Origin of the sequence: Pantoea sp. UBA5923 (assembly GCF_002431095.1) — a bacterium.
GTDB classification, from domain to species: Bacteria; Pseudomonadota; Gammaproteobacteria; order Enterobacterales; family Enterobacteriaceae; genus Pantoea; species Pantoea piersonii.
The window spans coordinates 1-91,745 of the sequence record NZ_DJDN01000065.1 but is presented as its reverse complement, the minus strand read 5'-3'; the positions used below and the strand labels follow the sequence as shown (position 1 = coordinate 91,745).

Here is a 91,745-nt window from a genome sequence, read left to right as displayed (position 1 = left end):
TGCGCAGCTGTCCGCTCCGTTCAGTAATCAGCAGCGTCTGATTGTCCGGCAAAAAGGCAGCCGACCAGGGATGATTAAGTTTCTCCTGCAGAACCTGAACCTGCACCTCCTCTGCCAGAACGGGAAGAGTAAACAGCGCGCCGCCGAGTAACAGCGCGGCAGTCAGTCGGGCCATAATATGCTCCAGTCACCAGGGAATAAGTGTAAGGGTAGCCAGCGCGACTAAATAATGTTCAGGCTTTACAAAAGATTAAAGTCTGCCATCCCATCTGGAAGGGAAGCAGGGATACGCTAAAGGGAAGGCATGGGGAAGCAAAAAGAAAACGCCCGCTGCATGCGCAGCGGGCGAGAGGCTTACTCGAAGCAGGTTTCCGGGTTATCGGAGAGAGAGATAAAGCTCTTGCCGCCCGGGGTCAGGGCGATAATTTTGCCTGACTCGATATCATATACCCAGCCGTGCAGGCGCACTTTGCCTTTACGCAGCGCCAGCGCCACGGACGGGTGAGTCTTGATATTGTTCAGCTGAGCGATGACGTTCTCTTTTACCATCTCGTTCAGTCTGGCTTCCGCCGTCTCGTATTCGCGTTCTTCCACCACGGTTTTCGCCGCATCGGCGTAGCGCAGCCAGTGTTCGACTGCGGGCATGGTGTCCATGCACTGGCAGGAAGCGATAGCGTTCATCGCGCCGCAGTTGGAGTGGCCACAGATGATGATTTCACTCACGCCCAGCACCATCAGCGCATATTCGATAGTGGCTGACACGCCGCCTGGCTCCGGACCGAACGGCGGTACGATATTGCCCGCGTTGCGGATCACAAACAGCTGACCCGGCTCCTGCTGGGTAACCAGTTCCGGTACTAAACGGCTGTCAGAACAGGAGATAAACAGCGCTTTAGGATTTTGGTTCGACGCCAGGCTTTTGAAAAGATCCTTCCTTTCAGGAAACACATTCTGTTGAAAACTCAGAAATCCGTTAACGATCTCTTTCATCATTGCGCTCTCACATTATCCACTTAGTCGACTGCGGCGACAGGCGTCCGCAGCTGCCCTATTATCGGCTTATTATTGAATTCACAGTAAATTTGAATTCCGGATTTAAGCACCAGGCCGCATTAAACTCAACCCTGTTATGAGTATTGACAATTTTTGCCTGTCTGGCAGCGTTGATTTTTTGTCGAAATTACCAGAAGTTAGCCCGTAAATGGCTGGCCGCGACGTTTTCACTTATTTACGTAACGGGCGCGCAAAGTCTCGCTTTCCTGGCAGACGCAAGCGCCGCTTATCTGTCTGAAATGCCCCACGAATTCCCCCATAAATAACGCTACAATTTTCAGCGAGACGCAGGTAAAATCGCGCGCCATCGCTGTGCAGAACCCGGAAACAGAGCCATGTCCAATACCAATACTACACTGCCGCCGCGCGTGGGCTTCGTCTCGCTCGGCTGTCCTAAAAACCTTGTGGATTCAGAACGTATCCTGACGGAGCTGCGTACTGAAGGCTACGACGTTGTGCCGCGTTATGACGACGCTGAAATCGTCATTGTAAACACCTGCGGTTTTATCGACAGCGCGGTGCAGGAGTCGCTGGAGGCGATTGGCGAAGCGCTCAATGAGAACGGCAAGGTGATCGTCACCGGCTGTCTCGGCGCGAAAGTGGATCAGATCCGCGAGGTTCATCCCAAAGTGCTGGAGATCACCGGCCCGCACAGCTATGAACAGGTATTGTCCCATGTTCACACCTATGTGCCGAAACCGCAGCATAATCCGTTTTTAAGCCTGGTGCCGCAGCAGGGCGTTAAGCTGACGCCGCGTCACTATGCCTACCTGAAGATTTCCGAAGGCTGCAACCATCGCTGCACCTTCTGCATTATCCCGTCGATGCGCGGCGATCTCGACAGCCGCGCCATCGGCGAGGTGCTGGATGAGGCTAAGCGTCTGGTGGAAGCGGGCGTAAAAGAGCTGCTGGTGATCTCGCAGGACACCTCCGCCTACGGCGTCGACGTCAAACACCGCACCGGTTTCTGGAACGGCCAGCCGGTGAAAACCAGCATGGTGGGTCTGTGCGAACAGCTGGCGAAGCTCGGCGTCTGGGTGCGTCTGCACTACGTCTACCCCTACCCGCACGTCGATGACGTTATCCCGCTGATGGCGGAAGGCAAAATCCTGCCCTATCTGGACATTCCGCTGCAGCACGCCAGCCCGCGCATCCTGAAGCTGATGAAGCGTCCAGGCGCGGTAGAGCGTACGCTGGAGCGCATCAAGCGCTGGCGCGAAATCTGCCCGGAGCTGACGCTGCGCTCGACCTTTATCGTCGGCTTCCCCGGCGAAACCGAAGAGGATTTCCAGCTGCTGCTCGACTTTATCCGTGAGGCGCGTCTGGATCGCGTGGGCTGCTTCCAGTACAGCCCGGTGGAAGGCGCAACCGCCAACCAGCTGCCGGATCAGGTTGACGACGCGGTGAAACAGGATCGCTTCGACCGCTTTATGCAGCTGCAGCAGCAGATTTCCGCCGAGCGCCTGCAGGAAAAAGTCGGCCGTGAAATCCTGGTGATTATCGACGAAGTGGATGAAGAAGGCGCTATCGGCCGCAGCATGGCGGACGCGCCGGAAATCGACGGTGCGGTCTACCTTAACGGCGAGCGCGGCGTAAAACCGGGCGACGTTATCCGCGTAAAAGTCGAGAACGCAGACGAGTACGACCTCTGGGGAACGCGCGTTTAACCGTATAGCTTCTGATGCGCCTGCTTGCGCGTCAGATAGTCCTGATCTTCACGCAGTCGATCCCAGTACGCTTTGAAAACGGCCGCCGCAGCGGCCTTTTCTTCGTCAACGCCGCGCGGTAGCTCATTGCCGTCGGCGTCGTATTTGCGCCCGCCCTTGTGGTTGCTGTAGCGGCGCGCGCGCGTATACCCCATCTGAATAAACTTGCGCGCCATATCCATACCGACGAAATCATCCTGCGCGCGGTAGGCTTCAAACATCTCCATGATCTTCGCCGCGGAGGCTTTAGCGATCGGCACAGTGCGAAAACGCCAGTGCGGCAATATTTCGCTTTTATAGGGTTCCACCATCAGCACGCCCTGCTCGCCGCGCCCGACCTGATAACGTTCCGGGTTCTTGCGGAAGTCGATGGTTTTAAAGTCCTGCTCGTAATCGAATTTTTTCATGTCTTGAGTTTAGGATCGAGCGCGTCGCGTAGCCCGTCGCCAAGCAAATTAAATGCTAAAACCGTGAGAAAAATCGCGAGGCTGGGGAAAATCGCCACGTGGGGCGCCAGCACCATATCGGCGCGCGCCTCGTTAAGCATCGCGCCCCACTCCGGCGTCGGCGGCTGCGCGCCCAGTCCAAGGAACGACAGGCTGGCGGCGGTTATAATCGAGGTGCCGATACGCATGGTGAAATAGACCACAATCGACGACACCGTACCGGGCAGAATATGACGCAGCAGGATGGTGGTGTCAGAGGCGCCGATGCTGCGCGCCGACTCGATATAGGTCTGATGTTTCAGCACCAGCGTATTGCCGCGCACCAGACGGGCAAACGCCGGAATGCTGAAAATCGCCACCGCAATAATCACGTTGCTCATGCCGCTGCCCATAATCGCCACCACCGCAATCGCCAGCAGAATGCCGGGGAAAGCGAACAGCACATCGCAGATACGCATGGTAATGCGATCCCAGGCCCCTTCGTAGTAGCCCGCCAGCAGGCCGAAGAACGTGCCGATCGCCGCGCCAATCGCCACCGAAAAGAAGCCGGCAATAAGCGAGATGCGGGTGCCGACCAGCACGCGGCTGAAGATGTCGCGTCCCAGCGAGTCAACCCCAAACCAGTGCATCAGCGACGGCCCCTGATTGAGCCGGTCATAGTCAAAATAGTTCTCTGCGTCGAACGGGGCGATAAGCGGCGCGATAAACGCCAGCACGATCAGCAGCAGCACAAACAGCCCTGACGCCATCGCCACCGGCTGACGGCGAAAGCGTCGCCAGAACTCGCTCCAGGGTGTACGAACCCGATTTTCCGTCGTCAGCGGCAGGCTTTTCAGCACCGCTTCGCGTCGCCAGTTTTTCATTGCGACTCCTTACCTGTAGCGAATGGCGGGATTGATTGCCGCATAGAGCAGATCGACAATCAGGTTAATCAGGATGAACTCCAGCGAAAAGAGCAGCACTTCGGCCTGAATCACCGGGTAATCGCGCATCTCCACCGAATCAACCAGCAGACGGCCCAGACCGGGCCAGTTAAAGACCACTTCCACCACAATAGAGCCGCCGAGCAGAAAGCCGAACTGCAGTCCCATCATGGTCACGACCGGGATCATGGCGTTGCGCAGGCCGTGTTTTACCACCACCAGCGATTCGCGCACGCCTTTGGCACGCGCGGTGCGCATATAATCTTCCTGCATCACCTCGACGAACGAGGCGCGGGTAAAGCGCGCCATTACCGCCGCCACGGCGGCACCCAGCGTCACCGAAGGCAGAATGTAATGTTTCCAGCTGCCCGCGCCGACGGTCGGCAGCCAGCCTAGCTCGACCGAGAAAATCTGCATCAGCAGCATACCGAGGGCAAAGGCGGGAAAGGAGATGCCCGATACCGCCAGCGTCATGCCCAGGCGATCCGGCCAGCGGTTACGCCATACGGCGGAGACGATGCCGATCGCCATGCCGAATATTACCGCCCAGACCATACTGGCCAGCGTCAGCCACAGCGTGGGCATAAAGCGCGTAGCGATCTCTTCGGACACCGGGCGCTTCGACACCAGCGACTGGCCGAAGTCGCCCTGCAGCGCATTCAGGATAAAGTGCCAGAACTGCTGCGGCAGCGGCTGATCCAGCCCCAGCTCCTGGCGCACCAGCGCCACCACCGTGGCGTCGGCGTCCTGACCGGCGATCAGACGCGCCGGATCGCCCGGCAGCAGGTGAACGAACAGGAACACCAGCACCGCCACAATCAGCAGCGTCGGGATGAGCCCGAACAGACGTTTAATAAAATAGTTAAGCATGCGAAATCCTGAGCAGCGGCGGCCAGCCTATGCGGGCTGGCCGGTCGGATTACTTCAGATCGGCCTCGTCAAAGCTGAATGAGGTGTCGGGCATCACATAGAACCCGGTCAGCGACGCGCTGTTGGCGGAAACCAGCTGCTCCACCACCAGCGGGATCCACGGATGGTCGTTCCAGATCTTATCCTGTGCGTCTTTATAGAGGCTGGCTTTGCGCTCGCGGTCCGTGGTTTTCAGCGCATCGGCCAGATCTTTATCCACCTGCGGATTGCTGTAAAACGCGGTGTTAAAGATGGCTGGCGGCCAGGACGTGGTGGCGAACAGCGGCGTCAGCGCCCAGTCAGCTTCGCCAGTAGAGGCGGACCAGCCGGTATAGAACATGCGTACGCCGCTCTCTTTCTGTCCTTTGCTCTCAACCTCGGCGGCGCGCTGACCGGCGTCCATCGCCGTGACTTTTACCTTCACGCCCACCTGCGCCAGCTGCTGCTGGGTAAACTGCAGCACTTTCTGCGCGGTGCTGTGGTTATGCGACGACCAGAGCGTGGTTTCAAAGCCGTTGGGGTAGCCCGCTTCCTTCAGCAGCTCGCGCGCTTTGGCCGGGTTGTACTGAATCGCCGGGTATTTTTGCGCAAAGTCGATAGTCGGCGGCACGATGCCGGTCGCAGGCGTCGCATAACCGGCAAAAGCGACTTTGGTCAGCGCTTCGCGATTGATTGCATACTCCAGCGCCTCGCGCACTTTCGGGTTGTCGAACGGCTTCTGAGTGACGTTCAGGCTGATATAGCGCTGCATAATCGATGGCGACGTCACTACCTTCAGCTTCGGATTCTTCTCCAGCAGTTTGGCCTGCTCGAACGGGATCGGGAAAGAGAAGTTCGCTTCGCCGGTCTGCAGCATCGCCGCGCGGGTGTTGTTGTCCACCACCGGACGCCAGGTGATGCTGTCGAGTTTCGGATAGCCTTTTTTCCAGTAGCCGTCCCACTTTTTCACCTTCACATAGTCGGTCTGGTTCCAGGTCACAAACTCATAGGGGCCGGTACCAACCGGGTGAAAGCCGATCTCTTTGCCATATTTTTTCAGCGCGGTCGGCGAAATCATCGCGGCGGCAGGGTGCGCCAGGTTATTGATAAAGGCAGAAAAAGGCTGCTTCAGGGTAATTTTTACCGTGGTGGGATCTACCGCCTCGGTAGTGGCGATATATTTAAACAGGTTGTAGCGCTTGAGATGGTTATCGGGGTTGCTGGCGCGCTCAAGGTTGACCTTGACCGCTTCAGCATTGAAATCGCTGCCGTCCTGGAACTTAATTCCCGGACGCAGCTTGATGGTATAGGTCAGGCCGTCCGGGCTTGCCTGATAGCTTTCTGCCAGCACGTTGGTCAGCTTCATATCTTTGTCGAAGCCAAACAGCCCCTGGTAGAATGATTTCGCCACCGCCTGCGACAGCGTATCGTTGGCGTCATAGGGATCGAGCGTGGTGAAGTTCGAGCCGACAGCGATAACCGCGTCTTTTGCCGCCCAGGCGGGTAGCGCCGCCATGGCGCCGATCACGCCCGCAGCCAGTAACCCTTTACGCATTGTGTTGTGCATCGTGTTCTCCTGTAATCCCTGCTTAGTGTGATTGTGATGTCAGGTGCTGCTGATAGCATGGCGCGCAACGAAGTGGCCTGGCGCAACCTCAATCAGCGGCGCGACCTCAGGCTCGTCGCCCAGCGCGCGAACGGCGCTGGGGATCTCGTCGACCATCAGTGCGCGCTCGCGCCGACGATGCGCCGGATCCGCCACCGGGACGGCGGCCATCAGCTTGCGGGTGTAGGGGTGACGCGGCTCCTCAAATACCGCCTGCCGCGGCCCCATTTCAACGATCTGTCCCAGATACATAACCGCCACGCGATGGCTAATGCGTTCCACAACCGCCATATCGTGGGAAATAAACAAGAAAGCGATGCCGAATTCACGCTGTAGATCGAGCATCAGGTTGACGATCTGCGCCTGTATCGACACGTCGAGCGCCGACACCGACTCATCGGCGATCACCACTTTTGGATTGAGCGCCAGCGCGCGCGCAATACAGATACGCTGGCGCTGGCCGCCAGAGAACTCATGGGGATAACGCTGTGCATGCTCCGGCAGCAGCCCGACCTTTTCCAGCAGCCAGGCAACGCGCTGTTCCGCCTCGCGGCGCGGCATAACCTTATGCACCAGCAGCGGCTCCATAATGGAGAAGCCCACCGTCAGCCGCGGATCGAGCGAGGCGTAAGGGTCCTGAAAAATAAACTGGATATCGCGGCGCAGATGCGCCAGCGCCGAACCGGAGAGCGTGTCGATACGCTGACCGTTAAAGGTGATAGTGCCGCCCTGGCTCGCCACCAGCCGCAGCAGCGATCGTCCGGTAGTGGATTTGCCGCAGCCTGATTCGCCGACCAGCGCCAGCGTCTCACCGGCGTAGAGATCGAAGCTCACCTTCTCTACCGCGTGCACGCGACGTTTGACGCGGTTAAGCAGTCCGCCGCGAATATCAAAGCGCGTCACCAGATCGCGCACCTGCAAAATGGGGGGAATATCGCGGCGCGCCGTGTCCTGCGGCGTTTCCGGCTCGCTCTCCGCTCCGGCGTGCAGCAGCGGAAAACGGGCAGGCAACGGCTGGCCGCTCATCGCGCCGAGTTTAGGCACCGCGGCCAGCAGCGCCTGGGTATAAGGCTGCTGCGGCGCGTCGAACAGCTGCTGCACCGGCGCGCTCTCCACCACGTCGCCGCGGTACATCACCTGTACGCGGTCCGCCATTTCGGCCACTACGCCCATATCGTGCGTGATAAAAATCACGCCCATGTGCATCTCTTTTTGCAGCACGCGGATCAGCTGCAGGATTTGCGCCTGAATCGTTACGTCGAGCGCCGTTGTCGGCTCATCGGCAATCAGCAGCGCAGGACGGCACGACAGCGCCATCGCAATCATAACGCGCTGACGCATGCCGCCGGAGAGCTGATGCGGATAACGCGACAGCACGCCCTGCGCTTCGGGAATGCGCACCAGATCGAGCATACGGCGCGCTTCCGCCAGCGCCTGCTGATGGCTTTTCCCCTGATGCAAACGGATAGATTCTGCGATCTGCTCGCCGACGGTGAATACCGGATTGAGCGAGGTCATCGGCTCCTGAAAGATCATCGCCATGTCGGCGCCGCGCACGCGTCGCATCACGCCTGGGGTGGCGCGCGCCACGTCCAGCAGATCGCCATTGCGTCGGCGCAGCAGAATATCGCCGCTGACTTCGCCGCCCGCCTGTTCGATCAGCCGCATCAGCGCCAGCGAAGTGACGGATTTGCCGGAGCCGGACTCGCCGACGATCGCCAGGGTCTCGCCGCGCTGCACCTCCAGCGAGAGGTCGCGCACCGCCTGCGTCACGCGCCCTTCATGGCTGAAGCGCACGTTAAGATTGCGTACCGCCAGAACCTGCTCCGGCGCCATTTGCTGCGTCATGCCTGCTCCTTAGCCTTCGCGGTAGATGCCGACCTCAGCCTCTTCGCCCACGCGCGCAAAAGCGCGATACATGCCTTCGCTGTTAAACGGCAGCGCTACGTTGCCGAAGCGGTCGACGGCGATCAGGCCGCCGCTGCCGCCCAGTTCAGGGATGGCGTCGTGGATAACGTTTACGCAGGCCTGCTGCAATGAGTGGCCGCCGTAGCGCATCTGCGCGGCGATATCATAGGCCGCCAGCGTGCGGATAAAGACTTCGCCAGTGCCGGTACAGGAGACCGCCACCGTGTCGTTGCTGGCGTAGCAACCCGCGCCCGGCAGCGGCGAGTCGCCAACGCGGCCCGCCTGTTTATTGGTCATGCCGCCGGTCGAGGTCGCAGCGGCCAGGTTGCCTTCCGCATCGATCGCCACCGCGCCGACGGTGCCGAATTTACGGTCGGGATCCAGCGGGTCGCCCGCTTTCGCCGCGCCGTCGTGATCCAGTACCATTTCGTCGCTGGCCAGCGCGCGCTGCAGCTGCTCCCAGCGTTCCGGCGTCGAAAAATAATCGGGCTCGACCTGTTCCAGGCCGTTATCCCGCGCGAACTGCTCTGCGCCCGCGCCGATAAAAAGCACGTGTGGGCTGACCTCCAGCACCTTGCGCGCCGCCAGCACCGGATTGCGCAGGCGCGACACGCCCGCCACCGCCCCGACTTCCAGCGTGCGGCCATCCATGACGCAGGCATCCAGCTCGTGGGTGCCCTGATGGGTAAAGACCGCGCCCTTGCCGGCGTTGAACAGCGGGCACTCTTCCAGCAGCCGTACCGCCTCGGTCACGGCATCCAGCGCGCTGGCGCCCTGTGCCAGCATGCGTTGTCCCGCAGTGACGATATCGGTAAGCGCCTGACGATACGCCTGCTCTTTCTCTGCGCTCATTGCCGAGCGCGTAATGGCGCCTGCCCCACCGTGAATGGCGATGACTGCTTTGACCATAACGCTTGCCCTGTCCTTTTACCGGAGTGAAAACACTGATTTAAAATGGTTTTCAGCCAAATTAAATGATTTTTGACTATAGAAAGCCTGTCAAAACTTGTAAAGAGGAAACTGGCGCGGCAGCCATAACCTTTTGTTGTGGCTTATGCCGCAGCGGAAATGTGACTCTGCTGACAATTAGCACCATAATAGGCAGCAACTGTCTTAACACAGGTTGCAAACACAATGGAAAGCTTTACCGCAGGGTTAATTTCTCTTGAAGAGGCGCAGGCGAAAATGCTGGCGCAGCTTCAGCCTCTCCGCGATCGCGTCAGCGTGCCGCTGGCCGATGCAGTTGGCCGCATTACCGCATTGCCGGTTACCTCACCCATCGATGTGCCGCCCTTTGATAACTCGGCGATGGATGGTTACGCTGTGCGGCTGGCCGATATTCAGGCCGATCGGCCGCTTCAGGTGGCGGGCAAAGCCTTTGCCGGTGCGCCTTTTAACGGCGACTGGCCAGCGGGCAGCGTGGTGCGCATCATGACCGGCGCGCCGGTGCCATCTGGCTGCGACGCGGTGGTGATGCAGGAAGAGACGCGCGAGGTCGACGGCGGCATTGTGATTAACGCGCCGGTAAAGGCCGGGCAAAATATCCGCCTGATAGGCGAAGATATCCGACGCGATCAGCCGGTGCTGGCGGCGGGCGTGCGCCTCGGCGCGGCGGAATTACCGCTGCTCGCCTCGCTCGGCCTCGCTGAGGTAAGCGTGCTGCGCAAGCTGCGCGTCGCGGTTTTCTCCACCGGCGATGAGCTGCAGCCGGTGGGCCAGCCGCTGGCGCCGGGCCAGATCTACGACACCAACCGTTTTACCGTCTCGCTGATGCTGCGCAAGCTCGGCTGCGAGGTGATCGATATGGGCATTATTAAAGATGACCCGCAGGCGCTGCGCCGCGCCTTTGAAGAGGCGGATCGTCAGGCCGATGTGGTTATCAGCACCGGTGGCGTTTCGGTGGGCGAAGCGGACTTCACCAAAACCATGCTCGACGAGCTGGGCGTCATCACCTTCTGGAAGCTGGCCATCAAGCCAGGCAAACCTTTTGCTTTTGGCCGCCTCGCCGGCAGCTGGTTCTGCGGACTGCCCGGCAATCCGGTCTCGGCCGCCGTCACCTTTTATCAGCTGGTACAGCCGCTGCTTGCCGCCCTGACCGGCCAGAGCGCGTCCCCGCTGCCGCCGCGCCTGCGCGCGCGCGCCGCCTCGCGCCTGAAAAAATCTCCGGGCCGCCTCGACTTTCAGCGCGGCGTCATGAGCCGCGGTGCGGACGGCGAACTGGAGGTGCGCAGCACCGGTCATCAGGGCTCGCACGTCTTTAGCTCTTTCGCCGCCGCCAACTGCTTTATCGTGCTGGAGCGCGAGCGCGGCGCGGTGGAGCCGGGCGAATGGGTTGAGGTTGAGCCCTTTAACGCGCTGCTGGAGGGGTAATGTTGCCCGAACTCAGCGATGAAGAGATGCTGCGCTATAACCGCCAGATCGTGCTGCGCGGCTTCGACTTCGACGGCCAGGAAAAACTCAAGGCGAGCCGCGCGCTGATTGTCGGTCTCGGCGGCCTCGGCTGCGCGGCTGCGCCCTACCTGGCTGCGGCGGGCGTGGGCGCGCTGACGCTGCTCGACTTTGATACCGTTGCGCTGTCCAACCTGCAGCGTCAGATCCTGCATCACGACGCAGATATCGGCCGCGCCAAGGTTGACTCGGCGGCTGAGAGCCTGGCCGCTATCAATCCGCATGTGCATATTGATACCGTTAACGGCCTGCTGGAAGAGGATGCGCTTGAGACGTTAATTGCCGGACATCAGGTTGTGCTCGACTGCACCGACAACGTGCAGATACGCGAACAGCTTAATCGGCTCTGCCGGGCGCGGCGCGTGCCGCTGGTTTCCGGCGCGGCGATTCGTATGGAAGGCCAGATAAGCGTGTTCAACTGGCAGCCCGGTACGCCCTGCTATCGCTGTATCAGCCGTCTGTTTGGCGAGCAGACGCTAAGCTGCGTCGAGGCGGGAGTGATGGCGCCGCTGGTTGGCGTCACAGGCGCAATGCAGGCGATGGAGGCGATTAAGGTACTGACCGCCTTTGGCACGCCCGCCACGTCGCGGCTGCTGATGTATGACGCGATGAGCGCAGAATTTCGCAGCGTGAAGGTAGCGCAGGATGCGCACTGCGAAGTGTGTGGCCATAAATGATAAAGGGGTAGCTCAGGCTACCCCTTAATGTTATCTGGCAAAAGAGAGGGTGACTTTTAGTAAATACCCTGGCTGCGCAGATAGTCTTCGTAGTTGCCGGTAAAGTCGATCACGCGGTCCTCTTTGATCTCCAGCACGCGCGTCGCCAGCGAGCTAACGAACTCACGGTCGTGCGAAACGAAAATCAGCGTGCCTTCATACATCTCCAGCGCCATATTCAGTGACTCGATCGACTCCATATCCAGGTGGTTTGTCGGTTCGTCCATAACGAGGATGTTGGGTTTTTGCATCATCAGCTTGCCGAACAGCATGCGCCCTTTTTCACCGCCGGAGAGCACCTTCGCTGGCTTTTTGATGTCGTCATGGCTGAATAGCAGACGGCCAAGAATGCTGCGCACCGCCTGCTCGTCATCGCCCTCCTGCTTCCACTGGCTCATCCAGTCAAAGACGCTAAGATCGTCAGCAAAGTCGGCGGCGTGATCCTGCGCATAATAACCAATGCGCGCGTTCTCCGACCATTTAACGCTGCCGCTGTCTGGCTCAAGTTCGCCCACCAGCGTTTTCAGCAGGGTGGATTTACCAATACCGTTGGCGCCGATGACCGCCAGTTTTTCTCCGACCTCAAGCAGCAGGTTAAGGTTTTTAAACAGCGGGCCGTTATCAAAACCTTTACTTAGCGCTTCTACTTCCAGTGCGTTACGGAACAATTTTTTGTCTTGTTCAAAACGAATAAAAGGATTTTGACGGCTGGACGCTTTAACTTCATCCAGTTTGATCTTATCAATTTGTTTCGCGCGCGAAGTCGCCTGACGCGATTTAGAGGCGTTGGCGCTAAAGCGGCTGACAAAAGATTGCAGCTCGGCGATCTGCGCTTTTTTCTTGGCGTTATCCGCTAATAAACGTTCGCGCGACTGAGTGGCCGCTGTCATATACTCGTCATAATTACCTGGATAAACACGTAATTCGCCGTAATCGAGATCCGCCATGTGCGTACAGACCATATTCAAAAAATGACGGTCGTGCGAAATGATGATCATGGTGCTTTCACGCTCGTTCAGCACCTGCTCAAGCCAGCGGATAGTATCAATATCCAGGTTGTTGGTTGGTTCATCCAGTAACAAAATATCAGGATTTGAAAATAACGCCTGCGCCAGCAGCACGCGTAATTTCCAGCCCGGCGCAATTTCGCTCATCGGGCCATAATGCTGCTCGACCGGAATACCGACGCCGAGTAATAACTCGCCCGCACGCGACTCGGCGCTGTAGCCATCCATTTCGCCATAAAGCGCTTCGAGGTCCGCAACTTTATAGCCCTCTTCTTCGCTCATTTCCGGCAAAGCATATATGCGGTCGCGCTCCTGCTTTACTTCCCACAATTCATGGTGGCCCATGATGACGGTGTCCAGCACGCTATATTGTTCAAACGCAAACTGGTCCTGCCTTAACTTGCCGATACGTTCGTTGGGATCGTAAGAGACATTACCGCCGGTTGGCGCCAGGTCGCCGCCGAGGATTTTCATAAAGGTGGATTTACCGCTGCCGTTTGCACCGATTAAACCGTAACGATTACCTCCGCCAAATTTTACGGAGATATTTTCGAACAGTGGCTTGCTGCCAAACTGCATGGTGATATTGCTGCTTACTAACACGGCATTAACCTTTATGGCTGAGTGAAGGAAAAAACGGCGGCCATTATGCCAGACATCGCCTTGCGCATGCCAGCGCCAGGCGTGCGGCCTGAGGCAAGCCGCTGGCAGCGGGGGAAAAATAAAAAGCCGATGGCTGTTTAAGCCACCGGCTCCCACTTGCAAGGATTGGGTAAATTTAGCCGATCAGGAAATCGTCAAGGCTTTTGCCAGCGTCCAGCGCCTTTTTAATTGCCGCTGGGGTACGGCCCTGGCCGGTCCAGGATTTTACTTCGCCGTTCTCGTCGGTATAAGAATACTTGGCGGGACGCGGCGCGCGCTTGGCGCGTTTTTTACCGGTTTCCAGCGCGCCCAGTAATTCATTTGGATCGATACCATCAGCCAGCAGCATTTCACGATATTTAGACAGCTTTTCTTCTTTTTCGCGGTTCTGCGCTTCTTCAGCTTCTACTTCTTCACGACGTTCGGTAACGACGACGGTTAATTTCTCCAGAATTTCTTCCAGATCGCTTAATGGCAGTTCGCGTGCCTGTGCACGTAATGTGCGAATGTTGTTCAGAACTTTAAATGCGTCACTCATTACAATGTCCTTGACTAAGGGGGTTAATAAAACTGTAGCGACAAGATTACCCAATTCAAATAAAAAAATAAATTAATTTTCTACTACAGAAAATTCCGAAGGTAGATCGTAAAATTTCCATGCAAAAACTTAAGTGTATTCTCAATGTGTTATTAACGATGAATTAGCAATGTCCTTGCAGATAAAAGCGGAAGAGTGAAATCGTTTTCATTGCCGGTTTACGGCTTTAATAGCGAATCGTCTAAGTCCAGAGCGCCGATATAAAGCGCTTTACAGGCGGATTTTACGAATACTCTCTTACCTTGCGCCCTGCGATTGTTGCGTTGAGGTTAACCAGAAAAAAGGAAGAAAAAGAGCAAACGTCGGCACGAATGGATAAAAAAAAGCCGGCGCAAGTGCCGGCTCTGACCACAATTGATAACCTTTGATTATGATGTTTTATTTACCGGTCGCCCCAATGGCTTAGGAGCAGGCTCTTCGTTATTCGAGAGCGTTTCATGCAGATAGTGCTCGATCTGCTCCAGACTGCGGTTACGTGTTTCCGGTACGCACTTAATGACAAATATCGCACCTGCGATGCCGACCAGCGCAAAGATAAAGAACGCGCCCGCCAGACCGACGCTTGCCAGCAGAACCGGGAACATGAGCGAAATAAGGAAATTGGCGATCCACATAGAGAATACCGCGCCACCCATAAAAATACCGCGCAGGCGCGTCGGGAATATTTCTGACAGCAACAGCCAGGTGACCGGCGATAATGCGCCCTGCTGAAAGCTCAAAAACATTAGCATGCCGAGCAGCACCATATAACTGCGCCATATATCGGGCTGGCCATTAACGGTTTCAGGCATAAAATATGTTACCGAACCGATAAACACCAGACAGGCGGTGCAGCCGAACTGGCCAAGCATGGTCAGGGTACGGCGCCCCATTTTTCCCAACAGCCAGATACCGACTAAAGTCATCACCACCGAGATTGCGCCGTTGGCGATGGTGGCAATTAGCGCCGCGCTGTCGTCCATACCGACCGCCTTCAGCATGGTCGGTGCGTAATACATAATGGTATTTACGCCGGTCAGCTGCTGGATTACCGCGATCCCCATGCCGATAAGAAACAGCTTAAACAGCCAGGGCTTACGCAGTTCGCGCAAGCGCGGGCGCTGCTGCTCCTCTTCTGCCAGGGTCTCTTCGATCTCGGTCAGTTCCCAGTCGACATCCTGGGGCGCGCGGGTCCGTTCCAGCACTTTGCGCGCCTCGGCCAGCCGTCCTTTCATAGCGTACCAGCGCGGCGTGTCCGGCATAAATAACATGCCGAAAAAGAGCAGCACCGCTGGCAGCGTCGCGACCGCCAGCATCCAGCGCCAGGTCGTTTCGCCGCCCCAGGCAGCATTAAACCCCGCGTTAGAGATATAGGCGAGCATCTGACCGGAGACGATCATCAGCTCCTGTAGCGTGACCAGCTGGCCGCGTCGGTTAGCCGGCGCGATTTCCGCAATGTAGACCGGTACGGTGGCTGCTGCGCCGCCGACCGCGACGCCCAGCACCAGACGGAAGAAAATCATCCATTCCACATCGGGCGCCATTGAGGTACCAAGCGCACCGATGGCAAAGATAATGGCCAGAACGAGGATAATTTTTTTCCGCCCGGCCGCTGCCGCGAAGTGGCCTGACAGAAGCGCGCCAAAGGCGGCGCCGAACAGCAGGCTGCTGGTGACCAGACCTGTAGTAAAGGGCGTTAGCTGAAGTTGTGGGCCCATAAACAGCAGTGCACCCGAGATCACGCCGGTGTCGTAACCAAATAACAGGCCGCCAAGCGTGGCGACGACGGCGATAATTTTAACGAAGGGTTCGGTACGGGTGTTGCTGTTCGGCCCTGAGGCTTTATTAAGCGTAAGGTAAGATTCTCTGGACATGTTATCTCCTGGTGTTGTGCAGGTATCCAGTGAAAATAGATTGTTTTTATCGCAAAGATAAAATATGAAATATTAGTTTTGCGCGCTGGGTCATAGGCTGCGCTTATTTTTGCACCAGAGATCACACTTATGAGCAGTAATGCTTTACCCGTCACAACGCTTCGTACTGAGTAAAAAAACCACACACAGGTAAAAAAGGAATTTTTATTTCAAAGCACCAGGCAGGTATGGCATTAAGGAAGTCGGCTGCGCTCTACGCCGCAGCCGAAAAAAAGCGAGGTTAGCTGGCGCGGGCCGCCGGGCCAAAAACGTCGAACTGCGGCAGCGTGACGTTCTGGTAAGTCTCCCAGCCGCCGCCCAGCGCTTTATAGAGCGCGACCAGATCGAGCGCGCTCTGCATGCGCGCCTGGGTCGCCTGCTCCTGCGCCTGCGCCAGCTGACGCTGAGCATCCAGCACGTCGATAAAGGTTGAGATGCCCTGCCGGTAGCTGTCGCTGGCCAGATCGAAGGCGCGCTGCAGCGAACCTGTAGTCTCGTCCAGCGCCGTCACCCTCGCCTGATCGGCGCGATAGCTCACCAGCGCGTTTTCCACATCCTGCAATGCGGTCAGCACCGTCTGTCGGTAGTCAAGCGCTGCGCTGGCCTGTTGCGCACGCGCCAGCCTGACGCTGGAAACCAGACGGCCGCCCTGGAAAATCGGAATCGACAGCGAAGGGCCGACGGAATAGAAGTGACTGCTCCAGTTGTCGAGGTAGCTGGCGTCGGTGTTGCGTACCCCAAGCTGGCCGGTGAGCGACAGGCTGGGGAAAAGCTGCGCCACCGACACGCCGATATTCGCCGTCTGCGCATGCAGCGTCGCCTCGGCCTGCCGAATATCGGGGCGTCGACGCGCCAGCGTGGTGGGAATGCCGACCGGCACCATTTGCGGCAGCGCGGGCATCGCTTTCGGCGCGAAAAGCTCGTTATCCAGCGCCCCTGGCGTTTTGCCCAGCAGAACCGCCAGCCCGTTCATCGCCTGGCGCGCCTGCGACTGATACTGCGGCAGCTGCGCCTGCAGCGAACTGAGCTGCGCGCGTGCGTTTTCCACATCGGTAAGCGGCGCAAGCCCGTTGCGCTGCTGGCTCTGCGTCAACTCCCAGCTCTGCTGCGCCACGGCGATTTGCTGCTCCAGCGTGGCGATTGTCGCCTGCGCGCCGCGCAGCTGCAGGTAGGCGCGCGCCACCTCAGCCTCCAGCGAGACCAGCGCGTCGTTGCGCTGCTCTATTGCCGCCTGGGTTTGCGCATCGGCCAGTTCGACCTGGCGACGGACTTTGCCCCACAAATCCAGCTCCCAGCTGGCGTCGAAGCTGCCCTGATAAAGCGTTACCGGCTGCTCCAGGCTGCTTAGCTGACTGGCGGTATCGCTGTCGAGCTGGTCGGTGACGCCGTTCGCTTTCAGCAGCCCCTCCAGCCCTAGCTGCTGACGCGTGACTTTCGCGCTGCCGTTCAGGCTGGGAAAGAGACCGCCGCGCGCCTGCGCCAACTCCTGACGTGCGCCTGCGATGCGCAGCACCGCCTGCTGCAGCGTCAGGTTGCCTTCAATAGCGCGATCGATCAGGCTGTTGAGCTGCGGATCGTTAAAGGTTTGCCACCAGCGCGTGCTGACGGCGCCGGACTCGGTTTTCGACGCCTGCTGCGCGTCCAGCAGATGATAGCCCCCTGGCAGCTGCGGCTTCGGTGCTTCGTAGTCAGGCCCGACGGCGCAGCCCGCCAGCCAGAGCGCCAGCGTCAGCAGGCTGAGCGGTCTCGCCACCTGGCGTGTAAAGGTAACCTTCATGTCAGTGTGCTCCTGCACTGCCTTCGCTCTTAATCGGCGACAGCAGCCAACAAAATGGAATCAAGATCAGGGCGATGATGCTTAAGCCCGTAAAGACGTCGATGTACGCCAGAATGCGCGACTGCGCCACCATCTCCTGATAGAGCTGACCAGCCGCCAGCGTGGTGGGATCGCCAGCCGCCGACGTGAAGTCGCGGATCGCCTGCGACCAGTGCTGTACGGTAATGTTGAACTGCTCGTTAAGCGGCGTCATGTTATGCACCATATGCGCCGAGCGTACCTGCTCGCGCTCGGTGATCGCCGCCGTTGAGAGCGAGATACCGATAGAGCCCGCCACGTTGCGGAACATGGTAAACAGCGCCGACGCATCGGCGTTGAGCCGCTGCGGAATGGTAATAAAGGCGATGGTGGTCAGCGGCACGAACAGAAAACCCAGCCCAATCGACTGCGCGCTGCGCATCAGCACCAGCGTTTTAAAATCGACATCGGGCGTCAGGGTTGAGGAGTACAAAAACGCCAGCGTCAGGCAGGTAAAGCCGAAGGCGATGATATAGCGCGTCTGCACGCGCGGCATCAGGCTTATGACCAGCGGGATGGTCAGCACAATCAGGATAGCGCCCGGCGACAGCACCAGCCCCGACCAGGTAGCGGTATAGCCAAGATCCTGCTGCGCCAGCTGCGGCAGAACCACCGAGCTGCCGTAGAGGATCATCGCCATGCCCGCCATCAGCAGTCCTGACACCCAGAAGTTGCGGTCTTTCATCACCAGAATATCCACCACCGGCTTCCGGGCATACATCAGCCAGTAAACCGCGCCGACGATGCCGACCAGCGCCAGCGTGGCGAACAGCACGATAAAGTGTGAGGCGAACCAGTCTTCATCTTCGCCGCGATCGAGGAATACCTGCAGGCAGCCGAGCCCCAGCGTAATTAACCCGATGCCGATATAGTCGATCTTCAGCCGCCCTTTCGCCCACTTGCGCTCCCACGGCGGATCTTCCAGCAGCTGATAGATCGCCAGCACCGTCAAAATACCCACCGGGATGTTAATAAAGAAGACCCAGCGCCAGCTGTAGTTATCGGTGATCCAGCCGCCGAGCGTCGGCCCGATAACGGGCGCGACGATAATGGCGATCGAGGAGAGACCGAACGCCTTGCCGCGATCTTCCGCCTTAAAGTAGTCAAGCAGCACCGACTGCTGCACCGGCTGCAAACCGCCGCCGAAGAAGCCCTGCAGCACGCGGAACAGGATGATCTGCCACAGCTCGGTGGCGATGCCGCACAGGAACGAGCAGATGGTGAACATGACGATGCAGATCAGGAAGAACTGCTTGCGGCCAAAGAGCCGACTGAAAAAAGCGGAGATAGGCAGTACGATGCCGTTCGCCACCAGATAAGAGGTCAGCACCCAGGTCGATTCGTCGTAGCTGGAGGAGAGCGAACCGGCAATATGGGGCAGCGCCACGTTAACGATGGTGGTGTCCAGGATCTCCATGAACACCGCCAGCGTGACGGTCACCGCCACCAGCCACGGATTGCTGGAGGGCTGCCAGCTCTGCGCCTGGCTCATTCCACGGTAACCTTAGGTTCAACCGACAGGCCGAGCGGCAGCGGATGGTTTGGATCCAGCCCTTTGTCGATAACGATTTTCACCGGTACGCGCTGCACGATCTTTACGTAGTTGCCGGTGGCGTTCTCCGCCGGGAAGGTAGAGAAGCGCGAACCGGAGCCCATCTGAATACTGTCAACGTGCCCTTCCAGCTGCATATCGGGCCAGGCATCGATGCTAATCGCCACTTTGTCGCCTGGGTTCATCCGCTCCAGCTGCGACTCTTTAAAGTTAGCGGTGATCCAGATATCGGGCGACACCAGCGAAAAGAGCGAACTGCCCGCCTGCACCAGCGTGCCGAGCTGCACGTTGCGTTTGGTGACGAAGCCGTCATACGGCGCGCGCACCTGCGTATAGGAAAGGTTCAGCTCAGCGGTATTCAGCTGCGCCTGCGCCTGCGCGACCTGTTGCTGGCGCGCTTCCACGTTGGTTTCCTGCTGACGGATCTGCAGCGCGACCTGCGAGGCGACTTCCACCTGCGCTTTAGCGCTCTGCAGCTGCGCCTGGGCTGAACGCAATTGCGCGGCAGCGGTGTCGATATTGCGCTGGCTGGTGGCGCGGGGATCGACGCCGCGCTGACGGCGATAGTCCGCTTCAGCGTTTAACAGGTTCGCCTGCGCTTTCGCCTGATCGGCCAGCGCCTGATCGCGCTGTGCCGGATACTGAACTTTAGAGAGTGCCAGCTGCGCCTGCGCCTGATGCAGCTGCGCCTGCGCCAGGCCAAGCTGCGCTTTGGCCTGATCGCGCTGAGCGAGAGTATCGCGCGGGTCGATCTCAACCAGCAGATCGCCCTTTTTCACCCGCTGGTTATCTTTGACCAGCAGCTTCACCACGTAACCAGAGGCCTTAGGCGCGATAGTGACCGCGTCACCTTCGGTAAAGGCGTCGTCGGTACTCTCTTCGTTACGCGTTGTGAACCAGAACCAGAAACCGACTATCAGCATGATCACGACCACAATAGCGAGGATGATCAGCGGTTTTTTGCCGGGTCTTTTGCGCTCAGGCTGATCGTTATTCTGTTCAGACTGTTCGCTGGAAGGATCCTGCTCTTTCTTTACATCGTCCTGATGGGATTCGCCTTTATCATTGTTGCTCATAGTCAGTTCCGCATAGCTAACGCCCTAATTCCAGGGCATAAAAGGTCAGATAAACAGTAGATGGTAAACTGACATTTTCCAGCGCTTCTTGACTTTTCCAGACAAAAGGGGCACATCCTGCAACATTTTTTTAAGCGCAGCGAAAGTTAATGCAACAGGCGCAACAGCAGCCAGCCGCTCAGCATCGACCAGGCCAGCATCGGCAGAGAGAAGAGATGAAACTGCCACCAGACGCGGCGATCTTTCGCCATGCGCAGCGCAATCAGATTAGCCAGCGACCCAGGCAGCAAACCAAAGCCGCCGATATTTACCGCCCAGGCAAAAACGTCTGAAGGCGGAATTTTTTGCAGCAGCAGAATAGTGGCGGGCACGTTGCTGATTATCTGCGACAGACCGATGGCCAGCAGATAAACGGCGCCGTCGCTGAAGCGTGACACAGCATCGAAATGGTGCTGCACAACCGGCAGATGCGTCAGCAGGTAGACGTCGATAAACATCGCGATAAAGACCGCCAGCAGGCTCCAGTCGATGGCCATCAACACCCTGCGCGCCATCAGCAGATAGCAGCCGATGATAAGCAGCAGCGCCCAGCCGGTCATTTGCCACTCAAGCGCGGCGACAAACAGGAGATAGAGCAGGACGCTGACGGCAAACAGCGGCTTCTGCCACTCGCGCGTCTCGTCATTGCCATGCTTCTCAATCGCGCGCGGCTTAAAGCTGAACCACGTCAGCGCCAGCAGCGTTACCAGCAGCCAGACCGCCAGCGGCGTCATTTGCCCAATAAATCCCAGCACGCTGAGCTTGCCGTGACTCCACAACAGGATATTTTGCGGATTGCCTACCGGCGTCAGCAACGAGCCTGCATTAACGGCCAGCGCTTCAAAGATGATCAGCCTGGACAAAGGCAGATGCGAATATTTGCGCAGCGTCAGGGTGAGCGGCACCAGAATAAACAGCGCCACATCGTTAGTCAGGAAGGTGGAGAGCAGCGCAGCGGCCAGCATCATAAACAGCGCCAGCGCGCGTTCATGCCGGAAGCGGCCGATCAGCCGCGCGCCCAGTACGTCAAAATAGCCGCTGACTTCCAGTCCTTTGGTTAACAGCAGCAGGCCGGTCAGCGTAACGATAGTATGCCAGTCAACCGCGCCAGGCAGATCCGCCCAGCGGAAATTCGCCAGCAGAATCAGTATCGCGCCAAGCGCTAACAACAGATGCAGAATACGATCATGCAAAAAAGTGCGCAGCACGGTTAACATGTTAGCGGGCCCGGTGATTAGTGACGGCTTTCGTAAAATTTCTGGAAGACGGCCAGCGTTTCATCGCTAACGTGATGTTCAATGCCTTCTGAGTCACGCCGCGCGGTTTCCGGGCTGATGCCCAGCGCGAGCAGGAAGGTTTCGACGATATGATGGCGAGCGCGGCTCTCTGCCGCCAGCTTTACCCCTTCCCCGGTCAGGAAGACGCCGCGATAGGGAACCTGTTCGACCAGCCCGGCGCTGCTGAGTCGTTTTAACATTTTCGCCACGGTGGGCTGCGAGACGCCCAGTCGCGCTGCCATATCAACCTGGCGCGCCTCGCCAAATTCACCAATTAAATCTGAGATCAACTCAACGTAGTCATCGATCAGTTCGCGACGATGGGCTTCGCGTACCTGTCGAAATCCTTCGACATGCTCTTCGATATCTTTCAGGGGTCCTTGCGGAGCGGACACCCCAGTTTTGGCACGACGACTCATTCAGCTTCCTCTTTATTATGCTCCGCGCTCGCGCAGCGAGACGGATTTGCTGCGCTCATTGTAAACCAGGCACAAAGAAGCTCAAATTTTTCGTAAATAGCATTGGCTACAGGGTATAGCCAGTGCTATATTTGTCGATATTGTAGGCAAACGCGCTGACAATGGAGAGACGATCGTGCAGGATCCTTATCTGTTATTACTGCTGTTTCTCTTGTTTGTCGCCGGGCTATGCCTGCTGTTACGACGTTACTGATTGGGAGGTCGATATGAGCACCATGAAATGCTGCCTTGACTGCGGCAAATGCTTCCAGACAGCGCAACCGACTTCATCTTCATCGCTGAAGGCATGGCTTTGCCTGCTGAGCCGCTCCCCGTTTTCACTTCGCCTGATGCTGGTTGAAAAACTGCTGGGCACGAAACGCAACGATCGCGACTGCCCGAATTTAATCTGGCGCGGTTAACGCGCAGCCTCTTTATCCAGCCTCTGCGTTTGCCAGGGCTGCTCCTTTCTCTTTTTCTCTGCTCCAGCGCCTCGTGACTACTCATGGTTCAGCTAAAAAAGAGATAAAAAAAACGGCCGCAAAGGGCCGTTTTTTCTGCAACTGGTCTAAGCAAAACTTAGAAGCTGTAACCTACGCCAGCAATCCAGGTGCCAACGTCAACGCTGCGGATACGGCTCTGCTCGTAACCTACGTCGATAGCGAAGTCCTGGTACGGGTTGAACTGCAGGCCGGCACCGTAAGAGAAGCCCACGTCGCTGGAGTCGCCTTTATCACGGACAACAGTGTCGTTCTGCTGGAATTTGCCGTAGCCGATACCAACCACGCCATAGATGCTCGCCCAGTCATTCAGACGGTAAGCAGGACCAGCGGTGAAACCGTAGTACTGACCTTTGCTGTACACGCCAGCATCAGTGCGATCTTTTTCGGTGTAAGTGAAAGAACCGATCCAACCCAGCGGGTTAGAGCCGTCTTCGTAACGGTATTTCAGGTTGAAACCGTTCGCTTTGTTAGCCACGCCCTGATAGTCGGACTGAGCGTAACCGCCGGTGACTGTGCTCTGCGCCATTGCGGAACCCGCAGAAACTGCCAGAACACAAGCCAGTGCTGAAAGACATGCAATTTTTTTCATAACCACCTCAAATGTGATAATACTTCTCTCCTGACAACGCTGAAAATATAACAAAACTCAGCAAGAAACTCTGCCCGCAAATTATTGTCTAACAGAATGTTTGGTGTAACAGAAAGTTAATGAAGCTTCCTATGCTATTCATTTTCCTTGAAAAATTCGTCATTAAACTGCAATGAATTTCCTGGAAGAAAAATTGTCGTTTAAGTTAATTCCTAAAAAAACCTGACGTTTCTTTACGGAACTGGCCCTGAAGTGGGTTAAATTTCGCGCATTCGCCTCAGCATTTTCCTGATTGCCTCCTCTGCTTTTACCCCTGTTTCGATTAAACTGAACCTCTTGTTACCTCTGTGTTAATCATCAAGGACGCGTTTACAGGATGTCTCTTTCTTTGCCAGGTAAAAGCTCTGCGCCAGCTATCTCGGTAGCTGTGCTGCTGATCGCCATGCTGTCGCTGCAGGGCGGCGCGTCGTTAGCGAAATCTCTCTTTCCCGCGGTGGGGGCTACCGGCATTACCGCGCTGCGTCTTGGGCTTGGCACCCTGATGCTCTGCGTTATCTTTAAACCCTGGCGGCGGCGCTTCACGCGCGAACAGCGTCTGCCGTTGCTGATTTACGGGCTGGCGCTGGGCTGTATGAACTTCCTGTTTTATCTGTCGCTGCGTACTGTGCCGCTCGGCGTCGCGGTGGCGCTGGAATTTACCGGCCCGCTCACGCTGGCGCTGCTCGGCACGCGCCGTCTGCTCGATTTAGTCTGGGTAGCGCTGGCGGTCGCCGGTCTCTGGTTCCTGCTGCCGTTCGGCGACAGTATGAAAACCATCGATCCGCTGGGCGCGGCGCTGGCGGTAGGCGCAGGCGCCTGCTGGGCTTTATATATTCTGGCGGGGCCGCGCGCCGGGGCGGAGCATGGCCCGGCAACCGTTGCGATGGGTTCTCTAATTGCTTCAGTTATCTTTGTGCCGCTGGGATTGACCTTCGCCGAGCCAGGCATCTGGCACTGGAGCGTTCTCCCTGTCGCGCTTTTAGTCGCCCTGCTCTCCAGCGCCATTCCTTATTCGCTGGAAATGGTCGCCCTGACGCGTCTGCCGGCGCGTATTTTTGGTACGCTGATGAGCCTTGAACCTGCCGTAGCGGCCCTGTCAGGAATTTTATTCCTTGGCGAAACGCTCTCTCTGAAGCAGAGCCTTGGTCTGCTGGCGATTATTCTGGCGTCAGCTGGCGCGACGCTGACGCTTAAGCCCAGAAATTCCCAGCTAAAAGAGGTGGAAATAACCCCACCGCCGCAGCCATAACTTATTACGCCTGCGCATAACGCAGGCGAATAATATTCTTACGTTAAAAATGGTTTTATTTTAACCAACGCTACACACTATTATTATCATTCTGAAACATACTGTATAAGGCCATGCTTTTCACTCTCGCAATGGGCTGATTTTACAGCATTAAAATCAAAGTAGCTTTTTCTGTAACTTTCCCCCCGATTATTAGCGCATAAATTTTATCCGTAAATGCCATCTATTTCAGCCATCGCTAAACTCATTCCTGCAAAGACGCAAAGCGCTGCTATACTTATTCCCGTGCTTGATTAGGACAACCCATCAAAGAGAGGATTCATACGATGAGTACCGCAAAACTGGTTAAAACGAACGCTTCCGATCTGCTTTACACCCGTAACGATGTGGCTGACGACGAGAAAAAAGCCACCATTGAGGTGCTCAACCGTCTGGTGGTGGAATTTATCGATCTGTCGCTGATTACCAAGCAGGCGCACTGGAACATGCGCGGCTCCAACTTTATCGGCGTGCATGAGATGCTGGACGGTTTCCGTACCACTATTACCGATCATCAGGACACCATTGCTGAACGTGTCGTGCAGTTAGGCGGCGTGGCGCTGGGCACCACGCAGGTCGTTAATGACAGAACGCCGTTGCAGAGCTATCCGCTCAATATTCACAGCGTACAGGATCACCTGAAAGCGCTGGCTGATCGTTACGCCATCGTTGCGAACGACACGCGTAAAGCGATTTCAGAAGTTAAAGATGAAGACACCGCAGATATCTTTACCGCGGCCTCCCGCGATCTGGATAAATTCCTGTGGTTTATCGAATCCAATATCGAATAACAGCGTAAAGCATTATCAGGCGGGGAGACCCGCCTTTTTTTGTGCCTGCTTAACAGGAAAATTACTATTTTTTGACCTTCATAACATTTCTGAACGCCTCTTCTTCCCACGCTTAATACCGCATGCAAAGGTGCGATTGCACCAAAATCTTACCATGCACCTTTTTGGTGCTTCATTTTGGTGCAAAAGTTTTTACCATTGCAGAATCGTGTCAGCTTTCAGGTTTAACCTGTTGATTGTGGTTAAAATGAAAAGTTGGCATACTTTTTTCATATGGTAAGCCGTAAACGCCGCTTTCGGGCCGGGTTGTAATAAGGAAAAATGATGAAGTCACTGTTTAAAGTCTCTGTGGCCGCGCTGGCGCTGGCCTTCTCACTCTCTTCTACCGCAGCAGAAAAAAAACTGATCGTCGCCACCGATACCGCTTTTGTTCCTTTTGAGTTTAAGCAGGGCGATAAATATGTCGGCTTTGACGTCGATCTGTGGGACGCCATCGCCAAAGAGCTGAAGCTGGACTATACCCTGAAGCCGATGGACTTCAGCGGCATTATCCCTGCTCTGCAGACGCGCAATATCGACCTGGCGCTGGCGGGCATCACCATTACCGACGAGCGTAAAAAAGCCATCGAGTTTTCTGACGGCTACTACAAAAGCGGCCTGCTGGTGATGGTGCGCAACAATGAGAACGACATTAAAGGCATCGACGATCTGAACGGCAAAGTGGTCGCGGTGAAGAGCGGCACCGGTTCTGTAGATTACGCGAAAGCGCATATCAAATCTAAAGACCTGCGTCAGTTCCCGAATATCGACAACGCCTATATGGAACTGGGCACTAACCGCGCCGATGCGGTGCTGCACGATACGCCGAACATCCTTTACTTTATCCACACCGCTGGCAAAGGCCGCTTTAAAGCGGTTGGCGAATCTATCGAAGCGCAGCAGTATGGCGTCGCCTTCCCGAAAGGCAGCGACGAACTGCGTGAAAAAGTAAACGGCGCGCTGAAGACCCTGAAAGAGAACGGCACCTATAACCAGATCTACAAAAAATGGTTCGGCAGCGAACCTAAATAATAATTTTTTGATTTTATTTTGAGCAGGGACGCGTTCCCTGCTTTTTTCCATCGCAACAAAACTGGAGTCACACCATGGAGTTTGACTGGAGCGTCATCTGGCCCGCTATGCCGGTGCTGATTGAAGGCGCGAAAATGACCCTGCTGATCTCGGTGCTCGGCCTGGTCGGCGGACTGATTATCGGTCTGGTCGCTGGCTTTGCCCGCGCCTACGGCGGCTGGATCGCCAATAACCTCGCGCTGGTCTTTATTGAGATCATTCGCGGCACCCCTATCGTAGTGCAGGTGATGTTTATCTACTTCGCCCTGCCGATGGCCTTCCCCGATCTGCGCATCGATCCGTTCACCGCTGCGGTGGTGACCATTATGATCAACTCCGGCGCCTATATCGCCGAGATCACGCGCGGCGCGGTGCTGTCAATCAACAAAGGCTTCCGCGAAGCGGGCCTGGCGCTGGGTCTGTCGCGTCGCGAAACCCTGCGCTATGTCATTATGCCGCTGGCGCTGCGTCGTATGCTGCCGCCGCTCGGCAACCAGTGGATCGTCAGCATTAAAGATACCTCGCTGTTTATCGTTATCGGTGTGGCGGAACTGACGCGTCAGGGCCAGGAAATCATTGCCGGCAACTTCCGCGCGCTGGAGATCTGGAGCGCCGTCGCGATTATCTACCTCGTGATTACCCTGGTGTTGAGCTTTGTGCTGCGCCGTATTGAGAAAAGGGTGAAAATCCTGTGATTGAATTTAAAAACGTCTCGAAGCATTTCGGCCAAACCCAGGTGCTGCACGATATCAACCTGAAGATTAATCAGGGCGAAGTTGTGGTGATTATCGGCCCCTCCGGCTCAGGCAAATCGACGCTGCTGCGCTGCATTAACAAGCTGGAAGAGATCACCAGCGGCGATCTGATCGTCGACGGCCTGAAGGTGAACGATCCCAAAGTAGATGAGCGTCTGATCCGCCAGGAAGCGGGCATGGTATTCCAGCAGTTCCATCTCTTCCCACAGATGAGCGCGCTGGATAACGTCGCGTTCGGTCCGATCCGCGTACGCGGCGCAAAGAAACAGGATGCGCATAAGCTGGCGCGCGAGCTGCTGGCGAAGGTTGGCCTGGCCGAGCGCGCGCACCACTTTCCTTCCGAACTCTCCGGCGGCCAGCAGCAGCGCGTCGCCATCGCCCGCGCGCTGGCGGTGAAGCCGAAGCTGATGCTGTTCGATGAGCCAACCTCTGCGCTGGACCCCGAGCTGCGCCACGAGGTGTTGAAGGTGATGCAGGATCTGGCGGAAGAAGGCATGACGATGGTAATCGTGACGCATGAAGTCGGCTTCGCGCAGAAAGTCGCGTCGCGCCTGATCTTTATCGACAAAGGCACCATAGCGGAAGATGGCGATCCCGATACGCTGATCACCCAGCCGCCAAGCGATCGCCTGCGCGAGTTCCTGCAGCACGTTTCCTGATTTGCCGGGCCGACAGGCGTCGGCCCACCGCGATCAGCGCGGATACGCACCTCTTCCCTGAGGTGCGTCCGCCTCCAGCCTCACGCGCTGCGCTATTCAAAAACGCTTCCAGTATTTCGCGAAACGCTTCGCTCTTTTCCTCTGCCACTCCCCTTTTTATCGCCCGCTTTTCGTCAACCGGACGATAAGTGCCTTTCAGAACTTTCACTCCCTGCGCCTGACTATACTTTTCCACCTGTGAGCCAGAGGTTGCTAAGGAGAAAGCCATGTCGTCAGCCCACATATGTTGTCGCCTGTTGCGACAAGGGATCGCGCTGTTACTACTCTGCTGTTTTATGCTGCCCGCCGCGCAGGCGGTGACGCTGCCGCAGGCGGCAGTCGCAGCGCAGCAGTCAACTGGCTCCGCCAGCGGCGCGCAAAAAGAGCCGACCCTCGACGAGAAAAAAGCCGCTTACGCCGCGCTGGCAAATATTCTGGAAGATGACCAGTCGCGCAAGGAACTGATTGATCAGCTGCGCGGCGCCTCCACCGCGACGGCAAAGGATAACGCGCCTGCGCTGACGCCGCCGGTCGAAAAGGAGGAGGAGAAAACCGTCCTGCAGGGCGTAACGGATGTCACCCGCGAATTTGGCGGCGACGTGGCGCAAAAATTTGCCCGCCTGCATGACAATATCGCCTATGCGCCGCACAAGGCGTTTAATCCCGACACCTTTTTCAATGCGCTGCGGCATTTCGTGGTGCTGGCTGCGGCGCTGTTCGCGCTTTACTGGCTGCTGCGCCGTCTTATTGCGCCGCTTTATCGCCGGATGGGCCGTTGGGGACGCGCGAAGAACCGCGAGCAGCGTAACTGGATACAGCTGCCGGTGGCGATTATCGGCGCGTTTATCATTGATTTGCTGATGCTGGCGCTGACGCTGTTTATCGGTCAAATCATCAGTGACAATTACCACGGCGACAGCCGTACCATCGCCTATCAGCAAGGGCTGTTCCTGAACGCCTTCGCGCTGATTGAATTTTTCAAGGCGGTGCTGCGCCTGATCTTTTGCCCCACCTTTAGCGACCTGCGCTTTTTTCATCTCAGCGACGGGCGCGCCCGCTACTGGAACACGCGCCTGAGCTGGCTCTCTGGCCTGATCGGCTATGGACTGCTGGTGATCGTGCCGATTGTCTCTAATCAGGTTAATGTGCAGGTCGCGGCCGTGGTTAACGTGCTGATTATGGGCATCATGACCGGCTGGGCGCTCTTCCTTATATTTTCTAACCGTCGCGCTATCCATTTTGCCCTTCAGGCGCTATCGGATCGCAGCATGGCGTTTTTCGCCTTTTTTATTCGCGCTTTCGCGCTGGTGTGGCACTGGCTGGCGAGCGCCTACTTTATTGCGCTGTTTCTGCTCTCTATTTTCAATCCTGGCGACAGCCTGAAATTTATGATGTCGGCGACGGTACGCACGCTGGCGATTATCGGCATCGCCGCCTTTATTTCCGGCATTCTGACGCGCTGGATAGGCAAAACCATTACGCTCTCGCCCGACCTGCGCCGTAACTACCCGGCGCTGCAAAAGCGCGTCAACGACTGGGTGAAGGCGCTGCTGAAGCTGGCGCGCATTATTACCGTGTTCGCCACGCTGTTGCTGCTGCTCAACGCCTGGAACCTGTTCGATCTTTGGCACTGGCTCACGGTCGGGGCGGGTGAAAAAATGGTGGACGTGCTGATCCGCATTATCATGATCCTGCTGCTCTCCGCTGTGGGCTGGACGGTGCTGGCAAGCCTGATTGAGAGCCGACTCGCTTCCGACTCTCACGGCCGTCCGATGCCGAGCGCCCGTACCCGCACCCTGCTGACGCTGTTCCGCAACGCGCTGGCGGTGGTGATCAGCACCATTACCATTATGATTTTACTGTCTGAAATCGGCGTCAATATCGCGCCGCTGCTGGCAGGCGCGGGCGCGCTTGGCCTGGCGGTCTCCTTCGGCTCACAAACGCTGGTGAAGGATATTATTACCGGCATCTTCATTCAGTTTGAGAACGGCATGAATACCGGCGATCTGGTGACCATCGGCGCCATTACCGGCACAGTGGAACGGATGTCGATTCGCTCGGTGGGCGTTCGTCAGGATACCGGCGCCTACCACATCATTCCCTGGTCTTCGATTACCACCTTCGCCAATTTTGTGCGCGGCATCGGCTCGTTTGTCGCCAACTATGACGTCGAGCGCGGCGAAGACAACGAACGCGTTAACCGCGTCCTGCAGGAGGCGGTTAATGAGCTGCTGGAGAATGCGGATATCCGCGGCATGGTGATTGGCGAACCGAACTTTGCCGGACTGGTGGGATTAACCAATCAGGCCTTTACCGTACGCGTCTCCTTTACCACCCAGCCGTTGAAACAGTGGACGGTGCGCTTTGCGCTGGACACCATGGTGAAGAAACATTTCGATGCGGCCGGGATTAAGGCGCCGCATCAGACGGTAGAGGTGATGCAGACCGGCAACAGCGTGGCGAGCGCGGCTGCCCTGCCCGCGCTGCCGGCACCGGAGTAAAGCTATTTCGCCAGCCGCGTCGCGCGCGTCGCGGCTGGCATAAAGCTCCAGGCGAGAAAGCGGCTCTGCTTCTGGCCCTGCGCCATGTTCACAACCCGCACCTCTGCGACGTCGAGCGCCTGCAGCTGCTTTTCCAGCGCAGGCAGATTCTCGCGGCGCGACACCAGCGAGGTAAACCAGATGCACTGGCGCGCCAGCGCCGCGCTTTCGGCGATCATCTTGCCGACAAAGGCTTTTTCACCGCCTTCGCACCACAGCTCGTTATGCTGGCCGCCGAAGTTAAGCGGCGTCGCGCTCTCCAGCTTCAGATTACGTACTTTCCGCTGCGAACCGGCCGCCGCCTCCGCCGCTGAGGCGTGGAACGGCGGATTACATATCACGGCGTGAAAGAACTCATTTTTATTTACCACGCCCGCCAGTACCGCCTGGGGATCCTTCTGACGGCGCAGGCGAATGGCGCGCTGTAGCCCGGCGTTGGCCGCCACGATGCGGTTAGCCGCCTTCAGCGCCGCCTCGTCGATATCGGTGCCGGTAAAACGCCAGCCATACTCCGCATGGCCAATCAGCGGATAGATGCAGTTTGCGCCGCAGCCGATATCCAGAATATCCGCCTGCGGGATCGCGCCGTGATTGTCCTGCGCCAGCAGATCAGCCAGGTAGTGCAGGTAATCGGCGCGGCCCGGCACCGGCGGACAGAGCGCCCCGGGGGCCAGCTGCCATTCAATGCCGTAAAAGAGTTTCAGCAGCGCCTGGTTCAGCAGCATGACCGCTTCCGCATCGGCAAAATCGATCGACTGCGCGCCGTAGCCGTTGGGCCGCACCTTTGCCGCCAGCGGCGGGTGCGCGGCGGTCAGCGCGGCAAAGTCGTACTCGCCCTGATGGCGGTTGCGGGCGTGGAATAATTTACTGGCTGGCTTGTTCATGGCGTCTCCCGTTTTGCAGGCGCGTACAATACGCCGCAGCGTCGGGAAAATAAAGCCGCACAATCCGCTTACATATTTATTCCCGATGCAGCCGATGCTGTAGCGCTAAGATATTGTTAACACTTCACTACGGGATAAAAGATGACGCATAAACGCTACTCCTACCAGCCGCGCGCCGGTCATGGTCTGCCGCATGACCCGCTCAATGCCATTATCGGGCCGCGTCCGATTGGCTGGATCAGTTCGATTTCCGCTGCCGGTCAGCGCAACCTGGCGCCCTACAGCTTCTTCAACTGCTTTAATTACCATCCGCCGATCATAGGTTTCTCCAGCACCGGCTGGAAAGACAGCGTGCGGAATATCAGCGAAAGCAAAGAGTTCGTCTGGAACCTGGCGACGCGCCCGCTGGCGGAGGCGATGAACGAGAGTTCGGCATCGGTGCCACCGGATCAGGATGAGTTCGCGCTGGTGGGCGTGACGCCGCTGGCCGCCTCGCAGGTGAAGGCGAGCCTGGTGGCAGAAAGCCCGGTAAACTTTGAGTGCCGCCTGACCCAGCTTATTCAGCTGCAGGATGCGCAGGGCGACCCGATCGACAGCTGGCTGGTGCTGGGCGAGGCGATTGCGATTCATATCGACGAATCGCTGCTGGATGAAGGCATTTATCAGACGGCGCGCGCCCAACCTATTCTGCGCGCCGGCGGGCCGAGCGCCTATTACGGCATCAGTGAAAACGAACGCTTCGACCTGATGCGTCCGGACGCGCGCCGCCGCTAAAGAGACGGCGCCTCAGCCGCTATGACGGCCTGCCGCGTTCGATAAAGCTTTGCACGAGCGGCTTCAGCACTTTCTGCAGCGCTGAAGCCCGATCCTGCCGCCAGGCGAATGGCGGCGTCTCATCCATATAGTTAAGCTGCGCCAGCTCCAGCTGCACCGCCTGTACCTGCTCTTCCGGTTGACCGTAGGCGCGCGTAATGTAGCCGCCCTTAAAGCGTCCGTTCACCACCCAGCTATAGTCGCTCTGCGCCGCACAGACCGCCTCCAGCCCTTGCGTAACTCCGGCGCGGCAGCTTTTGCCGTCGTTGGTGCCGATATTCAGATCGGGCAGACGTCCTTCAAACAGGCGCGGGATGACGCTGGCGATAGAATGGGCGTCAAACAGCAGCGCATAGCCGTGTAGCGCTTTCAGCCGCGCCAGCTCCTGCTGGATCTGCTGATGATAAGGCTGCCAGATATCTCTGAGATAACCTTCGCGCTGCGCCGCAGAGGGCGTTTTGCCTGGCGCAAAGGTCGGCGAGCCGTCAAACAGGGTTTCCGGATAAAGCCCGGTGGTGGCCGTGGCGTAGAGCGGCTGATTATCTGGCGGACGATTGAGGTCGATCACAAAACGCGAATAGTGGCCGATCAGCACGCTGGCGCCCAGGTTGCGCACAAAATCGAACAGCTGCGGAATATGCCAGTCGGTATCCGGCAGGCCGCGCGCCGCCTCGCTCAGTCCGGCTTCTACCTCCGGCGTAAGCTGCGTACCGGCGTGAGGAATACTGACCAGCAGCGGCAGGCTGCCCGGCGTAAAGAGAAAAGGTGTCATTGCGCTTCTCCGCGATAGATAACGGTACAGGGCAGCTCGCCGCCCAGCCAGTAAACCAGTTCCGCCGGGCGCGCCAGCGGCCAGTGGACGAAGTTCGCCACTTTGCCCGCCTCCAGCGAGCCGTGGGTTTGCTGCAGCCCCAGCGCTTTCGCGCCCCAGAGCGTGACGCCCGCCAGCGCCTCTTCCGGCGTCATGCCGAACAGCGTGCAGCCCATATTAAGCATCAGGCGCAGCGACAGCGCCGGCGAGGTGCCGGGATTCGCGTCGCTGGCCAGCGCCATCGGCACCTTATGCTGACGAAACAGCGCCACCGGCGGCCGCTGGGTTTCCCGCAGCAGATAGAAGGCGCCGGGCAGCAGCACCGCCACTGTGCCCCGTTCGCCCATCGCCCGCGCATCTTCTTCGGTCGCATATTCCAGATGATCGGCGGAGAGCGCGCCGTAGCTCGCCGCCAGCCGCGCCCCGCCCAGCGAAGAGAGCTGCTCGGCGTGCAGCTTGACCGGCAGACCCAGCTCGGCCGCTTTGTCAAACACGCGGGCCACCTGCGCCGGGGAAAAGGCCAGGTGTTCGCAAAAGGCGTCTACCGCGTCCGCCAGCCCGTTGGCTTTCACCTGCGGCAGGATGCGCTCACAAATCAGATCGACCCAGCCGTCGGGATCCTGCTTAAATTCGGGCGGAAAGGCGTGCGCCGCCAGACAGGTCGCCAGCACATCGACGGGCGCGCTCTCGCCAAGCCGCCGTATCGCGCTCAGCATACGCAGCTCGCTCGCCTCATCCAGCCCGTAACCCGATTTGATCTCCACCGTGGTTACCCCTTCCGCCAGCAGACGGTTGAGCCGCCAGCGCGCCGAGGCCACCAGTGACTCCTCGCTGGCTTCGCGCGTGGCGCGCACCGTCGAGAGAATGCCGCCGCCCTGCGCCGCGATCTCGGCGTAGCTGACGCCGTTGAGACGCTGCTCGAACTCTGCGCTGCGGTCGCCGCCGAACACCAGATGGGTATGACAGTCGATCAGCCCTGGCGTCAGGATGCCGCCGTCGAACCGGTGCTGCTGGCGCGGCGTAAAGGCGGGCATCTCCGCGCGCGGCCCTACCCATACCAGCTCGCCGCCATCCACCGCCAGCGCGCCATCCTCAATGATGTGATATCTGCCTTCGCGCATGGTGACCAGATCGGCCCCCAGCCACAGGCTGTCGATCGCTTTGCTTTCCGCCATCACGCCTCTCTCCGCTACGGACGATTTACTCCGCCCTTTAAAGTATGTATATGTATATACAACTACAGCCATTGAGGATCAACTATGGCAACCTGTTTTGCTCCACGCGCGCTGCTGGCCGACGGCTGGCGACATCAGGTGCGCATTAGCGTTAATGACGCGGGCATCATTGAAAGCGTCACGCCCGACAGCGACCCGCAAGGCGCCATCCCGCTGCCCGGCGCGGTGATCCCCTCTGTCGCCAATCTGCATTCGCACGCGTTCCAGCGCGCGATGGCCGGGCTGGCAGAAGTGGCGGGCGACCCACAGGACAGCTTCTGGACCTGGCGCGACCTGATGTATCGCATGGTGCAGCGTCTGACGCCGGAGCAGGTCGGCGCTATCGCGGCCTATCTCTATATCGACATGCTGAAAGGCGGCTATACCCAGGTGGCGGAGTTTCACTACCTCCATCACGACGCCAGCGGCGCGCCCTACGCGCAGGACGATATGCTGCAGCAGCTGATGCTCGCCGCCGACAGGGCCGGTATCGGCCAGACGCTACTGCCGGTGCTCTACAGCCACAGCGGCTTCGGCGCGCAGCCGCCGCTGCCGGGCCAGAAACGCTTTATTCAGCAAACCGACGCCTGGCTGCGGCAGCAGGAGCGGCTGGCGGCGACAGTGCGGGATAAGCCGCTGCTCAATCGCGGCCTCTGCTTTCACTCGCTGCGTGCGGTCAGCGAAGCGCAGATGCGCGAGGCGCTAGAGGCGAGCGATAAGAGTCTGCCGGTGCATATTCATATCGCCGAGCAGGAAAAAGAGGTCAACGACTCGCTGGCCTGGAGCGGCGAGCGGCCGGTAGAGTGGCTGCTCAACCGCTTTGAGGTGGATGCACGCTGGTGTCTTATCCACGCCACGCATCTGGACCCGCGTGAAATCGAGCGGCTCGCCGCCAGCCGCGCGGTGGCCGGGCTCTGCCCCACCACCGAGGCCAACCTCGGCGACGGCATTTTCCCGGCGACCCATTTTATCGCTCAGGGCGGACGCTGGGGCATCGGCTCCGACAGCCACGTCTCGCTCAGCGCGCTGGAGGAGCTGCGCTGGCTCGAATATGGCCAGCGGCTACGCGATCGTCGTCGCAACCGGATTATCACGGCGGAGCAGCCGTCTGTGGGCGATCTGCTGTGGCGCGGCGCGGCGCAAGGCGGCGCGCAGGCGTGCGGCGTCGCCCTCGGCGAGCTGTCGCCGGGCAAGCGCGCGGACTGGCTGGTGCTGGCGGAGGATGCCTGGCTCGAGAGCGTCGGGGATGACGCGCTGCTTAACCGCTGGCTCTTTGCCGGACGCCGCGAACAGATCCGCGACGTGTGGGTTGCGGGCCGCGCGGTGGTTGAAGCGGGACGCCACGCGGAGGAGGAATCCTGCGCGGCCGCGTTTCGTCAGGCGATGGCGGCGCTGCGATGAGGACGCGCTTCTGTTATGCCGACCTTCAGGTCAGTCGCTGGCGCAACGGCGGCGGCGAGACGCGTGAAATCATCAGCTATCCGCCGGGCGAAGCGGATTTCGCCTGGCGCGCCAGCATCGCCACCCTCTCCCAGGATGGCGCATTCTCGCGCTTTCCGGGCATCGATCGGGTGATTACCCTGCTGCGCGGCGACGCGGTAACGCTTAGCGCGCCCGCTCTCACGCATACGCTGAAACCGCTTCAGCCCTGGCGCTTTCCCGGCGAATGGGCGATCCACGCCGCGCTGCGCGGTGAAAGCGAAGACTTTAACATTATGACGCGGCGCGACAGCTGGGAAGCGCAGGTGGATGTCATTGCGCAGGCTGCCGCCAGTCTAAATGGCGTCGCCTGGGTTATCGCGGGCGAGTGGCGGCTGGAGAGCGGCGAACCACTATGCGCCGCTGAAGGTGTATGGTGGCTGGATGAGGAGACGCAGCTGACGCCCGCGACGCCGGACGCGCAGCTGCTGCTGACGCGCCTTAGCCGTGTCCCTTAAAGCGGCCAAGCAGCTTATAACGCGAGCCGGGATAGAGCAGGCGCGCATAGGTCACGATTTTGGTGTCGCTCCAGGTCTGGCGGCGGATCAGCAGGCAGGGCTCATGTTCATCCAGCGACAGATACTTACGCTGGCGCGCATCGGGCAGCACCGCTTCAACGATATGCTCACCCGCCGTCAGGGGCGCGACCTGCATCAGATAGGTGTAGGGCGTGAACTGGTGGTAATCCTGGCTCAGGTAATCGGGTGCCACCAGCGGGTTAACCAGGCGATCCTCCAGCTGCACCGGCAGGTCATCTTCGTAATGCACAATCAGCGAATGAAAAATGGTCTGGCCGGTGCTTAAGCCGAGCACCGCCGCCTGCTCGGGATCGGCTTTATTCTGGCCGATCGCCAGGATCTGGCAGCGGTGCTGGTGTCCGCGCTGGGCGATCTCATCCGCGATATTATGCACTTCAAGCATCGCCGTGTAGCCTTTCATCTCCGCGACGAAGGTGCCGACGCCCTGCATGCGCACCAGAAATCCCTCGCTGGTCAGCTCGCGTAGCGCGCGGTTAATCGTCATACGGCTGACGCCCAGCTCGTTGACCAGTTCGCTTTCGGACGGCACGCGCTGGTTCGCCTTCCAGCTGCCCGCGCGGATCTGGCTGATAATCGCCTGCTTCACGCGCTGGTAGATTGGGGCTGGCTCATCGCTCATCGCGGCCGCCAGCTGTGCTATTGCCGAATGCTCGACCATATTGATTTCCTTATTACGCTAATACCTGAAGTTTACTGTCTCATCTCGTAAATGTATATACATCTGCAGCCGCCTCTGTCCCGCCCTCTGACCGCCGCCGCGCGATCTAATTTGTGATCGCGCTGGCATAGCAAATGCTTATAGCTTGCCACTTGTATAGACAAGAATAGACACTTGTGTTTCACTCGATTTTATTCGCTGCGCAGAGTGAAACCGGTTCAGGTTTTTGCTTTCCGCGCTTACTTGTATAGACAGGAGTAGACTATGTCAGGTTCGGCTCAGGCTATCCGCCTGGTTCCCGGTGAAGTAGAGCTTGTCACGCTGCGCAGGATATATCAGGGCGGCGTCACGCTGACGCTTGATGAGCGAGCGCAGGAAGCCATTTTACGCGCCCAGCAAACCGTGGACGATATCGTTGCCTCCGGCAAGGTGGTGTACGGCATCAACACCGGTTTCGGCAAGCTGGCGCAAACGCAAATCCCTGCCAGCCGCCTTGCCGATCTGCAGCGTAACCTGGTGCTGTCGCACAGCGTCGGCCTGGGCGACCTGCTGCCCGACAACGTGACGCGTCTGGTGATGGCGACCAAAATCATCAGCCTGGCGCGCGGCCATTCCGGCGTGCGTATCGCGCTGATCGAGGCGTTGCTGAAGCTGTTTAACGCAGGCGTAATGCCCTGCATTCCTGAAAAAGGCTCGGTTGGCGCGTCCGGCGATCTCGCGCCGCTTGCCCATCTCTCGCTGATGCTGCTGGGAGAGGGCGACGTGCGCGTCGACGGCGCGCTGATCCCGGCGCGTGAAGGTCTGGCCTCCGTCGGACTGACGCCGTTTGTGCTCGGTCCGAAAGAGGGTCTGGCGCTGCTTAACGGCACCCAGGTCTCGACCGCGCTGGCGCTGCGCGGCCTGTTTGAGGCGGAAAACCTGCTGGCGGCCGGACTGGTAGCCGGAGCGCTGTCGCTGGAGGCGATTAAAGGCTCGCTGAAACCCTTCGACGCGCGTATCCACCAGGCGCGCGGCCAGCGCGGCCAAATCGCCGTCGCCGCCGCGGTGGAGAGGCTGGTCAAAGGCAGCGAAATTCTCGGCTCGCACGTTAACTGCGGCCGAGTGCAGGACCCCTACTCGGTACGCTGCGTGCCGCAGGTGATGGGCGCCTGCCTTGATAACCTCACCCACGCCGCGCGCGTGCTGCAGATTGAATCTAATGCCGCCTCTGACAACCCCCTGGTGTTCAGCGACAGCGGCGACGTCATCTCCGGCGGCAATTTCCACGCCGAGCCGGTGGCCTTCGCCGCCGACATTATCGCGCTGGCCGTCGCTGAGATTGGCGCGATCTCCGAGCGCCGCATGGCGCTGCTGCTTGATACCGGTCTTTCGGGTCTGCCGCCCTTTCTGGTGCGCGACGGCGGCGTTAACTCCGGCTTTATGATTGCGCAGGTCACCGCCGCCGCGCTCGCCTCAGAGAATAAATCGCTGGCTCATCCCGGCAGCGTCGACAGCCTGCCAACCTCGGCCAACCAGGAAGATCACGTCTCGATGGCGACCTATGCGGCGCGCCGTCTCGGCAGCATGTGCTTCAACACCGCCGCGGTCGTCGGCATCGAAGCGATGGCGGCGGCTCAGGGCATCGAATTCCATCGCCCGCTGCAAAGCTCCGCGCTGCTTGAGCAGGAGATTGGCCGCATTCGTCAGCAGGTCGCCTTCCTTGAGGAAGATCGTCTGCTGGCGCCCGATATCGACGCCATGCGTCTGTGGGCCAGCCGCTCCGACTGGCCCGATTTTCTCACGGCGCTGCTGCCCAGCCAGCAGACCGTCTCTTCTGGTGAATAAGGAATCTGCTATGAGCGAAACTCTCTCCCGGGCCGTGGCGCGCGAAGTGCGTGCGCCACACGGCACCACGCTGCACTGCGCCAACTGGCTGATCGAAGCCGCCTGGCGCATGATCCAGAATAACCTCGATCCCGATGTGGCCGAACGGCCTGAAGATCTGGTGGTCTATGGCGGCATCGGCAAGGCGGCGCGCAACTGGGAATGCTTTGAACAGATCCTGCGCTCCCTCGAACTGCTGAAACCCGACGAAACGCTGCTGATCCAGTCGGGCAAGCCCGTCGGCGTTTTCCGTACCCACGCCGACGCGCCGCGCGTGCTGCTGGCGAACTCCAACCTGGTGCCGCACTGGGCCAACTGGGATCACTTTCACGAGCTGGATAAAGCCGGGCTAATGATGTATGGCCAGATGACCGCGGGATCCTGGATCTATATCGGCGCGCAGGGCATCGTACAGGGCACCTACGAAACCTTCGTCGAAGCGGGTCGTCAGCACTATAACGGCGATCTCGCCGGACGCTGGATCCTGACTGCCGGTCTGGGCGGCATGGGCGGCGCGCAGCCGCTGGCGGGCGTGCTGGCGGGTGCCTGCGTGCTGGCTATCGAGTGTCAGGAGTCGCGCATCGATTTTCGTCTGCGCACCCGCTACGTCGATCATAAAGCCTACACGCTGGATGAGGCACTGAAGCTGATTGAAGAGGCAACCCAGGCGAAGCGGGCGATCTCCGTCGGCCTGCTGGGCAACGCCGCCGAAATCCTGCCGGAGATGGTAAAACGCGCCCGCGCAGGCGGACTCAGGCCCGATATCGTGACCGATCAGACCTCAGCGCACGATCCGGTGAACGGCTATCTGCCCATCGGCTGGGACGTGGCGCGCTGGCAGTCCGAACGCGCCAGTGCACCGAAGGCGGTGGAAAAAGCGGCGCGCGCCTCTATGGCGGTACACGTGCAGGCGATGCTCGACTTCTGCCATATGGGCATCCCGACGGTGGACTACGGCAACAATATCCGTCAGGTGGCGCTTGATGAGGGCGTAGAGAACGCCTTTGACTTCCCGGGTTTCGTGCCGGCCTATATTCGTCCGCTGTTCTGCGAAGGCAAAGGGCCGTTCCGCTGGGTGGCGCTGTCGGGCGATCCGGAAGATATCTATAAAACTGACGCCAAACTTAAAGAGCTGTTTCCGCATCATAAAAGTCTGCATCGCTGGCTCGATATGGCGCAGGAGCGCATCGCCTTTCAGGGCCTGCCGGCGCGTATCTGCTGGCTGGGGCTGGGCGAGCGCCATCTCGCCGGGCTGGCGTTTAACGAGATGGTGCGCAACGGCGAGCTGAAGGCGCCGGTGGTGATTGGCCGCGATCATCTCGACTGCGGCTCTGTTGCCTCGCCAAACCGCGAAACCGAGTCGATGAAAGATGGCTCCGATGCGGTATCTGACTGGCCGCTGCTTAACGCCCTGCTGAATACCGCTGGCGGCGCGACCTGGGTAAGTCTGCACCACGGCGGCGGCGTCGGCATGGGCTTTTCGCAGCATGCGGGCGTGGTGATTGTCTGCGACGGCAGCGAGCAGGCCGATCAGCGTCTGGGCCGCGTGCTGTGGAACGATCCTGCGACGGGCGTAATGCGTCACGCGGATGCAGGATATGAGCGCGCGCAGGCCTGCGCGGCTGAGCATGGACTGAAATTGCCGATGATGAAGTAAACGCCGTCAGGGCGGCGGGCGCTGACCCGCCTGCTCTGTCTGCCTGTATAGCAAGGGGCTTCCGCCCCTTATGCTCTTTGGTTCTGACCTATAGCCAAATTCCTGGCCCACAAGATAGACGCGCCTGCAGCTTGCCACTACAGTGGAGATTCATCATTACCAGGAGCGCGATTCCGCATGACCTTATCCCCTGCCCTGCTCGACAAAGCCCAACACTGGCGTCATCAGATTCACCTTGAACCGGAACTCGGTTATCAGGAGCATAAAACCAGCGATCTGGTCGCTCAGGAGCTGGAGCTGGCGGGGCTACAGGTGCATCGCGGTCTGGCAGGCACAGGCGTTGTTGGTACGCTGCGCAATGGCGAAGGCCCGGTTATCGGGCTACGCGCCGATATGGACGCTCTGCCCATCACCGAGAAAGGCGCGCCGCAGTGGCGCTCAAGGCGTCAGGGCGTGATGCACGCCTGCGGTCATGACGGGCATACCGCGATCCTACTGGCGGCGGCGCTGCAGCTGGCGGCCACGCGTCGCTTCCGCGGTACGGTGCACTTTATCTTTCAGCCCGCCGAAGAGAATCTGGGCGGCGCGCGCAAAATGGTCGAAGATGGCCTGTTTCAACGTTTCCCTATGGATGCCATCTATGCGCTGCATAACTGGCCGGGAATGCCGGTCGGGTCGCTGGCGGTCAATCCCGGCGCCATGATGGCCTCGCTCGACTCGTTTGAAATTACCCTTAACGGCAGAAGCTGCCATGCGGCGATGCCGGAGAGCGGCGCCGATCCTATGGTCGTGGCCGCTGAACTGATCCTGGCGCTGCAGACCATACCGTCGCGTCGCCTTTCGCCGCTCGCCTCGGCGGTGGTCAGCGTCACGCAGATCCACGGCGGCGAAGCGATTAATGTTATTCCGGAAACGCTGGTGCTGCGCGGTACGGTGCGATGTTTGCAGACCGACGTACGCAATAAAGTACGCGGTCTGATTGAAGAGTTTGTCGCGACGCTGCCGCGCCCGTTCGGCGTCAGCGGCGAGATCCACTGGTTCCCTGGCTACCCGGTCACCGCCAATCACGTCGGACCGGCTGAACAGGTGCGCGCGACGGCGCAGCGGATGCTGGGCGAGGAGCAGGTCTGCTGGCAGGTGAACCCCTCAATGGCGTCGGAAGATTTCGCCTGCATGCTCGATGTCTGTCCCGGCGCTTACTTCTGGCTGGGCGCGGATGGCGCTATCCCTTCCGCGCCGCTGCACAATGCCGAATATGATTTTAATGACGCGCTGATCCCGCTGGGCGTGGCGTTCTGGCAACGTCTGGTCGAGGAGGCGCTGCCGTAATTACCACCCCGCGTCGCTCAGGCGCGCCAGGCCCGCTTCCAGCGACTCGCACTCTCCGCTGGCGCGCAGGCAGCAGGCGATTTGCAAACGCAGCGCCTGCGGCACCGGGCGCTCGCCGTTAAGCACCGTTTCCGTCCAGCGCGCGGTCACCTCAGCCGATTTTTCAGCCGGCAGCTCAAGCGACGCCTCCGGCTGACGCTCGACCCACACTTCCGCTTCGCGCCCCGCGCCGGGAATAAAGCTGATCGCCGGACAGCGCTGCGGGTTTGCGTAGACTTCCCCTTCGGTGCCGTTCAGGAGAATCGCGGGCGCATCGATCTCGCTAAAGAACTTACCGACGCGCGGCACATATTCCGGATGCGATACGCTGGAGAGGCGCAGCGCTTCGCGTTCGCCGAACGGCGTCGCCAGCTTTACCAGCGTATGTGCGCTGCTGCGGACTCCCATGCGCCAGCGCAGCGAAAGCTGCTGCGCCATCGGCGGGCAGAGATGGTCGATGGTGATAAAGGCGAGTTCGCCCTTATCCAGCGCCGCCTGCGTCTGCGCTTGCGTCGTCAGCGCCGCGATACCGAGCGCGGCGAACACCGCCTCGCTGGTGACGCGCGTCGGATCGTCGCTGACCCCGTGTACCAGCACCGGAAAGCCCAGACGGTTAAGCAGCAGCGCCAGCAGCGGCGTCAGGTTGCCCTGACGACGCGCGCCGTTGTAGCTCGGGATAACAATAGGCTGCGGACGATGCGCGGGCGCCTGCAGCGACATCATGCGCGCCTGCATCGCCTGATAGAAACCGCGCATCTCCTCTTCGCCTTCGCCTTTGATGCGCAGCGCGATCAGAATGCCGCCCAGCTCCAGATCCGGCACTTCGCCCGCCAGAATCGCCGTATAAAGCGCCTGCGCGGTGGCAAGATCAAGATCGCGCGCGTGGTTTTTGCCGCGCCCGATCTCTTTAATCACTTTGTTCAGTTCCATTCATCGCTTCCGGTCAGGGGCCGCTAATGTCGGCGGCCGAAACATATTGATTTGTTAACGCTTCGCCGCCGGTCGCCGGGTGGGACGCCGCTTGCTCCCGGCCTGAGTCGGCGCGCTTTTCACCTTCAGCGGAGCGGGCGCTTCCGGCTGTTCGATTGGAAACACCGGCAGCGCGGCCAGCAGGCGGCTGCCGTAGGCTTTACTCAACAGGCGGCGATCGTATATCACGATTTCGCCGTAGCACTGGTGGCTGCGGATCAGACGCCCTACCTGCTGTATCAGCGTAAAAGAGGCGCTCGGCAGGCTCTGCACTTCAAAAGGGTAACGGTTCAGGCTCTTGAGCCATTCGCCCTCGGTCAAAATTACCGGACTGTCCACCGGCGGAAAAGCGATTTTATGAATATGCACCTGACTCAGCAGTTCGCCCTTCAGATCCAGCCCTTCGGCGAACGACTGCAGGCCAACTAAAATACTGGTTTCGCCCTTCGCCACCCGTTTACGATGCAGCTCAACCATGCGCGAGCGCGGCTGGTCGCCCTGCACCAGCATGGTCAGACGCAGCTCCGGCAGCTGAGCGACGAACTGCTGCATCGCGCGGCCGCTGGCGAACAGCACCAGCACGCCTTTATGCTGCGCCTTTTTCATCTGCTGACGGAAAAAGGCCGCCATCTCGGCGATATGCTCCGCTTCGTTAGCCAGCAGCGGCTCATAGCGCATCTGCGGGATCACCAGCTTGCCCTGTTCGACGTGGTTGAACGGCGAGTCGAGCGCCACGAAACGATCGCCTGCTTTTTCGTTCAGGCCCGACATCTCCTGCAGGCGACTAAAGCTGTTAAGCGAGCGCAGCGTGGCGGAGGTCACCACGACATGGGGGATTTTGCGCCATAACAGTTTCTCCAGCTGATCGCTGACGCGAATGCCGGCGCAGTGAAACAGCAGATGCGCCTGCCCCTCGCGCAGCTCGCGCGTAATCCACTTGGAAACCGGCGCGCCCGACGCTTTCGGCATCGCCGCCAGCCGCCACAGTTTGCTGACCGACTCAAACCAGCCGAACTGGCGGTTAAGCTGCAGCAAATTGCGGTGCAGACGCATCAGATCGACGCTGCCGGTCTGCTCGCTGAGGGCGTTGATCAGCCCTTCCGCCAGCCCGCGCAGCGCGTCGCTCAGCTTAAAGAGGCGCGCGCAGAGCGCCAGCAGCTCTTCGGGCAGCTCGCCCAGCACAAAGCGAAACTCGCCCGGCTGATTATCAGCGGGCAGCAGCGGATTGAGCGCCTGGCTCAGGGTAGTCAGCAGCTCGCGCAGTTCGTCGCAGTGCGCTTTAAGGCGTTCCGGGTTGCTGAGCGGCGGCGGCGATTTCGGGCGCATCTGCGTCATAATGCCCTCTACCAGACGCACAAAGAGGTCAAGCTGCAGGCTGCTCCAGCCCGGCGTGATATCCGCGCTCATCTCCAGCGCGTCGCGCGCCACTTCGGGCAGATGATGCCCTTCGTCCAGCACCAGCATCAGATGCTTCGGCGGCGGCAGCACCGACTCGTTTTCCATTGCTGCCATGACCAGCGCATGATTAGCCACTACCACATCCACCTGTTCGATTTCGCGGCGGGCAAGGAAGAACGGACATTCACGGTACCAGCGACAGTGCGCGCCGAGGCAGCTCGCTTTGTCGGTAGAGAGGCGCTGCCACAGGCTGTCGCTGATGTTCTCTTCGCTGTGATCGCGCAGCCCATCCCAGGCGTAGCTGCCGAGCGATTTCTCCAGGCGGGCGCACTGCGTCTGCTCCTCCTGCGTGCTGCTGACCGCCTCGTCGTCGAGATAGAGCAGCAGATCGCCCTGGCGATCGTCGCTGGCCGCCAGCGCCGCCAGGTTGCGTGGACAGACGTAGCGCCCGCGTCCGAACGCAGCGGTAAAGGTGAGATCGGGAATGATCTTCTTCAGCAGCGGCAGATCTTTGGTAAATATTTGATCCTGCAGCGCCACGTTGGCGGTGCTGACGATCAGCCTTTTCTCTTCGGCGCGACTCGCCGCAATGCCGGGGATCAGGTAGGAGAGCGTTTTGCCGACGCCGGTCGGCGCTTCAATCGCCAGGTGGCGCGCATCGTCGCCCGCCAGGCATTTCGCGACTTCGGCGATCATCTGGCGCTGCGGCGCGCGAGGAATAAAGTCCGGCACCTGCTGCTGTAGCGCCTTATACCACTGCGCTATCTGGCTTTTTATTGCTGCTGTCAGGGCCATAATCAGTTACCGCGGGGTGAAAACGGCCTGTATTTTTACACAGTAATCCGCCAGCGTCAGCTACAGGGCGCATTTTTTCGCGCCGCTTTGACGTCTCCGTATAACGCCTTTCTGCTGAAGCGCTGGATTCCGCGGCGGCAGATGCATAAGCTAAGGCCCATTCTTTCGGACGCAGGTGCGGCATGAGCGAAAAGAGTAAAAACTGGGTAAAAGCGGAAGATGTTGCCCGCCTGGCAGGCGTCTCACGTTCTGCGGTGTCGCGGACCTTCACGCCCGGCGCATCGGTGGCGGAGAAAACGCGTCAGAAGGTGCTTGCCGCCGCAGAAGAGCTGGGCTATCAGGTCAATATCATCGCCCGCGCCATGAATACCGGCAGCAGCAATTTTATCGGCATCGTAACTGCAGGCTTCGATAACCCTTTTCGCAGTAAACTCCTCGCGCCGCTCGTGCACCAGCTGGCGCTGCATGGCCTTATTCCACTGCTGATGAATGCGGACGATCCGCAACAGCTGGCGCCCTCGCTGAAACAGCTGCTGAGCTATCACGTCGCTGGCGTCATTATCACCTCAGGCGCGCCGCCGCTCTCGCTGGCGGAAGAGTATCTGGCGCGCAAAATCCCTGTTACGCTGATTAATCGACATGCCGAGTTAGCGGGCTGCGACCGCGTCGCCAGCGATAACAGCCAGGGCGCACACCTGATTGCGCAGCACTGCATAAATCGCGGCTGGCGAAAGATAGGTTTTATTGGCGAAGATGCTCACCATTTTAGTACCAGCCAACGCTATCAGGCGCTGAAAAAATTACTGGGCGAGCGCCTTGTCGCTACGCAATTTTTCCCTGGCGGCGGCTATGAGGCCGGACGCGCTGCTGCTTGTGAACTGTGTGAAAAGCAGCCCGACCTGGAGGTTCTGGTCTGCGCTACCGATATGCTGGCGCTGGGGGCTATCGACGGACTAAAGGCTCACGCTTCACGTCCCGCCGTTACCGGCTTCGATGATATTCCTCAGGCGGCATGGGATCCGTATCAGCTAACAACCGTTCAGCAGAATACTGCGCTTCTTGCCCAGCATGCCGTGGATCTGCTGCTCACGCGCATCGCTCAGTTCGATCTGCCGCCGCGCCAGCGCGCCGTACCCGTGAAATTAATCGTTCGACGCAGCGCATAATGGAAGATTCATTTTATGCGGCGTCGGTCACAGACTAATCGATTACGCCCCTTCACACTCATGCCAGCCCTGCGGGGTTAATTTTTTCTCTTCAAATGCACACGTGTGCAAAAAGGAGTGTTGATGCATCATTCTGACAACAGTGAACGGCTAAACCGTTACCGCTTTGCCTGCGAGCTGGCGGAAACAGGCGGCAGACTCGCTTTCGAGTACTACCAGAAACGCGAAGAACTGACTGTCGATCATAAGGGCGAGGATGCGCAGGATGTCGTCAGCCTGGCCGATCGCGAAGTAGAAGCGCTGGTGAAATCACGTATTGCGCAGAGCTTTCCTGAAGATGGTTTTTTAGGTGAGGAAAGCGGATTCGCTCAAGATGAGGCGCGGGTGCTCTGGGTGGTGGATCCCATCGATGGCACCAGCAGCTTTCTCAACGGCCTGCACACCTGGTGCCTCTCGCTGGCGGTCATAATCGACGGCGAGCCGGTGATAGGCGTCGTTTACGATCCTAATCACGGCGAGCTGTTTCACGCCTGCAAAGGAAGCGGCGCCTGGTTAAACGATCGTCCCATAACGCCTCATCCGGCCGAAACAGTCGCAGATGGCGTGATGGGGGTGGGTACGTCGCACCGGGTTACGACCGCCGAGTTTCTGCCTTTTCTCGACGCTCTGCTGCAACAGGGCGGCATGTTTGTCCGCAACGGCTCAGGCGCGCTGATGAGCGCATGGGCGGCAGCGGGCCGTCTCATTGGCTACTACGAGCCTCATATGAATCCCTGGGATGGCTTGCCCGGCATCGTGCTAATGCGTGAGGCGGGCGGCGTGACTAATCCCTATCTCACAGAGGACGGCATTAAGCGCGGGAACCCTGTTCTGCTGGCGAGCAAAACGCTTTACCCACAATTAAAACAATGGGTTAAGCAAAACCTCGACTAACCTGCGGCACATCTTTCCGTAAATGATATACGCACGCTATACCGGGATTCGCTTTCAGGGATGACAGATTTATCAGACACGCCTCTACCCTACGGAGACAGGATAATGTACGGATTGATCGGTTTTTTCCGGGCGGCCCCGGCGAAGCACGCCGCGCCCCTGAACGCAGAACGTTTTCGCTTCGTTCGCTGGCAAACTTTTCTGGCGATGACGGCTGCCTATGTCACCTTCTACGTGTGTCGGCTCTCATTCACCGTGGCAAAAAGCGCCCTGGTGGAACTGGGCCTCTCCCCTTCTGAACTGGGCATGATCGGTTCCGCGCTCTTTTTTAGCTACGCCATCGGTAAGCTGGTTAATGGTTTCCTTGCCGACCATGCCAACGTCGTTCGCTTTATGAGTCTGGGCCTGCTGATTAGCGCGGCGATGAATTTGATGATGGGTATGACCACTAACGCCATGCTGCTGGCGATCTTCTGGGGCATAAACGGCTGGGCACAGTCTATGGGCGTCGGGCCTTGCGCTGTCTCGCTGGCGCGCTGGTACGGTAATAAAGAGCGCGGCACTTTTTACGCCATCTGGTCTACCGCGCACAATATTGGCGAGGCCCTGACCTATATGGTCATCGCTGCGGTAATCGCCGGTTACGGCTGGCATATGGGCTATCTCTCCACTGCGGCGCTTGGCGCGGCAGGCATTGTTATCATGCTGCTGTTTATGCGCGATTCGCCGCAAAGCTGCGGTTTTCCGTCGATTCAGACGCTGAGTGACGAGCCGCATGAAAGCGAAGATAACAAGGGTTCGGTATTTAAAAACCAGCTTTTCGCTCTGCGTAACCCTGCGCTCTGGACGCTGGCGCTCGCCTCCGCTTTTATGTATATCGATCGCTATGCCGTTAATTCTTGGGGAATTTTCTTTCTCCAGCAGGGCAAGGCCTATACCACCGTTGAAGCCTCTGGCATTATCGGCGTCAATGCCATCGCGGGTATCATCGGCACGATTATGGCTGGCATGCTGTCGGATCGTTTTTTTCCGCGCAATCGCAGCGTGATGGCCGGTTTTATCAGTTTGCTCAATACGCTCGGCTTCGCGCTCATGCTCTGGTCGCCGCATAACTATTACACCGATATTCTGTCGATGGTTATCTTCGGCGCGACTATCGGCGCGCTGACCTGCTTTCTTGGCGGATTGATTGCTGTCGATATTTCATCGAAAAAAGCTGCCGGCGCCGCGCTGGGCACTATCGGCATCGCCAGCTATGCGGGTGCCGGGCTGGGCGAGTTTCTCACCGGCATGATTATCGACCAGACCTCGCTGCGGGAGAATAATAAAATCCTCTATGATTTTCATACGCTATCCCTGTTCTGGGTCGCCGCGGGCCTGGTTTCAGCGCTGTTATGTTTCGTCACGGCCGCTATTGTTGCGCGACGTCACGCTATCGAACAGCGCACCTCCTTTTCATCTTAGCCTCTCCCTTTTAAGGAAAAACATATGATGACAGCCAGACATCAGGTCGCGGCGCGCCTGCTTATTGCCTGCGCCCTCTGTTTCAACGCGGCGCAGGCCGCTGCGCAACCGGACTATCAGCTGGAAAAGGTCGTGGAGCTGAGCCGCCACGGCGTTCGCCCGCCGACGCCGGGCAATCGCCATGATATCGAAGCCGCCACGCAGCGGCCCTGGGCGGTCTGGAGCACGCGCGACGGCGAACTGACCGGCCACGGTTATGCGGCGGTGCTCAATAAAGGGCGCTGGGAAGGCAAACACTATCGCCAGCTCGGCCTGCTGACGGATGGCTGCCCGCAGCCGCAGGATATCTATGTACGGGCCAGCCCGCTGCAGCGTACCCGCGCCACTGCGGAAGCGCTGGTTGACGGTGCCTTTCCCGGCTGCGGCGTCGCCGTACATCATGTCATGGGCGAAAACGACCCGCTGTTCCAGACCGACGCCTTTGCCGCGACCACTCCCGATCCTGCGCGGCAGCAGGCGGCAGTAGCGGCGAAAGCGGGCGATCTTCCGCTGCTACGGCAGAAGCTGAAGCCTGCCATCCAGGCGTTAAAGCAGGCGGTATGCCTCTCTGACGCGCAGTGCGCGCTATTCGATCCGCCCTGGCAGATCCGCCAGAGCAAGAGCGGCAAAACCTATATTGCCGGTCTGAGCGTGCTGGCGAATATGGCGGAGACGCTTCGCCTGGGCTGGAGTGAAAACCTGCCGTTCAGCCAGATCGCCTGGGGCAATATCACCCGCGCAGAGCAGATCAGCGCCATCCTGCCGCTGCTGACGGCGAACTACGACCTCAGCAACGACGTGCTCTACACCGCGCAGAAGCGCGCCTCTATTCTGCTCAACGCGATGCTGGAGGCTGCTGAAGACCGCGCCGCCACGCCAGACGCGCGCTGGCTGCTGCTGGTCGCTCACGATACCAATATCGCCATGGTGCGCACCCTGATGAACTTTAGCTGGACGCTACCTGGCTACGCGCGCGGCAATATCCCGCCCGGCAGCAGTCTGGTTCTTGAGCGCTGGCGCGATAAGCTCAGCGGTGAGCGTTTTTTACGCGTCTACTTTCAGGCGCAAAGTCTGGACGATCTGCGTCGCCTGCAGCCGATCGATGCGACGCATCCGCTGCTGCGCGAAGAGTGGCGACAGGCGGACTGTCGCGTGACGCCGGTCGGAACGCTCTGCCCGCTGCGTAGCGCGGTACGCGCCCTGGGCAGGGAGATTGATCGGAAAGCTGTTACGCCAGTCAGCTACGATCTTCCCTGAGCGTCCAGCCGCTTACCCAGGCATTGTGCCTGCGGCATCGTGATATAGCAGCCGAACGGCGCAATCGGCTGATAGCCATGGCGAGCGTAAAAGGCGAGCGCTCGTCCATTAATGCGGCGCGTTTCAAGCCACAAATGTTGATAGCCCGCCAGTAGCGCCTGCTGCTCAAGAAAATGCAGCAGCGCCGCGCCAGTGCCCTGGCTTCCGGGCAGGGCAAACATGCGCTTAAGTTCGGCCACGCCGGGCTGTAAAGGACGGAATGCACCACACCCGATCGGCTGCTGCTGCGCATTGCGCGCCACTGCGAAGCAGTAGCCCGGCAATGCCATTTCTGCTGTATTAAAGCGAGCGCGGCCGCTGCTACCGGTTAACTGCTCCAGCGTTTCAGAAAGCTGATCCAGCAGCCAGCAAGCATCTGGATGATCGGCCTCTTCACGCTCGACCAGAATCATGGCAGAGCGCCCAGCTGCTTAAACATCACCGTTGTCGCCTCCCGCTCGCCGGTGACTGACTCGGCGTAGCAGGGAATCGATCCGGCTATCTGCCAGCCCAGCGAAAGATAGAGGTGGCTGGCGACGTCGCCGCTGCGGGTATCAAGCACCAGCAAGGTTTTACCCAGCGCCTGCGCCCGCTGTTCGGCCTGCTGCATCAGCTGGCGCGCAATGCCCTGACGTCGGGCATGCGGATGCACCAGCAGCTTGCTGATCTCCGCGCGGTGGCGGCCGTTAGGCATGCCTGCCGCGTTAATCATCACGGTACCGACGACCCTGCCATACTGGCAGGCGATAAGAAGTTCATTCTCGCCGGGAGCGAGGCTTTCTGCGCGGCTTTGCCAGAAACGCTCAACCACCGCGCTGTCCTGCGGATCGGTGAAGCCGATACTGGCACCGTCCGCCACGCACGCCAGCAGCACATCGCTGAGGGAGAGTAACCGCTGCCGCGCCTGAGCGGCGTCAATCCATTCATATGTTGTCATGGTTTGCATACCACCAGCACATAGCGCGCGCCGTCGGTGAGGTGCGCTTCAAACGCGGAGCGGCCAGTCAGATGAAAGCGCAGGCAATCGCCTGTCTGCATCGTCCAGCTCTGCCCGTCCATGGTGATGGTCAGCCCGCCTTGCTGCAGCCAGATGTGCTGCTCCAGCCCCTGAACGGGCGGGGCGTCATAGTCGATGCGCGCGCCGGGACGCAGCTGGCCTTCAACCAGCTCTGCGCGAAAATGGGACGCTGGCGGCGAGACGTTGCGGCGCACAAAGCCACTTTCATCGTCGCGCCATAGCGGCTGCTGCTCCGGCGTCAGCAACAGATCAACGCCCTCTTCCACTTCACTTAGCAGGCGCGACATGGTAAGACCATAAGCTACGCATAAACGGTTTAATAACGCAGCCGTGGGGCTGGTTTCGCCGCGCTCAATACGCGACAATGATGCGCGGCTGATGCCGGTCGCCGTGGCGAGTTCATCCAGTGACCAGCCGCGTTGAACGCGGAGTTCTGCAAGGCGGGCCGCGAGGCGCTGTTCGGTATCTTCAGTTAACACGCGTAACCTCTCATATCTGAGAATCATTTCTCACACATGAGATCTAGCGTGAAACTGGCTTTACCGTCAACTTGTACATATAAAAAACATTTGTACAAGTTGATCGGGTTGGTTAAGGTTATCTGATTGCGGTCAGGAAGTTTGGGGAAGTTATGGCCTTTTACAGTATCGGTGACGTTGCCGAACGCTGTGGAATAAATCCAGTCACGCTGCGCGCGTGGCAACGGCGTTATGGCTTACTGAAGCCACAGCGCTCGGAGGGTGGACATCGTCAGTTTGATGACGAGGATGTTCAGCGCATTGAAGAAATTAAACGCTGGATCGAAAGCGGCGTACCGGTGGGCAAAGTCAAAGCGCTGCTCGAAGGCGAAAGCCTGAATGTGCATGACGGCTGGGTCAACCTGCAGGAAGAGCTGATGAGCGTGTTGCGTCACGTTAAGCCTGCAAAGCTGCGCGCTAAAATCGCGGCGCTTGGACGGGAAAACCCGGTAGACGCGCTTATCGATCACGTCATTATGCCGGTGCGGCAGAAACTTGGGCTGGATCAGAACACTGCGCGCGTGATGAGCAGCCTGCTGGATGGCGCGCTGATCGACTACGTCGCCTTCTGTCTTGCCGCCAGCCGCAAGAAAGCGGGTAAAGACGCGCTGATCCTCGGCTGGGCGGTGGAAGATCGCACCCGTATCTGGCTGGAAGCCTGGCGCCTTGCCCAGGAAGGCTGGCGGCTGGACGTGCTGGCGGAGCCGCTGGATCTGCCGCGTCCTGAGCTTTTTCCCGGTCAGACCATTTTTGTCTGGACCGGAAAAAAACTGACTCGTCGCCAGCAGGAGCAGCTGACGCACTGGCAGGAACAGGGCTTTTCCATTCGCGCGCACGAAACGCGCTTTCAGTAAAACGCACGCAGGGCCCTTTTCGCCTCGCCCTGCCCGCGTTATTATCCCCGGCTTTCGGGCTTCAATCAGGTTTCTGCATGAACTGGCAAAAAATCTTCTTCGCAACGCTGTTTTTCATTATGGCCGTCGGCGGCACCGGCGGGCTGATGCTGGTCGGCTACACCCTTATTCTCCACTCACGCTAAGTCGGCGCTGCAGGCGCTCAAACAGGCGATCGCTGACAATGGCCAGCAGCGCTACCAGCAGCGCCCCCTGAATAACATAGGCGGTGTTGAAGCCGCTCAGGCCGATAATCACTGGCGAGCCGAGGCTTTCCGCGCCCACCGTCGATGCGATAGCCGCAGTGCCGATATTGACGATCACTGAGGTGCGTACGCCAGCCAGAATCACCGGCGCAGCCAGCGCCAGCTCTACCTGCCACAAACGCTGCCATGCGCTCATGCCGACCCCATCGGCGATCTCCCTGCTGCTGGCGGGCACGCTATCCAGCCCGGCCAGCGTCCCCTGTAAAATCGGCAACAGACCATAGAGCAGCAGCGCCACGACCGCTGGCCAGGCGCCGAACCCCATGACCGGCACCGCAATCGCCAGCACCGCCACCGGCGGAACGGTTTGCCCGGCCGCCACGATGGTTTCCACCAGCGGACGAAAGCGGCGTCCCGCGCGGCGCGTGACCAGCACGCCACCGCCTGCGCCGATCAACAACGCCAGCACGCTGGCGGTAATCACCAGAAAGAGATGCGCCAGCGCCAGCTGTAAAAAGCTCTCCTGCTGATAGAGCGGGCGCGCCTGCTCGGGAAACCACCAGGCAAAAAGCGGCCCGCTGTAGGGCAAGCCGACCAGCAGAGCGATAAACAGCATAATCAGCCACAACAGCGGATCCTTCAGCCAGCGCATCATGAACCCTCACGCAGGGTCAGCAGATCGCTGAAGTAGAGCACACCCAGCGGCTGCTGGCGCTCATCCACCACCGGCAGCTTATCGGCGCGCCGGGCGATAAACTGCGACAACGCTTCGCGCAGCGACTGGGCGGCGCCCAGCGGCTCGCCCTCCAGCCACTCGCCGCGCCGCGCCGCGTTGCCCACCTGCCCCAGCGACAGCAGCCGCACGCCCAGTTCGCTTCTGCCGAAGAAGTCCTGCACAAAGTCGTTTTTCGGCTGCGTCAGCAGCGCGGCGGGCTTGCCCTGTTGAACGATCTCGCCGTTATCCATCAACACAATGTTATCCGCCAGCGTCAGCGCCTCGTCGATATCGTGCGTTACCAGCACGATAGTGCGGCCCGACAGGCGGTGAATGCGCAGCATCTCCTGCTGCAGCGCGCCGCGCGTAACCGGATCGAGCGCGCCGAAGGGCTCATCCATCAGCAAGACTTCGGGATCGGCCGCCAGCGCACGCGCGACGCCGACGCGCTGCTGCTGTCCGCCTGAAAGCTGATGCGGCAGACGGCGCGCCAGATGCCCATCCAGGCTGAGCAGCGTCAGCAACTCCTCAACCCGGGCGCGAATGCGGGCCTTGGGCCAGCCGAGCAGCGCAGGTACGGTGGCGATATTCTTTTCTACCGTCCAGTGAGGAAACAGGCCGATCGACTGAATGGCGTAGCCCATGCGCCGACGTAAATCGCGCGCGTCGAGCTGGCGAATCGACTCGCCCGCGAAGCGTATTTCACCCTCGTCATACTCCACCAGCCGGTTGATCATCTTCAGCGTGGTTGATTTGCCGGAACCGGATGTGCCGAGCAGCACGCTGAACTCACCCTCACCAATCTGTAGCGTCAGGTCTTTGACCGCCGCTTTGTCGCCAAAGTACTTACTGACGCCGTTAAAGTGAATCATGGGTTCTCTCCAGCAGGGAAATCAGCAGGCGGAACAGCGCATCGATCGCCACCGCCAGCGCAATCACCGGGATCACGCCGAGCAGCACCAGATCGAGCGCGCTGCTGAGCAATCCCTGAAAAATAATGGCGCCGAAGCCGCCTGCGCCGATCAGCGCGGCGATGACCGCCATGCCCAGCGTCTGCACCACCACCACGCGCAGTCCGGCGAGCCACACCGGCAGCGCCAGCGGCACGTCAACGGCAAAAAAGCGCTGCAGCTGACCCATGCCCATGCCGCGCGCGCTTTCGCGCACGTCGCGCGGTACCTGCTGCAGTCCGGCCACTACGCTGCGCACCAGCGGCAGCAGCGCATAGAGCGTGAGCGCGATCAGCGCCGGGGCCATGCCGATGCCGCTGATGCCCCACCCCTTAAGCCAGGGAAAGGATTTCGCCAGCCCGGCCAGCGGCGCGATCAGCAGGCCGAAGAGCGCCACAGACGGTACGGTCTGGATAACGTTCAGCACGCTAAAGACGCCGCTCTGCCACCCCGGACGCCGGTAGAGCAGGACGCCGAGCGGCAGACCGATCAGCAGCGCGGGCAGCAGCGTGCCGCAGAGCAGCGTCAGGTGCCGCGCCAGCGCCGCGTCAAACACCGCCTGCCGGTTGGCGTACTCCTTCAGCAGCGACAGCGCGTTCAGCTCGCCGCTGAACAGCATCAGCAGCGGCAGCAGCCAGATCTGCAGATTGAGCAGCAGCCGCCAGAGGTTATTGCGCGTCAGATTGCGCGCCAGTTCCGCGCCCAGCAGCAGCGTGACGCCGCACGCCAGCCACAAGCCGCTGCCGAAGCTGGTTCTCGCCAGGGCGCTGCCCTGCGCCGCCAGTCGCGCCGCTTCATGTCCGCTCAGCCAGACCATGCCGGTCAGCAGCGCGTCGCAGGCGAGCAGCATCAGCGCAAGCGGCGCGTGCGTCGGACGCGCCCACAGCAGCAGCCAGAGCGCCGCCAGCGGCAGCGCCAGCCATCCGGCGTCGCTCACCTGGCCCAGCATCAGCGGCTGGCCGGAGACCAGCCGGTTCGGTGCGTAGCTGAGAAACGGCAGCCAGTAGAGCGCCAGGCTTAACAACAGCAGCAGCAGCAGCGCCACCGGCTGGCGGCGCGCTGGCAGCATCGCTTCCCGCGATAGCGCCATGGCTTACAGCAGCTTCTGCTGCTGCAGCCACGCTTTCGCCACGCTGCTGGCATCCTGGCCCTCTACCGCGATCTTCGCGTTAAGCTGCTGCAGCGTTTTCTCATCCAGCTTGCTGAAGACCGGTTTCAGCCAGCTATCGATATCGGGATAGGCTTTCAGCACAGAGGCGCGGATTACCGGCGTTGGCGCATAGATAGGCTGTACGCCTTTGGGATCGCTCAGGGTTTGCAGGCCCAGCGCCGCGACCGGGCCATCGGTGCCGTAAGCCATCGCCGCGTTGACGCCGGAGGTCTGTTGCGCCGCTGCCTTGATGGTCACGGCCGTATCGCCGCCCGCCAGCGAGAGCAGCTGGCTCTGCGTCAGCTTAAAGTCATAGGCTTTTTCAAAGGCCGGCAGGGCGTCGCCGCGCTCGATAAATTCCGCCGAGGCCGCCAGTTTGAACGTGCCGCCTTTTTTCAGGTAGCGGCTGAGATCCTCAAGAGAAGTGAGCTTGTTCTGCTGCGCGACATCCTGGCGCACCGCGATAGTCCAGGTATTATTCGCCGGCGCAGGGGTCAGCCACACCAGCTGATTTTTTTCAGCGTCGAGCTTTTTCACCTTCTCGTAGCCCTGACGTGCGTTTTTCCAGACTGGGTCTTTTTCGTCATTGAAAAAGAAGGCGCCGTTGCCGGTATATTCAGGGTAGATATCCAGTTCGCCCGCGGTAATCGCGCCGCGTACCACCTGCGTGGTGCCGAGCTGGATTTTGTTTACCGTCTTGACGCCGTGTTTCTCCAGCACCTGCAAAATCACATTGCCCAGCAGCGAACCTTCGGTATCGATTTTCGAACCTACGCGTACGGGGTCGGCGGCCTGCGCCGCGCCTGTCGCCAGCAGCAGCGCCGCTGCCGTCAATGCCAGAAAACCAGACCTTGCCATAAGGTGTTCCTTTAATTCGGTTATATGTGAGGTGCTTATAGAGGATAGTCGTTTCGTCATGCATCGCGTAACACATTGCCTGAAGCGTGAACGGTTACGCCTCAACTTTTTCATATCGTTATCGGTTCGGTTATAACGCAAAGTAATTTACGTCCAGACGTCTGGACGGTAAGCTGTCCGTTCACTCACAATAACCACAGACAACATCATGACCGATCTCACTTCATCTTCCGCCCATGTGGCGTTAACAGGGAACCGGCCCGACGGTGAAACGCAGTGGATCCGCAGCGCGGCTGACGTTTCTCGCCTGATCAACAGCGGCGACGGCGCGCGCAATAATGCGCGCATCGTGGTGGCGATCGCGCTGGGCGGCGTATTTCTCGACGCTTACGATCTCGGCGCGCTGGCGTTTGGCATTAAGGATGTGGCGCGCGAGTTTAGCCTGACCCCGACCGGCACCGGCATGGTCGCCTCCGCCATTACCTTTGGCGCCATTGTCGGCGCGTTAATCGGCGGCTATCTCACCGATAAAATCGGCCGCTATCGCGTATTTATGGCGGATATGTTCTTTTTCGTGGTGGCGGCGCTCGCCTGCGCCTTCGCGCCCAATGAGTATGTGCTGGGCGGCGCGCGCTTCGTAATGGGGCTGGGCGTTGGTATCGATCTGCCGGTGGCGATGGCGTTCCTCGCCGAGTTTTCCCGCCTGCGCGGCCAGGGCAATAAGGCCGCCAGCGTGGCGATGTGGTGCCCCACCTGGTATGCGGCGATCAGTATCTCTTATCTGCTGGTGCTGCTGCTCTATGGGGTGCTGCCGGAGAGCCACACCGGCTGGCTGTGGCGCTTAATCCTCGGGTTCGGCGCGGTGCCTGCGTTGATCATTATCGCTATCCGCAGCCGCTATATGAGCGAGTCGCCGGTCTGGGCGGCGAATCAGGGCGACCTGAAAGGCGCGGCCGCGATTCTGCGCAGCGGCTGGAACATCAATGCGCAGGTGGCCGAGGATGCGGCGGCAACGCCGACCCAGCCTGCGCGCCGCGCCAGCTGGCGCAACTACGGCGCGCTGCTGCGGGGCGTTTATCTGCGCCGCACGCTGCTGGCGACCATTACCTCGGTCGCCTCTTCCTTCGCCTATAACGCGGTGGCATTTGGCCTGCCGGTAATCATCACCAGCTTTTTCGCCCAGTCGATGCTCACCACCATTCTGGTGTCGCTGGCGCTCAATCTGCTGTTCGCTTTTGTCGGCGGCGTGCTGGCGGTGCGGCTGGTGCCGCGTCTTGGCGCATGGAAGATGTCGGTGGCGGGTTACGCCTGCCAGTGCGTGGCGCTGCTGGGGCTGGCGCTAACTGGACGTCCCGAAGGCGGTCTGGAAGCGGGCATCGCTATTGCGATGCTGGCGCTGTTCCTGTTTGGCCAGGGTTTCGGCCCCGGCTCGCATACCATGACCTTCGCCTCGCTCAGCTATCCCACTTCGCTGCGCGGCGTCGGCGTTGGTTTTAATCAGACGCTGATGCGCGGCAGCTCTACCCTCTCGCTGTTTCTGTTTCCGGTGCTGGTCGCCGCGCTCGGTACCGGCGTCTTCTGGGTGATTTTCCTTGCGCCGCTGGCCGGTCTGCTCGCGCTGCTGGCGATCCGCTGGGAGCCGTCGGGCTATGATGTAGACGCGGAAGATTTTGCTGAGCGTTAAAAAGCGCGTCCCGCCTCTTCCGCGGCGGGATTCGGTTCCTTTTCTGCTTACCGGCTCAGGACAGCCTGGAAAAGGTCTGAGCCGCTATTCAGGCTGGCATACTCATCGCATTCAGGTAGGCGGGAATACGGGGAAAGGTGTAGAGAAACCAGGGCGTGAACTGCTGCGGCTCCTCCAGCATTGCGCGCTGGATCTCGCTGACGGAGCGATAGCACCAGTCGTCCGCCTCCTGCGGATTGGGCGTGGGTTTGTCATCGCTGACGGCGAAGTAGACATGCCCATACTCATGCTCGATCAGGCCGTTGCTGAGCGGCAGATTGTAGCTCAGCTCAAACACAGGGGTCAGCGACAGTTCCAGCCCCATCTCTTCAAATAAACGGCGTTCCGCCGCCTGCTGGGTTGGCTCCGCCGGACAGGGATGGCCGCAGGTGGTATTGCTCCACAGTCCGCCGCAGTGGTATTTGCCGCTGGCGCGGCGCTGTAACAGCAGCTCGCCGGAGGAGTTAAATACGTAGACCGTCACTGCGCGATGCAGTAACCCCTTCTCATGCACTTCCAGCTTTTCCATTTTACCGGTGGGACGATCGAGATGATCGACGAGAATAACTTCGATAGCAGACATGAGGATTCCTTAAGATAACTCCTGGTTATTCTGGCACATCCTTGCTGTTTCATGCCGCGTGAATTCGTGCGGTTCCCCGCAAAAAAAGAGGGCCCGCCTGCGCGAGCCCCTGAGTAGAGGTTACAGACGGAAGCTTTGCACCACCTGCTCCAGCTGGACGCTCTGCTCCTCCATCGCCTGGGCAGCGGCGGAAACCTGCTCCACCAGCGCGGCGTTCTGCTGCGTGGTGCCGTCGAGCTGGGTGATCGCCACGTTGACCTGTTCAATGCCCATACTCTGCTCGCGGCTGGCGGACATGATTTCGCTCATCAGCGTCGTTACGCTGCTGACGCCCTGCATCAGCTCGTCCATGGTTTCACCCGCCTGCTCGACCAGCTGGCTGCCCGCGTCGATATTAGCCACTGATTCCTCAATCAGCTTTTTAATTTCGCGCGCCGAGTTGGCTGAACGCTGCGCCAGATTGCGTACCTCCGAGGCGACCACCGCAAAGCCGCGACCCTGCTCGCCTGCTCGCGCCGCTTCCACCGCGGCGTTCAGCGCCAGGATATTGGTCTGGAAAGCGATGCTGTCGATAACGCTGATAATATCCACGACTTTGCGCGAGGAGTGATGGATCTCGCCCATGGTGCTCACCACCTGACGCACCACTTCCGTTCCGCGCGCCGCCACCTGCGACGCATTGCCCGCCAGCTGGTTAGCATGAGTCGCGTTGTCGGCGTTCTGGCGCACCGTACCGGTCAGCTGCTCCATAGAGGCGGCAGTCTCGACGATAGAGCTGGCCTGGTCTTCGGTGCGTGACGAGAGGTTGGCGTTGCCGCTGGCGATCTCGCGCGAAGCGGCGGTAATCGCCAGCGCGCTGTCGCCGACCTGGCGCATCAGCCCCTGCAGATAGCTGATAAAGTTGTTAAAGCTCTGCGCCACGGCGTTGAATTCCGGGCTGTTGCTGGTCGGCAAGCGCTGGGTCAGATCGGCCCCGCCCTGCGCCAGCGCGTCAATGTTGCGATGCAGTACGTTGAGGCGCTGCATCATCGAACGGATAAAGCCCAGCAGTACCAGCAGCAGTATGACCGCCAGCGGGATCTGCACCAGGCCGAGACGCGTCAGCATACTGTGCGCCTGCGCGGTCAGCAGGCTGGTCGGCACATCGCTGGCCAGATACCACGGGCTGCCCGCAATAGACTGCAGGAACAGCGTATGTTCGCCATCCTCGCCATCAAAGGTGGTTTCAGTCGGCTGCGTGCCGGCGCTGCTCAGCAGGCCTTTCAGCGGCGCTGCCATCGGCAGTTGCAGATCGCTCAGGTTCTCCAGCTTCGGCGTACCGTCCACCAGCGCGGCGTTGCCCACGACTTTGCCGTCAGCCTCAACAATCAGCACGCGTCCCTGAATGGCGTCACCCATCTCTTTTGCCAGGTGGTTGAAAAAGCCGAGGGTGACGTCAATGGTGGCGACGCCCCAGACGGTGCCGTCACGATAGATCGCCATGGCGCAGTTGGTGCGCGGCTGCGGGCTGGCGGCGTCCTGGTAGGCTTTCGCCCAGGCGCACTGCCCTTTAGGCGCGGCCATGCCATCTTTGTACCAAGGCTGTTCCCAGTATTTGTCGGCGGCGTCAGAGTTCCAGTAGGTATTAACCTGAAGCTGATTGCTGGCGTTGCGCGCAAAGAAGCTGCTGTCTTTCTCTTTTGCCGGATCGCGACGATTAGGCAGCGGCCAGATACCGCCGCCGAAGACGTTGCTGTCCTGATACTGGTTCACCAGCGCAGGCAGCAGCTGATCAATGGCGGCGCTCTCCATCACACCTGCGCCCTCGGTAATCGCGCGCTGCTGCGCCTGCACGCGGTTCATCTGCTCCACAATACCGGTCGCCAGCGCGTCGACCTGATCGCGCACCAGCTGGCTCTGGTTAGCCGTTAACTGCGGCGCGATAAACTGTTTGATCACCACAACCGTAATAAGCATCAGAACGAGAAAAAAAAGGACAAGAACCGCAGTGAAGCGGGATTGTGTTGTTTTTAGCATCTGCTTTCCCCTGGCAGAAACGGCGCGATTGCCTGATCAGGGTTAACGGCGCGGGGAGGAGTAACTTGAGGCGCGCTAGATCACAATTTTAACAACTCATTGACAGAGCCGATGATTTAGTGAGAAACGGGTATGCGGCGCGCTGCGCTAACAGCGCGTCGTCATCAGATTTCGCTGTCCACCACCTGCTGGCGCGGGCGGAAAATATGATTATTGCCCGCCGCCATCAGCAGTTCCGTTAGCTGCTGGCCGCCCAGCTCATTTGCCTGCGCGAACTGGCGCTCCGCTTCGGTGATCGGCGTCGCCCACAACAGGTTAGGCCGATCGCCGTCGCGCCTGGAGAGCGTAAACTGCGCGGCCTCATCCGCCAGCGCGTTGGTCAACAGGAAGCTGTCAAAGCCGACCGGCGCCACTTCCGACGCCAGCGTATGGCCCTCGCCCAGCCAGGTCAGACGCGCCCAGGGAAGATGAGCGAACTCAGCCAGCGCGCTCGCCATCTGCACCGCGTTGCCCTCGGTCATCACCTCGCCATCCACCGCCATCGCCAGCTCGATACGGCGATATTGCGGTGCCAGCTCGTCGAACAGGTAATCGACCTGCGGCATCGGACGGATGCTCATGCCGAGCGTGAGGAAATACCATGTGCCGCGGTGCCAGTGCTGGGAGATCGCCATCGGCGGCCAGCTGCCCTGATCGATCGCGTAATATTTTACCGACTCGCCGAACTGCGCCTGGTAGCTCTGCAGCAGCGCCTGCTGCACCCGCTCCCACTCGTTGCCGTCGTGCCAGTCGCGCCAGAACTGGCGCTGGTGTTCCGCGCGCGCGTAGTAGTCGTTGGTGGAAGCAGAACCGAGCGGCGCGGTAAGCCGGTTCTTTTTGATACAGCCGGAGGAGAAGCTGACCTGCTTCTCCTGGTAGAGGCTCCAGCCAGGAATAACCGCCAGCAGCTGACCGTAATACCACAGCGCCGCGCCGTCGTCGCTCGGCTCCCATAGCACCTGCAGGCCCGCGGGATCGAGCGGCGGCTCCGCCTCCAGGGTGCGACAAAACTCGGCGCTGAGCAGCGGCGGGATGCCCTGCTCCATCGCAGCGCGATCCTCCTGCGCTGGCGCAGGCAGCAGATTGCGCAGCCAGCAGCCGCGCACCGCGTACTGGCTGCGAAACAGATCCGTCGGCCAGATGTAGAAGTAAGCGGTGCGCGCATCCTGCTCGACAATCGCCGTCAGAGTATGTTGCTGATTGTGGACCTCAGCAATCAGAGGTTGGTAAGTCATAGCGCCTCGACAAAGCTTAGGGATCCATTTCCCCGAGATTAGAGCAGGATCCGGACTGCCGCCATGTGAGACAAGGGTAAAACTCTCAAAGTCAGCGCAACGCGATTGTGCAAGGGTAAGCAAAAGTAAAGCGAGCCACGCGGGTCAATGCGGAAAGGCTCAGCGATGCTTAAGCATTGCTCGCCTGCCAGGTGAAAATCTATTCGCGTTTCTGAGGCGCAGCCGCATGTTATGGTCAGGCTTCCCTTTTTTTCGGAGGCGCATGATGCAGCCCGTTCCCGATTTCGCCTGGCGCGAGTTAGCGGTTCTCGCGCTTTTTCTCTGGCTTCTTTATCGCTACACCTGGCTGACGCTGGCGACGACGCTGATTGTGGCGGGCCTGACGGCGCTGGTGCTGCTGCCTGTCGATATTTACTTCAGTCTGCCGTCGCTGGGGGCGATCGGCGCCGGGATCGGCCTGCTGGCGCACTACTTTCAGCAGCGTCGGGCAGCGCGGCAGCGTCTGATGAGCAGGCCGCGCGGCTACACCCGACCGCATGATGAATTTAATACTTAACCTTTTGTTACCTTTACTGGCGCGAGGCAGTTAAGCGGCTCCGCTGCGACAGCCAGGCTATCGCTAATGAAACGTTAAGAAGCCGTTAAGGCTGCCGTCCCATACGCAGCATCGCGCGATGGTAGGCGCCGCGCGTGATTGACCAGCGCAGCGTTTTCGCCAGCAGCCGCATTTCGGCGTCGAGCAGCGCGCGCGACAGCGGGCTAAAGCGATAGCCCGACATCTGCTGCGCCCAGCCGGGCAGCAGCGCCATGCCCGTTTGCAACATGACTTTCATTGCCGGTTTTGCCTGCCAGCCCGGCGCGGGCGCCTCGCGCAGCAGTCGGGTTACCTCTGCGGTGCGCTCGTCGTAGCGCAGTTCGCCGCGCATGCGTTGCAGATAGCTGTTCACCGCCTCAACGCTTTTCGGCACTGCTGTTGCGCCCAGCGCTTCGGCGATCTGCGCCGCTTCCCGGTAATAGCGATCCTGCTCCGCCAGGCTGAGCTGCGGATTTTTAAAGCGCAGATGAGCGGCGAGAAAGGCGCTGGTTTCAGCGACGTGCACCCAGGTAAGCAGATGCGGATCGCTGGCGGCATAGGGCTGTCCGTAATTATCGACGCCGCTGACGCGCAGATGAATATTTTTGACCCGCTCAATCAGCAGGTTCGCGTCATGGCGATTGCCGAAGGTGGTGACGGCGATAAACTGGCTGGTGCGGCGCAGACGGCCGAGCATATCCTGGCGAAAGTTAGAGTGATCCCAGACGCCCGCCAGCGCGGAAGGATGCAGCATCTGCAGCAGCAAAGCGCTGATGCCGCCGCACAGCATAGAGGGAAAGTCGCCGTGTACGCGCCAGATAACGCTGTCCGGGCCAAACAGGCCAGGATCGCCGGGCGGCTGTGAAATATCGAACTCATTAAGCGCCAGGCCGTTAACGCGGAAAACCTGGTTCTGGATACGGTTGCGGATGCTGTTCATAAGGGTGTGGCCAGTTCAGGCGCGCTTTCCCTTCTTCCGGCGGCAAAGCCGGAAGAAGGGTATCGCGCATGATTACAGATAGTCGAACTGCGCGTTCTGGGTACGTACAGAGTCAAGCCCGATCATCACCCGGAACTTGCCGGGTTCCGCCACCTGCTGCATCTGCTGGTTCCAGAACTTCAGCGCATCCACATCGATCTTAAAGCTCACCGTCTGCGATTCGCCCGCTTTCAGCATAATTCGCTTAAAGCCGCGCAGCTCGCGTACCGGACGACTGATGGAGGCGACCGGATCGTTCAGATACATCTGCACCACCGTCGCCCCGTCGCGGTCGCCGGTGTTGGTCACCGTGACGCTCGCCTCAACCGTGCCGTTGCGCGGCATCGTTGGCGCTGACATTTTCACCGGCGAGACGCTGAAGCGGGTGTAGCTCAGCCCATAGCCAAAAGGATAGAGCGGGCCGTTTACCGTATCATAGTAGTGCGAGGTGTATTTGTTCGGTTTGGCGAAGTTGTAAGGCCGTCCGGTCGGCAGATGGTTGTAGTACAGCGGGATCTGCCCTACCGAGCGCGGGAAAGTGATCGGCAGCTTGCCGGACGGGTTGTAGTCGCCGAACAGGACGTCAGCGATAGCGTTGCCCCCTTCCGTACCGCTAAACCAGGTTTCCACCAGCGCATCCGCCATACGATCTTCATTAACCAGCGTCAGCGGTCGGCCGTTCATCAGCACGATCACCAGCGGCTTGCCGGTGGCCTTCAGCGCCGCCAGCAGCTTCTGCTGGCTGGCCGGAATGGAGATCTCGCTGCGGCTGGAGGCCTCATGCGCCATGCCCTGCGCCTCGCCGACCGCCGCGACCACCACGTCCGCCTGCTTCGCTTTCTCTACTGCCTCATCAATCATCGCCTGCGGCGTGCGTGCGTCAACCGAGACCGCCTGCTCGTAGAGGTTGAGGAAGTTCTGCACGCCTTTGTTGTCGCTGATGTTGGCGCCTTTGGCATAGAGCAGCGTCGCTTTGCCCGCGGTCGCGTTGCGCATGCCCTGCAGCAGGCTAATCGACTGTTTCGCCACGCCCGCCGCCGACCAGCTGCCCATAATGTCGCGCTGGCTGTCCGCCAGCGGGCCAATCAGCGCGATGGTGCCGGCGCGCTTCAGCGGCAGCGTCTCCAGACGGTTTTTCAGCAGAACGATGCTTTTGCGCGCCACGTCGCGCGCGTCGGCGCGGTGCAGGCGGCTTTCCGCATTGGTATCCTGCGGATCGCTCTCTTTAGCGCCGAGATGGCTGTAGGGATCGTTGAACAGCCCCATATCATATTTCACATTGAGCACATGGCGCGCCGCATCGTCGATCTCCGCCATGCTGACCGCCCCGCTCTTCACCAGGCCCGGCAGATATTTGCTGTAGTACTCGTCGCTCATGCTCATGTCGATGCCCGACTTCAGGGCAACGCGAACCGCATCTTCGGGATCGCTCGCCACGCCATGCTTGAGCAGCTCTTTAATCGCGCCGTGGTCGCTGATGGTAATGCCTTTAAATTTCCATTCGTCGCGCAGCACCGTTTTCAGCAGCCAGCTGTCCGCCGTGGCGGGCACACCGTTAAGGGAGTTGAGCGCCACCATTACGCCGCCGCTGCCGGCATCCAGCGAGGCTTTATAAGGCGGCAGATAATCCTGGAACAGGCGCTGCGAGCTCATGTCGACGGTATTGTAGTCGCGGCCACCTTCGATGCCGCCATAGGCGGCGAAGTGTTTGACGCTGGTCATCACCGCATAGCGATCGGCGGGGCTTTTGCCCTGCATCGCCTTCACCATGGTGCTGCCCATCTGCGAGGAGAGCCAGGTATCTTCGCCGAAGCCTTCGGAGATACGGCCCCAGCGCGGTTCGCGGCTGACGTCCACCATCGGTGCCCAGGTCATGTTCAGGCCGTCGTCGGCGGCTTCATACGCGGAGACGCGCCCGACTTCGCTTACCGCATCCAGATCCCAGCTGGCGGCAAGCCCTAGCGGAATAGGAAAGATGGTGCGCTGACCGTGTACCACGTCATAGGCAAAAAAGAGCGGAATTTTCAGGCGGCTAAGCTGCATCACCTGATCCTGCATGGCGCGGATATCCTGGCGCGTCACGGTATTGAAAATCGCGCCGACCTGACCTTTCTGGATCATGTCGCGAATCGCCTCTTTCGGATTATCCGGCCCCACGCTGATTAGCCTGAGCTGGCCAATTTTTTCGTCCAGCGTCATTTTGGTCAGAAGCTGGTTAACAAAAGCGTCGCGCGCCTGGGCGTTCATGGGATGGGGTCCAGTCAGCTCTTCGGCCAGCGCGGGTTGCAGAGCGAGTGAGACAGCGAGACTAACAGAGTAAATCCATTTCATCAGGTTGGGTTCTCTTAAGTGACTGCGCAATATCGAATAAACAGGCGGCAGTGTGCCACAAGTTCAGGATAGCAGGTAGCCGTTAGCGTCACACTGCCGCCTGCTTTTCGCTGACGTGCTACAGTAAGGGCGCCATGTCATGACAAGGAGTTGCACATGATCCACTCAGCGTCTCATTCCGCTTTACTCACCGACCTGCGCCGCCACGTTGGCGCCTCTCATCTGCTGACCGACAAAGAGCAAACCGCACGCTACCGCAAAGGCTTTCGTTCCGGCGAGGGCGACGCGCTGGCCGTGGTGTTTCCCGGCACGCTGCTGGAGATGTGGCGCGTGCTGCAAACCCTGGTCAGCGCCGACGCCATTATTCTGATGCAGGCGGCCAATACGGGCCTGACGGAAGGCTCGACGCCCAACGGCAACGACTACGACCGGCCGGTGGTGATTATCAGCACGCGGCGTCTCGATAAGCTGCAGCTGATCGATGACGGCAGGCAGGTGCTGGCTTTCCCGGGCAGTACCCTTTATCAGCTGGAGAAAACGCTGAAGCCGCTTAATCGCGAGCCGCATTCGGTTATCGGCTCCTCCTGTATCGGCGCCTCGGTGCTGGGCGGCGTCTGCAATAACTCCGGCGGCTCGCTGATCAAACGCGGCCCGGCCTATAGCGAGATGGCGCTGTTTGCTCAGGTCGATGAGCAGGGCAAGCTGAAGCAGGTAAACCATCTCGGCATCACGCTCGGCACGTCGCCGGAAGAGATTCTGGGCAGGCTCGATGATGAGCGCTGGCGTCCGGAGGATGTGCAGCACGACGGGCGTCACGCCTCCGATCCCGACTATGCCGATCGCGTACGTCATGTGGACGCCGATACGCCAGCGCGCTTCAATGCCGATGCGAGCCGGTTGTTTGAGGCCTCCGGCTGCGCGGGCAAGCTGGCGGTATTCGCGGTGCGGCTGGACACTTTCCCCTGCGAGCCGCAGCAGCAGGTGTTCTATATCGGCACCAACGATCCGGCGGTGCTGAGCGATATCCGCCGTCATATTCTGGCCCACTTTACCCAGCTGCCGGTGGCAGCCGAATATATGCATCGCGATATGTATGACATCGCCGAAGTCTACGGCAAAGATACGTTTCTGATGATCGACAAGCTCGGCACTGACAAGATGCCGCTGTTCTTTACGCTGAAGGGCCGCATCGACGCCTGGCTGGCGAAGCTGAGCTTCGTTAAGCCACACTTTACCGACCGGGTACTGCAGCGCATCAGCGCCCTGTTCCCGGCGCACCTGCCGAAGCGCATGAAGCAGTACCGCGATAAATATGCGCATCATCTGCTGCTGAAGATGTCCGGCGCAGGCGTCGAGGAGGCGCGCGAGTATCTGAAAGATTATTTCCACGAAGGCGGCGGCGAATTTTTCGAGTGTGAAGGCAAAGAGGGCGCGCACGCCTTTTTACATCGTTTCGCCGCAGCAGGCGCCGCGGTGCGCTATCACGCGGTGCACGCCGACGAGGTAGAGGATATTCTGGCGCTCGATATTGCGCTGCGCCGCAACGACCGCGACTGGTTTGAAACCCTGCCGCCGGAGATTACCCAGTCGCTGATCCATCGCCTCTATTACGGCCACTTCTTCTGCCACGTTTTCCATCAGGATTACATTGTGAAAAAAGGGGTGGACGCGCATGCGCTGAAAGAGCAGATGCTGGCGATTTTAGAGGCGCGCGGCGCGGAGTATCCGGCGGAGCATAACGTCGGGCATCTCTATCAGGCGAAACCGCAGCTGGCGGCCTTTTATCGTCAGCTCGATCCCACCAATACCTTTAATCCGGGCATTGGCAAAACCAGCAAGCAGAAAGGCTGGGCGGTGAAGCAATTTTAAAATAAGGCGGCTATGGCAGGCGTACTCGCGCCGGTGGCATGGTCAGAACGCAAAGTTGTTTAAGAGAGTCTTGCTCGTTCATCTCGCGCTATCCCTGGCGCGAGTCGCTTTGATCTTTTGCCCATACTACCTGCGCTTTCGCAGGCTCAGTAACCTTAAACCATCAGGACAGCGGATCCGCTTCCTGCTCCGCCATCTGCTGGCGACGCTCAATAATCATGGTCTGCGGCGTCGACAGTACAATGCCCTCTTTACGCAGCCGCGTCAGGATATCGAACAGCAGATCGCTTTTCGCGCCCGCAATCTGGCGCTGGCTGGCGACGTTGCCGGTAACGCTCAGCACGATGCCCTGCGGCGTCAGATCCTTAAAGGAGACTGACGGCTCCGGCGTCTCAAGAATGCGTTCGTTCTCGTTATAGACCTCCAGCAGCAGCTCGCGTACCCGCACCGGATCGATATTGAGCGGGAAAGTGAGCATGATGGTCACTACGCCCTGCGCGTTGCCCATAGTGGCGTTACGCACGTTCTGCGAGATAAACTGCGAGTTCGGCACGATAACCGTCGACTTGTCGCCAAGCTGGATTTCGGTGGCGCGCACGTTGATGCGGCGGATATCGCCTTCGATACCGCTAATGGTCACCAGATCGCCCACCTTAACCGGGCGTTCGGTCAACAGGATCAGGCCGGAGATAAAGTTCTTCACAATCTCCTGTAAACCAAAACCGATACCGACCGACAGCGCGCTGACGATCCATGCCAGCTTGTTCCACTGCAGACCCATAATCGAAAGCGTCAGCAGGATCACCAGCACAAAGCCAATATTGCTGAACAGCGTCACCAGCGACACGCGCATGCCAGCGTCCATAGTGGTTTTCGGCAGGAAGTCGCTGTCGAGCCAGCGGCGCACCCGGCGCAGCACATAGATGCCCACTACCAGACAGATAATGGCGTTGACCATGTGCGCCGGCACGATGTTCAGCGACTCCAGCCCTTTACCGCCCCAGAACTCAATCGCTTTTTGTAGCAGCTCGATCGGCGTCGACGAGGCGAAGGTGCCGTTAAACAGCGCCAGCGCGACAAAGCCGACCAGCAGGGTTTTACCCAGCGCTGCCAGCAGCGTCGCCGCCTGCTGCAGATGGCGCTCGTCGATATTCAGCGACGTTTGCAGCCGCCTTCCCGTCAGGCTGTTAACGGAAAAGAGGTTTTCGCAGCCGTCGTTAATCAGATGGCTAAGGAAGTAGAAGGAGCCGAACAGAATACCGCACCACACCACCTCATAGCTCAGGAAGCGCGCCAGCGTCACGTAGCCGATAATCAGCGACAGCAGAATAGCAACCGCCGTCAGCGTCAGCGCCATCTGAATCAGCCCCACCAGCGTGGAGCGCACTTCTGGCAGATTGCCCTCGTGCACCATGCGGCGGCGCACGCGGTTGGTGCGCATGCTGATCGCCAGAGCGGTGCTGCCGATTAACAGCGCCGTCAGGCCGTTGGCGAAAATAGTGGTGTTCAGGCTGGTGCCGACGGTGTAGTTAAAGTTCTCTACCGTCTGGAAAATAAAGACCAGCACAGCGGTAATCGGCGGGAACGGCTTCAGCGCCAGCGCCACTTCGTTGGAGATGGGCGGCAGACGCCAGCTTGGCCGACGCGTGGAGAGAAAAGCGCGTCCCAGACCGGCAATAAGGCCGCAGGAGACGCTGAGTTTCACCAGGCTGACCACAAAATCCTGCACGTCGCCGGAGACTTCATCACGGCGCGCAAACGCCAGCGCGGTGAAGTTAAAGGTCAGCACCACCGCCGCCAGCGTGGTCAGCGCAATGGTCGCCGCGAGGAAGCTGCGGCGCAGCCGCCCTTCCGGCATTTTGTGAATGCTGATCCAGGCGAGAAACTCTTCACCGTAGCGACGTCCCAGCGTCATCACCAGCATCGCCGCCAGCAGCCAGGCGACGGTGCCAAAACGGTAGCCCGGCTCCCACGACAGCGCAGCGGAGTCTTTTAAATCCTGCAGGAAATCGTCGATCTTTTCGTTATCAAGATCCTGTTTCACAAACAGCGGCGCCCAGAAGCGCGGCCCGAAAATACTGCCGGAGTTAAGCGCCAGCTGGGTTTTCATCAGATCGCGGCGCAGGTTGGTGATCTGCGACGAGAGCATCAGCGCGCTGTTTTTAATGCCGTCCGCCTGCTTGATCTGATCGTCGAGCTTGCCCTTCTGGCTCTCCAGCGAGCTGCGTTTGCGGGTGACTTCCGGCGTCTCTTTTACGCCGCTGTCCGCTTTGGGCGCAGGGCCTAGCACCGCCAGCTGCGCGTCGAGCTGCTGACGCTGCGGCTGGAGCGCCTGAGCGAGCGTATCGGCGCTGCCCGACAGCTCCAGCGCCATCTCGTTGAGCTGCGTCAGCTGGTTTTCATTGGTCTGCCCCGACACCTGACCTTTGATCTTGTCGAGAACTTTCTGCATTTTCGGCAGTTCAACCGCCGCGTTCACTTTAGCCGCGACGTCGGTTTGTTGCGCGGCGTCGGCCGCATCGTCATCTGCCTGGCTCCGGGCGGGGAACAGGGCCACCGCCAGCAGCATTAACAGCGCGAAAAAGGAGCGTAACTTAAACATAAGAGTGGGGTTCCAGCACAAATTCAGGCGATCGACCATCGCGTTCGCGCGTAGTGTAGGGCCAGGCGCACCGGGAAACTATAGGAATGCTGGCCGTTCTCGTCGAGCCGGGTTACGGCGTCCGCGCAGGCAGACGCCGGTAAAGGATTATTCCACCGCGCTGCCGCTGCGGGCGTTGCTCGCCACCTGTCCGGCTTTCTGTTTTTTATAGGCCAGCGCCGCCGCCGGCACTGGCGCAGCCTTGCCGGTCAGCAGCCAGTCACGCAGGCGGTTAGCATCGGCGAAATGGGTATATTTGCCGAACGCGTCCAGCACCACCAGCGCCACCGGCCGGTTATTGATCAGGGTGCGCATTGCCAGGCAGTGGCCCGCCTCATCGGTGTAGCCGGTTTTGGTCAGCTGAATGCGCCAGTCGTTTTTATAGATCAGATGGTTGGTGTTGCGGAACGGCAGCGCATAGCTCGGATGGGTAAAGACCGCGGTCTCTTCTTTGGTTGTGCTCAGCTGGCCCAGCAGCGGATAGTCGCGCGTCGCGCGGAGCAGCTTAACCAGATCTTCCGCGCTGGAGACGTTATGAATCGACAGGCCGGTCGGCTCGACGTAGCGCGTATGCGTCATGCCCAGCGCGCGCGCTTTGGCATTCATGGCGCGGATAAAGGCGTCGTAGCCGCCGGGATAGTGATGCGCCAGGCTGGCCGCCGCGCGGTTCTCTGAGGACATCAGCGCCAGCAGCATCATATTGCGGCGGCTGATTTCGCTGTTGAGTTTGACGCGGGAAAAGACGCCGCGCATCTCCGGCGTATGGCTGATATCCACCGAAATTCGCTCATCCAGCGACTGCTTCGCATCGAGCGCCACCATCACCGTCATCAGTTTGGTGATAGAGGCGATAGGCCGAACGCGATCGGGATGGCTGGAAAAGAGCACCTTACCGGTATTAAGGTCGACGATCATCGCGCTGCCCGAGGCGATTTGCGGCTCGGCGACCGGCGCGAGCTGAGAAAGAGACGTAGCCGCCTGGGCGGGCGCAATTGCCGCCTGGCCGCCGAACAGCAGCGCCAGCGAAAGCAGTGAATAGCGAATGGTTACAGGCATCTTATAAAAAAGTACCGATTAAAATATTACGCCGTGTTGTACACAGGCCGCCCGCCGCAGAGCCGACCACGCGGGGGCTGGCAGCAGCATATTACGCGGAAGCGTAAGAAATTTCCTGGTGAGAATGTTTCTGAGCGTTAAAAAAAAACGTCCTGCGACATCACTGTCGCAGGACGTTTTACTGTTTAAGCCAAATCATTCGCTTACTAGCGTGATCAGCGTTGATTTAAAACAGTCGCGGCCCGTAACCCCACAGCACCACGGTCAGCGCCAGCAGCACCTCAAACACCAGCACGCCGATCGCCAGCGTCGAGCCGGAGAAGCGCAGACTTTCGTCACGGTCTATATTGAGAAACAGCGGAATACCGACATAAAGCAGATAGCCGGTGTAGACCAGCGCCAGCGCGCCGATCAATACGCAGAGCCAGACCAGCGGATAGAGCGCCACAATGCCGCTTAAAAAGAGCGGCGTAGCGACATAACCGGCGAATACCGTACAGCGCTGCATGCTGGGCCGCTGCGGATAGTCTCGCGCCATCCAGTAAATGACGCGGCCCATTACCGCTACGCCGCCCAGAATAAGCAGATAAAACAGTATGCCGAGCGCAATTCCGGTCAACAGGTTTAGCTGGACAAAGCGCCCTTCGCCCAGGTTCCAGCCCAGCTGCGTTGTGCCGATAAAGGCGCAGATCACCGGGATCGCCGCCATCAGCAGAACGTGGTGGGTGTAATGGTGCGAAACGCTCTCATTTTCTTGCTTGATATCGCGCATTTCCCGATCGGGATGCGCCATAAGACCCCAGACATGGTTCATATAATCACCTCGCAGATGCGACAGGCTGCCCAGAATCCACGTCGCTGGCCCCTCAGGCAGCATCACCTCAAGTATAAACGGCGTTGTTGCTTTTGTAGCCAGCAGGCGGGTAATCGACAAAAAATAGTCGCTGTGGCCTAAGCCAGCCGGAATGATCGGCCGAAGCGGTATAGAATGTATTAACCGCGGACAGAACAGGGAGTTTACTTTTGCATTTCGATATCAACGGATTAATTACGCAGTATGGCTACCTGGCGCTGCTTATCGGCTGTATCGCCGAAGGGGAAACTTTCACCCTGCTGGGTGGCGTGGCGGCGCATGAGGGATTACTGAACTTTGTCGGCGTGGTGCTGGCGGCCATGGCGGGCGGCGTGATTGGCGATGAGCTGCTCTACTGGATTGGCCGTCGCTACGGCACGAAAATTTTGCGTAAGCTGAAGAAGCATCAGGACAAGGTGGTGAAGGCTAACCGGCTGATCCAGCGTCATCCCAGCCTGTTTGTTATCGGCGTGCGCTTTATGTACGGCTTTCGCATTATCGGCCCGATTATTATCGGCGCAAGCCACCTGAAGCCGCTGAAATTCCTGGTGCTGAATATTATCGGCGCCGCGATCTGGGCGACGATCTTCGTCGCCCTGGGTTACTTTGCCGGCGGCGTCATCGCGCCCTGGCTGCACAAGCTCGATCAGCACCTGAAACATGTTCTGTGGCTGGTCGCGGCGGTGGTCTTCGCCTTTGCGCTGCGCTGGGTGATCCGCCGCTGGAACAACCGCCGCGCCGGTTAGATATCCTTCCCGCCGTAAAACTGCGGATTGGCCAGCATAAAACCGCCATCAACGATAAAGGATTGTCCGGTGGTATAGCTGGCCCACTCCGAGCAGAGCCAGGCCACAAGACTGGCGATCTCGCGCACGTCGCCGGGGCGTCCAATGGGAATCTCCGGCGTTTTGACCTTCTGCGCATCGCCGTCGCCCATATTGTTCATCGGCGTGGCGATAGCGCCGGGCGCCACGGAATTCACCAGAATATTGTGTTTAATCAGGCTAATGGCCATTGATTTGGTGAGGCCGCCCATGGCGTGCTTCGCCGCCGTGTAGGCGACGGCGTTGGGCAGCGGCGTGTGCTCATGCACCGAAGTGATATTGATGATGCGTCCGCCAGCGCCCTGCTCCACCATTTTGCGCGCGGCGATTTGGCCGCAGACAAAGGCGCCGTCAACGTCAACATTAAACACCTTGCGCCACTCCTCAAACGGCGTATCGAGGAATTCAGATTTGGCGTTCGCGCCTGCGTTATTCACCAGCGCGTCAATACGCCCAAGCCGGGAGATCAGCTCTGAGAGCGAGCGGCCGCCCTCCTGCGGATCGGACAGGTCGAGGTGAATGCTCTCGGCGCGACGGCCTTTTTCACGCACCAGACGCGCGGTCTCTTTCGCGCCCTCCTCATCGGAACGCCAGGTGATACCGAGATCGTAGCCCTGCTCCGCCAGCATAAGCGCGCTGGCGCGGCCGATGCCGGAGTCAGATGCGGTAACGACGGCGACTTTATTCTCTGATGTGGTCATGGTTGCTTCCTCAGGGTGTCGGGTAAGGTGAAGTATAGAAGCAATCCCGTTATGTCCAGCCGCGGCCCCCTGCTGCCGCTTTGTCTATAGTTAAAAGAGTGCCCGCTACGGAGATGAGGATGAGCAAAATAAAACGCCCGATTGAAGATCACGGCATCATTGGCGATTTGCGCACCTGTGCGCTGGTGGCAAACGACGGCACCATTGACTATCTCTGCTGGCCTGCGCTCGACAGCCCGTCGGTATTCGCCGCGCTGCTCGACAGCGACGATGCGGGACTATTTTCACTGGCGCCGGAGTGGGAAAACGTGCGTCGTCAGCAGCTCTATCTGCCAGACACCAATATTCTTCAGACGCGCTGGCTGGGTGCGGAAGGCGTCGCGGAGATCACCGACTATATGCCGATCTGCGACGACGCGAAAAAGCTGCCCCGCCTGATTCGGCGGGTCAAAATGGTGCGCGGCAGCGTCTGGTTCAGCATGCGCTGCGCGCCGCGTCACGACTATGCGCGCGCCCAAACCCGCGCGCAGGCCGAAGGCGACTGCATCGACTTTTATGCGGAGAATCAGCCCACGCTGCGCCTCGCCGCCACGGTGCCGCTGACCTGCGAAGCGCACGCCGCCACGGCGCATTTTGAACTCAAGTCGGGCGAGCACGTCGAGTTTGAATTCGGCAATCAGGAGGATGAGCGCATCGGCGCCGTCGCCACTGAAATCTGCTTCGAAGAAACCATCAACTACTGGCGACGCTGGAGTAAAAAAAGTAACTACAACGGGCGCTGGCAGGAGATGGTGCAGCGCTCGGCACTGGCGCTGAAGCTGCTCACCTCCAGCCAACACGGCTCTATCGCCGCTGCCGCCACCTTTGGTCTGCCGGAAGAGCTGGGCGGCGTGCGCAACTGGGACTATCGCGCCTCCTGGATCCGCGACGCCTCATTCAGCATGTATGCGCTGATGCGTCTCGGCTATGTGGACGAAGCGAAAAACTTTACCCGCTGGGTCGGCCGCTGCGTTGAGAACAGCCACCACGACGAGATGCGTTTGCAGGTGATGTATCGTCTCGACAGCGGCATCGAACTGCATGAGATCGAACTGCTTAACCTCTCCGGCTACGCCGACTCGCGGCCGGTGCGCATCGGCAACGACGCCTGGCAGCAGACGCAGCTCGATATTTACGGCGAGCTAATGGATGCGGTCTATCTGGCGAACAAATATGGCGAAGCGATCTCAGAACGCGGCTGGCAGCACGTTGCGCAGATGATCGATATGGTGAGCGAAAACTGGAACCAGCCCGACGCCGGTATCTGGGAAATGCGCGGTGAGCCGGAGCATTTTCTTCACTCGCGACTGATGTGCTGGGTGGCGCTGGATCGCGCGCTGCGCCTTGGCATGAAGCGTTCGCTGCCGATGCCCTACGCGCGCTGGGACCAGGCGCGCAGCGAGATCCGCGCCGATATCTGGCAAAACTTCTGGAACGCCGAACGCGGCCACTTCGTTTCAACGCGTCACGGCAACCATCTTGACGCCTCGATGCTGCTGATGCCGCTGGTGCGCTTCGTCGGTGCCACCGATCCGGAATGGCTGGCGACGCTCGACGCCATCAAGCGCGAGCTGGTAAGCGACGGTATGGTGCGCCGCTACAATATTGATGAGACGCCCGCCGACGGCCTGACCGGTTCGGAAGGTTCTTTCGGCGCCTGTTCGTTCTGGTATGTAGAGTGCCTGGCGCGCGCCGGACGCATCCACGAGGCGCATTTCGAGTTTGAGAAACTGCTGAGCTACGCCAACCCGCTGGGATTATATGCCGAGGAGTTCGACAATCACGGCCGCGCGCTGGGCAATATGCCGCAGGCGCTGACCCATCTGGCCCTGATTAGCGCCGCCTTTTTCCTCAATCGCAAACTGAGCGGTGAAGTGACCTTATGGCAGCCCTGACCGGCTCCCTTATCAGGGCAAGGAGGCCCGATAACACAGTCGGTTACCTAAAGTCTGCGATGGCTGCTAAAATCCTGATTCACAACATCGAAACAATGCCCATATAATGTGCAGCCGGCCACGCTGACCGGTACGGGTTCGATAAACTGACAAGCCTGCTAACAGGCCATAACGACTTGTAAAATATGAAAATGATTCGCGCGTTTGCTTCAATGGCTCTGGCGCTGGCAGCATTCAGCCAGTCCGCCTTCGCTGTGGTTTACCCCTTACCAGCCGCCAACAGCCGTCTGATTGGGCAAAATATTGAGATTACCGTCCCTCAGGACAACAAGCTGCCGCTGGAAGCTTTTGCGGCGCAGTACCAGATGGGCCTCAGCAATATGCTGGAAGCCAATCCTGGCATGGATGTCTACCTGCCGCAGGCGGGCAAAAAGATGATCATTCCGCAGCAACTGATCCTGCCTGACGCCCCGCGTGAAGGCATCGTGATCAACAGCGCGGAAATGCGCCTCTACTACTATCCGAAAGGCACTAAAACCGTTGTGGTGCTGCCGATCGGCATTGGCGAGTTAGGCAAAGATACGCCGGTTAACTGGACCACCACGGTGCAGCGCAAGAAAGCGGGTCCGACCTGGACGCCGACTAAAGCGATGCATGCTGAGTACGCCTCGCGCGGCGAGAACCTGCCGGAAGTGTTCCCGGCCGGTCCGGACAACCCGATGGGCCTCTACGCGCTCTATATCGGTCGTCTCTACGCCATCCACGGCACCAACGCCAACTTCGGTATTGGCCTGCGCGTCAGCCACGGCTGCGTACGTCTGCGCGCCGACGATATCAAATGGCTGTTCGACAACGTGCCGGTCGGCACGCGCGTGCAGTTTATCGATCAGCCGGTCAAAGCAACGGTGGAGCCGGACGGTTCGCGCTATGTAGAGGTGCATAACCCGCTCTCTACTACCGAAGAGCAGTTTAACTCCCGCGAAGTGGTGCCGATTACCCTGACCTCTGCGGTGACCAAAGTGATCGCTGACGCCAGCGTCAGCCAGGATCAGGTCAACGCGGCGATTCAGAATCGTACCGGCATGCCGACTAAAGTGAACGGCGTTGCTGACAGCGTGCAGACCGCGCCGACCGAAGTACCGGAAGCGCCGAACGCACAGCCTAAAGAGGAGCCGATGACGCCGGTTACGCCGCAGGGCGCCAGCGTTGCCAATCCTGATGCCGCGCAGCAGGCGCAGCCAGCCGCTGCCCCCGCTCCGGCCCCAGTAAATAATCCTTCATAAGATTTATTCGCTGTGAAATCGAAAAAGCCCGCCTGTGCGGGCTTTTTTATTGGTGGGCTGGCGGGAAGGTAAGAGGTTTTTGCCTTCCCGGTTCTGTTGGTTTACCCACTGCTCTACTTCCCTGGCCGCCGCAACGCCAGCCAGCCCGCCACAATGGTAAAAGCCAGCACCACCAGCACCAGAATCAGGAAGCCGTGTGGATTGCCCGAAAGCGGAATGCCGCCGACGTTCATGCCGAAGAAGCCGGCAACGATGTTAATCGGCAGCGCCAGTACGGTCATCATGGTTAACAGAAACAGCGTGCGGTTGCTGTGCTCCATCAGGCGCGCGGCGATCTCCTCCTGCAACAGCCTGATGCGCTCCATCAGGCTGGCGAGATCGTTAAGCACCACGCTGAACTCTTCGGTAAAGGCGCGCAGCTCGCGCAGGGTATCCAGGTTGAGCCAGGCGGGCGGACGATTAAGCAGGCGAAACAGCGCGGCCGGCTCCGGCGCCAGCAGGCGCTGAATGCGCAGCAGCATACGACGCAGATGCCCAAGCTCGCTGCGGTTCGCTTTGATCGCCGGACTGAGCAGCCGCTCTTCAATCGCATCCACGGCGAGGCTGGTACGCCGCACCACCTGCTCCAGCTGGCGCTCCTGCTCGCCCAGCAGGCTGAGCAGCATCTCTTCCGCATTGCGGAAGGCGCACGACTGCAGTTGCTGGTGCATTCGCTCGATCATGCCGACCTGGCGATAGCGCGCGCTAACCAGCAGCTGACGACGACACCAGATCCAGAGCGTGGCGTTCTGCGCGCTGTGCTCCTCCTGGCTGAAGGTCACGTCGTTAAGGATCGCCAGCAGCGCTTCGCCCTGCTCCGCCAGCCGGGTGCGCGACGAGGCCGAATGAATCTCTTCGAAGAAATCTTCATCAACCTGAAAGTGGCTCTGAACCCAGTGCTGGGCGCGGGCGTGATTGAGATTGATATGCAGCCAGAGAAACTCGCCGTCGCGACGCGGATTCTCTCCCGCCAGTACCGCTTCGCGCGCGTTCAGGCGGCGGGGCGGCGCGTCTGGAGAGATCAGGTAGCCGTGAATTAAACCGGCAACCTCGTCATCAAAATCGGATTTATTCGGGGCAAGCAAGAGGTCTGAAACCATGGACGGGATAAATGTAAGAGCGGACCAGATCCACAGACTGATGCAGAGTGATGACAGAACAATGACAGCGACCGCGCAACATCATTGTTCTGTCATATAAAGCGCGTATCCCTGCCAGTAATGGGTGCGGACAGGGCGCGCCCGCAATCTTTTACCGAGGTGTTTATGAGCGAAAATAGCTTATCGTCATCCCCATCGGTTGGCGGGCGTCCAAATCTCACTGGCAAACGCAACCGTTTTTCAAAACCGCTGTTTCTTATTCTGCTGATCGCCGGGCTCTCTTTTGCCGGGTTCAATCTGTTTAGCGACGTGCAGGAGACCGATACGCCGGTTACCAGCTACGTCCCCTTCTTTCTGCTGGGGCTGGCGCTGGTGATCGCGCTAGGGTTTGAGTTCGTCAACGGTTTCCACGATACCGCTAACGCGGTAGCGACGGTGATCTATACCCACTCGCTGACGCCTGGCGTGGCGGTGGTCTGGTCAGGCCTGTGCAACTTTCTCGGCGTGCTGCTCTCCAGCGGCGTGGTGGCGTTCGGCATCATCTCGCTGCTGCCGGTGGAGCTGATTTTACAGGCGGGCAGCGGCGGCGGCTTCGCCATGATTTACGCGCTGCTCTTCTCCGCCATTATCTGGAACCTGGGCACCTGGTATCTCGGCCTGCCCTCCTCCTCTTCCCATACGCTGATCGGCTCGATTATCGGCGTCGGCGTCGCTAATGCGCTGCTACACGGCCGCAGCGGCATGAACGGCGTAGACTGGGACCAGGCGATTAAAATCGGCTACTCGTTGCTCCTGTCGCCGCTGGTGGGGTTTTTCTGCGCCGCGCTGCTGCTGCTGGCGATGAAGGCGTTTATCCGCAACCGCGATCTTTATGAAGCGCCGAAAAGCAGCGAGCCGCCGCCGATCTGGATCCGCGGCCTGCTGATCCTCACCTGTACCGGCGTCTCATTCGCACACGGCTCTAACGACGGACAGAAAGGCATGGGTCTGATTATGCTGATTCTGGTGGGCACCATGCCGATCGCCTATGCGCTGAACCGCTCGCTGCCGCCGGAGCAAATTCCGCGCGTGGCGGCGCTGGCGCAGGTTACGGAAAACCAGCTGCTGCAGCTGCAGCCCGCCAGCGCCCATCCGCCGGTGGCGCGTGACGTGCTGACCGACTATGTGCGCACCAATCAGCTGAACCCCAACGTGCTGCCCGCGCTGGCGCTGACGCTGGGGGATATCAGCGAGCAGATCCGCCGCTACGGCTCAATGGAGAATATTCCGGCGCAGGCGGTTTCCAACACCCGTAATCAGATGTACCTGACCTCGGAATCGATCAAGCATATTCAGACCAATAAGGTGGCGATGCCGGAAGAGACGCAGCGCAATCTGACGGCGATTAAGCATGAGCTGGACAGTGCCACGCGCTTTATTCCGATGTGGGTCAAGGTGGTGGTGGCAATTGCGCTCGGCCTCGGCACCATGGTTGGCTGGCGTCGTATCGTGGTAACCGTCGGCGAACGCATCGGCAAAACCCATCTTAACTACGCGCAGGGTGCCAGCGCGGAGCTGGTGGCGATGGCGACCATTGGCGCGGCGGACAGCTTCGGCCTGCCGGTTTCCACCACCCATGTGCTCTCATCCGGCGTGGCGGGCAGTATGGCGGCCAACCGCTCCGGCCTGCAGCTCGCTACGCTGCGCAATCTGGCAATGGCGTGGATCCTGACCCTGCCGGTCTCCATCCTGCTGGCGGCCGGGCTTTACGCGCTCTTCTCACGCTTCTGATCGCTAACGGCGCGGCGTTACGCCGCGCCGCTGTAGCGCTGCGTCAGGCGCAGCGTAATGCCGAAGGCCCCCAGCACCATCATCGCCGCCGCCAGGTAGACCGACTGCATCCCCCAGTAGCCGATCAATAAGCCCGCCACCGGCCCGGTCAGGCCCAGCCCCAGATCGAGAAACGCCGAATAGACCCCCAGCGCCGATCCCTGATCCTGCCGCTCTACCTGCTTGACCGCCTCTACGCCCAGCGCAGGGAAGATCAGCGAAAAGCCGCAGCCGGTCAGCAGCGCGCCAAGATCCACCAGCAGGCTGCTCTCCGCCTGCCAGATAATCAGCAGCCCCGCGCACTCCAGCAGAAAAGAGAGGATAGCGACCCGCAGCCCGCCGAAGCGCGTAATAGTCCGGCTGAACAGCAGGCGGAACAGCACAAAGCCGAGGCTAAACAGCGACAGCGCAAAGGCGGCACCGCTCCAGTCGCGGCTGGCAAAGTAGAGCGTAATAAAGGTAGAGATAACGCCGAAGCCGATGGTGCCGAAGCCGAGCGCCAGGCCGAACAGCCAGACGCGTGAAAAGACGCGGTGAAAAGGAATGCGCTGCCCATGCGTCGCCTCGACCGCGGGTTTACGGCTCGCCAGCAGGTAGCCCACCACGCCCATCAGCACGACCAGGCCGGCAAAGCCGCTGATGCCCAATCCCTGGTTGAGCATCACGCCGAGCGGCGCGCCGATCGCCATCGCCAGATAGGTGGCGACGCCGTTCCAGGAGATAACGCGCGCCGTCTGCAGCGGCCCGACGATATTCATGCCCCACAGCGTCGAACCGGTGCTGCTGAAGCTCTCGCCGACGCCAAGAAACAGACGTCCGACCGCCAGCAGCAGCAGGCTGAGCAGCGGCCAGTCGCGGCAGAGTGCGGCAACGATGGTCAGCACGCCGCTCATGCCGCAGCAGAGCGTGCCGAGCATCACGACCCGCTTTGGCCCCAGCCGATCCGCCAGCCGGCCCGACTGGGGACGACTCAGCAGCGTGGCGAAATATTGCAGGCTAATGATGAGGCCCGCCATAAAAGAGCTGAAGCCCAGCTGGTTATGCACGAAACCCGGCAGCACCGCCAGCGGCAGGCCAACGGAGAGATAACAGAAGAAGGTAAAGATAAGAACGGAGAGAATGCGTTTGTTAAGTTGACCGTTAGTCAGTACCACGACATCAGACATAGCAGGCTGGCTTGTAGTGAAAAATGGCTTTCACTATACGCTTAGCCTGCTAACGGGTCGCCTGAATTTTTATCACAGGGCAAAGCTAACCGTCTGCCGATCAATCACCTCGGCGATAGCAGAGGAGCTTTTCAGCGCGCGAATTTCGGTGAAGAGGCCGTCGGCCTGCGGATAGGCTTTACGCAGGTAGCCGAGCCACTGCTTGATGCGCGCGACGTGGTAGAGGCCGGTATCGCCCTGCTTCTCCAGCCGCGTATATTTTTGCAGCAGCGCCACCACATCTGGCCAGGCCATCGGCGCCTCATTGTATTTCACAACCCGGCTGAGATTCGGCACGTTGAGCGCGCCGCGGCCGATCATCACCGCATCGCAGCCGGTCACGCGCAGGCAATCCTGCGCGCTCTGCCAGTCCCAGATTTCGCCGTTCGCCACCACCGGAATACGCAGCCGCTGACGGATCTCGCCAATCGCCTGCCAGTTGATCGCCTCAGCGCGGTAGCCATCTTCTTTAGTGCGTCCATGCACCACCAGCTCGCTGGCCCCCGCCTGCTGCACCGCGTCGGCGATTTCAAAGCGACGCTCGCCGGAATCCCAGCCGAGCCGCACTTTTACCGTTACCGGCAGATGCGCAGGCACCGCCTCGCGCATCGCTTTCGCGCCGCGATAGATCAGTTCCGGATCTTTAAGCAGCGTGGCGCCGCCGCCGCTGCCGTTTACCAGCTTCGACGGGCAGCCGCAGTTAAGATCGACACCCCACGAGCCAAGCTCTGCCGCGCGCGCCGCGTTCTCCGCCAGCCACTCAGGATACTGACCGAGCAGCTGCAGGCGCACCCGCGTGCCAGAAGGCGTGCGGCTGCTGTTGCGCAGCTCGGGACAGAGCCGGTAAAACGATTTTACCGGCAGCAGCTGATCCACAACGCGCAAAAACTCGGTGACGCAGAGGTCGTAATCGTTAACCTCGCTCAGCAGCTCGCGCACCAGCGAATCCAGTACGCCCTCCATCGGGGCCAGCAACACCCGCATGGCGTTACGCGGTTCCGGTTTTCTTCGCTGCCGGACGACGCGCCGGACGCGCAGGCTTATCGCCCTGCGCAGTCTGGCTTTGACGGCGCGGCTGCGGCGCGCGCTTGTCGCCCTGCGGACGCGATGACGACGGTGCGCCGCCCTGTCCACGACCGCGACCGCGCGGCTGTTGCTGCTGACGACCGTTCTGAATCGGCTCCGCCTTGATGCTCGGATCCGGCTCGTAGCCCGGGACTGCCAGGCGTGGGATTTCACGCTTCAGCAGACGCTCGATATCGCGCAGCAGCTTGTGCTCATCTACGCAGACCAGCGACAGCGCGGCGCCAGTAGCGGCGGCGCGGCCGGTACGGCCGATGCGGTGCACATAATCTTCCGCCACGTTCGGCAGCTCATAGTTGACGACGTGCGGCAGCTCTTCGATATCGAGACCGCGCGCGGCGATATCGGTAGCGACCAGCACGCGAATCGCGCCGGTTTTAAAGTCGGCCAGCGCGCGGGTACGTGCGCCTTGGCTTTTGTTGCCGTGGATCGCCGCAGCGGTGATGCCGTCTTTATTCAGCTGTTCCGCCAGGTGGTTGGCGCCGTGTTTGGTACGGGTAAACACCAGCACCTGCTGCCAGTTGCCTTCGCCAATCAGCTGCGAGAGCAGTTCCCGCTTGCGCTTCTTGTCAACGAAATGCACCTGCTGCGAGACCTGTTCAGAGGCGGTGTTGCGACGCGCCACTTCTACCTGCTCCGGGTTGTGCAGCAGTTTTTCCGCCAGCGTTTTGATTTCGTCGGAGAAGGTGGCAGAGAAAAGCAGGTTCTGACGTTTGGCCGGCAGCTTTGCCAGTACGCGACGGATATCGTGGATAAAGCCCATATCGAGCATACGATCCGCTTCGTCCAGCACCAGCACTTCGATCTGTGACAGATCGACCGCGTTCTGGTGTTCCAGATCGAGCAGACGGCCCGGCGTGGCGACCAGAATATCAACGCCGCCGCGCAGTTTCATCATCTGCGGGTTAATGCTGACGCCGCCGAACACCACCAGCGAACGCAGCTGCAGATATTTGCTGTAGTCACGGACGTTTTCGCCAATCTGCGCAGCCAGTTCGCGCGTCGGCGTCAGGATCAGGGCGCGTACCGGACGGCGACCGCGGCCCGATGCAGCCTGAGTAGAGAGTTTTTGCAGCAGCGGCAACGTAAAGCCGGCGGTTTTGCCGGTGCCGGTCTGCGCGCTGGCCAGCAGGTCGCGGCCGGAGAGCACCACGGGGATCGCCTGGCGCTGAATAGGCGTAGGTTCACGGTAGCCCTGTTCAGCGACCGCACGCAAAATATCGGCACTCAGGCCGAGAGAGTCAAAAGACATTAAGTGTGTTACTCCGGTCCGCCCTGACCGCGATTCACGGTGTAGTTTTCAGGGGGGAAAGTGACGCCAGCCGAGGGCTAACGTGTGAAAAGGGCACAAACTACGATGCGTAAGGCAGGCAGTGTAACAGCTTTCGCTGCGGGGTGCGAGAAAGCCGGAAACAACAGGGGCCGCCTTTCGGCAGCCCCTGTCAGCGAACACAGCGGTTTAGCTACGCTTTTTCTGGATACGCCCTGCCGGCTCCTTCGCCAGCAGCGAGACCAGCGCCGGGCCCACCAGCATCACCACGCCCAGCATGCCAATCAGCAAAGCGTTGTGCACATAGCGCGAGACAATAAACAGCGTCATCATCGCCGCGCCAAAATAGTAGGTGGTGGTCGCTTCTTCAAGGTAATCACCGATGCTACGCAAACGAACACTACGCTGCAGGACCAGCATGGCGATAAACACCACGGCATAGGCGGCTACCAGCGTGCTGCACACTTCGATCAGAGCCTTATGCTTCCAGCCCCAGATCAGCGCGGCGATGACCAGCGCATGCATAGCAATATGCACGCAGGTTTGTCCGGTGACAATTTGAACACGATTAGACCATTTCATTCTCTTCTCCTGGCAGACCCAACAGGTCGCCCAAGTGCAACCGGCACAGGCCGGTAACGGTTTCCTCAATGTAAAGCAATTTTCGGATAACGCCCTAAATTTCCATCCTTATCCGCACCCGTTTGTGACAAAGACTACACTTTACTTTTGTTGCTGATGAAAAGGAGTGCGTCGAGAGTATGCCACAAACCAAGCAAGGATTTTCCCTTAAAGTCCTGACGATCAATACCCACAAGGGATTTACTACTTTTAACCGTCGCTTCATCCTGCCGGAACTGCGTGAAGCGGTACGCGCCACCTCGGCGGATATCGTCTTTTTGCAGGAGGTGATGGGCACACATGCCATTCATCCTCTGCACCATGAGAACTGGCCGAACACGCCGCATTACGAGTTTCTTGCCGATACCATGTGGAACGATTTTGCCTATGGCCGCAACGCCGTCTACCCGGAGGGGCACCACGGGAACGCGATTTTGTCACGGTTTCCCATTCAGGAGTATGAAAATCGTGATATTTCTGTTGCAGGAAGTGAAAACCGTGGCATGTTGCACTGCAAAATCACCCTGCCGGAGCCACACGGCACGCTGCATGTTATCTGCGTGCACCTCGGCCTGAAGGAGGCGCACCGCCACGCGCAGATGAAAATGATGTGTGACATGGTCGCCTCGCTGCCGCCCGACGCGCCGCTGGTTGTCGCGGGCGATTTCAACGACTGGCAGCTGCGCGCCAATCATATTCTGAAGCATGGCGCTGGTTTAAAAGAGGTATTCAGCATGAAACACGGCCGCCCGGCGCGTACCTTTCCCGCCCGCTTTCCGCTGCTGCGGCTCGATCGTATTTATGTTCGCAACGCCACCGTCAGCCATCCCTGGGCGCTGCCGCGCAAACCCTGGTCGCACCTGTCGGATCACGCCCCGCTCGCCGTGGAGATCCACCTATGAATTTTGAATGGCGAGAAGGCAACAGTCTGCGCCTGCTGGAAAACGGCGAAGAGTTTTTCCCGCGCGTATTCGGCGCTATCCGCCGCGCCGAGCGCACCGTGTTGCTGGAAACCTTTATTCTGTTTGAGGATGAGGTCGGCAACGCGCTGCACCGCGAGCTGCTGGCCGCCGCGCAGCGCGGCGTGAAAATCGAAGTTATGGTGGATGGCTATGGGTCGCCGGATCTCTCCGATAAGTTCGTCAACAGCCTGACGGCGGAAGGGGTGCGCTTCATCTATTACGATCCGCGCCCGCTGGTAATGGGGATGCGCACCAACGTGTTCCGCCGCCTGCACCGCAAAATTGTGGTGGTGGACGAAACCGTCGCCTTTGTCGGCGGCATCAATTTCTCCGCCGAGCACAACACCAGCTACGGCCCCGAGGCGAAGCAGGATTATGCGGTGGAGGTCAAAGGCCCCATCGTGGCGGATATCACCCGTTATGTGCGCGAGGCGATGGGCAGCGAGGCGGTGACGCGCCGCTGGTGGGGTGGCCGCTCGCATCGTCCCGCGGTCAACGCCACGCCCGGCAATGCGCAGGTGCTGTTCGTCTATCGCGATAACGACGAGCATCGCGACGATATCGAAAAACACTATCTCGATATGCTGCGTACGGCAAAAGAGGATGTGATTATCGCCAACGCCTACTTTTTCCCTGGCTACCGTCTGCTGCGCGAAATGCGCAGCGCGGCCCAGCGCGGCGTCAGAGTCAGGCTGATTGTTCAGGGCGAGCCGGATATGCCGATCGTTAAAGTCGGCGCGGAGCTGCTCTATAACTATCTGGTGGATGCGGGTGTGGAAGTCTATGAATATATCCGTCGCCCGCTACACGGCAAGGTGGCGGTTCAGGATCGCCAGTGGGCCACCGTCGGCTCCAGCAATCTCGATCCGCTGAGCTTATCGCTCAACCTTGAAGCTAACCTGATCGTCTACGATCGCGACTTTAACCAGACGCTGCGCGACAACCTGGAGCAGCTGCTGGCGAAAGATTGCGAGCGCGTGCAGGAGGATCGCCTGCCGCCGCGCACCTGGTGGCAGCTGACCAAAAGCGTGATTGTCTTTCACTTCTTACGCCATTTCCCGGCTATCGCCGGCTGGCTTCCCGCGCACACGCCGCTGATTGCGCAGGTCGACCCGCCGGTTCAGCCGGAGATGGAGACGCAAGACCGTGTCGAAACCGACAATGAAGGGGCTAAATCCTGATGGCGGAAAAACATCCGAAATGGAAGCTGGCGAAAAAGGTGCTTACCTGGATCTTTTTTATCGCGGTGATTGTGCTGCTGGTGATCTACGCCCGCAAAGTTAACTGGGAAGATGTCTATAACGTTATCGTCAACTACAACCGCTTCGCGGTGCTGAGCGCTGTCGCGCTGGTGATAGTGAGCTATCTGACCTACGGCTGCTATGACCTGATCGGCCGCGCCTACTGCGGCCATAAGCTGGCGAAGCGGCAGGTGATGCTGGTCTCTTTTATCTGCTACGCCTTTAACCTGACGCTGAGCACCTGGGTCGGTGGCGTCGCGATGCGCTACCGGCTCTACTCGCGGCTGGGGCTGGACAGCGCCACCATCACGCGCATCTTTTCCCTGAGTATCGCCACTAACTGGCTCGGCTATATTTTGCTGGCGGGCGTGGTATTCAGCGCGGGCATGGTGCCGATCCCCGGCGGATGGTTTATCGGTGAGACCACGCTGCGCATTATTGGCGTGGCGCTGCTGGTTGTCGTGGCGGTTTTTCTCTGGGCCTGCGCCTTTTCAAAGCGCCGCAAATGGACCATCAGACGCCAGACGCTGCAATTGCCGTCGCTGCGCATGGCGCTGTTTCAGTTTGCGGTGTCGTCCGCTAACTGGCTGGTGATGGGAGCGATTATCTGGCTGCTGCTGGCGCGTCAGGTGGATTACCCCATTGTGCTTGGCGTGCTGCTGATCAGCAGTATCGCAGGGGTGATTATTCATATTCCGGCCGGTATCGGCGTGCTGGAGGCGGTGTTTCTGGCGCTGCTGAGCGGGCAGCACGCTTCACACGGCACCATCATCGCGGCGCTGCTCGCCTATCGCGTGCTCTATTTTATTCTGCCGCTGCTGCTGGCGCTGGTGCTCTATCTGGTGCTGGAGAGTCGCGCGAAGCATCTGCGCGCGAAGAATGAACAGAAACTGCAGAAGAGTTCGTAAAGCGGAATCGCCCCATCCCGACCGCGGGATGGGGCAAAGTGCCTGTTAGCGGCGGTTGCCGAAGATGCGCAGCAGCATCAGGAACAGGTTAATAAAGTCCAGATAAAGCTTCAGCGCGCCCATAATCGAATAGCGGCGCAGCGACTCGCGGTCGCGCACGTCGATCTGTTCGCCAATCTGGCGCAGCTGTTGCGTGTCATAAGCGGTCAGTCCCACAAACACCACCACGCCGATATAGGTAATCGCCCACATCAGCGCCGGGCTTTTCAGCCAGAAGTTCACCAGCGACGCCAGCAAAATACCAATCAGCGCCATAAACAGCAGGCTGCCGAAGCGGCTCAGGTCGCGTTTTGTGGTGTAGCCGTAAAAGCTCATGGCGCCGAACATCCCCGCCGTCACAAAGAAGGTGCTGGCGATCGAGCTATAGGTGTAGGCCAGGAAAATACTGGCCATCGTCAGGCCGGTCAGTACCGAATAGAGCATAAACAGACCGGTCGCCAGCGCGCCGCTCAGGCGATTCACCATGCCGGAAAGCACGAACACCACCGCCAGCTGCGCGATAATCAGACCGAAGAAGGTCATGCGGCTGGAGAAAATAAAGAACATGATGCGCTCGTTGCCTGCCGCATACCAGGAGACAAAAGCGGTCAGCAGCAGCCCGCAGGTCATCCAGCCGTAGACCTGCGCCATATACGTCTGCAACCCGCTTGTAGCGGGCTGCACCAGGGAATCATTGCGTGGATATCTGTCCATGATGCACCTCATAAAAGTGAAAAGGCGTCGGAAGACCGACGGTCATGCCTAATTGTGGCACAGCATGGGTTAACTGCTCCACAATGCGTGCCTCAGCGGCGCGATAAACATTGCTGATAGCGGCTGTCGACGCGCTGAGCGAACCAGGCCGTGGTGAGATTGCGGGTGATTTTCGGGCTTTCCAGCTTAATGCCCGGCAGCATTTCGCGCGGCAGCGGCCGACCGGCCATCTTGTCTGCCAGCGCAAAGACCTGCTTCCAGAGCGTGCTGTCGCTAAAGCTCTCCTGCTCCCCTTTCTCTAAATCGCGGCGAATGGCGCTTTCGCTCATATCGATCTGCTTCGCCAGGGTACGCACCGCCAGCTCCGTCGAACCTGCTTTATCCGATCCATAAAGGATCAGATCGCCATCCAGCGCCAGCTTCATGCCGGTGGCGCGTGCCACCGCCGCCTGAAAGGCCGCGTTGCGGCTGGCGTACCAGCCTGCGTTGAAGTCGGCGAAGCGGTAGAGCGGCTTGCTGTAGTCCGCCGGGTAGCCGAGCAGATGCATAATGCCGAAATACATGCCGCCGTGGCGGGTAAAGACCTCGCGGCGAATCGAGCCGTCGATCGGCCAGGGGTAACCTTTAGCGTGCGCTTCGGCGAAGCTGATGCTGACCTGCATCGGGCCGCCGGTATGAATTGGGTTAAGGTTGCCGAACAGGGTCTGCCCCATCGGCACCATATCAATGAAATCATCGAAAATGGCGCTCAGCTCTTTTTCGCTGCGCACTTTATCGAGCCGCGCCGCATAACTTTCGCCGTTGGGCGATTTAATCAGCAGCGCGGTGCGCACCAGAAATGCCGGTACGTGCACCTTCGCCGCGCGGCGATCGATCTCGCCCCAGGCGATTTTCGGCAGGCCGGGTACGGCCGCTTCGGCGCTAAAGTTCGATTCCTGATCCGCCACGGCGATAGCGGCGCACAGGTTGCTGACGCTGGGATCGATCTGCTGAGTGCGGAATGAGGTGTAAATATCGGTGGCCCAGCCGGGCTTGTCGCTGACGTGCGCGGGCAGCAGACGCTGAATCTGCGCCTTAACGTCGGCAGGCTGACGCACCGGCGCTTCGGGCGTTTTTTTCGTACTACAACCCGCCAGCACCAGCGCGGCGAGCAGCGAGAAACGTTTGAGCGATGCTGAAACTGACATACCTGTCCTTGCGAGAAAACAAACCCTTACCTTAGCACCGAAGCAGGGACAAACCATCAGACGAGGCGTAAATTCCCGCTTCACCGTCGCGCTTGCTTATCGGCCATTCTCAACCAGGTTTAGCTTTTATCGTCTAAAAGGAAATTGTGATGCAAAAACTCTGGATCGGCGCCACTGTCGCCCTGCTGCTCAGCGGGTGCGGCGCGAATAATAGCCCTGCGCAGGTCGCCACGCCCGGCGCGCCTGCCTCGGCAAAAATGAAAACTCTCTCTACAGGCGCTGACCTGCTGCAGTCGCGTCCGCCCATTGAGGCGATCAGTACCTATCTCGACGGCTTTCACTTCTATAACGGCGACCAGAACGGCCAGATGGAGGCGCACCACTACGTCACGGTGCTGAACGATGACGTGATGCAGGCGGTGATTTATGACGGCAATACCAAAGACGCGCGGCTGATGGGCGTGGAGTACATTATCAGCGCGCGGCTTTATCAGACGCTGCCGCCGGAGGAGAAAAAGCTGTGGCACAGCCACCGGTATGAGGTGAAGTCAGGCACCCTGATTGCGCCAGGCCTGCCGCAGGCGGCGGATCATGCGCTGATGGCGCGCATCGCCAATACCTACGGCAAAACCTGGCACACCTGGCATACCGATCGCGACCAGACCCTGCCGCTCGGCATTCCGGCGCTGATGATGGGCTTTACCGCCGACGGTCAGCTCGATAATCGCCTGCTCGCCGATCGCGATAAGCGCTTTGATATCGACAGCCGCAAGGTGCGCGCATCGCGCGCCGATATCGTCACGCAGCCAGTTTTACCGGGCGCTGACGCCTGGCAGCGCGGCGAAGTCATTCAGCTTAAACGCGTTTCCGGCGGCGGCGAACATGCCCACGGCCAGACGCACTTCGGCCCGGCGGAGCAGCTCAGCAAGCCTTAATCCCAGCGCTGCGCGGCCTGATGGTCGCTGTCGCGGGCGTCTACCCAGCGATCGCCCTGTTCGGTCGCCTCACGCTTCCAGAAGGGCGCGCGAGTCTTCAGGTAATCCATAATAAATTCCGCAGCGGCGAAGGCGCTGCTGCGGTGCGCGCTGGTCACGCCGACAAACACGATCTCATCGCCGGGAAACAGCTCGCCGATGCGGTGGATCACGCTGACGCGCTGTAAAGGCCAGCGGCTGCGCGCCTCGTCGACAATCTCCTGCAACGCTTTCTCCGTCATGCCCGGATAGTGCTCAAGCGTCAGCGCGGCGACGCTGTCGCCCAGGTTGTGGTTGCGCACTTTCCCGGTAAACGTCACTACCGCGCCGTCGGCGTTGGAGGTAGAGAGCCAGGCGTATTCGTCAGCCATGCTGAACGGCGCCGCGCCGACGCGGATCTGCGTTGCCATATCAGCCTCCCGTCACCGGCGGGAAGAACGCCACTTCGTCGCCCGCTTTCAGCGGATGCGACATCGGCACCAGCGTCTGGTTTACCGCAGCCAGCAGCTTGCCGGAGTCGAGCGCCAGCGCCCAGCGATCGCCTTTTTGCGCCAGCGCGCCGCGCAGCGTCGCCACGTCGGGGAACGCATCAGGCATCTCCAGCGCGCTGGTGCCAACCAGTTCGCGCACCTGGGCGAAAAAGAGCACGTTAATCATGGGTCACCGCCTGGAAATCGCCGGACTTGCCGCCGCTTTTGCTCAGCAGGCGCAGCTGGTCGATAACGATATCTTTCTGCACCGCTTTACACATGTCATAGATAGTCAGTGCCGCCACCGACGCGGCGGTCAGCGCTTCCATCTCGACGCCGGTTTTGCCGCTCAGGCGGCAGAGCGAGGTGATGCGCACGCGCTGATGTTCCGGCTCAGCGACCAGGTTGACTTCGACTTTGCTCAGCATAAGTGGATGACAGAGCGGGATCAGCTCCCAGGTGCGCTTGGCGGCCTGAATGCCGGCAATGCGCGCAGTCGCGAAAACGTCACCTTTGTGGTGGCTGCCGTCGACGATCATTTGCAGCGTATCGGCGGCCATCAGCACCAGCGCTTCCGCGCGCGCCTCGCGCACCGTTTCCGCTTTGGCCGAGACGTCCACCATATGGGCTTCGCCTGCGGCATTAATATGGGTCAGTTGAGACATGGCTTACAGCTTCTTTAAGTGTGAAACGAAATTACAGGGGCCGGTGCGGGCATCGATCTGATCGGCAATAATGCGCTCCCAGGCGCTTTCGCAGGCGCTGGTCGAACCCGGTACGGCGAAGATAAGGGTGCCGTTGGCCATGCCGGCGACGGCGCGCGACTGCAGCGTTGAGCCGCCGATATCTTCCCAGGAGAACATGCGGAACAGCTCGCCGAAGCCCTCAATTTTTCGATCGAACAGCGGCTCAATCGCTTCTGGCGTGTTGTTCTTCGCATTGAATCCCGTACCGCCATTAATGACCACCACCTGTACATCCTGGCTGGCGATCCAGCGCGACACGATAGCGCGGATGCGGTAGCGGTCTTCGCCGACGATAGCGTGATCGACCACCACATGCCCGGCTTCGCTCGCCGCGGCACGCAGGTAGTCGCCTGAAGTGTCGTTGCTGGCGTCGCGTCGATCGGAAACGGTCAGCACCGCCAGGTTGACCGGAATAAATTCACCCGTAGATTTGCCCATTACTCGCTCCTGAGATTAACCGCCGATGAAAGAAAGGTTCTGCGTGATGCCGGTATTGCCCTGATGCAGGAAGTGCGTCTGCTTCTTCTCGCCCAGGCTGTGGGCGATGCGCGCCTGCAGCTCCGCCTGCTGGTCATCGGAAACCAGCAGATCGCGCAGCGGCACGCCGCTGTCGCCAAACAGGCAAAGATGCAGATTGCCGCCTGCGCGTTTCGGCACACGGCAATCTGCATCTTTGCCT

81 protein-coding genes and 2 pseudogenes are annotated in these 91,745 nt (G+C 59.7%); 32 read left to right on the top strand and 51 right to left on the bottom strand.

Translation table 11 applies throughout. The features are described 5' to 3' along the window. Together B3797_RS15135 and B3797_RS15130 are read right to left on the bottom strand one after the other, a co-directional pair. Positions 1-175 (bottom strand): annotated as a pseudogene (locus B3797_RS15135) (PQQ-dependent sugar dehydrogenase); the annotation flags it as partial. A gap of 179 nt (positions 176-354) precedes the next feature. Next, on the bottom strand, positions 355-990 hold the full coding sequence (locus B3797_RS15130; protein WP_311782253.1) for a carbonic anhydrase: 636 nt from the start codon (positions 988-990) through the stop codon (positions 355-357). Positions 991-1,388: 398 nt separating this feature from the next. On the opposite strand from B3797_RS15130, the gene rimO reads away from it, so the two are divergent. Then, complete coding sequence (gene rimO, locus B3797_RS15125) at positions 1,389-2,720, top strand: 30S ribosomal protein S12 methylthiotransferase RimO (RefSeq protein ID WP_120451707.1); 1,332 nt, start codon at positions 1,389-1,391, stop codon at positions 2,718-2,720. On the opposite strand, the gene B3797_RS15120 is transcribed toward rimO, so the two are convergent. Genes B3797_RS15120 through B3797_RS15095 form a run of 6 tightly spaced genes read right to left on the bottom strand, consistent with a single transcriptional unit; the run spans position 2,717 to position 9,439 of the window. Beyond that, positions 2,717-3,166 (bottom strand): DUF4385 domain-containing protein, encoded by a 450-nt coding sequence (locus tag B3797_RS15120; protein ID WP_120451705.1) that lies wholly within the window; start codon positions 3,164-3,166, stop codon positions 2,717-2,719. The two genes, rimO and B3797_RS15120, sit on opposite strands and share 4 nt — an antisense overlap. Then, positions 3,163-4,068, bottom strand: a complete 906-nt coding sequence (gene gsiD, locus B3797_RS15115) for a glutathione ABC transporter permease GsiD (RefSeq protein ID WP_311781890.1) — start codon at positions 4,066-4,068, stop codon at positions 3,163-3,165. The genes B3797_RS15120 and gsiD overlap by 4 nt, the downstream gene beginning before the upstream one ends. Positions 4,069-4,077: 9 nt before the next feature. After that, complete coding sequence (gene gsiC / locus B3797_RS15110; protein WP_311791506.1) at positions 4,078-4,998, bottom strand: glutathione ABC transporter permease GsiC; 921 nt, start codon at positions 4,996-4,998, stop codon at positions 4,078-4,080. A 49-nt stretch (positions 4,999-5,047) separates the two neighbouring features. Further along, complete coding sequence (gene gsiB / locus B3797_RS15105) at positions 5,048-6,583, bottom strand: glutathione ABC transporter substrate-binding protein GsiB (RefSeq protein ID WP_311791505.1); 1,536 nt, start codon at positions 6,581-6,583, stop codon at positions 5,048-5,050. Between the two features lie 39 nt (positions 6,584-6,622). Further along, on the bottom strand, positions 6,623-8,470 hold the full coding sequence (gene gsiA / locus B3797_RS15100; protein ID WP_311781893.1) for a glutathione ABC transporter ATP-binding protein GsiA: 1,848 nt from the start codon (positions 8,468-8,470) through the stop codon (positions 6,623-6,625). Positions 8,471-8,479: 9 nt separating this feature from the next. After that, entirely contained in the window at positions 8,480-9,439 is a 960-nt protein-coding gene (locus B3797_RS15095; RefSeq protein ID WP_311781894.1) for an isoaspartyl peptidase/L-asparaginase family protein, read from the bottom strand. A gap of 225 nt (positions 9,440-9,664) precedes the next feature. Here B3797_RS15095 and moeA point away from each other — a divergent pair, with 225 nt between their 5' ends. After that, complete coding sequence (moeA, locus tag B3797_RS15090; protein ID WP_311791504.1) at positions 9,665-10,900, top strand: molybdopterin molybdotransferase MoeA; 1,236 nt, start codon at positions 9,665-9,667, stop codon at positions 10,898-10,900. Further along, the gene (gene moeB / locus B3797_RS15085) at positions 10,900-11,655 is read left to right on the top strand and encodes a molybdopterin-synthase adenylyltransferase MoeB (protein ID WP_311791503.1); all 756 of its coding nucleotides are present in this window, start codon (positions 10,900-10,902) and stop codon (positions 11,653-11,655) included. Before moeA ends, moeB begins: the two co-directional genes overlap by 1 nt. Before the next feature lie 56 nt (positions 11,656-11,711). Here the strand turns inward: moeB and B3797_RS15080 are convergent, their stop codons facing one another. The 8 genes from B3797_RS15080 to mntR all read right to left on the bottom strand — a co-directional run bounded on the left by B3797_RS15080 (position 11,712) and on the right by mntR (position 22,051). Then, complete coding sequence (locus B3797_RS15080) at positions 11,712-13,304, bottom strand: ABC-F family ATPase (RefSeq protein WP_311781897.1); 1,593 nt, start codon at positions 13,302-13,304, stop codon at positions 11,712-11,714. 175 nt (positions 13,305-13,479) lie between these two features. Next, entirely contained in the window at positions 13,480-13,881 is a 402-nt protein-coding gene (locus B3797_RS15075; protein WP_120451687.1) for an H-NS family nucleoid-associated regulatory protein, read from the bottom strand. 428 nt (positions 13,882-14,309) lie between these two features. Continuing rightward, complete coding sequence (locus B3797_RS15070) at positions 14,310-15,794, bottom strand: sugar porter family MFS transporter (protein ID WP_311791502.1); 1,485 nt, start codon at positions 15,792-15,794, stop codon at positions 14,310-14,312. A 280-nt stretch (positions 15,795-16,074) separates the two neighbouring features. After that, positions 16,075-17,610 carry an efflux transporter outer membrane subunit gene (locus B3797_RS15065; RefSeq protein WP_311791501.1) on the bottom strand — a complete coding sequence of 512 codons (1,536 nt, stop codon included), beginning with the start codon at positions 17,608-17,610 and terminating at the stop codon, positions 16,075-16,077. A 1-nt stretch (position 17,611) separates the two neighbouring features. Further along, the gene (locus B3797_RS15060) at positions 17,612-19,180 is read right to left on the bottom strand and encodes a DHA2 family efflux MFS transporter permease subunit (protein WP_311791500.1); all 1,569 of its coding nucleotides are present in this window, start codon (positions 19,178-19,180) and stop codon (positions 17,612-17,614) included. Then, a complete protein-coding gene (locus B3797_RS15055; protein ID WP_311781902.1) occupies positions 19,177-20,316 on the bottom strand; it encodes an HlyD family secretion protein in 1,140 nt (379 codons plus the stop codon). Before B3797_RS15055 ends, B3797_RS15060 begins: the two co-directional genes overlap by 4 nt. Positions 20,317-20,462: 146 nt before the next feature. Then, the gene (locus B3797_RS15050) at positions 20,463-21,572 is read right to left on the bottom strand and encodes an SLC13 family permease (protein ID WP_311791499.1); all 1,110 of its coding nucleotides are present in this window, start codon (positions 21,570-21,572) and stop codon (positions 20,463-20,465) included. A 17-nt stretch (positions 21,573-21,589) separates the two neighbouring features. Continuing rightward, a complete protein-coding gene (gene mntR, locus B3797_RS15045; RefSeq protein WP_311791498.1) occupies positions 21,590-22,051 on the bottom strand; it encodes a manganese-binding transcriptional regulator MntR in 462 nt (153 codons plus the stop codon). A 266-nt stretch (positions 22,052-22,317) separates the two neighbouring features. On the opposite strand from mntR, the gene B3797_RS15040 reads away from it, so the two are divergent. After that, positions 22,318-22,512, top strand: a complete 195-nt coding sequence (locus B3797_RS15040; protein ID WP_311791497.1) for a hypothetical protein — start codon at positions 22,318-22,320, stop codon at positions 22,510-22,512. Between the two features lie 157 nt (positions 22,513-22,669). On the opposite strand, the gene ompX is transcribed toward B3797_RS15040, so the two are convergent. Beyond that, complete coding sequence (gene ompX / locus B3797_RS15035; RefSeq protein ID WP_120451674.1) at positions 22,670-23,182, bottom strand: outer membrane protein OmpX; 513 nt, start codon at positions 23,180-23,182, stop codon at positions 22,670-22,672. 376 nt (positions 23,183-23,558) lie between these two features. Here ompX and rhtA point away from each other — a divergent pair, with 376 nt between their 5' ends. From rhtA to ybiO, 6 genes are all read left to right on the top strand, one after another. After that, a complete protein-coding gene (gene rhtA, locus B3797_RS15030; protein ID WP_311791496.1) occupies positions 23,559-24,470 on the top strand; it encodes a threonine/homoserine exporter RhtA in 912 nt (303 codons plus the stop codon). 326 nt (positions 24,471-24,796) lie between these two features. After that, positions 24,797-25,300, top strand: coding sequence for a DNA starvation/stationary phase protection protein Dps (gene dps, locus B3797_RS15025; RefSeq protein ID WP_033751449.1), 504 nt, complete (start codon positions 24,797-24,799; stop codon positions 25,298-25,300). A gap of 324 nt (positions 25,301-25,624) precedes the next feature. Further along, on the top strand, positions 25,625-26,371 hold the full coding sequence (gene glnH, locus B3797_RS15020; RefSeq protein WP_126688958.1) for a glutamine ABC transporter substrate-binding protein GlnH: 747 nt from the start codon (positions 25,625-25,627) through the stop codon (positions 26,369-26,371). Between the two features lie 74 nt (positions 26,372-26,445). Beyond that, positions 26,446-27,105 carry a glutamine ABC transporter permease GlnP gene (glnP, locus tag B3797_RS15015; protein WP_120451667.1) on the top strand — a complete coding sequence of 220 codons (660 nt, stop codon included), beginning with the start codon at positions 26,446-26,448 and terminating at the stop codon, positions 27,103-27,105. Continuing rightward, positions 27,102-27,824, top strand: coding sequence for a glutamine ABC transporter ATP-binding protein GlnQ (glnQ, locus tag B3797_RS15010; RefSeq protein WP_120451666.1), 723 nt, complete (start codon positions 27,102-27,104; stop codon positions 27,822-27,824). Before glnP ends, glnQ begins: the two co-directional genes overlap by 4 nt. Before the next feature lie 266 nt (positions 27,825-28,090). Further along, the gene (gene ybiO / locus B3797_RS15005) at positions 28,091-30,364 is read left to right on the top strand and encodes a mechanosensitive channel protein (RefSeq protein ID WP_311781906.1); all 2,274 of its coding nucleotides are present in this window, start codon (positions 28,091-28,093) and stop codon (positions 30,362-30,364) included. Positions 30,365-30,366: 2 nt separating this feature from the next. On the opposite strand, the gene rlmF is transcribed toward ybiO, so the two are convergent. Continuing rightward, positions 30,367-31,287 (bottom strand): 23S rRNA (adenine(1618)-N(6))-methyltransferase RlmF, encoded by a 921-nt coding sequence (rlmF, locus tag B3797_RS15000; RefSeq protein WP_311791495.1) that lies wholly within the window; start codon positions 31,285-31,287, stop codon positions 30,367-30,369. Positions 31,288-31,428: 141 nt separating this feature from the next. On the opposite strand from rlmF, the gene B3797_RS14995 reads away from it, so the two are divergent. After that, positions 31,429-32,061, top strand: a complete 633-nt coding sequence (locus tag B3797_RS14995) for a flavin reductase family protein (RefSeq protein WP_311791494.1) — start codon at positions 31,429-31,431, stop codon at positions 32,059-32,061. Positions 32,062-32,080: 19 nt separating this feature from the next. Here the strand turns inward: B3797_RS14995 and hutG are convergent, their stop codons facing one another. Beyond that, positions 32,081-32,872, bottom strand: a complete 792-nt coding sequence (hutG, locus tag B3797_RS14990) for an N-formylglutamate deformylase (RefSeq protein WP_311791493.1) — start codon at positions 32,870-32,872, stop codon at positions 32,081-32,083. After that, entirely contained in the window at positions 32,869-34,086 is a 1,218-nt protein-coding gene (gene hutI, locus B3797_RS14985) for an imidazolonepropionase (protein ID WP_120451656.1), read from the bottom strand. The genes hutG and hutI overlap by 4 nt, the downstream gene beginning before the upstream one ends. Positions 34,087-34,170: 84 nt before the next feature. On the opposite strand from hutI, the gene B3797_RS14980 reads away from it, so the two are divergent. Both B3797_RS14980 and B3797_RS14975 read left to right on the top strand, forming a co-directional pair. Then, entirely contained in the window at positions 34,171-35,526 is a 1,356-nt protein-coding gene (locus tag B3797_RS14980; RefSeq protein ID WP_311791492.1) for a formimidoylglutamate deiminase, read from the top strand. Further along, positions 35,523-36,062, top strand: coding sequence for a HutD family protein (locus B3797_RS14975; protein ID WP_311791491.1), 540 nt, complete (start codon positions 35,523-35,525; stop codon positions 36,060-36,062). Before B3797_RS14980 ends, B3797_RS14975 begins: the two co-directional genes overlap by 4 nt. On the opposite strand, the gene hutC is transcribed toward B3797_RS14975, so the two are convergent. Next, a complete protein-coding gene (hutC, locus tag B3797_RS14970) occupies positions 36,046-36,801 on the bottom strand; it encodes a histidine utilization repressor (protein ID WP_311781913.1) in 756 nt (251 codons plus the stop codon). The genes B3797_RS14975 and hutC overlap by 17 nt on opposite strands. Positions 36,802-37,065: 264 nt before the next feature. Between hutC and hutH the strand changes: the two genes are divergently transcribed. From hutH to B3797_RS14955, 3 genes are all read left to right on the top strand, one after another. After that, complete coding sequence (gene hutH / locus B3797_RS14965; protein WP_311791490.1) at positions 37,066-38,625, top strand: histidine ammonia-lyase; 1,560 nt, start codon at positions 37,066-37,068, stop codon at positions 38,623-38,625. Between the two features lie 10 nt (positions 38,626-38,635). Then, complete coding sequence (gene hutU / locus B3797_RS14960) at positions 38,636-40,321, top strand: urocanate hydratase (protein WP_269949248.1); 1,686 nt, start codon at positions 38,636-38,638, stop codon at positions 40,319-40,321. A 177-nt stretch (positions 40,322-40,498) separates the two neighbouring features. Continuing rightward, positions 40,499-41,650, top strand: a complete 1,152-nt coding sequence (locus B3797_RS14955; protein WP_311791489.1) for a M20 aminoacylase family protein — start codon at positions 40,499-40,501, stop codon at positions 41,648-41,650. Here the strand turns inward: B3797_RS14955 and ybiB are convergent, their stop codons facing one another. Then, complete coding sequence (ybiB, locus tag B3797_RS14950) at positions 41,651-42,619, bottom strand: DNA-binding protein YbiB (RefSeq protein WP_311781916.1); 969 nt, start codon at positions 42,617-42,619, stop codon at positions 41,651-41,653. 54 nt (positions 42,620-42,673) lie between these two features. Further along, on the bottom strand, positions 42,674-44,851 hold the full coding sequence (dinG, locus tag B3797_RS14945; protein WP_311791488.1) for an ATP-dependent DNA helicase DinG: 2,178 nt from the start codon (positions 44,849-44,851) through the stop codon (positions 42,674-42,676). 182 nt (positions 44,852-45,033) lie between these two features. Here dinG and B3797_RS14940 point away from each other — a divergent pair, with 182 nt between their 5' ends. From B3797_RS14940 to B3797_RS14925, 4 genes are all read left to right on the top strand, one after another. Further along, positions 45,034-46,017, top strand: a complete 984-nt coding sequence (locus B3797_RS14940) for a LacI family DNA-binding transcriptional regulator (RefSeq protein WP_311781918.1) — start codon at positions 45,034-45,036, stop codon at positions 46,015-46,017. Positions 46,018-46,140: 123 nt separating this feature from the next. After that, a complete protein-coding gene (locus B3797_RS14935; RefSeq protein WP_311791487.1) occupies positions 46,141-46,950 on the top strand; it encodes an inositol monophosphatase in 810 nt (269 codons plus the stop codon). Positions 46,951-47,055: 105 nt separating this feature from the next. Continuing rightward, positions 47,056-48,414 (top strand): MFS transporter, encoded by a 1,359-nt coding sequence (locus tag B3797_RS14930; RefSeq protein ID WP_311791486.1) that lies wholly within the window; start codon positions 47,056-47,058, stop codon positions 48,412-48,414. 24 nt (positions 48,415-48,438) lie between these two features. After that, positions 48,439-49,710: a histidine-type phosphatase gene (locus tag B3797_RS14925; RefSeq protein ID WP_311791485.1), complete on the top strand. Its 1,272-nt coding sequence runs from the start codon at positions 48,439-48,441 to the stop codon at positions 49,708-49,710. Here the strand turns inward: B3797_RS14925 and B3797_RS14920 are convergent. Genes B3797_RS14920 through B3797_RS14910 form a run of 3 tightly spaced genes read right to left on the bottom strand, consistent with a single transcriptional unit; the run spans position 49,695 to position 51,273 of the window. Further along, on the bottom strand, positions 49,695-50,162 hold the full coding sequence (locus B3797_RS14920) for a GNAT family N-acetyltransferase (RefSeq protein ID WP_311791484.1): 468 nt from the start codon (positions 50,160-50,162) through the stop codon (positions 49,695-49,697). The two genes, B3797_RS14925 and B3797_RS14920, sit on opposite strands and share 16 nt — an antisense overlap. After that, on the bottom strand, positions 50,159-50,686 hold the full coding sequence (locus B3797_RS14915) for a GNAT family N-acetyltransferase (protein ID WP_311791483.1): 528 nt from the start codon (positions 50,684-50,686) through the stop codon (positions 50,159-50,161). The genes B3797_RS14920 and B3797_RS14915 overlap by 4 nt, the downstream gene beginning before the upstream one ends. After that, complete coding sequence (locus B3797_RS14910) at positions 50,683-51,273, bottom strand: helix-turn-helix domain-containing protein (protein ID WP_414693094.1); 591 nt, start codon at positions 51,271-51,273, stop codon at positions 50,683-50,685. Before B3797_RS14910 ends, B3797_RS14915 begins: the two co-directional genes overlap by 4 nt. 125 nt (positions 51,274-51,398) lie before the next feature. Between B3797_RS14910 and B3797_RS14905 the strand changes: the two genes are divergently transcribed. Then, complete coding sequence (locus B3797_RS14905) at positions 51,399-52,139, top strand: MerR family transcriptional regulator (protein WP_311781924.1); 741 nt, start codon at positions 51,399-51,401, stop codon at positions 52,137-52,139. A gap of 165 nt (positions 52,140-52,304) precedes the next feature. Here B3797_RS14905 and B3797_RS14900 read toward each other — a convergent pair whose 3' ends face one another. The 4 genes from B3797_RS14900 to osmF are packed head-to-tail and all read right to left on the bottom strand — an operon-like array spanning position 52,305 to position 56,057. Then, positions 52,305-53,036: an ABC transporter permease gene (locus B3797_RS14900; RefSeq protein WP_311791507.1), complete on the bottom strand. Its 732-nt coding sequence runs from the start codon at positions 53,034-53,036 to the stop codon at positions 52,305-52,307. Further along, a complete protein-coding gene (locus tag B3797_RS14895; protein ID WP_311791481.1) occupies positions 53,036-53,971 on the bottom strand; it encodes an ABC transporter ATP-binding protein in 936 nt (311 codons plus the stop codon). Before B3797_RS14895 ends, B3797_RS14900 begins: the two co-directional genes overlap by 1 nt. Next, positions 53,958-55,139 (bottom strand): ABC transporter permease, encoded by a 1,182-nt coding sequence (locus tag B3797_RS14890; protein WP_311791480.1) that lies wholly within the window; start codon positions 55,137-55,139, stop codon positions 53,958-53,960. The genes B3797_RS14895 and B3797_RS14890 overlap by 14 nt, the downstream gene beginning before the upstream one ends. Before the next feature lie 3 nt (positions 55,140-55,142). Continuing rightward, entirely contained in the window at positions 55,143-56,057 is a 915-nt protein-coding gene (osmF, locus tag B3797_RS14885) for a glycine betaine ABC transporter substrate-binding protein OsmF (protein ID WP_311791479.1), read from the bottom strand. Positions 56,058-56,265: 208 nt separating this feature from the next. Here osmF and B3797_RS14880 point away from each other — a divergent pair, with 208 nt between their 5' ends. Next, positions 56,266-57,741, top strand: a complete 1,476-nt coding sequence (locus B3797_RS14880; RefSeq protein ID WP_311791478.1) for an MFS transporter — start codon at positions 56,266-56,268, stop codon at positions 57,739-57,741. An 88-nt stretch (positions 57,742-57,829) separates the two neighbouring features. On the opposite strand, the gene idi is transcribed toward B3797_RS14880, so the two are convergent. From idi to B3797_RS14865, 3 genes are all read right to left on the bottom strand, one after another. After that, on the bottom strand, positions 57,830-58,363 hold the full coding sequence (gene idi / locus B3797_RS14875; RefSeq protein WP_120451616.1) for an isopentenyl-diphosphate Delta-isomerase: 534 nt from the start codon (positions 58,361-58,363) through the stop codon (positions 57,830-57,832). A 120-nt stretch (positions 58,364-58,483) separates the two neighbouring features. Continuing rightward, the gene (locus B3797_RS14870; RefSeq protein WP_126688582.1) at positions 58,484-60,379 is read right to left on the bottom strand and encodes a methyl-accepting chemotaxis protein; all 1,896 of its coding nucleotides are present in this window, start codon (positions 60,377-60,379) and stop codon (positions 58,484-58,486) included. Between the two features lie 164 nt (positions 60,380-60,543). Continuing rightward, positions 60,544-61,653, bottom strand: coding sequence for a suppressor of fused domain protein (locus B3797_RS14865; RefSeq protein ID WP_311791477.1), 1,110 nt, complete (start codon positions 61,651-61,653; stop codon positions 60,544-60,546). A 262-nt stretch (positions 61,654-61,915) separates the two neighbouring features. On the opposite strand from B3797_RS14865, the gene B3797_RS14860 reads away from it, so the two are divergent. After that, positions 61,916-62,209 carry a hypothetical protein gene (locus B3797_RS14860; RefSeq protein ID WP_311791476.1) on the top strand — a complete coding sequence of 98 codons (294 nt, stop codon included), beginning with the start codon at positions 61,916-61,918 and terminating at the stop codon, positions 62,207-62,209. Positions 62,210-62,294: 85 nt separating this feature from the next. On the opposite strand, the gene B3797_RS14855 is transcribed toward B3797_RS14860, so the two are convergent. After that, positions 62,295-63,167: an oxygenase MpaB family protein gene (locus tag B3797_RS14855; RefSeq protein WP_311791475.1), complete on the bottom strand. Its 873-nt coding sequence runs from the start codon at positions 63,165-63,167 to the stop codon at positions 62,295-62,297. Between the two features lie 72 nt (positions 63,168-63,239). Next, complete coding sequence (gene bglX, locus B3797_RS14850; RefSeq protein WP_311791474.1) at positions 63,240-65,537, bottom strand: beta-glucosidase BglX; 2,298 nt, start codon at positions 65,535-65,537, stop codon at positions 63,240-63,242. 156 nt (positions 65,538-65,693) lie between these two features. On the opposite strand from bglX, the gene dld reads away from it, so the two are divergent. Then, entirely contained in the window at positions 65,694-67,406 is a 1,713-nt protein-coding gene (gene dld, locus B3797_RS14845; RefSeq protein ID WP_311791473.1) for a D-lactate dehydrogenase, read from the top strand. 163 nt (positions 67,407-67,569) lie between these two features. On the opposite strand, the gene B3797_RS14840 is transcribed toward dld, so the two are convergent. The 3 genes from B3797_RS14840 to B3797_RS14830 all read right to left on the bottom strand — a co-directional run bounded on the left by B3797_RS14840 (position 67,570) and on the right by B3797_RS14830 (position 71,917). Beyond that, a complete protein-coding gene (locus B3797_RS14840) occupies positions 67,570-70,008 on the bottom strand; it encodes a DUF3772 domain-containing protein (RefSeq protein WP_311781933.1) in 2,439 nt (812 codons plus the stop codon). Positions 70,009-70,155: 147 nt separating this feature from the next. Next, the gene (gene pbpG, locus B3797_RS14835; RefSeq protein WP_120451600.1) at positions 70,156-71,103 is read right to left on the bottom strand and encodes a D-alanyl-D-alanine endopeptidase; all 948 of its coding nucleotides are present in this window, start codon (positions 71,101-71,103) and stop codon (positions 70,156-70,158) included. A 226-nt stretch (positions 71,104-71,329) separates the two neighbouring features. Next, on the bottom strand, positions 71,330-71,917 hold the full coding sequence (locus B3797_RS14830) for a Yip1 family protein (RefSeq protein ID WP_311781934.1): 588 nt from the start codon (positions 71,915-71,917) through the stop codon (positions 71,330-71,332). 209 nt (positions 71,918-72,126) lie between these two features. On the opposite strand from B3797_RS14830, the gene B3797_RS14825 reads away from it, so the two are divergent. Next, positions 72,127-72,702: a DedA family protein gene (locus B3797_RS14825; protein WP_120451598.1), complete on the top strand. Its 576-nt coding sequence runs from the start codon at positions 72,127-72,129 to the stop codon at positions 72,700-72,702. Here the strand turns inward: B3797_RS14825 and B3797_RS14820 are convergent. Beyond that, positions 72,699-73,481 (bottom strand): SDR family oxidoreductase, encoded by a 783-nt coding sequence (locus B3797_RS14820; protein ID WP_311791472.1) that lies wholly within the window; start codon positions 73,479-73,481, stop codon positions 72,699-72,701. The genes B3797_RS14825 and B3797_RS14820 overlap by 4 nt on opposite strands. A 119-nt stretch (positions 73,482-73,600) precedes the next feature. Here B3797_RS14820 and B3797_RS14815 point away from each other — a divergent pair, with 119 nt between their 5' ends. Together B3797_RS14815 and B3797_RS14810 are read left to right on the top strand one after the other, a co-directional pair. Beyond that, positions 73,601-75,415, top strand: coding sequence for a glycoside hydrolase family 15 protein (locus B3797_RS14815; protein ID WP_311791471.1), 1,815 nt, complete (start codon positions 73,601-73,603; stop codon positions 75,413-75,415). Positions 75,416-75,600: 185 nt separating this feature from the next. Beyond that, on the top strand, positions 75,601-76,698 hold the full coding sequence (locus tag B3797_RS14810) for a L,D-transpeptidase family protein (RefSeq protein ID WP_311781937.1): 1,098 nt from the start codon (positions 75,601-75,603) through the stop codon (positions 76,696-76,698). Between the two features lie 113 nt (positions 76,699-76,811). On the opposite strand, the gene B3797_RS14805 is transcribed toward B3797_RS14810, so the two are convergent. Beyond that, positions 76,812-77,837: a transporter gene (locus B3797_RS14805; RefSeq protein WP_311781938.1), complete on the bottom strand. Its 1,026-nt coding sequence runs from the start codon at positions 77,835-77,837 to the stop codon at positions 76,812-76,814. A gap of 165 nt (positions 77,838-78,002) precedes the next feature. Between B3797_RS14805 and B3797_RS14800 the strand changes: the two genes are divergently transcribed. After that, a complete protein-coding gene (locus B3797_RS14800; RefSeq protein ID WP_311791470.1) occupies positions 78,003-79,607 on the top strand; it encodes an inorganic phosphate transporter in 1,605 nt (534 codons plus the stop codon). 17 nt (positions 79,608-79,624) lie between these two features. Here B3797_RS14800 and B3797_RS14795 read toward each other — a convergent pair whose 3' ends face one another. The 4 genes from B3797_RS14795 to B3797_RS14780 all read right to left on the bottom strand — a co-directional run bounded on the left by B3797_RS14795 (position 79,625) and on the right by B3797_RS14780 (position 83,786). Continuing rightward, on the bottom strand, positions 79,625-80,812 hold the full coding sequence (locus B3797_RS14795; RefSeq protein ID WP_311791469.1) for an MFS transporter: 1,188 nt from the start codon (positions 80,810-80,812) through the stop codon (positions 79,625-79,627). Positions 80,813-80,884: 72 nt separating this feature from the next. Further along, positions 80,885-81,835 carry a tRNA dihydrouridine(16) synthase DusC gene (gene dusC, locus B3797_RS14790; RefSeq protein WP_311791468.1) on the bottom strand — a complete coding sequence of 317 codons (951 nt, stop codon included), beginning with the start codon at positions 81,833-81,835 and terminating at the stop codon, positions 80,885-80,887. Positions 81,836-81,839: 4 nt separating this feature from the next. Continuing rightward, entirely contained in the window at positions 81,840-83,186 is a 1,347-nt protein-coding gene (rhlE, locus tag B3797_RS14785) for an ATP-dependent RNA helicase RhlE (RefSeq protein WP_311781942.1), read from the bottom strand. Positions 83,187-83,393: 207 nt separating this feature from the next. Then, a complete protein-coding gene (locus B3797_RS14780) occupies positions 83,394-83,786 on the bottom strand; it encodes a YbhQ family protein (protein ID WP_120451581.1) in 393 nt (130 codons plus the stop codon). Positions 83,787-83,965: 179 nt separating this feature from the next. On the opposite strand from B3797_RS14780, the gene B3797_RS14775 reads away from it, so the two are divergent. Genes B3797_RS14775 through B3797_RS14765 form a run of 3 tightly spaced genes read left to right on the top strand, consistent with a single transcriptional unit; the run spans position 83,966 to position 86,936 of the window. Continuing rightward, a complete protein-coding gene (locus tag B3797_RS14775) occupies positions 83,966-84,727 on the top strand; it encodes an endonuclease/exonuclease/phosphatase family protein (protein WP_120451579.1) in 762 nt (253 codons plus the stop codon). Then, complete coding sequence (gene clsB, locus B3797_RS14770; protein WP_311781943.1) at positions 84,724-85,968, top strand: cardiolipin synthase ClsB; 1,245 nt, start codon at positions 84,724-84,726, stop codon at positions 85,966-85,968. Before B3797_RS14775 ends, clsB begins: the two co-directional genes overlap by 4 nt. Then, entirely contained in the window at positions 85,968-86,936 is a 969-nt protein-coding gene (locus B3797_RS14765; RefSeq protein ID WP_120451575.1) for a lysylphosphatidylglycerol synthase domain-containing protein, read from the top strand. The genes clsB and B3797_RS14765 overlap by 1 nt, the downstream gene beginning before the upstream one ends. Before the next feature lie 45 nt (positions 86,937-86,981). Here B3797_RS14765 and B3797_RS14760 read toward each other — a convergent pair whose 3' ends face one another. Next, on the bottom strand, positions 86,982-87,689 hold the full coding sequence (locus B3797_RS14760) for a Bax inhibitor-1/YccA family protein (protein ID WP_120451573.1): 708 nt from the start codon (positions 87,687-87,689) through the stop codon (positions 86,982-86,984). 92 nt (positions 87,690-87,781) lie between these two features. Continuing rightward, complete coding sequence (locus B3797_RS14755) at positions 87,782-88,876, bottom strand: DUF1615 domain-containing protein (protein WP_311781944.1); 1,095 nt, start codon at positions 88,874-88,876, stop codon at positions 87,782-87,784. A 149-nt stretch (positions 88,877-89,025) separates the two neighbouring features. Here B3797_RS14755 and B3797_RS14750 point away from each other — a divergent pair, with 149 nt between their 5' ends. Next, positions 89,026-89,811, top strand: a complete 786-nt coding sequence (locus tag B3797_RS14750) for an OBAP family protein (RefSeq protein ID WP_311781945.1) — start codon at positions 89,026-89,028, stop codon at positions 89,809-89,811. Here the strand turns inward: B3797_RS14750 and moaE are convergent. From moaE to moaA, 5 genes and pseudogenes are all read right to left on the bottom strand, one after another. Next, positions 89,808-90,260, bottom strand: a complete 453-nt coding sequence (moaE, locus tag B3797_RS14745; RefSeq protein WP_120451569.1) for a molybdopterin synthase catalytic subunit MoaE — start codon at positions 90,258-90,260, stop codon at positions 89,808-89,810. The genes B3797_RS14750 and moaE overlap by 4 nt on opposite strands. A gap of 1 nt (position 90,261) precedes the next feature. Further along, the gene (gene moaD, locus B3797_RS14740) at positions 90,262-90,507 is read right to left on the bottom strand and encodes a molybdopterin synthase sulfur carrier subunit (protein WP_120451566.1); all 246 of its coding nucleotides are present in this window, start codon (positions 90,505-90,507) and stop codon (positions 90,262-90,264) included. Then, positions 90,500-90,985, bottom strand: a complete 486-nt coding sequence (moaC, locus tag B3797_RS14735) for a cyclic pyranopterin monophosphate synthase MoaC (RefSeq protein WP_311781946.1) — start codon at positions 90,983-90,985, stop codon at positions 90,500-90,502. The genes moaD and moaC overlap by 8 nt, the downstream gene beginning before the upstream one ends. A 3-nt stretch (positions 90,986-90,988) precedes the next feature. Further along, a complete protein-coding gene (gene moaB / locus B3797_RS14730) occupies positions 90,989-91,504 on the bottom strand; it encodes a molybdenum cofactor biosynthesis protein B (RefSeq protein ID WP_120451561.1) in 516 nt (171 codons plus the stop codon). Between the two features lie 15 nt (positions 91,505-91,519). After that, positions 91,520-91,745: pseudogene (moaA, locus tag B3797_RS14725) on the bottom strand (GTP 3',8-cyclase MoaA); the annotation flags it as partial.

Coding starts and splice junctions, on each gene's coding strand:
- B3797_RS15130 (WP_311782253.1), bottom strand. CDS start 990: ATGAAAGAGATCGTTAACGGATTTCTGAGTTTTCAACAGAATGTGTTT.
- rimO (WP_120451707.1), top strand. CDS start 1,389: ATGTCCAATACCAATACTACACTGCCGCCGCGCGTGGGCTTCGTCTCG.
- B3797_RS15120 (WP_120451705.1), bottom strand. CDS start 3,166: ATGAAAAAATTCGATTACGAGCAGGACTTTAAAACCATCGACTTCCGC.
- gsiD (WP_311781890.1), bottom strand. CDS start 4,068: ATGAAAAACTGGCGACGCGAAGCGGTGCTGAAAAGCCTGCCGCTGACG.
- gsiC (WP_311791506.1), bottom strand. CDS start 4,998: ATGCTTAACTATTTTATTAAACGTCTGTTCGGGCTCATCCCGACGCTG.
- gsiB (WP_311791505.1), bottom strand. CDS start 6,583: ATGCACAACACAATGCGTAAAGGGTTACTGGCTGCGGGCGTGATCGGC.
- gsiA (WP_311781893.1), bottom strand. CDS start 8,470: ATGACGCAGCAAATGGCGCCGGAGCAGGTTCTGGCGGTACGCAATCTT.
- B3797_RS15095 (WP_311781894.1), bottom strand. CDS start 9,439: ATGGTCAAAGCAGTCATCGCCATTCACGGTGGGGCAGGCGCCATTACG.
- moeA (WP_311791504.1), top strand. CDS start 9,665: ATGGAAAGCTTTACCGCAGGGTTAATTTCTCTTGAAGAGGCGCAGGCG.
- moeB (WP_311791503.1), top strand. CDS start 10,900: ATGTTGCCCGAACTCAGCGATGAAGAGATGCTGCGCTATAACCGCCAG.
- B3797_RS15075 (WP_120451687.1), bottom strand. CDS start 13,881: ATGAGTGACGCATTTAAAGTTCTGAACAACATTCGCACATTACGTGCA.
- B3797_RS15070 (WP_311791502.1), bottom strand. CDS start 15,794: ATGTCCAGAGAATCTTACCTTACGCTTAATAAAGCCTCAGGGCCGAAC.
- B3797_RS15065 (WP_311791501.1), bottom strand. CDS start 17,610: ATGAAGGTTACCTTTACACGCCAGGTGGCGAGACCGCTCAGCCTGCTG.
- B3797_RS15060 (WP_311791500.1), bottom strand. CDS start 19,180: ATGAGCCAGGCGCAGAGCTGGCAGCCCTCCAGCAATCCGTGGCTGGTG.
- B3797_RS15055 (WP_311781902.1), bottom strand. CDS start 20,316: ATGAGCAACAATGATAAAGGCGAATCCCATCAGGACGATGTAAAGAAA.
- B3797_RS15050 (WP_311791499.1), bottom strand. CDS start 21,572: ATGTTAACCGTGCTGCGCACTTTTTTGCATGATCGTATTCTGCATCTG.
- mntR (WP_311791498.1), bottom strand. CDS start 22,051: ATGAGTCGTCGTGCCAAAACTGGGGTGTCCGCTCCGCAAGGACCCCTG.
- B3797_RS15040 (WP_311791497.1), top strand. CDS start 22,318: ATGAGCACCATGAAATGCTGCCTTGACTGCGGCAAATGCTTCCAGACA.
- ompX (WP_120451674.1), bottom strand. CDS start 23,182: ATGAAAAAAATTGCATGTCTTTCAGCACTGGCTTGTGTTCTGGCAGTT.
- rhtA (WP_311791496.1), top strand. CDS start 23,559: ATGTCTCTTTCTTTGCCAGGTAAAAGCTCTGCGCCAGCTATCTCGGTA.
- dps (WP_033751449.1), top strand. CDS start 24,797: ATGAGTACCGCAAAACTGGTTAAAACGAACGCTTCCGATCTGCTTTAC.
- glnH (WP_126688958.1), top strand. CDS start 25,625: ATGAAGTCACTGTTTAAAGTCTCTGTGGCCGCGCTGGCGCTGGCCTTC.
- glnP (WP_120451667.1), top strand. CDS start 26,446: ATGGAGTTTGACTGGAGCGTCATCTGGCCCGCTATGCCGGTGCTGATT.
- ybiO (WP_311781906.1), top strand. CDS start 28,091: ATGTCGTCAGCCCACATATGTTGTCGCCTGTTGCGACAAGGGATCGCG.
- rlmF (WP_311791495.1), bottom strand. CDS start 31,287: ATGAACAAGCCAGCCAGTAAATTATTCCACGCCCGCAACCGCCATCAG.
- B3797_RS14995 (WP_311791494.1), top strand. CDS start 31,429: ATGACGCATAAACGCTACTCCTACCAGCCGCGCGCCGGTCATGGTCTG.
- hutG (WP_311791493.1), bottom strand. CDS start 32,872: ATGACACCTTTTCTCTTTACGCCGGGCAGCCTGCCGCTGCTGGTCAGT.
- hutI (WP_120451656.1), bottom strand. CDS start 34,086: ATGGCGGAAAGCAAAGCGATCGACAGCCTGTGGCTGGGGGCCGATCTG.
- B3797_RS14980 (WP_311791492.1), top strand. CDS start 34,171: ATGGCAACCTGTTTTGCTCCACGCGCGCTGCTGGCCGACGGCTGGCGA.
- B3797_RS14975 (WP_311791491.1), top strand. CDS start 35,523: ATGAGGACGCGCTTCTGTTATGCCGACCTTCAGGTCAGTCGCTGGCGC.
- hutC (WP_311781913.1), bottom strand. CDS start 36,801: ATGGTCGAGCATTCGGCAATAGCACAGCTGGCGGCCGCGATGAGCGAT.
- hutH (WP_311791490.1), top strand. CDS start 37,066: ATGTCAGGTTCGGCTCAGGCTATCCGCCTGGTTCCCGGTGAAGTAGAG.
- hutU (WP_269949248.1), top strand. CDS start 38,636: ATGAGCGAAACTCTCTCCCGGGCCGTGGCGCGCGAAGTGCGTGCGCCA.
- B3797_RS14955 (WP_311791489.1), top strand. CDS start 40,499: ATGACCTTATCCCCTGCCCTGCTCGACAAAGCCCAACACTGGCGTCAT.
- ybiB (WP_311781916.1), bottom strand. CDS start 42,619: ATGGAACTGAACAAAGTGATTAAAGAGATCGGGCGCGGCAAAAACCAC.
- dinG (WP_311791488.1), bottom strand. CDS start 44,851: ATGGCCCTGACAGCAGCAATAAAAAGCCAGATAGCGCAGTGGTATAAG.
- B3797_RS14940 (WP_311781918.1), top strand. CDS start 45,034: ATGAGCGAAAAGAGTAAAAACTGGGTAAAAGCGGAAGATGTTGCCCGC.
- B3797_RS14935 (WP_311791487.1), top strand. CDS start 46,141: ATGCATCATTCTGACAACAGTGAACGGCTAAACCGTTACCGCTTTGCC.
- B3797_RS14930 (WP_311791486.1), top strand. CDS start 47,056: ATGTACGGATTGATCGGTTTTTTCCGGGCGGCCCCGGCGAAGCACGCC.
- B3797_RS14925 (WP_311791485.1), top strand. CDS start 48,439: ATGATGACAGCCAGACATCAGGTCGCGGCGCGCCTGCTTATTGCCTGC.
- B3797_RS14920 (WP_311791484.1), bottom strand. CDS start 50,162: ATGATTCTGGTCGAGCGTGAAGAGGCCGATCATCCAGATGCTTGCTGG.
- B3797_RS14915 (WP_311791483.1), bottom strand. CDS start 50,686: ATGACAACATATGAATGGATTGACGCCGCTCAGGCGCGGCAGCGGTTA.
- B3797_RS14910 (WP_414693094.1), bottom strand. CDS start 51,273: ATGATTCTCAGATATGAGAGGTTACGCGTGTTAACTGAAGATACCGAA.
- B3797_RS14905 (WP_311781924.1), top strand. CDS start 51,399: ATGGCCTTTTACAGTATCGGTGACGTTGCCGAACGCTGTGGAATAAAT.
- B3797_RS14900 (WP_311791507.1), bottom strand. CDS start 53,036: ATGCGCTGGCTGAAGGATCCGCTGTTGTGGCTGATTATGCTGTTTATC.
- B3797_RS14895 (WP_311791481.1), bottom strand. CDS start 53,971: ATGATTCACTTTAACGGCGTCAGTAAGTACTTTGGCGACAAAGCGGCG.
- B3797_RS14890 (WP_311791480.1), bottom strand. CDS start 55,139: ATGGCGCTATCGCGGGAAGCGATGCTGCCAGCGCGCCGCCAGCCGGTG.
- osmF (WP_311791479.1), bottom strand. CDS start 56,057: ATGGCAAGGTCTGGTTTTCTGGCATTGACGGCAGCGGCGCTGCTGCTG.
- B3797_RS14880 (WP_311791478.1), top strand. CDS start 56,266: ATGACCGATCTCACTTCATCTTCCGCCCATGTGGCGTTAACAGGGAAC.
- idi (WP_120451616.1), bottom strand. CDS start 58,363: ATGTCTGCTATCGAAGTTATTCTCGTCGATCATCTCGATCGTCCCACC.
- B3797_RS14870 (WP_126688582.1), bottom strand. CDS start 60,379: ATGCTAAAAACAACACAATCCCGCTTCACTGCGGTTCTTGTCCTTTTT.
- B3797_RS14865 (WP_311791477.1), bottom strand. CDS start 61,653: ATGACTTACCAACCTCTGATTGCTGAGGTCCACAATCAGCAACATACT.
- B3797_RS14860 (WP_311791476.1), top strand. CDS start 61,916: ATGATGCAGCCCGTTCCCGATTTCGCCTGGCGCGAGTTAGCGGTTCTC.
- B3797_RS14855 (WP_311791475.1), bottom strand. CDS start 63,167: ATGAACAGCATCCGCAACCGTATCCAGAACCAGGTTTTCCGCGTTAAC.
- bglX (WP_311791474.1), bottom strand. CDS start 65,537: ATGAAATGGATTTACTCTGTTAGTCTCGCTGTCTCACTCGCTCTGCAA.
- dld (WP_311791473.1), top strand. CDS start 65,694: ATGATCCACTCAGCGTCTCATTCCGCTTTACTCACCGACCTGCGCCGC.
- B3797_RS14840 (WP_311781933.1), bottom strand. CDS start 70,008: ATGTTTAAGTTACGCTCCTTTTTCGCGCTGTTAATGCTGCTGGCGGTG.
- pbpG (WP_120451600.1), bottom strand. CDS start 71,103: ATGCCTGTAACCATTCGCTATTCACTGCTTTCGCTGGCGCTGCTGTTC.
- B3797_RS14830 (WP_311781934.1), bottom strand. CDS start 71,917: ATGAACCATGTCTGGGGTCTTATGGCGCATCCCGATCGGGAAATGCGC.
- B3797_RS14820 (WP_311791472.1), bottom strand. CDS start 73,481: ATGACCACATCAGAGAATAAAGTCGCCGTCGTTACCGCATCTGACTCC.
- B3797_RS14815 (WP_311791471.1), top strand. CDS start 73,601: ATGAGCAAAATAAAACGCCCGATTGAAGATCACGGCATCATTGGCGAT.
- B3797_RS14810 (WP_311781937.1), top strand. CDS start 75,601: ATGAAAATGATTCGCGCGTTTGCTTCAATGGCTCTGGCGCTGGCAGCA.
- B3797_RS14805 (WP_311781938.1), bottom strand. CDS start 77,837: ATGGTTTCAGACCTCTTGCTTGCCCCGAATAAATCCGATTTTGATGAC.
- B3797_RS14800 (WP_311791470.1), top strand. CDS start 78,003: ATGAGCGAAAATAGCTTATCGTCATCCCCATCGGTTGGCGGGCGTCCA.
- B3797_RS14795 (WP_311791469.1), bottom strand. CDS start 80,812: ATGTCTGATGTCGTGGTACTGACTAACGGTCAACTTAACAAACGCATT.
- dusC (WP_311791468.1), bottom strand. CDS start 81,835: ATGCGGGTGTTGCTGGCCCCGATGGAGGGCGTACTGGATTCGCTGGTG.
- rhlE (WP_311781942.1), bottom strand. CDS start 83,186: ATGTCTTTTGACTCTCTCGGCCTGAGTGCCGATATTTTGCGTGCGGTC.
- B3797_RS14780 (WP_120451581.1), bottom strand. CDS start 83,786: ATGAAATGGTCTAATCGTGTTCAAATTGTCACCGGACAAACCTGCGTG.
- B3797_RS14775 (WP_120451579.1), top strand. CDS start 83,966: ATGCCACAAACCAAGCAAGGATTTTCCCTTAAAGTCCTGACGATCAAT.
- clsB (WP_311781943.1), top strand. CDS start 84,724: ATGAATTTTGAATGGCGAGAAGGCAACAGTCTGCGCCTGCTGGAAAAC.
- B3797_RS14765 (WP_120451575.1), top strand. CDS start 85,968: ATGGCGGAAAAACATCCGAAATGGAAGCTGGCGAAAAAGGTGCTTACC.
- B3797_RS14760 (WP_120451573.1), bottom strand. CDS start 87,689: ATGGACAGATATCCACGCAATGATTCCCTGGTGCAGCCCGCTACAAGC.
- B3797_RS14755 (WP_311781944.1), bottom strand. CDS start 88,876: ATGTCAGTTTCAGCATCGCTCAAACGTTTCTCGCTGCTCGCCGCGCTG.
- B3797_RS14750 (WP_311781945.1), top strand. CDS start 89,026: ATGCAAAAACTCTGGATCGGCGCCACTGTCGCCCTGCTGCTCAGCGGG.
- moaE (WP_120451569.1), bottom strand. CDS start 90,260: ATGGCAACGCAGATCCGCGTCGGCGCGGCGCCGTTCAGCATGGCTGAC.
- moaD (WP_120451566.1), bottom strand. CDS start 90,507: ATGATTAACGTGCTCTTTTTCGCCCAGGTGCGCGAACTGGTTGGCACC.
- moaC (WP_311781946.1), bottom strand. CDS start 90,985: ATGTCTCAACTGACCCATATTAATGCCGCAGGCGAAGCCCATATGGTG.
- moaB (WP_120451561.1), bottom strand. CDS start 91,504: ATGGGCAAATCTACGGGTGAATTTATTCCGGTCAACCTGGCGGTGCTG.